The following is a 115343-nucleotide window of genomic DNA, read 5'->3' as shown; positions in this document are numbered from 1 at the left end:
AAGCTAATCTATAAGGTTTTTTTTTAATTTAAAATTTTTGAAGAGGAAAAATAATGCCTTTAAAGTGGTTTTTTTCAACATTTTTAACAAAAGGAGGGTATTTATGTTTTTATTGAATACTATGAATATGGCAATATGCTGTAGTATATTTTATTCATATTTAAATGATATGGATAATAATTAAAATATGGTGATATTAAATAGTATTTAATGATTTTTAGCCTAAATAAACCTTATTTGATTGGTGTATTTAATTCGCAGATAATAAGTTTGTCGACACGGCGGATTTTTTGATCTTTTTAACACCCCTGAGTTGCGCTTCGCTAACCTCGCGGGTATTTGGGTAGTATAGGAATAGGCGAAACAAAAATTTCCTGACCATCTGTTGGTATATTTTTTAAGAGCCTCTAATTGATCTTTTGATTCGCGTTACCAGCCCGCTTTGCACCTCATTATGAATATTCAATGTATATTTGATACAATGCTTTTAAGGCAGATTGCCCTTTACAGCAACTTTAATATGTACGAAGTTATTACCCAATCCTTACGTAAACTCGTTGACTTTACCGACGAAGAGCTTTTTATGTTTATGCAAAAGCTTAAGGTGGTAGCCTTAAAAAAGTATGGCTTTTACTTAAAGGAAGGCCAGACTTGCAAAGGCATGGTCATTGTGCAAAAAGGTTGTTTGCGCTATTTTTCGCGGGACGAAAAAGGCGATCATACCATAGGTTTTGCTTTTGAAGGCGAATGGATTGGTGATTATGAAAGCTTTTTATTGCAAGCCCCATCACCCGATTTTATTGAAGCCATTGAAGATACTGAGCTTTTTATACTGAGTTATGCCGACATGCAGGCACTTTACAATCATAGCCAGCGTTTTGAAAGATTTGGCCGCATCATAGCCGAAAGATTATTTATCGATACGGCAAGAAACAATCGCAATTTAAAAATGCAATCGGCCGAAAACCGCTATCGGGAATTGCTAAATACCCAACCCCGCATTTTTGAGCGGCTGCCTCAGCACATGATTGCCTCGTACCTGGGCATTCAGCCTCAAAGCCTAAGTCGGATCAGGGCTAAGCTATCTAATTCTAAGAATTAACTTAGGTTAATAAATTTATTGCTCTTTTTAACCCCATGTCATTTTTAAGCTAAGCCATTAGTCCCAGTTTTGTAGTGTGCATTTATTTATGCTTTACACATCAACTTAAATTAAAAATAATATGAATCCAGATCAGGTATTTTCGGCGGCAGGGGCAATTGCAGCTTTGCAATGGCTGCTGCTCATCGTACTCCCCAAATGGAAGGTTACAACGTGGCTAATTGATCATACAGTTGTTCCCTTGCTATTATCTGTTATCTATTGCATTTACATTATGGGCTTTTTTAATACGCCGGGTGGTGGCTTTAACTCGCTGCAGCAGGTACATGTGCTTTTTAATAATGATAACCTGTTGCTTGCCGGTTGGGTACATTACCTGGCTTTTGATTTGCTGATAGGGTTCTCTATCCTCAAATCGGCGCAGGCAAAATCAATTTCGCATTGGCTGTTGGTGCCATGCCTGGCACTTACATTTATGTTTGGCCCATGCGGTTTCCTGCTTTATCAAATTATACAAAAAGTAAAAACAAGTAAATGAAAACGTTATTCACCCTTATTAAAATCAAAAGCCCGGTCTTTTACTATTGCGGGTTGGGGCACCTGGCCTTGTTTATACTGATGGTTATCGTAGCGCAGTTTGATCATCGGCAACTTATGGGCATCAACCTATGGATAAAACCTATCAAGTTTGCTATCTCCATAGCCATTTATTGTTTAACGTGGCCTTTGCTGTTGCAGTACCTGCCATTTGAGCAGATCAAAAAACGCTTTGTAAACTTCAGCGTATTTGCTTTGACGTTTGAAATGCTGGCCATTGCCAGCCAGGCTGCCAGGGGGCAGCTATCGCACTACAACACATCCAGCCTTTACAACGCCATTTTGTTTAGTTTAATGGGGGTAGTTATTGTTTTGCAAACGCTGTTTGCCCTTTATATGGGGTATATGTTTTTTAAAGTAAGCGCGGTGCAAATAAGCCCGGCTTTATTATGGGCAATTAGGCTCGGTATTATCATGGCAGGTGTATTTGCCCTTGAGGGTGGCGTAATGGCCTCACAATTGGCACATACGGTTGGCGCTGCTGATGGCGGCCCCGGTTTGCCGCTTCTTAACTGGAGCCGCAGTGCCGGCGATTTGCGGATAGTACATTTTATGGGGTTGCATGCGCTGCAAATTGTACCGCTTTTTGTTGTACTCATCAAAACTAAAAAAGCAAAGCCGGCAATTGTTTTTGCCGGCCTGTATTTTGTAATTGTGTCCTTGTTGTTTTATAATGCCATGTTAGGTAGGCCGCTGTTTTAAAACAGTCATTATAACATCTTCTGCAAAATATCCGGGTGATGCGCATGCACCTTAATGATGAGTTCGCCAAATAAGGTATTTGCCCAGGCAAACCATTTACGGGTAAAATTGCTGGCATTATCTTTATGGAAACCTTCGTGCATAAAGCCCGTACCTGCATGGGTGTTTTTTAACATGTGCAAACAGCGGGTTATTTCGAGCTTATTGGTTGATGTTAAGGCGCGCATGGTAATTGCCATTGGCCATATAAAATCTATCCCTACGTGCGGGCCGCCAATGCCTTCGGCAACCTTGCCTTTAAAAAAGTATGGGTTATCTAAACTAAGTACAAAGCGGCGGGTGTTTTGGTATAATGGGTCGGTAACGGGCAATGAGTCAAGGTAGGGCAGGGCCAGCAGGCTGGGAACATTGCTATCATCCATCAATAATTGATTACCATAACCATCAACCTCAAAAGCTAAAATTTTGCCGTATACAGGGTGATTAACTACCGCGTATTTTTTAATAGCGGCTTCCACCTCGGCGGCAAGGGCTTTGCATTCGGCCGCTGTTTTGGCATCTTTACCTATCACACTAAACATTTCGGCCATTTGCCTTAAGCTGGTAACGGCAAAATAATTTGACGGGATAAGGAAAGGATAAATAGTAGCATCATCCGACGGGCGGAAGATAGAGCAGATTAAACCAACAGGTTTTACCGGGTTGCCATAGCCACGGTTTGGCGCGGTATCGCTGGCGGTTTCGGTTTTACGCTGAAAATGGTAAGGGCCTTTGCCGTTTTTACGTTGCTGTACTTTAAAAGTATCTAATATGGTTTTGCCTGCTTTTTGCCAGTTATCGTCGAAAAAGCTGCTGTCGCCGCTAATTTTCCAATAGTTATAAGCTAAACGAACCGGATAACAAAGTGAGTCAATTTCCCATTTGCGTTCATGCAGCTCGGGCTTCATGTCGGTAACGTCGGTATCCCATTCGCTGCCGGTTGGGCCTTCGTTAAAGGCATTGGCATAGGGGTCTATCAACACACATTTTGCTTGTCGGCTCAATACCCCTTGTATAACTTTTTTAAGTTCGGGGTCTGTTTTTATAAGGGGTAAGTATGGCCAAACCTGTGCCGATGAATCGCGCATCCACATGGCAAAAATATCGCCTGTGATTACAAATGTGTCAGGTTTGCCGTCTTTTTCGGAGTAATTAACGGTGGTATCCAGCGTGTTTGGATAGCAGTTTTCAAAAAGCCAGGCTACTTCAGGATCTTTGATGTCGGCTTTAACTTTTTGTATGATACTTTCAACCGCTTTGCTGGTGAATTTGCGGTCGGCAAGTTTTGGGCGGCGGCTTTCAAATACAGGTGCAGTATTGCCAAGCCAGGCGGGTACAGGCACAGCGCTAAGGCCTAAACCGGCAGTCGCCACGCTGTTAATTTTAATGAAATGTCTTCTGGTAATCATAAGTAGTTTAAATGGTAGAGTGTAAAATTATAAAAGCGTTTTATAATCCAAAAAAAATCGTGCTAAATTAATTTACCTGTTTTATAACGCAGATAGACTGGTGTATTTACAGGGGTTAATTTAACACAAATTTTAATTCTATTTTACAGGTCAAAGACGGTTTCAAGCTGATAAAAGGGATACTTTTGCAGAATGAAAAACTATATGTTAATATTATCTGCAGCAATGATGATGATTTCTGCCTGCAGCGTTAATACAACCAAAAACACCAGTCATAAGCCAGATTCCGCAACACAACAAAATGCTGATAAATCTGTAGAAAAAGGCCTCGTTGCCGAAATGCAGATCAGGGATACCATTAAAGTTGGCGATTCGGTATTGTTGAAATTTACGGTTTTTAACCATGCCGATAGTGCGCAGCATTTTTGTAAATGGCATACCCCTTTTGAGCCTTTGATGAGCAAATACCTGGAAGTTAAAGACGGGAATGGGAACGAGGTTGATTACAGGGGCGCAATGGCCAAAAGAATAATGCCGCCACCGGCAAGTAGTTATATAAAAGTTGATCAGAAAGGCAGCATTTTATCGATGGTTGATGTGTTGAAAGGGTTCGCTATTGATAAACCGGGCAAATATACCATCACTTATGTAGGCCAAAACATGAGCGGCCTGGTGGTGAGTAAAAGCGTTTCTTTTGTTTATGTAAAGTAGTATTGGCTTGATCTCTTTGGAACTTGTAAAAATATAGCGATGGATTTAAAGCCAGAAGTGTTCGAAAGCTTTTTTATTCCCTCCCAACGGGAGGGGTGCGGTTGGGAATGCGCGCAAAAGCAGGGAGGGGTTTCTAAAAGCGACGAGAAATGCGGCAGTGAATGGCTGGTCAAACCCCTACCTCCTCCTTCCCCGAGGAAGGAATCGCACATCCTCCTGCTCCTTTTAACCTTTCGAACACTCAAGGTTTAAAGCTCATCGCTATATTTTATATTCACTTTACGGCAGTTTTTTCTAAACCGCGGTTACTTGTTTAAAATCAATCGGTTTATTTGAGTATAAAATTTTAGGCCATTTCCCCGTTTTTTATCCTTCATCCTTTGTGCAAATATTACTATTTTAACCCCATGTTGCATCCCGAAAATAACCCCTGGAAAATAACCTCCGAAAAAGTAATATATGACAACCCCTGGATAAATTTAACCGAGTACCAGGTAATAAACCCATCCGGCAATCCCGGCATTTACGGCAAGGTGCACTATAAAAACCTGGCCATAGGTGTTTTACCGCTTGATGATGAGCTAAATACCTACCTGGTAGGGCAGTATCGTTTTGCGCTGAACCAATATAGTTGGGAAATGCCAGAAGGCGGTGGCCTTGATCATACCGATCCGCTGGATGCTGCAAAGCGCGAACTGCTGGAAGAAACAGGCCTGAAAGCCAACCGGTGGACCGAGATTCAACGTCTGCATCTCAGTAACTCGGTAAGTGATGAGCTGAGCATTATATATGTAGCCCGCGACCTGGCCCAGTTTGAAGCCGAGCCGGAAGATACCGAACAGCTGATAGTTAAAAAACTACCGTTTGCCAGCGTATACCAAATGGTTTGCGATGGTGAAATCACTGATGCGATGACGGTTGCCGCAGTGTTAAAAGTGCAATTGCTGATTATAGAAAACCGGATATAGACCATCGGTTTCTACAAAATAAACCTAAATTTGCCAGTCGAATGAAAAAATTTTTAGGCTATTTCCTTACTCCGATAGCAACAGGAGTGTTTTTATTGATACTTATAATATTTCAACCTATCCAGTGGGTGTGCCTTCGTTTTTTCGGTTATTCGGCACATAAAAGGTCGGTGGATATTTTAAACCTATTCCTTTTACGCTCGGTATACGTGTTAGGTAACACGGTTACCTTCATCAACAAACAAAACCTGCCGGTTGGGCGACCTATTATTTTCCTGGCCAATCACCAGGGGCTGCTCGATATACCTCCGCTCATCTGGTATCTGCGTAAATATCACGCTAAATTTATTTCAAAAATTGAGCTTACTAAAGGCATTCCGTCTATCTCCTTTAACCTGAAACATGGTGGCGGTGCCAATATCGATCGTAAAGATGGCAGGCAATCAATCAGCGAAATTGTAAAGCTTGCTCAGCGAATGAAAGAGAATAAATGGTCGGCGGTGATATTCCCCGAGGGCACCCGTTCAACAGATGGTACAGTAAAAACCTTCCAGGTTGGCGGCATAGCTACCATACTTAAAAAATGCCCTGAGGCTCTGCTGGTACCTATCGCCATAAAAGATTCCTGGAAAATGATCCAATACGGACAGTATCCGCTCAATACTTTTACGCCGATGATCTGGGAGGTACTTTCACCAATTGAACCTGCCGGCCGCCCCATGGAAGACCTGGTGCTGGAAGCCGAAAACGCTATCAGGGCAGCGTTGAATTAAACCTTGTTAACTGTTTTTTAATTCCCTCCCAACGGGAGGGGTGCGGCCGGAATGCGCGCAATGGCAGGGAGGGGTTTCACCGACATACCATCTGCACCTGTATTTGAACGCCTGATTTAACCCCTACCTTCCCTTCCCCGAGGAAGGAATCGCACATTGCCTCACCTTTTTTATATCTTCCGAGCACTTATATTCTCATTGACATTTCTTCCACCCCCGTTGTTTGTGTCCTCAAAAACAACTCTTCCGCATTTTTTAACTGAACTGCATTTGTTCAATTACAGAGCAACTCAGATATTTCTACACAATCATCCTTCATCTGCACACCTGTAATCTGCATATTAGTCCTCCATCTGCACATCGGAAAAATTCCGCTCAATCTTCAAATTGTCATGAAAAAACGCGATCTTGTTGATATTCAGCTAAATGTTAACAAATAAATCATATGTAGTTTACGTTTATATGAAACCTTATCGCTTATTTTTATAGACCTATAAAATGGGTCAGCTAAAATTAACTAAAATCAATTTTTATGACCTGGAGAAAATTCAGCGGTGAGGTAATCCAATCGCCCATTATGGAAGAGGTAGAAAGGGCGATTGAACGCGAAGCCAACCTCGGCAACAAACTTAAAGTATGTATCGGAACCGATTCGCAGGTTAAAGGCACCGTAACTGATTTTGCTACAGTTATTGTTTTTGTACGGGAGCAGCGTGGTGCATTTATGTTTATTCACCAGGAGCGTACATCACAAAAAATGAGCATCAAGGAGCGTATGCTTAGCGAGGTGCAAAAATCAATTGACATTGCCTACAAGCTTTGCGATTTGCTTGACCTGTACGATGTGGAACTGGAAGTACACGCCGACATTAATACCAACCCAATGTTTAAATCAAACCAGGCGCTGCACGAGGCCATGGGCTACATTTTAAGCATGGGTTTTGTATTTAAGGCTAAACCGGAGGCTTTTGCCAGCTCATACTGCGCCAATAAAATAGTGCAGTAAAAAGCGCAAAAGTAAAAGCGGTGTATTTATATTTGATCTTTACTACAGATCGAAATAACTATGTCGCCACTAATTGAAATTAACGATCCGGCTATGGCCGGCCCGAATACCATACTTATCGACGCCCGCGCCGGTAAAGATACCCATGACCGCTACCTTGCCGGTCACCTCAAAAATGCTGCCTATGTTGATCTGGACAGGGATTTGGCAGCCCCTGTTACCAATGCCGCAATAGGGGGCAGGCATCCACTACCCAATATTAATGATTTTGCAGCCTTCCTGGGTAAATTGGGAATAAGCCCCGATAGCCATGTGATTGTTTATGATGATAAAGCTGCTGCCTTTGGAGGTGCCCGTTTCTGGTGGATGCTGAAAGCCATTGGGCATCAAAATGTACAGGTATTAAACGGCGGATTGCAGGCTGCTACAGATGCGGGTATTGAGTTAAGCACCGAAGAGTACACGCCAAACCCGGTTGCGCCTTACCCGGTACCTGCCGGTTATACAGGCACTGTTGTAATTGAGGAAGTAGGTACAGCTGCGCATAACCCGGAGAGGATTGTGATAGATGTGCGGGAAACCCCAAGATACTTAGGACAAACCGAGCCGCTTGATTTGATAGCCGGGCATATCCCCGGTGCCTATAACCTGCCTTATATTACCAACCTGGATGTTGACGGTAAATACCTGCCGGCCGAGGCGCTGCGTAAAATTTATGATGAAACCATTGGCGATGTAGCCCATGAGGATATCATTGTTCACTGTGGATCGGGCGTTACGGCATGCCACACCCTTTTGGGTATGGAGTACGCCGGCATTACCGGCCCCAAATTATATGTTGGCTCCTGGAGTGAGTGGTCAAGACGTGATTTACCAATTGGTACAATTACAAGATAAAAATGTATATTTACAACAATATTGTATTAATTGATATTGGCTTGTGAAAACATACGTTTTAAAAACCGAACAAAAAATCCCTATTTCCCTGGAGGAGGCCTGGGATTTTTTTTCATCGCCACTTAATTTGGCTAAGATCACTCCGCCCGAAATGAGCTTTGTGGTAACATCTGATTATACTGCGGATACAAAAATGTACCCCGGCATGATCATTACCTACAAAATATCGCCTCTGCTGGGTATCAAAATGAACTGGATGACAGAGATTACCCACGTTGCTGATAAGCAATACTTTGTAGATGAACAACGCTTTGGTCCTTACGCGTTATGGCATCACCAGCATCATTTTAAAGAGATAAAAGGTGGTGTGCAAATGAATGATATATTACACTACGCCATACCCTATGGCTTTATAGGTACCATCACCAACAAGGTTTTTGTAGGTAAAGAGGTGAACAAAATTTTTGCGTTTAGGGAAAAGGCTATTGAGGAGATGTTTGGGAAGTATAAGGGGTAGGATGTATTAAAAAAAGCATTGCCTCGTTCCCATGACGTGTTAGCAAAAAAAAACTTTTGTCATCCTGAGGAACGAAGGATCTATTCTCCACCATGCTTCTTCGCCCTGCACAGTCTGCGAATAGATCCTTCGTTCCTCAGGATGACAAACTTTTCAAAACGTCATTTCCCCTTCATTATCCCCTGAGATGTTCCGCAATGACAAAGCTTTTAATATATATTACACCAACTCCATCAAAGCCTCTTTACTAAAGCCTTTCAATTCATCTGTACGTTCTTCGCGGATTTTTTGTGTCCAATGAGGATCGGCCAATAAGGGGCGACCAACTGCTACCAGGTCAAAATCGCCACGGTCCATACGGCGCAATAATTCATCTAATGAGCTTGGGTTTGAGCTGGCACCTGCAAAGGCGGCCAAAAACTCACCGTCCAACCCAACCGAACCAACTGTGATAGTAGCCTTACCGGTTACCTTTTTTGCCCAGCCGGCAAAGTTCAGATCTGAGCCCTCGTATTGGGTTTCCCAGAAACGGCGTTGCGAGCAATGAAAAATATCCACTCCTGCATCGGCCATTGGGTTTAACCAGCTTTCCAGTTCCTGCGGTGTTTTAGCCAGCACGTTATCATAGTCCGCAGGTTTCCATTGCGATAAACGGATAATCACCGCAAAATCGTCACCAACCTGTTTTCTTACCTCTTTAATAACTTCAATCGCAAAGCGGCTGCGTTCTGCTAATGTTTTACCGCCATAAATATCTGTACGCTGGTTGGTGGCATCCCAAAAAAACTGGTCGATAAGGTAACCATGCGCGCCATGTATCTCCACGCAATCAAAACCTAACCTTTTGGCGTCGGCTGCAGCACGGCCAAACGCGGCAATGGTATCGGCAATATCAGCATCGGTCATGGTATTACCATTGTTAAACCCTGGCCGGTTTAGGCCCGATGGTCCTTCAAAAGGCTGTGATGGAACCCAGCCCGAACGGTGGTTATCCATAATACCCATATGCCAGATCTGCGGCCCCATAGCACCACCGGCTGTATGTACATCGTTAATTACATTTTGCCAGCCGGCCAAAGCCTGATCGCCATAAAAATGCGGAATGTTGGCATCGTTTGATGATGATACACGATCGATAACGGTGCCCTCAGACAAAATTAAACCAACTTCGCCTTCAGCACGCTTGCGGTAATAAGCGGCAACATCGGCAGTAGGCACTCCGTTTGGCGAAAATGAACGGGTCATGGGCGCCATCACGATACGGTTTTTGATATTTAATGATTTCAGGCTAAACGGCCTGAACAAGGTGTTATTAATGCTCATGGTATATGTTTATTGTTTGTTTTATAGTTCAGACTCAATCAGTTTACTCAGCGCGGCAAATGCTTCTTCATTACGCTTGTAATAGGTCCACTGGCCAACACGGGTAGCGGTAACCAGTCCGGTACGCTGCATGAGCGAAAGATATTCCGAAACGGTAGATTGGGTAAGCCCGGCCTTTTGTTGAATTAGACCCACGCAAACCCCGTTCCCGAAACCAGATTCCTGTTTTGGGAAATTCTTTTCAGGTTCCTTAAGCCACTGTAAAATCTGCAGCCGGGTTTTGTTTGATAGTGCTTTAAAAATCTCTAACTGATTCATGGCACAAAGATATATCGACTTTTCCCGATATGTCAATTTGTAGCGCAGAGATGACATTGGGTTGATAAAGAAGGGGAGTGGGGATAATGGAATCAGTAATTAAGAAGGATGTTGAATTTGCATATTTGTTATGCAACGTGCGGATCAAAAGCCGGGCGGCTATTTGCAGGGGGGGGCTGAAGAGAAACCATCTCTTCAGCTACAAATCTTATGCAACAGGTAGTCAGCTATACATAGTTTAGAACAAGGTGTAGAAGATTTCTCCCCACCCCGGCGCTCAACTCCCAGCTGGCTCGTCGGAAAGGACAATCGGTTTGAATTATTGATAGAATTTAAAAGATAGGTACACTCCGTGATCAAATCGCCGCGGTTAGCAACTAATCCCTGAACCGACAATTACCAGATAAACAAAGGCACCAACCATATTGGCGATATGTAATAGGGGTCGTAATAGGGCTGGTAGTATTCTATCGTTTCTTCTTCGACAACGGTTGTAGTAGTGGTAGTGCCTCCGCCGCCGTTATTTGAATTATTGTTTTGGTTTTGTTCTTCCTCCATCAGCCTGATCATCAGCTCCGATCCCTGGTTTATCATATCTACCATGGCATCTTTGCCAATATCGTCGGGTTTTATGGCGGTGATACAGATTTCTTCTATCTCGTTCCAGGCGTCATCAGCAACAAGGGCATTTTGCCAGCCGGCTACGGTAGTATCAAACCTGTTTTCGTTGATGAACGACATAAAAACAATTTCTGCCGGATCGGCTTTTTTAAACATGGCCACGGCAATGCGCAGGTCGTCAAATCGATCGTCGTTGGTAAAATCAAACCAGGCATCATCGGTATCAAAATCGAAATAACTGTCGAAAGCAAACTCACCCTTTTCAAGATCTACAAAGGAAAAAACGTCATAAACCTTCAAATATTCGGTATAACGTTTCATAAAGGTATCAAACACTCCGCGGCCCTTTGAGCTAACTTTGTAGTTTGAACCTGAGCTAATGATATAACCATTAGCAACCAGATCGGCAAATAAGGGCTGCAGTACAGCATCATCACCAGAAGCACTGTTGCTAAACTGGTGGCTGCCATTTATCATTTCGTTTAAAATAACGATTGCCTTAAATGTTTTTCTATTATCGTTTGATAAAACTGTGTTTTTTCTTAATTGAATAGCCATAACTATTGTTTAGAACGAATTTCAGAAAATCCGTGACTTTTAAAATTTATGAAAATTTCGCGTTGATATCTTATCGCCTGCGACCAAAGCCACCACGACTACGGCCAAAGCCCGACCTGCTGCCTGAACTTCTGCCGCTACCAAAGCTACTGCCAGAACTCCTGCTCCCAAAACCGCCGCTTCTTACCGTACCCGAATTGCTGCGTGTGCCGAATGACCTTTGCGACCTTACCGGCTGACTTAAACTGCTCCTGCTGCTGCTTGTTCTTGACGACATGTGCGACGAAGTAGTTGGCCTGAAAGTGGTATAAGTACGGGTGCGGGTATAGTATGATGGATAATACCCGTAATGATACATCGGCACATAATAGCTATGCGGACGTAAAAAGTAACTCAATATTAAAAAGTCGGTTAAGCCAAATGAAGAGTGGTAATAGTTATTATACCCTGCATAGCTTGGATTGCCCTGTATATCAAGGTTTGCCGAGTTATTATTGCCGGTAGGTTGCACATTTATGCTTGCCACAGTTACCGCCTGCGAGTTGCTCACATCGTCAATTACATTAAGCTTGTTGTTGTCGGCTTCCTGCACTTTCAGGTAATCAATATTACCGTCTTTATCCAGGTCGAGGTTGTTGATCTGGTTGGCGGGGTTGTTAATTGCTTTCTCCAGTGTTTGCGGGTCGGTACTGGTTTTTACAAACTGCGCTAGCTTATTTACATCAAAACCGGCAGTGGTGTTGTTTTCAATAGTTACATTGTTTTGCTGTGGCGAGTTTTGGTTACATGCAGAAACCAGCAATACCAAACCTGTAAGCGCTATAAATATTTTTTTCATGATATTTTTTGATGATTTGCCGGCATGGCAGTTTTATTGGTCATTGTTTGCGCCGGCTGACTTTTGTGTTTTAACTTTTTTATTTAGATGCAGAGATACTATGCGATGTTACAAAAAATATTGAATAACGTCAAGGAATAAGAATTAAGAGGCAAGAATCAGGAGTTAAGAATCAAGAGACAAGAATCAAGAGTCAAGAGTCAAAATCAAGACAAACCTAACCCCGCGATCTGTGTCTTCACAGATCGGTGCTCCAATTGCTGTTCGAATAACTGCATAGTATAGAGTTGCTTCGTGCTTGTGACGATTTTGTTTAGACCGGACGCACGGCTCTGTATGCCGGCTACGACTCACCCCGACGTCGCTGCGCTTGTCTGCCCCTCTCTTCACCTGCGGTGGAAAGAGGGGGAGGATTTGTTTGTTTGTTTGTTTTTCCATAGGTAACCTATCAAATCCCCTCTTTCCAGCGAAGCTGAAGAGAGGGTGACGAGCGCAGAGATGTCGGGTGAGTCGTAACCTTGGTTAGTTTACGTCATTTCCACTTCAGAGTTTTGTCAACTTTCAGCTAACACCCCAAGCCCTCATTTTCCCCAAAACGTCAGCAGAACAGCTTCGGGCGAAAACGGACAAAACGGTGCGGGATTGTGCGGCAGCAGGGCATAGGAAGTTTTTGCACGTGCGTGGGACTAAGCGCGCCGGGGCAAAATAATTCCAGCCCAGGTTTTGTTCGTTTTGCAGCGCAAAGGCCCCGAGCGCAAAGAAGCATTTCTGCTGACTTGAATTTTTTGGTCCTTTTTGTTTCAAGACAAAAAGGACTTGGCCCTCCCGCGGCAACTGAGCGGGCCAATGTTGTCGATTACAACTAAACATTACCGTTACCCAAATAGCCGTAAATAGTTCGGGAGATTGCTTCGTGACCTACAGCAATGAAGATAGTTGAAGATTGAAAGTTCATTATAAACTTCAAAATATCAATCTGTAACCCTATTTTAGGGCTTACTAATAAACATCCCGACCTAAACACATCAACCATGATCAAAAACTACTTTAAAACTACGTTAAGATACCTGTGGAAGAACAAGATCTTTTCTTTGATCAATATCATTGGCCTGGCTACAGGGATCTGTGTTTGCTTTTTTGCACTCCTGTATGTTCATTTTGAATTAAACCACGATACCTATAATCAAAAAGCCGACAATATTTACCGCCTGGTAACCGACATAAAAACATCAACAGACATCAAGTACGAAAGCACATCAACCCCTATGGGGCCTGAAATAAAGGCGGTTTTCCCCGAAGTAAAAGATATGGCCAGGGTTTTTATGGACGATATGATTTTGCAGAGCAACCCCAACAATGCCATAAAGGAGGAGGTAGCCTACGCCGATTCATCAGCCTTTAAAATATTTTCATGGCCGCTGCTGCGGGGCGATATCAAGCACTTGTTTAACGCACCTTGCGACGTGGTACTATCCGAAACCGCGGCAAAAAAATACTTTGGCAATGCCGACCCAATGGGGCAAGCCATGCTGATCAACGGTAAAGCAAAATGCAGGGTAACTGGTATTATGAAGGATATCCCTTATAATTCGCACCTGCGGGTTGATGTTATTTTCTCGGTAGCTACTTTGATTGATCAGGATTGGGAGGGCCACTGGACCCGCTTTGGCTTCTACACCTATCTTTTATTAAAGCCCGGCGCGTCTGCGGCAGCCCTGCAGGCCAAGTTTCCCGCTTTGATAAATGATAATATAAATCAAACCGACTTTAAATATAAATTGTCTATTGAGCCATTAAAAAAAGTTTATTTATATGGCAAACCACGCGGCCACCGTACCGGCGCGTCGGCCAGCGGCAGCATTACCAATGTTTATATCATATCTATCATAGCGGTATTGGTATTGTTTATTGCCTGTTTTAATTTCATTAACCTCACCACCGCGTTCTCGCTGCAAAGGGCCAAGGAAATAGGCGTGCGTAAAGTACTTGGCGCATCAAAATATCAGCTGATGCTGCAATTTTTTATGGATGCCGTGGTACTTTGCCTGGTGGCTTTCATCATAGCCTTGCTGTTTGCAACGCTGTTGCTGCCTTTGTTTAACCAACTGGCAGGTACCATAGTGGCCGATGGTATTTTCCATAATGTGCAGCATATTTTGTGGCTTTTAGCGCTGGCTGTTGTGGTAGGTATTTTATCCGGTGCGTATCCGGCCTTGTTTTTATCCGGCTTTAAACCAATCAGCAGCCTTAAAGGCAAAACAGGTTCATCGGGTACGGGGCTTATATTACGGCGGTCGTTGGTGGTGGCGCAGTTTTCAATTTCCATATTTTTGATCCTGGCCACTACCATCGTGCACATGCAGCTCAACTTTATGCAAAACCAGCAGCTTGGTTTTCAAAAAGATCATAAACTGGTGGTCGACTATCAATTCAGCAATAGTATTAATCAGCATACCGATAGGATAAAACAGCAGTTGATGACTATTCCGGGCGTTGGTATGGTTAGCTTGTCGTCGTCAATCCCGGGTACAACAAACAATCAGTTTAATACCATGATTGAGAATAGCAAGGGCGAAAAGCAACAGCAACGCCCCGACGTTTATTTTATCGACGATGTGTTTCTGAAGCAGTACCATATAGATCTTATTGCTGGGCGTAATTTTCAAAAAAACACAGCGCTCGATTCCATGAAGGCCATGCTCATTAACCAGGCCATGCTAAAAAGCCTGGGCTTTAAAAGGCCCGAAGATGCTATTGGCAAACACTTTAAGCAGCTCAACCACACGGGCGAGATTGTAGGTGTGATCAGGGATTTTCATAACCACTCTTTTTTAGAAACCGTTCAACCCTTAACGGTAAGGGTTGATTCCAGCCATTTAACCAATATTACTGTTGATATCACATCGACTGATGTAAGGTCGACCGTCAATAAACTGGAATCCACCTGGCGAAAAATACTCCCGGATGTTCCATTGGTGTATTTTTTTGCCGATGATGCCTACAACCAGCAATATATAGCCCAGGAACGCTTTGGCAAGCTGTTTATCTGCTTCGCCATTGTCGCTATCGTGATCTCATGCCTTGGGTTATTGGGGCTGTCGGCTTATAACATTGCCCAGCGCAAAAAGGAGATCAGCGTACGCAAGATCTTAGGCGCATCGGTGATTAATATAAGCCTGCTGTTATCTAAAGATTTTATCAAACTCATCCTCATTGCCCTGCTCATTACGTCGCCGGCATCCTGGTGGCTCATGCACAACTGGCTGCAAAACTTTGCCTACCGCATCAATATCCCCGCATGGATCTTTATCTCCTCGGGCCTGGCTGCTATGTTTATTGCGCTGGTTACCATTAGTTTTCAATCCGTTAAGGCTGCGATTGCGAATCCGGTGAGGAATTTGAAGGCGGAGTGAGGGGGCGTAATTATTATGGCGTAACCCTCCTTAGCATTGAAAAGAAAACTGATAACTATACTACCTGCCAATGATTTGTAAGAACATTCAACGGTTAAAATCGAAAATAGAATGGATAGCGTCAACTAATTCGTCGATCGATAAAAAATAATAGTAAGATTTACTCATAATCCTATATTTACCGTCTTATAATATTACAAATATGCCTCAAACTTTTGCAATTGATAAAACCAGGGTGAATGCTTATGTTAAAAAACTTTTATGGCGACAGATTAAGATTTATGCTATTGTTTTATTGATTGTAGCCCTACCGCATATTTTTGACAGCCGAACCACTCTTCGTTCAAACCTGATGGCATCCTCTATAGTAACGGCAATGATAGCGGCATCTTTATTTTGGGGGTTTAAAAAAAATATCAAAGCCCTTGAGCAGATGGCAATCATTGTTGACGATAAAGGGATAGAAATAAAAACACCAATGACACAATACAAAAAAATTGACTGGGATGTTTCTGCCTACAAAGAGAAAGATAATGGCGTTATCAAAGTATATGATAAAACAGTATCATCATTTAACAGATGGTGGTCTGGCCGTGGAGTTATTACAATCCCTTACGAAATAACTGACCGTGACAGTATGGTGAGCCAACTTAATATATATTCGGGGTTGGATATAAGTTAAGATTGTAGGTGGGTACTTTGCTTTAGTATCTTCAATTGGTTTCTCCCCCATTAGCGCTCTCTCATTAGCGCAAGTGTTGTGTGGCGCCTGTGGGTTAGGTCACTTGTGATTTTGGTAATGAAATATATCAATTAGCGCATGTCAGCCATCGCTCAAAATCTATCGGGGTATAACAACAGTATTTGACCAGATTAGATTATTGGTATCGGTTTCAGTGAATTTTTTTGAGGCATCAAAGGTTAAAAGCTGCTGTTTATTTACAAATTTGAAAATTCCTATACCAAGTTTAAATGGAGTGTTTGCAGCAACTTTATTTTTATTGTATACCATTGTAATACTAAACCATGTGTAACGGTGCGGAGCAATAAACTCCACTTTTGTAACATCACTACTGCAGGAATTTTTCCAAATACGGAGTTTTACGTCGTCTGTTTTTAATATATCGTACCACGCACATGATTTGTTTAAATATTTTAACGTATCATTTGAATTATTACTCACCTTTAGGCGGCATGAGAGATAAACCATGTTTGATGGAAAACTGGGATCAGTACTTGCACTTACCGGTTTTCCAATTTCTTCCTGGGAAATTGTTACAATATAGTTTTTCCGGTCTTCGCTTGTTAAGGTACCCGTAAACTGTTGAGTTGTTTTTTGCTTAAATGATTTTATATATACTGCACCATTCTTCCAGTAAATGAATAAAACGGCAAAGACCACAAGGAATGCTAACTTTTTCAATTTGATAAGGTTTTCGATATGAGTTCTGCAAGTTACAATTTTTATAAAATCAAAAAAGATTCAATTTAATGGATGTACTTGCACTACCTTAGAGAGTAAGTCTGGTGTGGCTGCCTGCAGAGTAGGGGACATGTTATTTATTGAAGGGTATATTGTGAAGCACAGGTCCGCCATGGCTAAAAACCAACATACAAGAGCTATGCTAAAAATGGGTATGCGATTATGAAGAGAATGAGCCGGTTAATCTCCGCATACACCCCATATGCAAAGTCTACGATATAAAAGATGTACAGCATAATGTCTACCCGTCCTGTGGGATGCCAAAATAAATTCGGCACGACTTTGGTTTTAATGTAAGATAATCTGCAATGAAAGTTTCCCTCCGATCATAAGGAACTTTTTTCAATACCCCATATGCAAGGGCAATTAACAAATCAAAACTTTTCCTGTGTGTTGCGCTGTTTTTTGATTTTTTATAAAATTTAATTTTGTTTTAATTTTTATTTCGGAATTTAATTCTAAATTTGAATCTAAAACAGCGATCTTGTTTGTAGGTCTAACTAAAATAAAACCTTATTTACTATATGAAAACTTCCAGATTATTTGCTTTACCCTTGTTATTATTAGCGCAATTAAACGTTTCTGCTCAAAACAGTACCAAAGAAAAAATAACACAGGTAGAGAACGGGTTGTTTGGAACCACACAAATAGAAGGCGAAGCACTCTGGACTATCCGGGAACGGATGGCTTACTATAAAGTGCCGGGTTTAAGCATCGCGGTTATTCAAAATTACCGTGTAGTTTGGGCTAAGGGATACGGCTTCGCTAACGATAGCTCCAAAACTCCGGTAACTACGCAAACGCTTTTCCAGGCTGGATCTATCAGCAAATCATTAAACGCAGTGGGGATACTTAAACTGGTGCAGGATAAAAAGCTGGATCTGTATGCTGATATCAACGCTTATTTAACCGATTGGAAATTTCCGTACGATAGTTTATCAAAGGGCAAAAGGATAACCATGGCCAACCTGTTGAGCCATAGTGCCGGCTTAAATTTACAGGGCTTTGGGGGGTATCTGCCAGGAAAACCGCTGCCAACTATAGTACAGGTACTTAATGGCGAGAAGCCCGCCAATTCCCCGCGTGTACATTCGATGTTCGAACCGGGGCTCCGGTTTCAATATTCGGGCGGGGGGACTATTATTTCGCAACTGATGGTGATGGATATAACACATCGCAACTATGCCGAATATATGAAGAACGAAGTGCTTATGCCACTGGGCATGAAAAGCAGCACCTTTGCCCAGCCGCCTGTGGATGTAAATCCGGCGTTGCTTGCCAATGCTTATAATATGGCCGGCAACCCCGTGCCTGGCAAATTTCATGTCTATCCCGAACAAGCGGCCGCCGGCTTATGGACAAACCCTACCGATCTGGCAAAATACGTTATAGAAATACAGCTTGCTTATGCGGGTAAATCAACAAAGGTACTAAAACAGGCCACGGCAAAATTAATGCTCACCCCTTATATTGGAGGCTTTCCCGGCCTTGGCGTGTTTATTAATAAACAGGATGGTATAACATATTTTAGTCATCCGGGAGTAGATGCAGGATTCCATAGCAATTACACAGCCAGCGTGGAAGGCGGTAATGGTGTAATAGTAATGGTTAATGGCGACAATGATCAGCTGCTTGCAGAAGTGACAAATAGCGTGGCGAAAGTTTATGATTTTAAAGGCATTTTTAAGATCAACGTTAAAAAAGTAATAGCACTGCCTACCGATCGGTTGCAAACCTATACCGGCGAATTTGAATTGACTCCACAACGTGTTTTAACCATATTTACGGAAGACGGACATCTGTATCTAAGGGCCACCGGAGAAACAAAGCGGGAACTTTACGCACAATCGGAAACAAGATTTTTCCTGAGAGATCTTCCATACGAACTTGAATTTTTACCCGATACAACAGGCAAGGCTAAGCTGGTTTTGTATGCCGATGAAGGAAAACATGACTTGAAGAGGATAAAGTAGGATAGGTGGGCTTGGGTGTTTATGATACGACTGAGGTGAATATTATCCCTTTTTGTCATCCTTGAGCGATAGCGAAGGATCTACTCTCAGCCATGCCTCTTCGCTCTGTACAGTTTGCAAATAGATGCTTCACTGCGTTCAGCATGACAAACAGGTTTTATCATACTAAATCAATCCAACCATCATCTGCATATCTGTAATCTAAAATCTGCACATCTGAATTAAAATTCAAATCCCGCATCACTCTCCGGGTTATCAAGCTTGGTGCTTTTGCGCTGGCCGCCTACGGTTACGTGGAGCATATTGATTTGTTCGGGGTGTTCGGCAAAAAGAATATCATCATGGATTTCCACTTTTTTTACCTTGCTGATGCCTTTTACTTCAAAATAAATCCAGGCGGCATCTTCCTGTATCTCGTAGCCAACATAGCTTAAATTGAGTGCTTTGCCATCGGTTTTAATGGCCAGGTGCTTTTTAATGTAATCATTAAGCTGCTGGTTCATTTTGGTTTTGTCCTTGGGGTGCACAATATCAATCGGGCTTTTGTATTGTTTTTCGAGGGTGCGTTCCAGGTCGTCATAAAAAATGCGACAGCTTACTTCAACGCTTTGGTTTTTGGCGTTGTGGTTAATTTCGGTAACACTTACAAAAAATGGGTGGAAAAAGCTAAGCCAGCTTATGATGATCAACTGCAACATGGTATCGCCCGGGTGTTTTATTTTCAGCAAAAAACGTTATTTTTATTGGCAATTGCGAATTAACTCAATGACTGACTTTTCATTATACTTCCAGTTAGGATGGCAACACATCTGTAACTGGGAGGGGTACGACCATATTTTATTTGTAACCGTGCTTTGCGGTACCTACCTCCTGGCCGACTGGCGCAAGGTACTGGTACTAGTTACCGCCTTCACTATCGGGCACTCTATCACGCTGGCTTTAAGCGTGTTAAATGTAATTCATATCAATACTTCGCTTATTGAATTTTTAATTCCTGTTACCATAGTTTTCACCAGCTTAGTTAATGTGCTCAATAAAAAGCGCACGGCAAATACCATGCGGCTTAACTACTCCCTGGCACTTTTTTTCGGGCTCATCCACGGTATGGGCTTCTCTAACTATCTTAAAAGTTTGCTGGGCAGCAGCAGTAATATCACCGCGCAGCTGTTCGCTTTTAACCTTGGGTTGGAGTTTGGGCAGGTTTTAATTGTAATATCTGCGTTACTTATCTCTTATTTGTTAATCAAATTTGCCAAAACACCACAGCGCGACTGGACGATGTTCCTGTCGTCGGCTATATTTGGAATTGCTTTTATAATGTGCGTTGAACGTTTTTTTCTAATTAAATACAGATGAATAAATTTTACCCGGCTTTATTTTCCTGCCTCTTATTAGCCTCGGCTTCCTGGGCGCAACATGACAACAACCCCGGCTCAAACCACGGTAACCGTTTTGAGCAATTGGGTACTATGCTTAACACGCCTAACGGCTATCGGTCGGCATCAGGTGCCCCTGGTCCGCATTATTGGCAGCAAAAAGCCGATTATGAGATCAACGCTACCCTTAACGATGACAAACAGCGTTTGGATGGATCAGAAACCATCACTTATACCAACAACTCGCCCGATGCACTAACTTACCTGTGGTTGCAGCTTGATGAAAATCAACATAAAAAAGATGCTGAAGGCACTACCACCAGCGAGAGCAAAATGCAGGGCAAAATGAGTCTGCGCCAGTTACAGGGCGTAATGGGCCATAACCTTGATTTGGGTAACCATATTGAAAGTGTAAAAGATGCAAACGGTGGTACGCTTACCTATACCATCAACGAAACCATGATGCGCATTGAGCTGCCTGCAACCCTGGCGCCGGGCGCAAAATTTAAGTTTAAAGTTAACTGGTGGTACAATATATCCGACAGGATGACCATCGGTGGTCGTGGTGGGTATGAATATTTCCCAGAGGATAATAATTACCTGTATACCATGACGCAATGGTACCCAAGGATGGCTGTTTACAGCGATTTCCAGGGATGGCAAAACAAACAGTTTATGGGCAGCGGCGAGTTTGCTTTAAACTTTGGCGATTTTAAGGTGAACATTAACGTACCTGCCGATCATGTGGTAGGTGGTACCGGTCAATGTTCCAACTACGCGCAAACCTTAACTGCAGCCCAGTTTAAACGCTGGAACGCGGCGCAATCTGCAACCTCGCCGGTGGAAGTGGTAAATTTAGATGAAGTAAAAAACACCATGAAAGGCCATGCAACCGCCCGTAAAACATGGGCTTTCCATGCCGAAAACGTGCGCGATTTTGCATGGGTATCATCACGCCGGATAGTATGGGATGCCATGAGCACCCAAATTGAGGGTGGTAGAAAGGTAATGGCGATGTCGTACTACGGTCCCGAAGCTTACCCGCTTTACCGTAAATATTCAAGTAAGGTTGTTGCGCATACTATACGTACATATTCAAAACATACCATCCCTTATCCTTACCCGGTTGCTATTTCGGTAGAGGCTGCAAACGGCATGGAGTACCCGATGATCTGCTTTAACTATGGCAGGGCCGAAAAAGATGGTACTTATAGCGAAGCCACCAAGAACGGGATGATTGGTGTAATTATCCACGAGGTTGGTCACAACTTTTTCCCGATGATTGTTAACTCTGACGAGCGCCAGTGGACCTGGATGGACGAAGGCCTGAACACGTTTGTACAGTACTTGACCGAGCAGGAGTGGGATCCTAAATTTCCTTCATCGCGCGGACCGGCTTACAAGATTGTGGATTACATGAAAATGCCGAAAAATCAGCTGGAGCCTATCATGACCAACTCAGAAAACATTATCATGTTTGGTCCTAACGCTTATGCCAAACCGGCCACCGCGTTAAATGTATTGCGCGAAACCGTAATGGGTCGCGAGTTGTTTGATTATGCTTTTAAGACTTACGCCAAACGCTGGGCCTTTAAACACCCAACGCCAGAGGACTTGTTCCGCACCATGGAAGATGCCTCGGCGGTTGACCTGGACTGGTTCTGGCGCGGATGGTTCTTCGGAACCGAGCCGGTGGACGTATCATTGGATAGCGTAAAATACTACCGTTTAAATACCAAAAATCCGGCTGTTGAAGGCAGTGTTGACCGTGCTCAGTTTGATCGTAACCTGGAGAACATCAGCACCACCCGCAATAAAGCAGCAGGAACCCGTTTCGCGGTAGAGGCTGATACTTCATTGCAGGATTTTTACAGCAAATGGGATCGTTTCGCGGCAACGCCAATGACCACCAAAAGCTACCAGGATATGTACAGTGCTTTAACTCCCGACGAAAAGAAGTTGTACGATAGCAAAAGCTATTTTTACGAGCTCACCTTCAGCAATAAAGGCGGCCTGGTGAGCCCGATAATCATCGAGTGGACTTATGCCGATGGCACCACGGAGATAGATAATATCCCGGCTTACATCTGGCGTAAAAACGAATTTAAGGTGAGCAAGGTATTTGCCAAAACAAAAGAGGTAAAATCCATTAAGCTTGACCCATACCGCCAAACGGCAGATATTGACGAAGCCAACAACAGCTGGCCAAGAGAATACGCCCCATCAAGGTTTGAACTGTTTAAACAACAAAGCCTGCCACGCGGCGCCACATCAGGCACCAACCCGATGCAGGAAGCCAGGAAAGGCGGACAATAATATTGAAGCCCTCAACGTAAGTTGGGGGCTTTTTTGTGGAGTAATTTATGAGTGATGATGATCTCCATGACCAAACCTTTTCACAGTCCGCATAGCGGACGGCCAATATATTAGCAACGGGTTTTAACCCGTTGACCAGGAATATCACAAGCCAATAGTTCCATAGGAACGACCCATGTATATGCGCCGAACCTACGGTTCTCTCTATCCCTCGTTTGCTTTTTCAACGGGTTTCAACCCGTTGTTGCAAAATGTTTCAGGGCTACGCCCTTGGGAATTGGTTAGGCTGAAAACACCGACCACAGGCTGTAATGATAAACTACCTACAATTCATAAGACGACTTCCTACTAATCTCCACCACCAGATCCTTAATTACTTCCCGACCGCTTTTCCATCGCTTTAACCGGTTAGCCTGTTGAATTTCCGACCTTGTTTTAATTTCGTGATCTGGGTGGTAGTAATCCTGCATGATAGCCTTCATGGCGTTATGGATGTCATGAACGCTTCCATTTAACAGGAGGTCCGGGTTGTTTTTAACCAGGTCGGCCAAGGCGGCTGCCATGCTGGTGGCGTAATAAGGGCAGTCCCAATCATGTCGATACGGGTTATCGCCTTTAATATTTACCTTCTGTAGCGGGTGCGAAAGATCTTCAACTATTTCTGCTATGGCATCACCAAATACGTTAGAATATTCTGCGATAAAGTGATGCCACCAGCGTGGGTGGTGCGGCAGTTCTTTGAGTAAAGTATCACAAACCATCACGCGCCGGGGGAAATCGGGATTTGCAGGATCCATGATCACCAGGGATGTCCCAAAATGACCTTCTATTAACGAATGCCTGCTGAAGATTACAAAGAATTGAGGCTGGGTTTCACCTGCCTCATGCATTTCGGCTGTAAGCGCTTTTGCATCGTGTAAGCGCTCTTCCAGGAATCCACGTTTGAAGAGCACATGTAGATTGCCTGCTGATTTTGCCGTGCAGTGCTTACTGTGTTCATCAAATACGTTCCCGTTCGCTGGCCGGCTGGTAAAATGATTGCCGCTATTATAGCGAATTTCTTCTGATCCGGTGGGGTAGGTGCTGATTTCCGCGGTATCACCTGCTTCGGTTTGCTTGTTAGGATGAACCGAGCGGAATGGAACATGCATGCGTTCACTATCCATCCTGCGGGCAAGGTTATAGATCCGCTGCTCTGTGAAAGCCAATAAGGGATCTCCGCTAATTGGGTCAAAGTAAACACCCCGCGCGCGTCGACCTAAATGGCAGGCGATGGAACGATTTTTTAACAATTGCTGAATTGGGTGACGCGTATTCAAAAAGAAATCCCGCAACGCGTCATTTGCCAAATACTCATCCAACGGCTGATCAAACTGGAGCAGCGTTTTATCCTCATGGTTCTGGACCCAAGTATGCAAAAAATGATACACCTCCCACTCGAAACAACGGTTGGCTGCTTCTGCTATTTCTTTAGTGCACGTGTATTGTTGCATGAACTTCCCGGGGGTATGATAATAGACTGTGTTTATTGTATATTACAGTTGTATGAAGTTCGATGCCAATACAAGTAAGCGTCGTATATCTTCTAGGCCTAATATAATGTAAATAGTTGAGTTGTGAGGCTTTGATAAACCGTAAAGTCGAGCTTGCGGCTTTTATTTTTTTCTTATCTTGTATCCACTAAATAAAACCTTATGCCTCAGCACCCTAAAAACAAAATCGCTCCCCGGCACGACGGCGAAAAGCTGGAGATTTATACCCTAAGGGATTGGAAAGAATACGTAGGCGAATCGTTGCTGATTGTGTTCAGCGTGTTTTTGGGATTGGTTTTTACCGAGTTTATCAACAGCCGGCATGAAAAGAGCGAGACAAGAGAACTGGTAAGCAACATCAGGGCCGAGCTGGATAAGAATAAGCAGTTTACCATTGAGCAGTATGCCTATGACCAAAAGGTTTTAAAATCTATCGATTCGGCTTTGGCCGATCCTAAATTGCAGGCCAGGATTGTGACTAACGATGAATTTCACCTAAATTACATTGCCCCGGCCGGGGTTTTGTACCGATATCTGGATAACGTAGCATGGGATGTGGCCAAGGGCCATAATATCCTTTCGAAGATCAGTTTTAAGCAAGCCGCTTTGCTCACCCGCATTTATGACGAACAAAGCAGAATAATGAAGGTAGAAGATGAAGTAGCCAAAGTGATGTTTGATCCGCAATCGCGCAAAGCGGTAAATACGCATACCACATTGATGCTGATAAAAGATAATTACCACGCCTGGGCGGTGGATAGGGCACCGGGTTTAATAAAACAATACCAGGAAGCCATTGAACTATTGAAGGAGGACTGACAAAAAATGCCGGGGTTTCGCAATGCTTTTTGTTTAATTGGCGTTAATCTATCACCTTATAAAGATTTTACGCTAAATCTCTTACATTTGCCACAATGAAATTCCTATGCTACATATCTGCCCTGGTTGTGCTGCTGCTTACAGCAAAGCCTTGTTGTGCCGATAATGATTGTGGCATCAAAAATACCATTACGCAAAATGCCCCGGCTAAATCATCACCTAAAGGGAAAGATTGCCAGGGTTGTTCCCCATTTTTTGCATGTGGCTCATGTACCGGGTTTACCGTTACCAAAGCTGTTGATCACACCTTGTTTTTATTGCCCCAAATACCCGTTAAGCATGTTATTGCTTATAATCAACCATATACCGAAGATGTTGCCCAGGCAATATGGCAACCCCCGCAGATAAGTTAATACAACCCCACCATACAGCTATGCAGCTGGCCAATTTTATATTCTATTAGCTTTAAGCTTTGTGCATTCTGCTTTTAGCTTCTACATAACTAATTTCCATATTCATGAAAAAAATCATAGTGCTTTTTACGGCACTTTTATATACCGCTATGGCGTATGCCCAGGATACGTTTAAAGCAATTATTAAAGATGCCAAAACAAACGAAACCCTGATTGGTGCAACGGCATTAATACAGGGGATCAATAAAGGGGCTACGGCCGATGCCGCGGGTTTAATTACCTTAACAAACATACCTGCCGGTAAACAAATTATTCGCTTTAGTTATATTGGGTATGATACCAGGACGGACACCTTAACGTTTCCGGTTCAACAATCTTCTCCTATGATAATTTTGCTTCAGGCTAAAGGCAAGGGAGATGGCGAGGAGCTGGGTGAAGTTACCGTTTCGTCCACCCGTAGCAGTCGCACAATTGCTAATATTCCTACCCGGGTGGAGGTGATTTCGGGTGAGGAGCTGGACGAAAAAGCCAACATGAAGCCAGGCGATATCCGCATGATGCTTGCCGAAAGTACAGGGATCCAAACGCAGCAAACGTCGGCAACCAGTAATAATTCCAGTATTCGTATCCAGGGACTTGATGGTAAGTACACCCAAATTATAAGGGATGGGTTCCCGCTTTACTCCGGCTTTTCGGGCGGTTTGGGCTTACTGCAAATAGCACCGCTTGATCTGAAACAGGTTGAAGTTATCAAAGGATCATCGTCGACCCTGTATGGTGGTGGCGCTATCGCGGGCCTGGTTAATTTAGTGTCCAAAACACCCACCGATCAAAGGCAATTAAATTTCCTTTTAAACGGTACTTCGGCATTGGGTTTGGATGCCAGTGGTTTCTATTCGCAAAAGTTTAAAAAAATGGGGGCCACCGTATTTGCAGCGTATAATCATGGTACGGCTTATGATCCTGCCCATATCGATCTAACGGCCATCCCAAAGTATAACAGGTTTACCCTAAATCCTAAATTATTCTTTTACCTGGACGATAAAACCACCCTGATAACAGGGATTAACAGCACCATCGAGAACCGTATTGGCGGCGATCTTCATTATATTGAAGGCGATGGTAACGCGCAGCACAGCTATTTTGAAAAAAATAAAACGGGCAGATACAGCACACAGGTGGAGCTCGATCATACTTTGAATGACAAGGAAAAACTGGTAGTCAAGAACAGTGTAAGTTATTTCGATAGGGCTATTAACCTGCCTGATTATCGTTTTTCAGGGGTGCAGTTTTCAACTTATAGTGAAGCAACTTACTCCCGTACAAGCGAAAAATCTGATTGGGTTGCAGGATTAAACTACCTGTCAGAAAACTTTGCTGAGGATAAAAACAATGCTTTTCCGCTGAGAAGTTATAACTACAATACCATTGGTGGTTTTGTACAAAACACCTGGAATGCCACACAAAAGCTGACAATTGAAAGCGGTTTACGCGGCGACTATCACAATCGGTATGGCTTTTTTATCCTGCCACGCATATCGGCATTGTTGAAGCTTAATTCGCATTTTTCAACCCGTTTAGGCGGTGGCTTGGGTTATAAAGCGCCTACTGTATTTACCGAGGACGCCGAACGTATCCAGTTTAGAAATGTGTTGCCTATTGATGTTAAAAATACCACAGCCGAACGATCATACGGCGCAAACTATGATTTTACTTACCGCACCGGTTTCTTTGATGATAAGGTAAGCTTTAGCATTAATCAATTGTTTTTTTATACGCGGATAGAGAAGCCTATCCTGCTTGCATCACTGCCCAATGGTAACCTCCAATACCAGCAGCCCCGTGGCGACCTGAATACAAAGGGGCTTGAAACCAATGTAAAGTTAACCTATGCCGATTTTAAGCTTTTTATAGGTTATACGCTGGCGGATGTAATGCAGCATACAGATGAGAACATCTCTGTATATCCTTTAGTATCCAAACACAGGCTGAATAACGTACTGGTTTATGAGATAGAGGATAAGTTAAAGATAGGACTGGAGGCTTACTATTTTAGTCCGCAACGTTTAAATGACGGCACTACCGGCAGGGCTTACTGGACTACCGGTTTGATGGCCGAGAAGATCTGGGACCGGTTTTCCCTGTTCATCAATTTTGAGAACCTGACCGATACCCGGCAAACCAAATTTGATACCATTTATACCGGCAGTATCACCAGCCCGGTATTTAAGGATATATATGCCCCTCTGGATGGTTTTGTTATTAACGGCGGGATTAAAATCAGGCTATAATCAGCTGCAATTTAATTTGTTAGCTACTGTGTGAACCCATCTTTTAACCTTGCAATACTTTAAAACAATTGTTAAAGATGTGTACACACAGTAGTTTGTTAGGAGGGTATTAAAAACGCAGATAAATTTTGCCACCTATAATTTAAACAACCAGCTTTAGTTTTCTTTTATCGATTGATTTTACAAACTCATCAGTGCGCATAAATTCATAGCCTTTAGATTGACCCCAAAGAATAAAATCTGCTAATCTTTTTGCCATTGCCTGGCCCGAGTTGTTGGTAATATATTTTGGCAAGCCGAATCTTTCATCATTTAGATCGGTAAATTCCCAGGGGTGAAAATACAGGTTGAGATAGCCATCCTTGGCATAGGTAATTTTGCTGAGCCACTTTAGTACCGACAGCGGCAAATTATGAAAGCTAAGCCAAAAAAGCGGAAAACGGATCAGTGGCGATACCGATGCCGGGATCTGTAACACATTTTGATCATAAAACCAGCTCCGGGGCTTTTTGAAATTATTATATCGCCCGGGTATCCATGTTGGGTTGAGGGATGAATTGTAGGTGTACCCTGCTTTTTCAATTTCACGTTCATCAACCGGCATCATCCTGGCCATCCTAAAGCCGCTTACCGTGCTTCCCGAAATCTCTTCGAGTCGTGTTTTGGACTGTTTTAGATGCGCTGTTTTAAAATCGGAATGATAATAGCTATGCGATGCTATTTCATGGCCTTCGCTTACAATTTGTTGAATAACCTCCGGTTTATGATCTGCATAATTGGCGGTGCAAAAAAAAGTAGCTTTAACTTTGGCTGATCTTAATAAATCTAAAATAATGTAAGTGCCATTGGTCGAAACTGATAATTGCTCATCGAAAGATATTTGCTTACTATACTCTAATGGCAGGTCAAATTCCTCTATATCAAACCCTAACAAGATCATTATTTACAGTTAAAAGATTAGATGACCGGATAAGATAGTTAGGGCGCCCCTTTGATTGCATGAATATTTTAGCCACATATATGCCTATGATGCTTAGTACAAGGAGTTGTAAACCGCCAAAAAAAGCAATTGTAGCTATTATTGAAGCCCATCCCGAAACGGCATAGCCAGCAGCATAACTTATTAATACATAGGGGATATATAAAATAGCCAATAACGAAACGCTTATGCCAATAGTCGTCATAAGGTATAGTGGCCTGGCGCTAAAAGCCATGATGCTCCTTACGGCAAGCATTAATAATTTAGCAAATGAATAGCTGACCTCGCCGGTATGTCTTTTTGATGGGGTATATGGGATGCCAATTTGCTTAAAGCCGGCCCACTTGATGATGCCACGTAAAAAAAGCTCATACTCATCAATAAGCTTTAATTGTTTAACAACCTTTTCATCCATTAACCTGAAATCGGCAGTTCCGTTTTCAAGTTTAATGTCCGATAGCATATTGATCCCTTTATAAAAAAGATTGGAGGTAACTTTTTGATGGATCTTAACATGTGGGTTTGCGTTTTGCCTGTAGGTGTAAACAATATCATAGCCATTTTCCCAATACTCCAGCATTTTTAGTATCAAATTAGGGGGGTGCTGCATATCGGCATCCATGGTTACTATTGCATCGCCGGTAGCCATGGTAATTCCGGCTTTAAGGGCATTGTCTTTTCCAAAGTTTTTTGAAAGTTCTATGTAAAAAACATTAGTATATACTGCGGTATTGAATTTTATTTCGTTCAGTGTGTTGTCGCTGCTTCCATCGTCAACAAAAATTAATTCAAAGTCGTAGTCGGTGGCAGTTAAGGTTTTGTTGAGGGCCTGGATAAGAAAACCTATATTATTCTGCTCGTTGTGAGACGGAATAATAACAGAAATTTTCTTTTTAGAAAGGGGGTTCATATAATATAAATTGTTTTAGGCGTAGCAGGTTGGCTTTTTTCAATTATTACTTTATCGGTATTTTCAAATTCAATGTCTGTTGGATAATGCCTGATTAAACGGTGTTTCTGTGCCTAAACGGTCATTATAAATTCCAATCAAAATTACTGCATAAATGTAAATTTTTTATTACAAAACTGCAATTTATGTATTATTTTGATTACAGATAGTGCATTGTAAACATTAAAACTGTAGGAATTTTGTACTGCAAACTAAAAGTTACCCAGGCAGCATAATAATTAGCTATGGTAATTAGGTAACCTGTAGTGGTTTAGGGTTTACGAAATTCCTGGTGATGGTTTCGTAAATGATTTTAAGCCAGATCAAAAGACAGGGTAAAGCCTTTAATTTATACGGAATAACATAATTTTCCCTGACGGATTTCGGAAAAAGATCAGACGGGGAAAGGCTGGTTAAGATGAGTGCCGCTACCAGTAAAAATATTTCTAAACGGGTAACGGGCCGGTTTAAATTCATGTACCAGATGGCAACCCCGGCAAATGCAATAATATAGGTGGGCGATTCGGAACCGCTACTAAAAATAACCGCGAAAATTAAGGCAGAAGCGAGTATAAGTAATTGATATGGTGTTGACTTGAAACAATTTATTCTTAGATACGAAATGCCAAAAATTACTATTGCAGGAATAATTACTACAGTGTTTTTGAGATTAGGATAGTTTAGGATTTTGCGCAAAAAGCCCATCACGCAAATATCCTGCATCACTGAATTTTCATTTGCTAAATTTTTATCCATGATATCAATATACCAGTCATGATAAGTTTGAATGATAAATGATGGTGAAGAAATCAGCATCGGCAGCACAAACAGCACCGCATACCAAAAAATAAAGCTTGCAATAAATTTTAGTTTGTTATCAGAGAAGAAAAAGAATGCCAGGCCAACTATTCCATACAGTTTTATAAATGTACCAAGCGCTATCATTAAGGCAGCCCAAAAATCTTGTTTTCGCTTGATGAAATTAAAGCTCAAAATAATAAAGCCGGCTATCATGGGGTTACTTTGCACGCTGGCAGATGCCGTCATTAATTCATGAGCGCATATCAGCAAAACAATAAGGTATTGATTTTCTTTTAACGGCAATAGCTGGATAGCTTTAAATAGAATAAAGGCATTAAACATTACCCATAGTATAATGCCAATGCTATCGGGCATGAAGGTAAATGGGGCAAATATTATTGAAAATATAGGGCCGTAATGATTGAGATCATAATAATGCTCTGGCTGGTAAGCATATAAATTATGCTGATGGATGGTATTTAAAAAATTGTATTTAAAAATAGTATAGTTATTAAACCCCTGGTGATTTAAAAGCTCCCGGAGAACGATAAGAAAACTCAGGCCAAACCATAAGGAAAATACAAAAGGTTTATTATAAATGAGTTTGGTTAGTTTTTGCATGATAAGGGGGTATCGTTCGGCGCAAATATAACAATCCCTCAATAATATAATACTGAATGATTATATTATTGAGGGTTGTATTGAACGGTGTTTAAACTCTATGTGAATTTATAGTCCCTTTATTTTTAGCTAACCCGGTCGGTTTTATAAATGGTAAGTTTGCCATCTAAAATAGGAGAAACCTGCTCAATAAACAGCTTAATATGTGGCTGTTTAGCATGTATATCCAACCCTTCCTGGCTGGCCCAGGTTTCGTGGAAAATGAATTGCGTTTCATCTTCGGTTGATTGGTATAGCTCATATTGCAAACAAGCCTCCTCTTTGATTGATCCGGCTACCAGTGCATCGAGGTATCCTTTTATTTCTTCAGTAAAACCCGGTTTAGATTTCACTAACGCTGTTAAGTAAATTTTCATACTGATGGTTGTTTTGGATAAATAAATTGTTCAAATGTAAGTGATAACGTTGGAGGTCTTTGGGGATGTCGGCATTTTTTTCCACGTCATGAAAATGGATACTTGGCAATGATTCCATACCTGTAAAAGCATTCATGCGGTGAAAGCCAAATAACGGGCCTTCATCAACACTATGCTCATTAAAGAATTCGCCGGGTAGGGTAAATGCCGTAGTGGGGGCGTTCCATGAAGTAGTTAACATATACTTTTTGCCATGCATCAAGCCACCGGTACCATAATTAATGGTCGGGTTGGCAGCGTTACGCCCATCGCTTCTATAAATACCATTCTGATAGCCTTCGGTAAAAACCTCGTCTATGTATTTTTTGAAACCGTGCGGCAACTGAAACCACCATATGGGGGTATGGTAAATAATTACATCGGCCCATTTATAGTTTTCAACTTCCTGTTTAGGATCATAGTCATCATTAACATCGGTTGAACGGATCTCGAATCCCGGTTGTTCTTCAAAATATTTTACGGTGGCATCCAGTAATGTTTTATTGAAACGGCCTCCCGAATGACCAAAAATCTGTCCTCCGTTTATTACAAATATGTTTTTCATTTTATCTCTTTTAATTTTTTATCAAAATTACGGGCTCTGTTGCTACTATTAAAATAACATAAATCATATCTTTGTATCATAATTATGATAGATAGCAATGGTGAATTTTGAATGGTTCCGCACGTTTAAGGCTATATATGAAACCGGATCGCTAACCGGCGCTGCCGAAGCCTTGTTTATTTCCCAACCCGGTGTAAGCCTGCACCTGAGTTCGCTGGAAAGCTATGTGGGTTATAAGTTGTTTGATCGTACCTCGCGCAAAATGGTATCAACCGAGCGTGGAAAAATACTATACAACTACATACAGGAGTCTATATGTAAACTGGAAGAAGCCGAGCGGCACTTTCATAAAAGCACCGAAAAGGATATCCCCACCATCAGCATAGGGATGTGCCTTGAAACTTTTCAGTTTACGCTGGAATCCTACCTGCCCACATTGCCTTTTAACGTGATCATTAAATTTGGCGAATACCCCCAGATGCTTGCCGACCTGGACAGTGGGATATTAGATATGATCATCACCCCGCAAAAAGGAGATTATAAGGGCCTGGAGTATAAACCCTTTTTTAAAGAGAGAATAGTGGTTTTGGCCGGGGCGCAAACGGATATTGCGGGGTTCAAAGATCTGCTTAAAACAAAAGACCTGCCCCGGATCCAGGCATGGCTCAAGGCACAAACCTGGTATGGCTCGTCTGGCGATATGGAACACCTGCGTCGTTTCTGGCATATCAACTTTGGTAAACGCCCCGATTTTAAACCCAATTTTATAGTCCCCAATATGGGTTCCATTATTCGTTGCCTGAGTGGAGGGACGGGGATTGCCGTAATTCCCGATTTTCTGTCGAAAAAAGAACGTGATACCGGCAACATTAAACTGCTTTGGGAGGGTTATAACATGATAGAAAATACCCTATACTTTGGTACCCGGAAAAAGTCGATCTATTCAGAGCAGATTGCGATGGTAGAAGAGATATTTGAAAGAGAAATGGTGGGATAGATTAAAAAAATCGATATTCTGCTACCCAATGAATGCTTACACTATTATGAAAATAAGCATTGCTGTAAGCCGTAAATTCGCATTGTATAAAAATTAAAATAATGCCTTCAAATATTCAAAAAATAACTTTCGGTAACGGTTGCTTTTGGTGCACCGAAGCCATATTTCAATCATTAAAAGGAGTGCTGTCGGTAACCTCCGGTTACATGGGCGGCCATGTAGATAATCCAACCTATAAAGACGTTTGTACGGGTACCACGGGCCATGCTGAAGTGATAGCATTGGAATATGATGCTGATGTGTTATCGCTGGATGAATTGTTGCTGGTTTTCTTTAAAACCCATAACCCAACAACGCTTAACCGCCAGGGTAATGATGTAGGTACACAATACCGGTCGGCCATATTTTATACTACCGATGAGCAAAAGGCAGCGGCAGAAGTCATGATCAAAACCTTAACAGATGAAAAGGTTTTTGATAGCCCTATTGTTACGGAGATTATACCGGCCAGCGAATTTTACAAAGCGGAAGCCTATCATCAGAATTATTTTAACGATAATCCCGGCCAGTCATACTGTGCATTTGTTATTCAGCCAAAACTGAATAAATTTGCAAAAGAGTTTACAGATAAAATTAAGCCGGAGTTGCTGTAAGATAAATAGATTCTTTGTCATGCTGAGCGAAGTGAAGCATCTATTATTCACCATGCTTCTTCGCCCTGTAAAGTCTGCGATTAGATCCGTCACTGCGTTCAGGATGACAAAAAATAAAAGTAGTTCTGCCGCCATCATCACCCATCTATGAAAAAAAGCTATATACTACCTATACTCTTGCTGCTCACAGCCTGCGCGTCAACAAAAAAAGTTGCAATTGGCAATGCAACATCTATCACCAATGGTGGTAAAGCATGGGCGTCCATCTGGCAGCAAAGGGCGGCGGAGTATAAAGCCTTATGTTTCCAGGCGTATAATATTGCTAAGTTGCGGGTTGATGAAGGGGTAAAGAATCCCGGTAGTAAACCATGGGCCATTGTTACTGATATCGACGAAACTTTGCTTGATAATAGTCCTTACGATGCCAGCAGGGCCTTGGAAAACCTGGATTATTCAGATGCCACCTGGAAAGGGTGGACGGATAAAGCCATAGCCGATACCGTACCCGGTGCACCTTCTTTTTTTAAATACGCGGCCTCAAAAGGCATAACTATATTTTACATCACCAACCGCAACGAGGCCGAGCGGACTACAACCTTGAAAAATCTGCGGCTATACGGTTTGCCCAATGCCGATGATGAGCATCTGCAATTAAAAACAACAACATCAAGCAAAGAGGCCCGCAGGCTTAATGTGTTAAAAACGCATAACATCCTGTTGCTTTGCGGCGATAACCTGCCCGATTTTGATATGTTATATGATAACCACCCATCCGAAGATAGCCGGGTGGCCACAACGCGAAAGCTGGAAAAGGAATTTGGCAACAGGTATATTGTAATTCCTAATCCATCATATGGGGATTTTGAAGGGGCGCTATTCCACTTTAATTACAAGCTTACAAACGCTCAAAAAGATTCAGTTATCAAAGCTAATATCAAAACGGATAAGTAAGTTCTTATTCAACTTATCTGGCATTTTGTGATGATGCTTCCTGATTAATGGTATAGATAGTTTATATTTATCCATTATTCTGCAAAAAAATTAACTCATAAAATATGCTTTGCTTGTAAAAGGCCTTTCAATTGGCTCAAAAAGCGGCAAAAATGTTGAGAAGATGTCAAATATTGAGGTGAAATGCGTAGAAACAGCAAATAAATTGCAAATTTGTGGTCTGCATTAAAACAGTTAACTCCCTGTTTAACTATGAGCGATAGAACGATACTGGTTTGGTTTAGAAATGACTTGCGGATACATGATAACGAAATATTGTTAGAAGCCGTACGCAAGGCAGATAAAGTACTGCCGGTATATTGTTTTGATCCCTATTATTTTCAGCAAACAGCATCTGGGAATTTTAAAACCGGGAGCTTCAGGGCCCGGTTCCTGTTAGAAGCCGTTGCCGATCTGCGCAAAAACCTGCAGGCCTATGGCGCCGAACTCATCATCAGGATAGGGAACCCTTCCGAAATAATTCCACAACTTGCGGCTCAATACCAGGTGAACGAAGTTTACCACCATCGTGAGGTAGCTCATGAAGAAACCACCATATCTGAAGAGGTAGAGGCGGCTTTATGGAAAATGAGACTCAACCTGAAGCATTTTATAGGGCATACCTTATATCATAAAGAAGATCTTCCTTTTCCTATAAAAGATATTCCCGATAGTTTTGCTGTATTTAAAAAGAAGGTGGAGCGCGATAGCGATGTACGCCCATGTGTGCCAACGCCCGGCCATATTTATACCCCCGAAATTACAGAGGCAGGGGAGTTGCCCACCCTGCAGCAATTAGGATTAACCGAACCTGTGGATGATATGCGGGCTGTCAATTATTTTCAGGGGGGCGAAACGGCAGCGTTGATACAATTAAAAGAATACTTTTTAAAGATAGCTCCTGCAGTTAAATCAAAAGGGCGCAATGGTAACATCAATAATTCGTCGAAATTATCGCCGTGGATAGCAATTGGCTGTATATCCTTAAGGCAGGTATATTGGGAAATATTTAAACAAAACCAGGAAGGCAATGCGCCGGGTGCTATGCTGAAGCTGGAATTGTTGTGGCGGGATTATTTCAGGTTCATGTTTAAAAAACATGGGCAAAAATTTATAAAAACCCAAAAAACCGAAGAAGAAGGAATTGTTTCAACAGCAAACGAAGAAGGCTTTTTAAAATGGGCGGCAGGTAAAACTGGCGTACCTTATATTGATGCCTGTATGCACGAGTTGAATGCCACGGGTTATATCTGCAACCAATGCAGGCAAATTGTAGCAAGCTACCTGGTACATGACCTTAAGGCCGACTGGACAAAAGGCGCCGCTTATTTTGAAGAAAAGCTGATTGATTATTCGCCCGCCAGTAACTGGGGCAACTGGGCTTTTGTAGCCGGCGTAAACGATGCTAAAGAAAGCAAATACGCCATAGCCTCCATGCCACAAAAAGATCTGGAAGCCAAAAGTGATTTTGTGAACACCTGGCAATCATCACCCAAGGATGAAGCCGGTGATCTAGTGGGGGTGTAATATATTCTCCAGTCATAAAGCCTACTAAGGATTTAAACTTCAATTTTTATAATGTTAAACAAAACCATGTCATTGCTTCGTGCCTACCCATGACATTTTTTTACAAAAAACCTTTTTGTCATCCTGAACGCAGTGAAGGATCTGCTATTCGCCATGCTTCTTCGCCCTGTAAAGTCTGCGAATAGATGCTTCACTCCGTTCAGCATGACAAATTTTTCAAATCGTTTCAACTGTTTCAACTCCCGCGAGCTTGTAGCTCGTGGGTTGTAGGGTTTCAGTTTTTTAGCCGTGGTAAGCCGGAGGCTTAAACCATGCGCCCCCACGAGTTACGCGTTGCTAACCTCACAGGAGTTAAATTTACAACATCTTCTAAAGCGGTACGTACATCGTTATACCCCTTTTAAGAATAATAAGCAGTATTTTATCCTTCAAATCCCCTGTATATCATTAAATCAGGATTAAAATCAACCAAATTTCTTTACAATTAATTGTGAAGTATATAAGCCTATATGCTTACTTTTGTACCGTTTTAAAGATCATTTTCACATGGATCGTCTAAATTATATCAATAGCGGCAACGCAGACTACATCAATTCCCTATACGAAGCCTACAAACAGGACCCCGAATCGGTAGATTATGGATGGCAAAAGTTTTTCGAAGGTTTTGAATTTAATATAAATACCAACGCAACCGGAAAGGTTGCAGCATCGGCAGCGCCGGCAATTGGTGAAGAAACACATGATCACTTTTTAAAAGAGATCAATGTGCTTAACATGATACATGGGTACCGCTCACGCGGGCACCTGTTTGCCAAAACCAATCCCGTACGCGAACGCCGCCACTACTATCCCGGTAAAGAACTTGAAACATTTGGCCTGAACGAAGGCGATCTGGATACCGTTTTTAACGCGGGTGTTGAGGTTGGTTTAGGTGCAGCCAAACTGCGCGACATTCGCCAGCTGTTAGAAGATACTTATTGCCAGGCTATCGGTGCCGAGTACCGGTACATCCGCAACCCTATCAAAATCAAATGGTTTGAGGATAGGATGGAGAAGCATCGCAATACGCCTTCATTCACCCTCGAAGAGAAAAAGCTGATGCTGAATAAGCTGAACGAGGCTGTAACTTTCGAAAACTTTTTGGGAACCAAATTCCTGGGGCAAAAACGTTTCTCGCTCGAAGGAGCTGAAGCATTGATCCCGTCACTGGATTCAGTTATTAAAAAAGGTGCCGACCTGGGTATCGAAGAGTTCATTATTGGTATGGCTCACCGTGGTCGTTTAAACGTGCTTACCAACATCATGGAGAAAACCTATAAAGAGGTGTTCTCTGAGTTTGAAGGTAAAAACTTTGATTCGGAATCGCCTTTCGGTGGTGATGTTAAATATCACTTAGGCTTTTCAACCGATGTAACTACATCAAACGGCAAAAAGGTACACTTAAGCTTGTGTCCTAACCCATCGCACTTAGAGGCGGTTGACCCGGTTGTTGAAGGTATCACCCGTTCAAAAATAGATTTTAAATACAACGGCGATCATTCCAAGATAGCCCCAATATTGATCCATGGCGATGCCTCAGTTGCAGGCCAGGGTATTGTTTACGAAGTTTTACAAATGGAAAAACTGGATGGCTACCGCACCGGCGGCACCATTCACCTGGTTATTAATAACCAGATAGGTTTTACCACAAATTATAAAGATGCCCGTTCAAGTACCTATTGTACCGATGTGGCAAAAACTGTTTTATCTCCCGTATTTCACGTAAATGGTGATGACGTTGAGGCCCTGGCCTACGTTGTTAACCTGGCAATGGAGTACAGGCAGATATTTAACGAGGATGTATTTATTGATATCCTTTGTTATCGCCGTTATGGCCACAACGAGGCTGATGAACCTAAATTTACCCAGCCACTATTGTACAAGGCTATTGAGGCACATCCAAATCCGTTAAAAATTTATAACCAGAAATTGATAGCTGAAGGCAGTATTGATGCCGAGGTGCTTAAATCAATGGAGAAAACTTTTAAGGATGAGTTGCAGCAAAGGCTGGATGAATCAAAGGCAGAAGATAAGTTTACCGATACCATAGCCATGTTTGAAGGTGCATGGAGCGGTTTGCATTTGGCCAGTCACAGGGAATTGGTTAAAGCGGTTGATACATCAGTGCCTGAGGACAGATTACTGGAAATAGGTAATAAGATAACAACTTTGCCGGCCGACAAGGAGTTTTTTAAAAAGATAGAAAAACTGTTTGAAGACCGCAACAACATGGTTAACAAAACCCGGGTATTTGACTGGGCCATGGGTGAATTACTGGCCTACGGTACTTTGTTAAAAGATGGTTACCCCATCAGGTTAAGTGGCGAGGATGTAAAACGCGGAACATTTTCTCATCGCCACGCGGTTTTAACCCTGGCCGAATCTGAAGATGAATATACGCCGCTTGCAACTATTGAAACTGATGCAAAACTGAGCATTTATAACTCTTTATTATCTGAGTATGGTGTTTTAGGTTTTGAATATGGCTATGCTTTAGCAAACCCTAACGCGCTTACGATATGGGAAGCACAGTTTGGCGATTTCTTTAACGGTGCGCAGATCATTGTTGACCAATACATTGCCAGCGCCGAAACTAAATGGCAACGCGGTAATGGTTTGGTGATGTTATTGCCTCATGGTTATGAAGGCCAGGGTCCGGAGCACTCCTCTGCACGTGTAGAGCGTTTTCTGGAACTTTGTGCCGATGATAATATCCAGGTAGCAAACTGTACTACACCCGCAAACTTCTTCCACATTTTAAGAAGACAAATGCAGCGTGATTTCCGTAAGCCACTGATCATCTTTACACCAAAGAGTTTGCTGCGCAGTCCTAAATGCGTATCACCGATTGAGGATTTTACCAATGGTAAATTCCATGAGTTATTTGATGATACTTACGCTGATGCAAAAAAGGTAAAACGTGTGTTGCTATGTACAGGTAAGGTTTATTATGATCTGTTAGAGAAACAACAGGCTGATAAGCGGAATGATGTTGCTATTGTACGTGTTGAGCAATTGTATCCAACACCGGTTACACAGATATTGAAGATTAAAGCTAAATACGATAAGGCTACTGAGTTTATCTGGGTACAGGAAGAGCCCGAGAATATGGGTGCATGGCCATACATTTGCCGTAAATTCCATAGCGATAAGGTGATTAACCTGGATGTGATTTCACGTAATGAAGGTAGCAGTACTGCTACTGGTTTTGCCAAGCAACATGCCGCCCAGCAGTTGTACATTGTTTCAAAGGCATTTGAAGCACCTGCAGGTAAAGTGGTAAAACAAGCAGTAAAAAAAACAACAAAAAAAATGGCTGATGCCGGAGCGGATTGATAATTTCTGTTTCGGGTTGCGAGTTTCGTGTTGCGGGTTAAAAGCCCGGCACCCGAACCTCAGAACCCGAAACGCGAACCTCGCAACCCGCAACTATTAAATATAAAATCTACAACACTATAATATGAGTTTAGCGATCAAAGTTCCGCCGGTAGGCGAATCGATAACAGAAGTAACCCTATCAAGCTGGAGAAAAAAGGATGGCGATCACGTGGAAATGGATGAAGTTATTGCCGAATTAGAATCGGACAAGGCTACTTTTGAATTAACTGCCGAGCGTGCAGGTACTTTACAAACAGTTGCCAAAGAAGGCGATACTTTAGCTATTGGTGCCCTGGTTGGCAACATTGAAGAAGGCGCCGGTGCTCCGGCTGCGCAACCGCAGCCAGAAGTTGTGGCTCCTGCTCCAGCCCCGGTGGCCGCGGCAGCTCCTGCAACTACGCCTGCACCTGCAACAGGTGGTGGCTCTTTACAAATTAAAGTGCCAACGGTTGGTGAATCTATCACCGAGGTTACTTTATCGCGCTGGATCAAAAAAGATGGCGATGCCGTTGAAATGGATGAAGCCATTGCCGAACTGGAATCAGACAAAGCAACTTTTGAACTGACTGCCGAAAAAGCCGGAATATTAAAAACCATAGCCAAAGAAGGCGATGTATTACCTATTGGTGCAGTAGTTTGTACTATTGAAGGCGCAGGCGCTGCAAAACCAGCATCTGTTCCCGTAACCCCCCAAATTGTTATCGCTACAGACGAATCGCCGCGCGGTGGTTCAGCTGCTGCCGGTGGCGTAACTTATGCATCAGGTACACCATCACCTGCTGCCGCAAAAATATTGGCCGAAAAGGGCGTTGATCCTAAAGGTGTAAACGGTACCGGTGTTGATGGTCGTATTACCAAAGGTGATGCACTGGGCGCTCAGGTAGCACCTGCCCAGCCTGCTGCTAAACCTGCCGCACCTGTTGTAGCCGGAGAGAGAAGCGAAAAACGCGAGAAAATGACCTCGCTGCGTAAAACAGTAGCCAAACGTTTGGTAGCTGTTAAAAATGAAACGGCCATGCTTACCACTTTTAACGAAGTGGATATGCAACCCATCATGGAACTGCGCGGTAAATACAAAGATAAATTTAAAGAGAAACACGGTGTAGGTTTAGGCTTCATGTCGTTTTTCACTAAAGCAGTTACCGAGGCTTTGAAAGACTGGCCTTCTGTAGGTGCCCGTATTGAAGGCGAAGAGGTTGTTTTCAGCAACTTTGCTGATATCTCTATAGCTGTATCGGCTCCCAAAGGTTTGGTGGTTCCGGTTATCCGTAATGCGGATAGCATGAGCCTTGCCGAAATTGAAAAGGCGATTGTTGTATTAGCCGGTAAAGCCCGCGAAAACAAATTAACCATACCAGAAATGACAGGTGGTACTTTCACTATCACCAACGGTGGTGTGTTTGGTTCTATGATGTCTACTCCGATATTAAATTCGCCTCAATCTGCCATTTTAGGGATGCACAATATTATTGAGCGCCCGGTTGCCGTAAACGGGCAAGTGGTTATCCGCCCGATGATGTACCTGGCCCTGTCATATGATCACCGCATCATTGATGGCCGCGAATCGGTAAGCTTCCTGGTACGTGTAAAACAATTACTGGAAGATCCTGCAAGGTTGTTATTAGGGGTGTAAATTCCTCCATGATGATATAAAAAAGCCTGGTGAAAACCGGGCTTTTTTTGTTAAACGAAAACTTTTTAAAGGCTGAAAAACCAATTCTTTTTTGTGTTTTTAGAATGTTTTTTACGCTTTTTAGGTGCGTTTATTGATCATAATTGGCATTTTTAAGGCATTTATGATGCAAAAAAACACCTTTAAGAAGTTTTTAGCTAGAGGATCAATGCAAAATCTTCCTGCGCTCCTTACTAACCGGGTTTAGGTAATTATTATCGGCCAGCCAGTCGGCCATGCGTTGCGGCCAGGTACTGATGGATTGGAGCTTTGAGCGGTTGCCCATATTAAAGCCGTGCCCACCCTGCGTAAAAATATGTACTTCGATAGGCACCTTGGCCTCCCTGTACTTTTGCAGCAGACTTACCACCGGTACCGCACAGCAGGGGTCATCATTGGCGGCCAATAAAAAGGCTGGAGGTGCATCTGCCGGGATCACATCCGGTATATACAGTGGCCCCGGGTATATCTGGATCACAAACTTGGGTTTGGCATTTAGGCGGTCGATAGGGTCGGGGGCAGCAGGGTCGCCTTTGCCTTCTCCATAGGCTACCATATCCACCACCTCGCCACCGGCAGAAAATCCCATCATGCCTATGCGGTTGGTATCCAGGCCGTATTCGGCGGCTTTGCTGCGCACCAGGCGCATAGCCCTGTAACCGTCCTGCTTAGCGTGTACATCAATTTTATAGGGCGAAAGGGTATCCCTGCCCAGGCGGTATTTTAATACAAAAACGGTAATACCCAGGTTGTTGAGGTATTTTGCGGGCTCCACACCCTCGGCCGTATAAACTAGCAAACGATGGCCACCGCCGGGGCATATAATCACCGCCGCGCCAATAGCTTTACCTGCCGGAGGTAAAAATACCGTAAGCGAGGGGTTATGGATATTTTTCACCCAATAATCCTTAGCCTGCTCGGGTTCATTGCGTCGGCTCTCAAACCCCGGTGCGCCCTTTGGCCACAGTGGTATTACTACAGGTTTATCCTGCGCTGATACGGCTAATGGTGCTGCAAATAGTAGCAGGCATAGGTAAATGGCGAGTTTTGTTTGCATAAAGTAAATATAGTTTATAGTTGATGTTTCAAAGTTTATTAGCTTAAACTTTTCTGTAACTTAATAGTTATAAATGAGGATCATAGCTAAGGTTAATTTAGCTATGATATTGAACCATTAACTAAAATTATATGGCAAATTTCCAGGAAATTATAGCATCAGAGATACCTGTACTGGTTGATTTTTCGGCCGAGTGGTGTGGCCCGTGTAAAATGATGCCACCTATATTGCAGGATGTAAAGCACGCCCTTGGCGATAAGGTAAAGATCATCAAAATAGATATCGACAAAAACCCACAGGCAGCAAGCGCATATAAGGTGCAAAGTGTGCCTACGCTTATGATATTTCAAAAGGGGCAAACCAAATGGCGCCAAAGCGGCGTGGTGCAGGCCAGGGACCTGCAGCGGACGATTGAGATGTTTATATAAGCCTTAATCCTGCCTCTCAAAAGCAGGGGGGCTACGTGAGGCTTCTGTGACAAACAGTTCATACTATGTATGTAACTTTAACGTATAATACTAAAAGTAAATCCATTATGGCAACTATCGAAAGCATTCAGAATTCATATATTGATTATGTACTTACTGAAGGTTCACAACCTAAATCGGTATACATATTTGCTAAACAAAACGAAATGACCGAGGCTGAGTTTTATCAGTTCTTTGGCTCGTTCGAGGCGGTGGAACAGTCCATTTGGGCAGGTTTTGCAACAAAAACATTAGCCGAAATAAGAGCTCAGGAAGTATGGACCCAGTATAGCGCCCGTGAAAAAGCCCTGTCATTCTTTTATGGCTTTTTTGAGTTGCTTAAAGGTAGTCGTAGTTTTGCCATTTATACTATAAATAAACAGCCTAAAGGGTTTACTACCCCACGCGTTTTTGAAAACCTGAAAAATATTTACGAAAACTTTGCCGATGAGATCCTGAAGGAAGGCATTGAAACAACAGAACTTACTGATCGCAAGTTTTTCAGCAAGCGCTATAAAGATGCGTTGTGGATCCAGTTTGTGTTTGTGCTAAACTTTTGGGTAAATGATAATTCGGCCGGCTTTGAGAAAACCGATGAAGCTATTGAAAAAGGTGTTAACGTAACGTTCGATCTGTTTCAGCGTTCGCCCATCGATAACCTTTTTGAGTATGGTAAATTCCTTGTGAAAAACGGTAGGGTTTAAAGATAAGATGGGATTTTAAAATTCATTATGACAGATAACAAAAAAGATCTTCCGTCGGCTGATGGAGGAGATTTACAGGGCGCTGCTCCCGAACAAAGCAGCATGCCAACCACCAAAACTGAGCGCTCCGCCAAGTTTGTAAAAACGGGTTTTAAAATAGGAGGCAATTATATAAAGCATTATTCAAAAAAGCTGTTCAATCCAGATATGGATAAGTCCCAGCTGAACGAGGATAATGCTGCCGATATCTACCAGTCGCTAAGTGAACTTAAGGGCAGCGCGCTTAAGGTTGCCCAAATGCTCAGCATGGATAAAAACCTGCTGCCGCAGGCTTATGTAGATAAATTCACGCAATCGCAATACAATGCGCCACCGCTTTCGGGACCGCTTATTGTACAAACGTTTAAAAAGTATTTTGGCAAAAATCCCGACAAGATCTATGATAAGTTCAATATCCGATCGACCAATGCCGCATCAATAGGCCAGGTTCACCAGGCCGAACTGGATGGCAAAAAGCTGGCTGTGAAAATCCAATACCCCGGTGTGGGTGATTCTATATCATCCGACCTTAAGCTGATTAAGCCTTTTGCTTTCCGTATGCTGGGCATGAGCGAAAAGGAATTGAATGTTTACATGAGCGAGGTAGAAGAACGCCTGCTGGAAGAGACTGATTATGAGCTGGAAGTGCGCCGCTCTATCGAGTTTTCTACCGCCTGCGCCAACCTGGATAATGTAGTGTTTCCTAAATACTATCCCGAATTATCCAGCAAGCGCATCATTACTATGGATTGGCTGGAAGGAAAGCACCTGAAAGAATTTTTGGCTACCAATCCATCACAGGAACTGCGGAATCAGATAGGGCAGGCCCTTTGGGATTTTTATAATTTTCAGCAGCACGAACTGCGTGCAGTACATGCCGATCCGCATCCCGGTAACTTCATGATCACCCCGGAAGGTAAGCTTGGCGTTATTGATTTTGGCTGTATTAAAGAGATGCCGGAGGATTTTTATTATCCCTTCTTCTCGCTTACATCAACTAACCTGCTCGATAATAAAGAGGAAACCATCAAGGCTTTCCGGTTATTGGATATGATCCGCAAGGATGATACCCCGGCACAAATTGAGTTTTATTATACGCAATTTAAGGAGATGATCAGCTTATTTGCCATGCCTTACATTGATGATCATTTCGACTTTAGCCAAACCGAGTTTTTTGACAAGCTATTTGCTTTTGGCGAACGCCTTTCCAAAATGCCCGAATTTAAACAGGCCCGTGGAGTTAAGCATTTTATTTATGTTAACCGCACCAATTTCGGCTTGTATAATATTTTACATGAACTAAAGGCCGAAGTTAAAACGGATACCTTTAAACCGCATGTGGTATTGGAATATTGAGCTCATCCAACCCATTTCAAAAAAGATCACTTTTGATTTGCGTGTGCATAGAAACTTACGAAGTTTTCAAAACTTCGTAAGTTTGACTTAAACGTTTTGTCGGAGTAACACCATTCTCCTGACGACAGAGCTTTTGATTTGAAGTTTTATTTATATTTGAATTTCCTCAGCCACATATAAAATATACATATGCCATTACTCGCAAACACCTTCGTTCACCACGTACATTTTTGGCTTACCAATAAAGCGGATAAGGATAAATTGATTGAGGGGCTAAACATTCTGAAACCTATCGCCCACATCCGTGATTTTCATATTGGCGTGCCTGCCGATACCAACCGCGATGTGATTGACCGCTCTTATGATGTATCCTTGTTGCTTTTGTTTGATTCGCCAGAGTTACAGGAGGCCTACCAGGTAGATCCTACCCATATTATTTTTGCCGAGCAATATGCAAAGCCACTTTGCAGTAAAGTCGTAGTGGTTGATAGCGTAAATATTTAATAAGTACCGGGTAAACACGCAATTTAAAACAGCCTGCCTGCTTTGTTGTTGCACATAACATGAAGGTATTACTTGCGGGGGCTAACGGTTACATAGGTACAAGGCTTATCCCGGTTTTGTTGGAGAAAGGCTATGACGTAGTTTGCCTTGTGCGTGATAAACGGCGTTTTCATGAACATAGCGACTTTAGTAAGCAAGTAACACTTACAACGGGAGATCTGCTTAAGGAATCGAGTATTGAAGCCTTTCCTGAAGATATTGATGCCGCTTATTACCTGGTGCATTCTATGTCGCAGGCGCAGGATTTTGCGGCGTTGGAGGCTTTATCAGCATATAATTTTATTCATGCGCTTGATAAAACCAGCTGCAGGCAAACGATATTTTTAAGCGGTATCACCAATGATAATAATCTCTCCAAACATCTCGAATCGCGCAGGCATGTAGAGGATGTTTTAAAGGAAGGTAAATCGGCGCTTACTGTGTTAAGGGCGGCTATTATTATCGGTTCCGGAAGCGCTTCGTTTGAGATCATTCGTGATCTTACCGAAAAACTACCTGTCATGACCGTGCCCCGCTGGGTAAACACCCGCTGTCAGCCTATAGCCATCCGCGATGTGCTGGGTTACCTGGTAAGTGTGATGCTCAACGAAAAAACGTTTAAGAAAACCTTTGATATAGGTGGACCGGATATTTTATCATTCAAGGATATGATGCTTGTTTATGCCAAAGTGCGTAAGCTGAAAAGGCATATTTTTATCATTCCGTTCCTATCGCCTAAAATTTCTTCCTACTGGCTTTACTTTGTTACTTCAACCAGTTATACCTTAGCGCAAAGCCTGGTGAACAGCATGAAGAACGAAACCATTATGCAGGATCATAGCATAGATGATATAGTGCTGAGAAAATGCTTAACATATGAGGAAGCACTTAACCTGGCCTTTGTTAAGATAGAGCAGAACTCTATTGTATCCAGCTGGAAGGACGCCCTGAATATGGGCTATCTCCATTCGGGTTTTATGGACCAGATAAAAGTACCACAGAATGGTACGCTGCAGTATAAAGTTAAAATGCCTTTTGAGCGCGAAAGCGCAGATGTGTTCACCAATTTTATGTCGATAGGTGGCAATCGGGGGTGGTATTACTGGGACTGGATCTGGAACATCCGCGGTTTTATTGATAAGTTATTTGGAGGTGTAGGCATACGCAGGGGGCGCACCAGCAACATCAATATAGCTCCTGGCGATGTCATAGATTTTTGGCGTGTTTTACTGGCCGATAAAGAAAATAAGCGCCTGCTATTATATGCCGAAATGAAGCTGCCAGGCGAAGCTTGGTTGGAATTTAAAATAATTGAACGTAACGGTAATAAAAACCTGAGCCAGGTTGCTACTTTTAGGCCCAGCGGTTTGTGGGGGCGGTTGTACTGGTATGCTATGTGGCCTTTCCACCTGTTTATTTTTAATGGCATGGCAAAAGAAATTATACATTACGGGGAGGGAGTTTAGCCATTTGTTTTATGGCTCTTAACTCCTCGCTTTGCGACGATCCAATAACATGAAAACAAAAAACCTTGACAAATAACAACAAGATGAACATATTGATAACAGGTGGTTCTGGCGGTTTAGGTAAGCGGCTTAGTAAGCTATTGCTGGCGAAAGGCTATTCCGTAAGTTTTTTGAGCCGGAACCCTGCTAAAGACATAGATATTAAAACCTTTATATGGAACGTGAATAATGGCACTATTGATGAACATTGCATTGATGGTGTAGATACAATTATTCATTTGGCGGGGGCCGGCATTGCAGATAAACGCTGGACGGAAGATCGTAAAAAAGAAATAATAGAAAGTCGCACCAAATCAATTGCCCTGTTATATAGCCTGCTTAAAACCCGGGCTAACAAAGTTACTTCGGTTATCTCTGCCTCGGGTATTGGGTATTATAGTGATAGGGGAGATGAATTACTGACAGAAACCAGCCCGCCGGTTAGTGATTTTATATCGCAATGCTGTATTGATTGGGAGGCCGCAGTTGATGAAGGTGAAAAGCTGGGTTTGCGCATAGTAAAATTCCGCACTGGTGTGGTGCTGGATAAAGAAGCGGGAGCATTGCCTGCGCTGGCCTTACCCGTAAAGCTTTTTGTAGGTTCGCCAATAGGCAATGGTAAACAATGGATTCCCTGGATCCACTGGCAGGATGTAGTTGATATGTACCTGTTTGCCATAGAAAACAAAGGGCTGAAAGGGGTTTTTAATATGGTGGCACCTAACCCGGTAACCAATGCCCAAATGACAAAGGCAGTAGCTAAACAATTGCATAAACCTATGTGGGCGCCAAATGTGCCTGCATTTGTGCTGAAATTATTGCTGGGCGAAATCAGTAGCCTGGTTTTGGGAAGCACTAAAGTATCTGATCAAAAAATTAAAGATGCAGGCTTCAGTTTTAAGTATACTGAGGTGACAGCCGCATTGAAAGAAATATATGGATAAAAATACCCCGATAACGATCTTCTGGTTTCGCCGCGACCTGCGTTTAAATGACAATGCGGGTTTATATCACGCCTTGAAAAGTGGCAACCCTGTTTTGCCTTTGTTTATTTTTGATAAGGAGATATTAGATAAGCTGGAAGACAAGGATGATGCCCGTGTCACTTTTATTTATGATGCTATTCAAGAGCTGCATGCAGAACTCCAAAAACATGGAAGCAGTCTATTGGTGATTTATGATAAGGCCGATCATGCCTGGGATAAAATAATCAAGGAACATAATATTGCATCGGTGTATGCCAATCATGATTATGAACCCTACGCTACCAGGCGCGATGATGCTGTAGGAGAGAGGCTGAAAAAGCACAATATCGATTTCAAAACCTTTAAAGACCAGGTAATATTTGAAAAAGATGAGGTAACCAAAGATGATGGCAAACCTTACACTGTTTATACCCCATATCAGCGCAAATGGTATGCAGCACTTAAGCCATTTCATCTTAAACCTTATCCTACCCTAAAGTATTTAACCAACTTGGTTAAGACCCAGCCTTTGGCAATACCTTCATTAAAAGAAATGGGTTTTGAAAAAAGCACCCTTCCCTTGCCTGGTAAGGAGTATGAGGACGTTATCAGCGATTATGCGGAGAAGCGTAATTTTCCCGCTATTAAAGGCACATCACATATTGGAATGCATTTACGTTTTGGTACCATAAGCATCAGGGAGCTGGCAAAAACGGCATATGGTTATAGTAGTAAAACGTGGCTTAATGAATTGATATGGCGCGAGTTTTATATGATGATTTTGTACCATTTCCCGCACACGATGGATCATGCTTTTCGCCCGGAGTATGACCGCATTAGATGGGTTAATGATGAAGCGCAATTTAAGGCCTGGTGCGATGGGCAGACCGGTTACCCGATAATTGACGCAGGCATGCGCGAACTGAATGCCACAGGCTTTATGCACAACCGTGTACGCATGATAGTGGCCAGCTTTTTAAGTAAAGATTTATTGATAGACTGGCGCTGGGGCGAACATTATTTTGCCCGTAAGCTGCTTGATTATGAAATGGCCAGCAATGTTGGCGGCTGGCAATGGGCTGCAGGCTCGGGTACAGATGCTGCACCGTATTTCAGGATATTTAATCCTGAATCTCAAACAAAAAAGTTTGACCCGGAATTGAAATACATAAAAAAATGGGTTCCGGAATATGCTGACTTTAGCACATATCCGAAACCCATTATTGATCACGCTTTTGCACGCGAGCGTTGTTTAAAAGTATTTAAAGAGGCTTTAGCTAAATAATTAATTAGTCACGGTAACTATTGTAAAGTCGAAACGTAAGTTAGTATTCCCGGCTATACCGGTAGTACCCGCTCTTCCATAGGCATATCTTGAAGGTAATAGTAGTGTAACTGCGGCGCCTGTAGTATAACCTTGTAAGCCCTCTGCCACACCTGTTACAGGTATGCTTCCACTATTGCCCGAAAGGTCAAATGTTGCACCAGTTGTGTTGGAGTCAAATTCTGTTCCGGTTAAAAATTTGCCCGAGTAAGTTGTGGTAAAGGCTGAATATTGACCTATGGCATTTGCGCCTGTACCAGGAGTTGTTACTTTATAATAATAACCACCTGGTGCCTTAACAAAACCAGTTAAGCCATTGGCAGCCTTGTAGTTATTTATAACCTGGTCATCATACTTGTTTTGATCGGTATATACGTTAAGATAATAATCAAGGCACTGGTTACCTGCAATACGGGTATTAACGTTACTTGCACTGCCCGTTCCATAGCCGTTTATTCCATAGGCCAGGCGCGAAGGTATTAATACCCTTGCTCTTGTTCCTTTATATTTAATGAGGTTATGAATAGCAATCTGCAAACCTTTTGGAAGCGCACTTTGACTTATGTGGCCTAAAAAACCATCGTAATGGTTATTGGTCAGCGAATCAAGTGAGTTGTATTTTCCGTCGAATGATTTTAAGGTAAAAACAAACTTCACTGTATCTGAATAGTCCAATGGCAGACCCGCAGTTGATCCCTGCGAAAGAATCTGGTAATAAATGCCGCTGGTATCATGATCAGTAGTATCACGTTTCATAGCTGTGAGCCCATTGGCTTTAATATAGTTTTGAATATTGGTTTCGTCGACTTGTGTAATATTAGGATCGTTGGCTGTTTTGCGGCAAGATATAAAACCTATTGTGGCAAGTAATAATAGCGTAAAAGTAATTTTCTTCATTTATATTGTTTGTTAACAGTAAACAGCTAATCATTGTGGCCCTTTACCTTTATTCTTTTGTCTAATTAGTTATGTTATATAGCTGTATACGAAAATCAAGTACCGAATTAGCGGGCAAATGTACCGAATCCTGCGGATATGGCCCGTAAGCATATCTTGACGGAATAAGCAACCTTATTTTGCCACCTTTCTTTATCTGTGGTATACCCAACTGCCAACCTCTTATCACACTTCCTAATGTATAGGACGGGTGAAAATTGGTAGTTTGCGCAAACACAACACCATCAGCCAACCGTTGCCCTGTAAAGCCCACTGTTACAGTTGTTGAACTGGTAAACAGGTCATTTCCTGAACCTTCTTCGCCCTTTTTTATAATGTAAAACACTCCTGATGTGTCCACACGTTTAGCGCTGTCTTCCGGATGCTTTGCCAGGTAATCGCTGATTATTTTATCATCAATTGCCGCTTGAATTTTATACTGTACCATAGGATCGGCAGATTTTTTACATGCGCCCAATCCCGCCATCAATACCAATAGTAAAACAAGTAACCTGTTCATTTTTTCAAAAGGCAAATTTATTCTTTTATAATAGAAAAACGGCAGCTTAACATTTTTTAACAATTAATAATCCGCACAGCATTAAATAAGTGTAGTTAAGAGCTTTATTTCAAACTAAACGAATCATTTTAAAGAAAATTACTTCGGTTTATGGCTGTACGTCCGTTAGTTTTTCTGGCCGCACTATTACTGGTTTACGGCAAAGTGTTTTTACAATAAAAGCTCTTGTAATGCTTATTGACTATTAGGTTTGTAGTTAACAGTAAGCTTATTTATTTTTTTAAGCATTTCGGTAAGGTATTCTTTATCTGCCGGGCTGATGTGGGCATCAAGGTAGTTATTAAATTGTTTTACAACCACGCGTGCCTGGTGCCGTTTTTCTTTGCCCACATCTGTCAGATAAATCTTTACCGAACGTTTATCGCCCTGGTTAGATTCCCGATAGATTAGTCCTGTTTTTTCCAGCTGACTAAGCATTCTTGATAAACTGGTTGATTTAAGCCCTAATAATGCGGCCGCCTGGGATACAGTGGTGCCTTCCTTTTCGTCGATATTGATTAACAGGTAGCCTATAGACTGCGTGATGCCAAACTCAGTAACCAACTGGTTGTACCTGTTGGCAACGGTTTGCCACACAATTTTTAAAAAATAATCAATGGTTTCCTGGTGTTTTACACTATTATGCATGCATACCAAACGTAAGAAATGCTTGTTAATTACACAAATTTAAGTTTGCAGTTTGCCGTTGCCAGTTTGCGGTTTTTATTAAAACAGATGTTAAGCAAACTGCCGACTGCTAACCGCCTTACTACCACCCCAGTTTAGTATCATCCCCTCGCGGATCGGCGCCGCCTTCGTAATAACCCCATTGGGTTTTTAGAATGGCATCTACCCGACCTATGGTCCCGTGGGTGGTTATTTTGTAGCCTTTACCTTGGAGTTTTGTAACGGTGGCACTATCAATAGCATCTTTTTCAACCGTTACCTCATCGGGCAGCCATTGTGAGTGGAAGCGTTTTGAAGTTACAGCATGTTGCATGCTTTGGTTAAACTCTATTACATTAAGTATGGTTTGAAAAACTGATGTAATGATTGTTGAGCCGCCGGGAGTACCAACCACCATAAACAGTTTTCCGTCTTTTTCAACAATGGTTGGTGTCATGGATGATAGCATGCGTTTACCGGGTTGGATGCTGTTGGCCTTGCCTCCAATCAATCCGTACATATTGGGTACTCCCGGTTTGGAGCTAAAGTCGTCCATTTCATTGTTAAGCAGGAAACCCGCGCCTTTAACAAAAATTTTGGAACCGAAGCTGTCGTTCAATGTGGTAGTAATTGATACCGCGTTGCCATCCCTATCTACAATAGAATAGTGTGTTGTTTGGTCGCTTTCGTAACTTACAAAGGTGCCGGGCTGTATACTGGTGCTTGGTGTGGCAGCATCCCAGCTAAAATTGCTCATACGCGATGCGGTATAAGCTGGTTTCAGCAGGCTATCAACCGGCACTTTAAAAAAATCAGGATCGCCAAGGTATTTGGATCTATCTGCATAAACCCGGCGTTCGGCTTCAACTACCAATCGCACGGTTGAATCCTGGTTGTATCCCCACCTTTTTAAAGGATATTTTTCAACAGATTGCAGCAATTGGAGCAAAGCTATGCCTCCGCTTGATGGCGGCGGCATTGTAATTATCTTGTACCCTTTATAATTGCCCGTAATAGCGTTGCGCCAAACAGAGTGGTAATTTTTGAGATCTTCCTTTGTCATCAATCCTTTGCCGCTTTTCATTTCGGCAACAATTTCATCGGCCACTATACCATCATAAAATCCCTCTCTGCCTTTATCGCGGATGAGTTCAAAGGTTTTGGCCAAATCCTCCTGTACTAACACGTCGCCTTCGTTCCAATCCCCATCTTTTATCAAATAGGTTTTGCCGGGATTCAATTTTGTGAACTGGGCTTTGGTGCGATTGAGGTCGCTGGCTAAATGTTTTGTTATTTTAAAACCGTTGCGGGCAAGTTCAATAGCAGGTTGTACAAGATCGGCCCATTTGAGCTTGCCATATTTACGGTGTGCCTCAACCATCCCATCAACAGAACCGGGAACGCCGGATGCCTGGTGTGTATACAGGCTCATATCAGGAATTACATTCCCGGCAGAATCCAGGTACATATTGGCACTTGCTCCAGCTGGTCCTTTTTCCCTAAAATCCAGGGTATTTGTTTTGCCGCTTTTTGAACGGAAAACCATAAAGCCCCCACCGCCAATATTGCCCGCTTGCGGATGTGTTACTGTTAACGCAAATTGCACCGCTACTGCGGCATCAACAGCATTGCCACCTTTCTTTAAAATATCAAGCCCAACCTGCGCGGCATCCGGGTAAGCGCAAACCACCATACCATTCCGATATTGGTTACTATTGTTAACCCCCAGTTGCCCGTGTACACATCCTGTGGTTATAAAAAAAAGTATGGTTAAAAACAGGGTTATGTAATTGCTCTTTCTTATTTTAAAGCTATATATCATCATTATCAGCGAAAATTATTTCACTAAAATAATCTATTTAAGGTCATAAATACATTAAAAGAAGACCAATATTTCCTGTTGAAAGTCAGTTAGATGAATATTTAACAATGTAGTTTTTTCTTTACAATACCATAAAAATTCATAATTGGCGTTTATTACTGAACATTTACGGCCAAATGGGGTTAATTCTTCGTTAAGCTAATATGCGTTTACATTACCTGTTTAATTGTTTACTTAAAACTACTACATGAAAAAATTTATTTACATTCTGTTATGCTCGGTTTCTTTTTTATTAATAGGCAAGCGCTCGCAGGCGCAGGATTATAAGGTAGCCGCCGGTTTAAAATTTGGCGCATATGAAATTGGGCCATCCGGTAAGTACTTCCTGGATAAGACCACTGCACTTGAAGGTATCCTGGGTATTCGCGATCACGGCCTGGTAATAACCGGTTTGTATGAGATACATACACAAGCGTTTAACGTTGATAAGCTTAATTTTTATTACGGTTTTGGGGGCCATTTGGGTTCTATTGGCAGTGGGTATTACCATCGCTTTGGCAGTGATGCCCAATACTATAAAGACAGGCACCTTTTATTAGGAGCCGATGGTGTTTTGGGTTTGGAATGGATGATTCCTAATAGCCCAATTGCAGTAAGCTTGGATCTTAATCCCCGCCTTGAAGTAGCCACCGGGCCATTTTTTGATATTGCACCGGGTGTAGGTGTAAAATATACTTTTCAATAAACATTAAAGCGAATGCCTATAGCATAAAGCTTTGATTTACTTACCCCAAAATTACAGTTACAATTTAAGAGCAGGCATTTTAGGCCTGCTCTATTTTTTTGCCATAAAATGTGAATTTTTTCCACCTTTTATCTGTGTAAAGGATTACAGCTTTTGGCTATGTTCTTTAATGGTATAAAGTTTTTAATGACTGATTATTACCTTTTTTCCGTAGACCTTACTGCCCAATAATACCTTTAAAACATAAACGCCCGGTGGCAAATTGCTTACATTTATTACAGTGCTAAAATTGCCCTGCGGGATACTTTGCTTATCCGAAATTATGATTTGCCCCACTGAATTTACAAGTGAGAGGTTGAGATCTGCAGCCGTTTTTGCTGTAAATACCACGTTCAGGTTGGCGTTTGCCGGCACCGGGAATACTGTTAATCCTATATCGGTTGATTTATCTGCATTGGCTACCGTTCTGGCATAAACAAAAACATCTGATATGGCCACGCATCCACTGCTTAAAGTATCTGCTACCTGGTAGTTTCCGCTTTGTATGGGATCATAGGTGGCACCTGTGGCTCCTTTTATCGGTGCTCCATTTAATAACCATTGATTGCCCATTGCAATACTTGAGTTTAAGGTATTATTACTTTGTACAATAACAGGCTTCGTTAATGTCACGGCCTTCCTGGCTGCAGAAGCACAACCCAGGCTTTGAACCTTCATATCATAAAAATAATAGTAAAAGCTTTTGTAATAACTGGTGTCAGAAGGGTTATCACTGGTTGCGTCATTCCCGGTAATGCTGAATATATTACCAGTGCTGAACGGATAGGCTGTTACACCCGCGTTGTTGCGATAGATGGTTGCGGTATTATCATATTCTACTGATATTACGTATTTACCGGCAGCAGGTAATTCAAGATTGAGGTCATAAACCTTACCAGGGTCTGCCGGGTCATTTGCTTGCGGGCCGGGGAGTGGTATGCTACGGGTGGCCTGGGCGTTTATAGTTGTTGATGCCACAGTTTGCCCATTGCTGTTACTTACATTAAATGTGATTTTGCCTGGGTTGCCGATATATAAACGCGCGCTTTGAATAACTACCGGTACTTTGGTATCAACAATAACAGACGGGGTAAACTGATCATACCCACCATCACTGAAAATATTTTTAGTTGCCGGCCCTACGGTGCCCTTAAAATCATTTATGCCTGCGTAATAAGTATTATTTACAGGCGGATATGTTGTGCTTATTGGGCTGCCAACAGCAACGGGGGCAGTATCTCCAATATTTTGGTACCAAAGCAAAGTGCCATCGCCATTCCCGGATAAAAGATATTGTTTGCTATCGGTACAGTAATAAGCACTAAGACCGCCAATAGTAGATGGAAAGTTAATAACTATGGTTGTTGTTATGGTATCATTTGTTTTTACCGGGTCGCCGGTTAAATTGCTTACAGCAGTAATGGTATAAGTGGCCCCGGCCATCGCGTTAAAATTTTGACTAAAGGTGAAGTTGTCTTCATCGCCGGGTGCAAGGGCACCCGCGTAGGTTCCGTTAAAGGTAGTAACAGTGTTATCGGGCGCGGTTATTTTTACCATTAAGGGAATATTGCTGATTGCCGCGCTACCAAAATTTTTAACCCTGATAGTTACAGGCGTGGTGATGGAGCATGCCCCACTTGAGCCGGGGTTAACTATGGCCGATATGCCGGCATCAATACTGGTTTGTAAAAATTGTACGCGGTAGTCCTGGGTTTCGCCTTTGCTGTAACTGCCACAGGATTTTATGGTTGAGGCATCCGCGGTTTCGTTTAATACTACCCTCATTAAACTGTAGGTGCCCGGCAAAACGTTGGCCGGTATCTTAATGTTTGTGGTGTATGTTCCGGTGCCGTTAAAAAAGCCGGTAGTTGCTACTTCTTCATTGCTATCAAAAACACCGTTTTCATTATAATCAATAAATACCTTAGCGGCTTTAGTGAAATTGCTGCCGCAGGTACCCAGGGTAATGCTTAGGGAGTAGGATTTGTCCTCCTCTAATTGGATGGTTAAATTGGTGTAATCAGAATAGCTTTTGCATCCCGAGGCAGGTGTATTGTCGATATTAGCAAGTTTAAGGTTATCAATGCGCGAATCGGCATTACTCAAAGGTGCCGATGAGCAGTAAGCAGTACCGCCCATTCCGGTTACGATGAGGGAGTAAGCCTGTAAGCCTGATGAAAGGGTGCCTTTATGAGATACCGTAATGGTGTAAGCCTTGCCTGGCACCGCATTGGCAATATAAACCTGTTCCACATTATCCCGGATATTATTGCCGGTTGTTGCTGTGGCAGATGGGTGATCGGGATCCAAAACCCAGGCGTTATAGGTAGTGGTGCCATCACTTACTTTTATATCCAAATCGTTTACCAATTTTGGTGTGCGGCTGTTTATTGTCCCGTCGGGCAAAACTGTTCCTTGTGGATCTGTCCAGGCAATAGTTGCAATCAAAGCATCAGCTCCCGATGCCAATACATTAAAGGTTTGCGTTTGGCCCTGGGTAAGCGTATTCTCTTTAATAAGGCTTTTGGTGCCGTTTTCAGTTATAGCCTGGGCGGCCTTTGCCGTATTGAGCAGCCCCCATCCATAAATATAATCGGGCCCCACATTACCGGCATCAAAAGCAGTGTGACAAACCAGGCCCTTTAGTGTGGCCGAGCGCATAAAGCTTTGATTGTTTTTTTTGTAGTAGTACTCCTGCAATAAATATAAAGAGCCTGTAATATTGGGTGCAGCCATTGATGTACCTGATAGGGTGAGGTACGATGTACTGTTGGCAACACCTGCAGAAGTTACATTTACGCCATCACCAACAATATCTGGTTTTACGCGGCCATCATCGGTTGGTCCCCGGCTACTGAAATAAGCGATACTTACATCCTGCCGGTTTGTTGGCCCGGAGGGTAAGGGATTTACTGCGCCAACTGTAATTATATTTTTAGCATTGCCTGTTGTGCTGATGATGTCATAGCCGCTGTTATCGCTGATGTTTGCAGGCCTTGCACCTTTGTTAACAATGGTTTGATCTGTTCTGCTCCTGTAGCCATAATATGTTGATCCGATGGCTGGCCCGTTACTGGACCGGCTATTACCTGCCGATTCAACGATGAGGTAATACGGCGCGGTATACGCAATTTTATCCCATGACTGCGCGCGGGTATCATAAAAACCAAAAGTGTAATCAACAGAATCACCGGGTAAGCCGTACCATTCCCACCGCGAGTCGCTATCATTATAATCCCAGCCCGCCACATCTCCATAAGAGTGGTTAGATAGTAATAAGCCTGATGCCGCACCGCTCATTTCTGATACATCGTTATTAAAATCCCATGATAGCAAACCGGCCGTGTTAAAAGCCATGCCTTTAGCAGGTGCATATACCCCTTTGGCTATCATAGTGCCTGCCACGTGAGTAGTGTGGTCAAGTACCGCAGCGCCATCTTTTATGGTGATGGTTTTACCGGCAAATTCCTGGTGAGCGGCGTAAACGGAGCCACCATCCCACATGGCCAATTTATTGAGGAGGCTGGTGCTGGAGCCTGAAAGGTTTAATCCTAAAGAGCCGCCTGGTTGTATCTTATTGGTATTTGTTGTTGCCGCCGCAGTAGTATTATTATGTGTAATGAGGTATATAGGGAACCCTAAACTGTTTATGCCCTGTAATGATAGCAAATTACCATTTTTTGATCGGCGGCTTATGGTCCAGCCGCGTTTATCGGCTAATGACAGGGCTTGTTGTCTGCCCACGGTGTAAGTGTTTCTTAACTGGGATGAAAAATTATCAAGTTCGGCCTTTTTTGCGGTGCTTACCAATGGTTGTTGAGCAAAAACCTCAGTAGCGGTACTCAGCAGAAACAATAAAAAGTAAATTGCGGAGTATAGCTTATTCATTGACTTGGATATAGGCATTTTCAAAATAATGAGACGGCAAATTAACTCATATATTGATACGAATATGCATATAATCGATAAACTCGATGAATATATCTACGAAAGATATTTACCTACTATCGGCATTCTGCGGCCCATACCAAAAGCCTTTGGCGAAACCCTTAAGATTGGCGGTGTTTGGTAACGTTTATGCTCGGCCGAGTTGGTAAGCTTGATTACCCGGCGAACTGTTGCTTCGTCATAGCCCATTTTAATGATCTCGGCAGATGAACGACGGTATTCAATATATTCTTCCAGTATTTTATCCAGAATGTCATATTCAGGCAGGGAGTCGGTATCTTTTTGATCGGGTCTTAACTCAGCCGATGGCGGTTTAACGATGGAGTTAATTGGAATTATCTCCTTGTCACGGTTAATGTGGCGGGCCAATTCAAAAACCTGCGTTTTATACACATCGCCTATAACGGAAATACCTCCGCACATATCGCCATATAAAGTACCATAACCTACCGCCGCTTCGCTTTTATTGCTGGTGTTTAGCAAAATATAACCAAACTTATTGCACATCGCCATTAATAAAACGGCCCTGGTACGCGATTGGATATTTTCTTCGGCGATATTAAACGTAAGGTTTTTAAACTGCGGGTGCAGGGAACTCTCAATCGCTTCGGTAATGTGTTTTATAGCTATGGTTTCACTTTTGCAGCCCAGATTTTTCACAAGGTCCTCGGCATCTTTAAGGGAATGATCTGTTGAAAAACGCGAAGGCAGTAATACAGCCATCACATTCATCGGACCTAAGGCCTCCGCAGCCAAAGCACAAACCACGGCCGAATCTATCCCCCCGGATAAACCTAATATAGCTTGTTTAAAGCCGGATTTATAAAAATAATCACGGATCCCCAAAATAATTCCCTGGTGTATCTGGTCAATATCACTCGGGCGTTCGGTTTTTAGGGTTGATGTATGCTCAAAACTTATGGTGTTGTTATCGGCCAGGGTATAATAAGCCATGTTTTCCTCAAAATAAGGCAATTCATCTATAAGTTTGCCTGTATTGTCAAATACCAGCGATCCACCATCAAATATCAATTCGGTTTGTGCGCCTACCTGGTTTACATAAAGTAGTGGCAAATTATAGCGGCTGGCATTATCGCTCAAAATATCAATCCGCACCTCATCGTGGTTATAGGCAAAAGGCGAAGCCGCGATATTGATCATTACATCGGGCTGCTGATGAATGAGGATATCCATTGGGCGGGTAACGTACAGCGGATTCTCTATGGTATTCCATAGGTCCTCGCATATGGTAAGCGCTATTTTTTTGCCTTTAAATTCAATACAGTTAAAATCTGTTGATGGTTCAAAATAACGGTATTCATCAAATACATCGTAATTTGGTAGCAGAGCTTTATTCACTATCGCCTTAACCTTACCGTTCTCAATAAAATATGCCGAGTTGTTAAGGTCTTTACCCTCTGTTTTGTTATTGAAAGTGGGCAGACCAATAATGCAGGCTACATCTGTACATACTGAAGCTATCTTTTTTGCAGCTTCATCGCACAAACCTATAAACTCATCAAATTCAAGAAAGTCGCGTGCCGGGTACCCGCAAACGCATAGTTCGGCAAATACAACAAGGTCGGCACCGTTTTGCTTTGCCTCTAAAATATGATCAATAATTTTGGCTGTGTTCGATTCGAAATTACCTATATGATAGTTGAGCTGGGCTAATGCGATTTTCATGGATGGTATAGTAACGTATTAATGCAAATAAAAATTATTTTTGCTCAAAGGATAAAAATGATAACTACCCGGTATAAAGCAAAACAAATTTACTTATTTTTTTTTATTGGCCTGATTTTGACAGCCTGCGGGCGCAATAAAAAGGTTGATGTAAGTAATATTAACCTTGATGTGACGATAGAGCGCTTTGATCATGATTTTGATGCTATGCGCACCGGGCGCATGAACCAGCAAGCCGTTTTTCTTCATAATAAGTATGGGGCATTTTACCAGGATTTTATTGAACGTGTTTTGCAGGCCGGCAGTACAAGAGATACTGCCTATTTTAAAACCCTGCACGAAGTATTTAAAGGGAAAGCCTATAACGATCTGAAACATGACGTAGAGGCTGTTTACCCGAATATGGATAAACAGAATGCCGAACTGACAGAAGCTTTTAAATACATTAAATACTATTACCCCAAAAAGAGAATCCCGAAAGTTTATGCTTACCTGTCTGGATTCCAGGCGCAAACATCCATTGGTGATGGGTATTTTGCCATAGGGCTTGATTTGTTTTTGGGGGCCAACTCCAGGTTTTATCCTTCAATTACCAGCGCGTTTCCGCATTATTTATCAAGGCATTTTACACCCGATAATATTACTCCCCGTGTGGTTGAGGGTATTGCCCGTGAGGATATGTTTCCCGAAGACGATAATGATAAATCATTACTATCAAAAATGGTGTACAACGGTAAGATCATGTATTTTATGGATAGGATATTACCTGATGTTGGTGATACAACCAAAATTAGCTATACCGCCACCCAGTTAAAATGGTGCAATGATTTTGAATCGAAAATATGGGGATACTTTTTAGAGGAAAACCTATTGTACGAAACCGATTATCCAAAAATTCAAAAATATCTTACTGAAGCCCCGTTTACTCCGGGCCTTGGCGAAAGGAATGAATCGGCACCAAAGTTGGCCGTATATACGGGCTGGCAAATTGTGCGCGCCTATATGGATAAGCATCCTGAAGTTACCTTGCCACAGTTAATGGCTGATAAGGATGCGCAAAAGATCCTGAATCAATCGAAATATAAACCGAAGTAAATGCGCAGATTACAGATATGAGATGTGCAGATGAAGCATAAAAAAAGCGTCAGGGATAACCTTGACGCTTTTTTTATATATTGAATAATAAATTATTTCATAATATCGAACACTGCTTTTAAAGCAATACCGGCACCTAATGCTAATAATACATTGGCGATCCATGAAAAGTATGGGGTATTTTCATCACCTGCAAAGCGGATAAATACACCTACAATGCCTATGATAATAGCTACAACTAATAGTTTGTAATGTTTCTCTGAATTGGCGTTTTCCATTGACTCCATGATACCGTATTTAATGTTTTGGCAAAAATAGAAATGTTTAGCGAAAATGCCACTAATTTTTATGATTTTATCGAGCCTAAAAATGTGGGGTGTTTTCTTTTATAATACCTTATTAATATCCACACACCAATACCCGCTAAAATAAACACCCACAAGTTGGCTAACCCCAAAACAAGTTGAGTAAACAGGTACCAGCCATAATGCAATGAATTTGCAAAACGTTTGTTAAATGACAGTTGATAAGCCGACGGATCATCATTCGCGATCGTTTCGTTCACTATGGTATTGCTTTGGTAAAAGCTAAGGGTTACTACGCTAAACTTAACAGCGGCGTCAATTTTCATATTGTCAATTTGCCCATCAACCATGTCATCTTTTAATAGCAATACATTCAATGGGTTTTTTATGGTGATTTTCCCTTTTTTCTGTTGCTCTACCAGCTCTTTCCTGCTGTTAAGTTTTAATTTTGATGATAGAAAATCAAGTGATTTATCGTCGATATCCATTTTGCTGTAAGTAACATACATGCCCATATGTGCTACCTGCTGCATAAAATCGCCCAGTTTATCAGAGGGTACCTTAACAGTCATTTCTTCGGTAGTACTAAAAGCGGATACACGCTTTACCGAATCATCGCTAATGCGGTAATCCTGTGTTCCCTGTACAGACGATTCCATTTGGTGATGCATGACCATTCCGCTGTTCTTAATCGTTAAGGCGCTGATTTTTTCGGCTGTTTGCTGCACGTTTTGAACCTTGAAGCGCATGTCGGCAGTTTTTACCAGTTTGGGGTTTATTGTCGTCAATGAATCTGTGCGGGTATCTACCGCAGCCGAATCTGCAGATGAACTACTGCTGTTGTTAACAGCTTCGTACTTGGATACACCTCCCTTACACGCGCCCAGCAGAACAATGCCCGCCAGCAGCGCAGTTACAATTTTTGTTTTCATGAATTTTAATTGTTTTTTTGGTTACTATTAATTCTGATAAAGGCGAATAAGTAACCCTTCTGTGGAGAGAATCAGGTAGTTGCAGAATAAATAAGATGGGTATTGATCCGGCTTACGCCAGTAAGGCCAATAGCGACGATACCGAAGCAAATATCGACGCCACTGTAATTTTTATGTTTTGTTACTTGATCAGTGTTCTGTTTAGTGAAAGGGGTAAACCAATAGAGAAAACCATGTTGGCTTTATTTGATGAATACCTGGTTAAGTTAGCAACGCCTATGCCAAAGCTTATGGGGTTTTTAAAAGGCCTTAAGCCGGCCGAAAATGCTAAATTCATGCCTGTCCATTCGGCATTTATGCTTACATGTCTTATCGCTTCAAATGAAATACTGCCAAATATTGCGGTACCATGGGTGCCTTTTCCGTTAGCAATATCAATGGGGCTTTTTTCATAAAACCTACCGCTGCCTAAGCCAATGGTGTAGCTAAGCCTTGAGCAGCCGGGAGTTAAGGATGGAATTGTTTGTACCGCATGGCTGATAGCCATATAAAAGGTTGATCCGGGCGAGTCTGATTGCCTATCATTGGCAAACATTTGGAGGGCTCCTGCCGAAATGCTTGTACCGACAAATAACTTCCTGCTTAGGATGAAGTTGCCGGAAAAGTCACGAAACAGGTGTACATCGGTAACGTTCAAGCTGGTAGCAAAGTTTACTGCCGATTCTGGGTTGCCCACACAAAAACCTATTGAACCAATGAGGTCGGCCTTGTTGTTCCTGTATACTTCCGGGTAGGCCCCGCCTAAACCGCCGAAAATATATGTGCCATATCCGCCAAAGCCAGTCGGTGTTAAAAGTGCGATGGGGGCATCGCTGGGATAAAGATCTCCGTTTTCTATCTGTGATGCCCCCTGCGCGGCTACCACCGGAACGGGGGCCAAAAATGAATCTACTTGTTGCTTTAACTCCTTTTCGAAAGAATTTTGACTGAAGGCAGATCTGGCACACAAACAAAGTGCTACAATGGCACAAAACTTGAATGACTGCAGCCGGAATTTGCAAATCATGATGAGATGATTAGGGGACGAAATGAGTTAAGTAATGAGTTTATTACCGCTGTTTACGCATTACTGCATTGGTTAGTTATGGTAATTAAAAACTAATCAGCATGATTTGTTGAGGTATAACGCAATAAGGAGGGCCGTTCTTTTTAAAAGGAGCCAAACCGGAAATTTCCTGGTTCAGTAAATTAAACTGAACCAGGATTAAGCAGATTCATAAGATTTTTGGATTTTGATTGGGCAAGCTAAAAACCTTACGATTCTTAAACCCTGGTTCAGGCAAATTTCTACGCGCTTAGTTCCTCATAGGCTGCGGTTAATCCTCTTTCAATACCATCACCCTGCCATTCAGTTACGCCGGTAATACTTTTAGAGTCAATGATTTCTTCTTTTGATTTACCTGCTTTAATGCTGGTATCAACAAAGGTTACCAGGCTTTCCATAAAGTGTTGCATGGCTTTTACATCGTCCATAGTGCCGGTTACCTTAAGCGGATCAAAGGCATGGCCGAAAACGAAGATGGTGTTCTTATCAAATTGTTTGGTGGCAGCCTCCAGCGTGGTTATCCAGCTTTTACATGATGCACCGGCACTGCGGTCAACAAAAGGATATCGACGGTTAAATACTAGGTCGCCGGTGTGTACAACGTTGGCGTTTTCAAAGTGAATAAAACTATCGCCATTGGTATGGCCCGCGCCAAAGTAATGTGCGGTGATATGCTCATCACCTACCTTAGTTTTCCACTTATCGGTGTAGGTAATATCCGGGTATAGTTGTTTATCGTCGTTATTTTGTTTAGCTGCCGATGCTTTTTGGTTGGTAAGGGAATTGGTGTGGGCTGCTACATTTTGGGCTATACCTTTAAATGCGATGTTGCCGCTGGTATGGTCGCCGTGGTGATGGGTATTGATGAGCCATTTGAAAGGTTTGTCTGATTGTTTCTTCAGCTCTGCTATAAGGTGCGTAGCCTGTTCCGGAAATTCAGCATCAACCACAACAATACCTTCCTTATTTGCCAGCCAGGCAATTGTGCCGCCCTTTTCGGCAAACATGCCAACATTACCACGTAACGTTTTAAACTGAAAAGTTGGATCGGCCAGTATTGATGCCAGACTTCTTTTTCCGAATAATGCAATTGAGCCTGCAGTAAGGGCTGTGTTCATTAAAAACTTACGGCGTTCCATAGATTTATTTGTTATGATTTTGGTAGTTGGAGATTAGTAAATTTAGGTATTTTAATTTCTAAGTAGCAAGCAGATAATAGGTTGTATCAATAATAATATATTAACCCGGAACAAATAACAGCACAGCGAAAAACCAACGGCCAAATGTGTTAAATTATGTTAACACAGCTACTTACGTTAATTAATGCCATTATCTTTATTGGATAATAAGAAAACTATGCTGAAAAATTACTTTAAACTGGCCTGGCGTAACCTTTGGAAAAACAAAGCTTTTTCATTGATCAATATCTTCGGTCTTTCGGTAGGTATTGCCTTTACCTTACTTATTGGTGCCTACATCTGGGGGCAGCTACAGGTAAACCATCAGCTTAAAAATTTTAAGAACCAGTATATTTTAACAAGCCGGTGGAAAGATCCGGGCCAGGGTAATGAAATTGCTTCGGCAGGGCAGATGCCAAGAGCGCTAAGGGATAATTACCCCAACCTGGTAGCCAATTATTATCATTTTGATGGGGTTACCACTAATGTATCCCGGGGCGATATGCATTTTAGGGAGAGCCTGCAGCTGGGTGATAGCACGCTGCTCAAGATGTATGGATTTAAGTTATTGTATGGTGATGCTAAAACCGCCATGAATGATCCGTTTTCGGTGGTGCTTACGCAAAAAATGGCTTTGAAGTATTTTGGTAAGCTGGATGTTGTTGGGCAAACCATCAACTTTGAAAGCTTTGGCGGCGAAAAGCACGATTTTGTAATTAGCGGAGTATTGGATAATGTGCCTAAAAACTCGGTGACCAACCTTGATCAAAACAATAATTCCGATTTCTTTTTTACGGCCAGCTCGGCAAAATACTTTAAACGCAACCTGGAAGGGTGGACAAACTTTAGCACCGTAGGCTATGTTGAATTAAAAGATGGTGTTACCGCAAAGGACCTGGAAAGGCCGCTGCGTGAGCTGATGAAAAAGAACGCGCCTGCAGATATCAGCAAAAGCCTTACAAACGTAGCGGTACCACTTACGGATTATTACCTTGAAGGATGGGGCGGCACCGTTAAAACCATGTGTTATACATTGGGTTACATAGCGCTCTTTATTTTGCTGATGGCTATCATCAATTTTGTGAACATCTGTATCGGCCGCTCATCCGGGCGAATGAAGGAGATGGGCATCCGCAAGGTGTTAGGCGGTTTACGCGGCCAGCTCATCTGGCAGTTTTTAACCGAATCGGTGCTCATGGTTTTAATTGCAACCGTGATTGCCCTGGTATTATACGCCCTGGCGAGGCCATATTTTAGCAATGTGCTTGGCGAGCAAATCACCGGACTGTTTGCTTTCCCGGTTTATTTTATAGCGATACCTTTTTTGTTTGCCCTGTTTGTGGGGATACTGGCGGGTATTTACCCGGCGTTGGTGCTATCGGCATTAAAATCAGTCGACTCGTTAAAAGGCAAGCTGGCATCGGTAAAGGAGAGTGTGCTATTCCGCAAAACGCTGGTGGGCTTTCAGTTTGGTACCGCGGCTATTGTATTTATTGGTGCGCTTATCATTTCGCAGCAAATAAACCTGTTTTTTAATGGCAAGCTGGGTTACGATAAAGACTACGTAGTGTATGCCCAGCTGCCAAGGGATTGGTCGGTTAAAGGGGTGCAAAAAATGCAATCGGTAAAAGATCAGCTGATGCAGATGCCCGAGGTAAGCAGTGTTTCGCTTTCATGGGATATCCCAAACGGACAAAACGGTGGCAATTATACCGTGTACAAGCAAGGAGGGAACCCCGCGCAAGCAATCACTGCAACGGGTTTAATGGTTGATAATCAATACGCCGCCAGCTACAATATCCCCATGAGGGCCGGTACATTTTTTAAGCCGGTTTTTATCCCGGCAGATACAACACAGGTAGTGATTAACGAAACACAAGCTAAAATAATGGGATATAAAACTCCCGATGATGCCATAGGTCAAAAGATGATGCAACTGGGCAGCAATATTCCGCTCATCATTTGCGGTGTAACGGCCGATTTTCATTTCGGGTCGATGCATGATCTGATATCGCCCATCACTTTTATGAATGTTAATTACACTACTTATTACCGGTATTTTTCTATCAAACTAAAGCCGGGCAACATGCAGCAAAGCATCACTTCGCTACAAAAAAAGTGGGCGGCGCTTTTACCCGGTGCTCCGTTTGAATATGGCTTTATGGACGATGCCCTTAAAAAAGTTTATCAGTCCGAGATTCAGTTAAAGCAGGCCGCTTATATTGCTACAGTTTTAGCGGTGATTATTGTACTGTTGGGTGTATTGGGGCTAATATCACTAAGTATCCAGAAGCGTACTAAGGAGATCGGTATCCGCAAAGTATTAGGTTCATCGGTTGCAGGAATCATCAGCCTGTTTATAAAAGAGTTTTTAGGAGTTATAGTGATTGCTTGTTTAGTGGCCTGCCCGCTGGCTTATTTAATGATGACTAACTGGCTTAATAATTATGCCTATAAAATAGCCATTACCCTAAATCCATTTATGGTTGCTATTGTTGGCCTTACCTTGGTTGCAGCTATATTAATCACTATACAAACCATAAAAGCTGCCTTGAATAGCCCGGTGAAGAGTTTGAGGAGTGAATAGGGAACCAGAATGCAACAGGGATTTTACTTTTTTTGCGAACTAACGATGGCTATTTCCATGGGATACAATTCTTTATCGCGGGTGGCTTTGTTTAAAAAAGGAAGTGAGAGGCGGGTAACCGGGTACGCTTTTAAAATTTTAACAACTTTTACATTCCACCCTTTACTGGCGTATTTGCTCATCGCATCGGCACTGGTATAAAGCAGCACCGGGCCCGGCAGGGTATCTGTACTGTTGGTGTTAATTTCTGTAAATGGGGCATCCAGGTAAAAGTTCATATCATCATGAAACTGACCGGCATCTATATAAACGGGGAATTTAACGGGGTTGTTATGGTTTATCCAGATGGCGGCCTCACTGCCGCTTTGGTAGTGCAGTAGCGAGGGATAAAAGCACAGGTTCAAAAACAAGTTAACTATAAAGGATACTAAAAGGGTGCGGTAAATGGTTTGCTGTATTCCTGTTGATATTTTCTGTGGTAAAAATATCAGCAGCAATATAAATATGGCAATGATGAGTCCTGGTAACCAGCCAAAGGTATCGGGCCTGAAAAAGTATTCGAGCAAACCCAAAACCATTAGCAGGAACACTATCGCCACGGTTTGTGTTAAACGCACAGCTTGTATGCTTTTTAGCGAAGTTAAATTATACAGGAATTGTGCCGTAATAATGGCGAAAAATGGGAATACGATATTGAGGTAATGCGGCAGCTGGAATTTGGAGGCTGAAAACAGCAGAAAGGTGATCAACGATCCGCAGATGCAATACCACTCCTGCGCCTGTACATTTTTAACTCCTTTTTTGATAAACTGGAATATGGCTGCAAACAATAAAAGCGACCATGGCAAAAATGCCCATAGTAAAGTATGGATAAAAAAACCTGGATCGCCGCTCCCTTTGATGGGGCCGGTATTAAAAAAACGACCGAACTGGCTATCCCAAAAAAAGAATCTGATGCCTGATACGCCTGTATGTCCAAACACCACTTTTTCGGGATGGAGGTCAAACTGTTGGTACAGGCTCCAGATCTCGGGCAGTATGAATACCAGGATCAATACTGCGGCCAGTAGCCATCGCCAGTGAAATAATTGTTTCCATTGCCGGGTGATAAGCAAGTGACCTAAAATAGCGCCCCCAATGGTAATAAGCGCGAACATGCCTTTGGTCATCAGTGCGCATGCGGTAAACAGGCTGGCCAGTGCTAAATGGCGGAAGCTATTGCCGGGTTGGGCTTTATAAAAATGATAAACCGCTGCAATAATGAGCCCGGTTAAATAAGGCTCGGCCCTAACATCGGTATTGGATAGGATGATGTGCTGGGCGGTAAGCAATATCAGCACCGCCCAAAGTGCAATTTGTTTATTATAGAGATCTTTGGCAAACAGATAGGTATAAGCTACGCCCATCATCATAAACAAAATACCGGGTAGCTTATAGGCCCATGTTTTAAACCCGAAACATTTAAAAAAAAAAGCGGTAACCCAAAACGGAAAATGCGGCTTATCCAGCCAGTCGCTGCCCCAGGCGAACAGGCTGCTGTAATTGTTGCGCAACACCATGTTTTTGGCAATAGTGGCATACAAATTTGCATCCGGCCCCATAATGGTAGTAAACAAGCCGCTAAAATTTATAACAACTGCTATCCCAATAAACAGGTACAGCCATTTGGTTTGATTTGCTGTGTTGTTTTGATTCATATGGTTACGTGTGTAAATATAGAAAAGAGGCGAGAGATAATTCCATTATACAAAACCATAACAATTTATTAACCCAGCAATTTTTTATTCATCTTAGCTTCGCACATCATTCAACTAAAATGCAAAACCCTTTTAAATTATTATTTGTAAGCCTGCTTTGTGCGGCGACTATGGGAGCAAACGCCCAACCCCGTATTAAGAAAGCGGTATTTGTTATTGCTGATGGTATCCCTGCCGATGTGATTGAAAAGTTGAATACCCCAAATTTGAAATTAATAGCTGGCCAGGGTACTTACCTAAGGGCACATGTTGGCGGCGAAAAGGGTGGTTATTCGCAAACACCTACCATATCTGCAAATGGGTATAATAGCCTGCTTACAGCAACCTGGGTAAATAAGCATAACGTTTGGGGTAATGATATTAAAGCGCCAAATTATAATTACTGGAATATCTTCAGGATGTTTAAGAATGCCTACCCAGTTAAAAAGACAGCTGTATTTTCCAGCTGGACGGATAACCGCACCAAGCTCATTGGCGACAATCTGCCCGAGGCAGGCAATATCCACCCGGATTATGCTTATGATGGTTTTGAGTTGGATACAATAAAGTTTCCGCATGATAAAGCCGGCAACTATATGCACCTGATTGATGAGCAGGTGGCTGCCTCTGCCGCATCGTGCATTAAAGATAGAGCACCAGATCTTTCATGGGTGTACCTGGAGTATACAGACGATATGGGGCATACGTATGGCGATAGTCCGCAATATTATGATGCCATTGAGAAAATGGATGCGCAGGTTGGCCGTATCTGGCAGGCTATCCAATACCGCCAAAAAAACTTTAAGGAAGATTGGCTGATATTTATCACTACCGATCATGGTCGCGATGAGCAAACAGGCAAAAACCACGGCGGCCAAAGCGACCGTCAGCGCAACACCTGGATGGTTACCAATTATAAACCGCTTAATAATTACGCCAAATACTATACGCCGGGCATAGTAGATATTACGCCATCCATCAACAGCTTTTTAAATGTAAAAGTGCCGGAAGCGCAATTACGCGAGTTGGACGGCATCTCATTAATTGGCGCTCTATCTGTTGCCCGGCCCGAAGTTAGTTTAATACAAGGCGTGCTTGATGTAAGCTGGAAAGCTATGGATGCTAAAGGCAAAGTGAAAATTTGGGTAGCTGCCGCCAATAACTATAAGGAAGGTAAAGCCGATGAATATAAATTATTGACTGAAGTTCCTGTTGCTGCAGAGCATGCCTTAATTGATGTTAAAAATATGCCTTCGGGGTTTTATAAGGTTTGCATTGAAGGGGAATTGAATACAGTGAACAGGTGGGTGATAGTGAAGTAGGTTTTTTGGACGAAGGATTTTCGGACAAAGGACTTTTGGACGATGGATTTTTGGACAAAGGAGCAAGGATAGGGGATGAAAAACTTTATATTTTTTTAAGTATTGACTGTTAATTTTATACAAACCATGAGCAACCGTAGAGATTTTATTGGCACAAGCTTAACTGGCATAGCGGCTTTAACTTTGTTGCCTGCTGTTAATTCTTTTGCAAACGTTGGTAACAGTTATCAGCGCGAGCGTAAAACAAAACTCAAGCTTCGTTTTGCACTGGCATCTGATATTCACTACGGGCAGCCGGGTACCGATTTTACTACCAACACCGGCAACATGGTGAAATGGCTAAATGATGATCATGCTAAAAATCACCTGGATATGGTGATTGTAAACGGCGACTTGGTTCATAATCACCCCATCTGCTACCCGAAATTAAAAGTACTTACCTTGATAAGCTAAGTGTACCTTATCATACCATTCCCGGTAATCATGATTTTGCCGATGCCTCTGTTTGGAAGAAGAATTTTGGGTACGAGGATAAATATACTATTGAGTTTGGCGATATCGCGTTTGTGTTAGCCAACACTGCCGATACCAAAGGGACGTACGTGTGTCCTGATAATGCTTTTATCAAAGCATCGCTGGATAAATTCGCCAGCAAGAAAATTGTATTGGTCATACTGCATATTCCACCAATAAATTGGACTAAAAATGATGTTTTTACAGATTGTCCCGAAACCATCGAACTGCTGCACAGCTACCCAAATGTGAAGGCCGCATTTCATGGGCACGATCATTTGCTGGATGGGGTGCGTTATACCGGCAACAAGTTTCCGCACTTTTTTGATTCACATATTGGAGGCAACTGGGGTACCGATTACAAGGGATATAGAATAGTGGAGATAGATGAGCAAAATACCATCTACACTTACCAGGTAAATGCCAGCCAGAATCCGGTACTCAATTCCAATAAGTTTTAGTTTTATTTCTCCAACGGATATTTCAACCCAATCTGCGCCCGCGCCCGGTCGATCATATCAATCATCTGCCGCGACATTTGGTGAGGAATAATGGGGCTTTCTGTTGCACCTGATCTGATCAGATCGCAAAAATGGATAATTTCATAGTTTAAGCCACCAGCCGTAAATGGCTCATTGATCTCTACACTGCGGCCATCCAGGTAATCAATAGTGGCCCGGGCAGGATTCCACCAGTTTTTATGAATAGTTACGTGGCCCAGTGGACCGGCTATAAGCGCGTCGCCTTTGCCATGCAGATCAAACCCGGCATATAATTGCGAGTAACCGCCTTTGTGCATGGTTTGGAATATGGCAAACATATCAATACCTGTTTCGCCAAAGCGGCCCATGGTTTGTATATCCTGCAGTTCGCCAAGCCAGTCAATCGCCAAAAATGCTTCGTAAATACCAATGCCCATTAAACTGCCGCCAACCAGGTCGAGGTTGTAATTTGGATGATCGGGCGGGCAATCTGCAACAGCCGATCCGGCACGTACATAACCTGCAGGGCCAATAGGATCTGTAGCCAGGTATTCTTTTAAACGGGTGTATAGCGGATAGAAGGGAGGTTTCATTCCTTCCATAAATAAAAGGCCGGTTGATTTTACTACTTCTAAAACCTCATCCAACTCGGATAAATTTACGGTGGCCGGTTTTTCGCACAGCACATGTTTGCCCGCTTTAAGGGCGGCTATGCTATAGGCCGCATGGCTATCGGGTAAGGTGGCTATATATACCGCATCAATATCACTTGCCAGTAATTCATCAATACTTGAACAGGCTAAGCCTCCATGATGTGCAACAAAAGCGTTAACGGTTGAAGATCTGCGCGACCATGACGATACCAGTTGGGTATCAGCCACATCATTTAAACCTTGCATAAACCTATGGGCAATGCGCCCGCAACCGATAATGCCCCATTTAATCATCATTTGAATTAGTTTGTTGAATGTTGAAAATCTTTTTTTAATAAAAAAGCCTTAAATCAAAAATATATAAATATTCATGACTTAAGGCTTTTAACCCAGGCTACTTGTAGTGACCTGCTTATTGGTACTGAATGTAAATAGGGTACGGTTTGTATCTTGATAAAACCTCCTCTGGTGTTAGCATGTGGTGAGGGGCTTTTTTGATGTCGTTTTTGTAGAACAATTTAAATCCTGTAAACTGAACTGGCTCCTGGTTAATAAAGTAGCGGTAAGTTCCTGTTTTAAGATCTGGTTCGCCCCAGCCATCCATATCCATAACCAACTGCACTTCTTTATGCAGCTTGATGTTTTTGTAATTGGTTACCATTTTTTTAGTGAAACGGTGTACGATAAGGATTTTTGGAGGTATGCCGTTTTTCTTTACAATTTTAGCCAGGTAGTCTGATACATAGTTAATATCTGCAGCATCATAGGTACCTATCTTTCGGCCTGGTTTGCTTCCGTCTTTCATCGAAAACTCAGGATCCATACCAAAATGAACCTGTGGCATTGATAAATATTTTTCAAATAATGGTAACTCAGCCTGTATGTTGCTTAAAGCCACCTGCACATCTAAAAATACAATAGCATGTGCTTTTTTTGCTAAAACCAATACACTGTCTATCTGCTTAAATGGCATGCGATAACGGTATTTACCGTCTTTACCACCGTCGCCTTGTGCTACTACAGCGATGTAATGCAGGGCTGGCTGTACAGGTGTTTTAGGATCGGCCTTTTCCCAATGTTTAACTTCGCCCTTTAATTTGGCAAGCATTTCTTTAGGTGGCAACTCGCCCAAAATACCCATTTTTTTGGAGTAAAGATTGCCATAAAAAGCAACTACACGTTTGAAGGGCAAAATTGCACCGCCATTAGGGTATGGGGTATTTTTAACCGGCCATCTGCCAGAAGTATCGCCATGAGCATTAAATTTTAACAAAGTATCATACTTTGCCTTATCTAAAGGCGGATAATCTGACTTTTTTACGCTGAGCGTATCCGCTTCTTCGGCTTTGGCCGAATCTTTAGCAGTAGCTGGTTTCTTATCTTCTTTTTTGCCTGCGCCGTCGCTTTGCGAGCAACCGGGTAGTACTATAATGGATGATAAGACGATGGTGGCAGATAATAGGACGTTTTTTAATTTCATGTTTCGACGTTCGGTAAATGGCAGATGTGTGTGTAAGATGTAATGTAAATTAAACTAATTTTCAGCAACTTATAAAGAAACTAAAGCTGGTTTAGTTTGCCGCAAATATAGATATTGAAAATTAATTACTTTTAACTTTATAAAACTTTCCAAAAACGCCCAGTGGTAATTTAGAACCCGCTGTGGCTTGTAAATAAAGTTCACCAATCTCCAGGTTTTCTACTTTTGGGTGTGCGCTTTTAATCAGATTTTCTATTATTACCGATGAAAAGCCAAGCGAATAGGTGTTCAGGATCAGGAAATGTTCCTCAGGATCCAACAGTTGAATCACATCGGCCATCATCTCGTTGATATTATCTTCCAGCTTCCATTTTTCGCCATTTGGCCCATTGCCATAAGCTGGTGGGTCAAGGATAATGCCATTGTACTTTTTGCCACGTTTCAATTCGCGCTTTACAAACTTAAGTGCATCCTCAACCACCCAGCGGATATTGCTTAAGCCCGAGATTTCCTGGTTTTCGTTTGCCCAGGTAACCACCTGTTTAATTGAATCCACGTGTGTGGTATCGGCACCGGCAGCTTGCGCAATTAATGATGCCCCGCCAGTGTAAGCAAAAAGATTAAGCACTTTTGGCTGTGGTGTTTTAAAACGTTTTATATTCTGGGTAATGTAATCCCAGTTTACCGCCTGCTCCGGGAATATCCCCAAATGTTTAAAGGAAGTTAAGCCCAAACGGAATTTAATGGCAGCATCATTGTTTTTATATTCAATGTGCCAGCGGTCGGGAGTTTTAGGATCTTTTTTTATCCAGTCGCCCGCAGTAGCAGAGCGGCCTTTAAATTTAATATGGTGCAGGCGCTGCCATTCAGAAGGGGGGAGGCTTTTGCTCCAAACTGCCTGCGGCTCGGGGCGTATCAGTACGGTATTGCCAAAACGCTCAAGCTTTTCAAAATCGCCGCAATCAATCAGCTCGTAATCTTTCCAGTGCGTCGGGGTTAATAGTTGAATCATTTTTTAGTATCAAGTAGTTAGTATCAAGTATCAAGACAGCTGCACTTGTGTGGCGCAAATTTAGTATCTTTTTTTGGATAAAAGATTTGCTAATCCAATTGCCTTATAATCAATTCGATCAAAACCTTGAAATTGCGACTTTATACTATCCCCAAAAAACTCTTGCGACTTGATACTAATTAGTGAGGCTTTTTTGCAATCCGTAGATCATCTTTTGAATGTCGTTGATCTGTATGCAAACTCTATCTAATGTTTCGGTGGTTATATAATTAAACTCTTTGGCGATAATAAACTGGGTTTCCAACTCAAAGGAGGATCCCAAAGCAATGTTTAAAAATTGATGTAATTCTTTATTCGACTTTCTTCCACACCCTTCTGCAATATTGGATGGGATTGAAATGGCTGCAAGAACCATTTGAGAAATTAATCCATACTTTTCTTCGGACGGAAATGTCCTGCACAATTGAAAAGTGGTTTTAGATACCTCAATGCCAGCTTTCCATACTTTTAACTCCTTGAAATTGTGCATGTTTATTATATAGGTATCAAGTAGTTAGTATCAAGTATCAAGACAGCTGCACTTGTGTGGCGTAAAATTAGTATTTTTTAGGAGTGTCGAGGTCTTATATCTCATTGTCGCGCCGATCAAAAATCTTGATACTTGATACTAACTACTTGATACTATTATAGTTTGGCTTTAGCCGCTCTCATGAACTTGCTGGCAAATACAAAGTCGTTAAGCTCCTTATTATCGGTGTGGGCAATTTCTTTGTTACTGCCTTCCCACCATTTTTTGCCCTGGTGCAGGAACAAAATATGATCGCCTATCCCCATTACCGAATTCATATCATGTGTAACCACAACCGTAGTGATCTGGTATTCTTCGGTAAGTTCACTTATCAGGTCATCAATCAGGATAGATGTCATTGGATCAAGGCCGGAGTTTGGCTCATCAACAAACAAATATTTTGGTTGCATAGATATAGCCCTTGCTATGCCCACACGCTTTTTCATACCACCAGAAAGCTCAGATGGGTACAGTTTATTTTTACCTGCCAGGTTAACCCTTTCGAGGCAAAAGTTGGCCCTTTCACGTTTTTCGGCTTTGCTTTGGTTAGTGAACAGGTTTAGCGGGAACATGATGTTTTCCTCCACTGTCATACTATCAAACAGGGCCGAGTTTTGGAATAGCATCCCAATATGGGTGCGGATCGGAACCCGTTCCTCAAAGCCCATATCGGTAAAATTTTCACCATTAAAAAGCACATCTCCTTCGGTAGGTTCATGCAAACCTACAATGCATTTTAATAAGGTTGTTTTACCTGATCCGGACCCACCGATGATGAGGTTATTGACACCGGGTTTAAAATTTGCGCTTATACCAGAAAGAACTTCGTGTTCGCCAAATGTTTTATGGATGTTTTTGATTTCTATCATAAAAATAGGCGGGAAATTATTAAATCGAACAATAAAATCATTACACAGCTATAAACCACACCGCGGGTTGCCGCCTGGCCTACTTCAAGGGCGCCGCCCTTGGTATAAAAGCCCTGGTAGCTGCAAATGGTAGTGATGATGAAACCAAACACAACCGCTTTAACCATACATACAGTAATGATAACTGAGTTAAAACCATCAGACAGGCCGATCATGAAATCATCAGTGGTCACTTCACTTGAAGAAAAACAGGCAATGTATCCACCCATAAATCCTAATAACACAGAAACAATTACCAGCAGCGGGAACATGCTTACACCGGCAATTACTTTAGGTGATATCAAATAGCCTGGCGCATTTACGCCCATGATCTCCAAAGCATCAATTTGCTCGGTTACCCGCATGGTGCCTATTTGTGATGCCATACTTGAGCCAACCCGGCCTGCAAGTACCAAAGATGAAATGGTAGGGCTAAATTCAAGAACCATACTATCCCGGGTAATACCACCGACTACCGATTTTGCAATTAGTGGACTTACCAACTGGAAAGCGGTTTGAATGGTTACTGCTGCACCAATAAAAAGAGAAATAATCATGATAATGCCTAATGAGCCAATACCGGCTGAAACCATTTCGCGCATTACCTCGGCCCAGTACACGGTGAATTTTTCGGGCTTACGGAAACTTAATCGTAGTAAGAGGATATATCTGCCTAAACTTTGAATCATTGTTATGTATTAAAAATTGGATAAAATTACATTTTTAAATTTAGCTTACCATTCGCTATTGTTTAATTGCCTAAAATAGGGGCTTTTTACCAGCCATTATTTTAGCTTACGTAATTTAGCATAGTAAAGCTTCAACAGGTATAAAATAAAAAATCACCCTTATTATAGTCCGGGTATTTAAATTAAAGAACAATTAAAGAACATTATTATGATGAAAAACGCCCTTATTACCGGTTCCACAAAAGGCATGGGCCGTGCCATTGCCATAGCTTTTGCTAATGAAGGATTAAACGTAGCCATTTGTTCCAGAAATGAAAAAGAATTATTGGAATTTAAGGACGAGCTGCTGGGGGTTAATCCCAATATTAAGGTTTTAGCTAAGGTAGCCGATGGCAGCAATAAAAGCCAGCTGCTTGATTTTGCCGCTGCCGCGCAGCAGGACCTTGGTTTTATTGATGTAGTTGTGAATAATTTGGGCATGTTCATTCCATCAAGCATACTTGATGATGCTGATGATACTTTTCAAAAGGAGTTGAATACCAACCTTATGCCTACCTATGAGCTATATCGTTTTTTTGGTAAAACCATGATAGCCGCACGCAAGGGACACTTTTTTAATATATGCTCGGTAGCATCGTTAAACCCTATTGCACAGGCAGGTACGTATAGCGTAACAAAATATGCGCTGTTAGGTCTAACCAAGGTAATGAGGCTTGAAATGCAGGAGCATGGTGTAAAGGTGACCGCGATAATTCCGGGATCGACGTTAACGGATTCATGGAAGGATGCAGTTGTTGATAAAAACACAATGGTTTTACCAGAAGACATCGCATCGGCAATCATCAATATATACAGGATGAGTGCGGGGGCTAATGTTGATGAGATAATCATTAAACCCGCGCCGGGGCAGATATAAAAACTGTAAATACCCGGCATTTGGTAATAGCTCATAGATGGCGCTTTTTCACCGGGGAGTTTCACCGCCAAAACCCGGCAATTCACCGACTTGTTGCCCCTGCTAACCTATATTGTATAGGTGTTTTTAGCTGTCCGCTGTACTTTTATATCATCAAACAAACCCAAACTTGAACGATTTAAAATAAAATTATGGAAAAGGAACTTTACCGGGATGAATACCGGAAGAAAATAGGCGGTGTTTGCGCCGGGCTGGCCGAATACTTTGATATGGATGTTGCTATTATCAGGGCCTTGTTTTTACTCACATTTATATTTATGGGCACCGGGCTTATGGCCTACGTTGTGCTATGGATAGTGCTACCAAAAAAAGGGATCAATTTTTATAACCCCAATGTTGATTACAGGGTGCCACCAGAACAGCAATATAACCCCAATGTTGATTACAGGGTACCGCCAGAGCAACAATATAACCCATTTGAAGCTGTGCCTCCCCGGAAATCATCATCAACCGCAGGCGTTATTTTTGGATGCATACTGATATTCTTTGGCGCATCATTCCTGCTTCATGAGCTGCATGTTTTTTACTTTTGGCACGTTGCTAAATTATGGCCGGCTATTTTAATAGTGGTTGGTTTGGCAGTCATTGTATCTGGTCAAAAAAAGCAACCATGGGAAACAGATTTTCAAAATGCCAATAAGGGGCCGGAAGTTAAAGCAACTGACGAATCTCTGAACACTGAAGAGAAAAAAGACGACAATTTTACAGACACCCCTCCAACTATATAAGATCATGAAGAGCGATAAACTAATCCCGGGTACTATCCTGGTATGTATAGGAGCCATATTTCTGCTCCACAATTTTGATATTATTGATTTCCATTGGATAAATATATTACACCTGTGGCCTATATTTTTGATTATAGGCGGGGTAAACCTGGTGTTTGCAGGTAATAAATCGCCACTGGCAACAATTTTAAAACTTAGCGTGGTAATTGCCGGTTTTGCACTATTGCTTTTTGGCCGCTTTGGCGATCGGTATAATTTTTGGCCGGGTGATTTTGTTCATTTCGATGGAAACAACAACGATGATAATGGTGATGGCGACAATGATAGCGACAGCACCAGTACCGACCACGGCGTTGTGAAAATTGAAGGCAGCAGTATATTTAATAAAGAATATACCCCAGATGCCAAACTGGCCCGCCTTAACATCAGTGGTGGCGGTACCACTTATACACTTAACGATACCACGAGCCAACTGTTTAAGGCCGAAACAAAGGAGTTTTATGGTAAGTATGAGTTTAATACCAGCAAGGATGATTCGGTTTATGTATTAAACCTGAAGATGAAAAATAACAAAGGATGGCATTTTGACTCTAACGACAATAAATCAAACCTGGCTAACATCAGGCTTAATCCAAATCCTATCTGGGATATTTATGTGGAAACTGGTGCAACAAAACTGGACTTTGATTTATCAAAATTTAAAATTAAAAGTGTAACTTTAAAAGGCGGTGCAGCATCATTTGGTGTAAAACTGGGTGCCCCGTTAGAAACCACCAATGTTGAAGTTGCAACCGGGGTATCCGAAGTTACCATAAGTGTGCCTAAGAACGCGGCTTGCAGCATAAATGCCAACACCGGCTTGTCGTCTAACGAGTTTGAAGGGTTTGATAAAAAGAATAATAACACTTATGAAACTGCAGGCTTTGATGCAGCAAAAAACAAAATATATATCCATATGAGTGGTGGCATATCTGATTTTAAAGTAAACAGGTATTAACCACTCCCCAACCATTACCGGGACAAAACTTATTATATATTGCCAATTTCACCGCTTCATGAACAATGGAGCGGTTTTTTTATGGCATCGTTCGATATATGGATGCCCGATTAGATGTTTTTTATTTAGTGGCCGCTATGGTCCAGGGATTAATGATTTTTAAGCCACCGATTTTTTTGAAATCTTTAATTCCATTCTTTACGACTTTGCTTTATATGCTCCTGAAGTTTTGCAGCATCGGGAGCTGGTAACTTGCCGGCAAATTTGTCAGATAGCTTTTGTTTAGGAGAGGAAGTGTTTTTAAGCACCTTAATCAAATGCAATTTTTCAAGTTCTTTAAGCAAATTGTATGCGTGTTGATTAGTTACTTCAATCAGCAATGTATCCATCTTCGTATTTTGTAATCAAATTTACCCAAAAATAACCTAATAGTCTAAATCATATATTTGGGAAAGATTACAAATGTAATTGGTGTTTTACAGCTGTAATGAACCGGTATTTTTTCCATGTTATTTCAACTCCTGCCTCACCCTTTTGTAATTTATACACTACAAAAAGGTAAATATGTTAAATTGAAAACCATTCACACAAAAAATAGGTTTAATTTACAGCTTAAATCCACTTCTATGAAAGTAACGAGTATTATATGTGTAGCCTTTCTTTTTATTACCGCAACTGTGCATGCACAGGATGTACTCAAAGGAACGGTGTACGAAAAAAGTAAGAGCGAGAAACTGGCTAATGTTTTTGTGAAGGACGTTAATAACAAGCAGATCACTATAACAGATAATAACGGTAATTTCAGCATTCGTACCCTAACGGGTCATACACTAATATTCAATTCACCAGGTTTTGTATCCGATACATTATATGTTACAGATTTGCGGCCCAAACGCGTGGAGATGGTATCGCAAACTATATCATTGAGGCAGGTTAACGTAACGGCCACCCGCGAGGCTTTTGATCCACATAAAGAATATCCGGAAGTTTATACCAAAAGCAGGGTTTCGGTAATGTCGCCATCCACCTGGTTCAGTAAAGAGGGTAAGGATGCGCGGCGGTTAAAAAGATATTTTCAGCATGAAGAAGAAGAGAGGCAGGTAGATGAAGCCTTTAATGTTGACTATGTGAAAAGTGTAGTGCCGCTACGCGGCGCGGAGCTGGAGAACTTCATGTCGATATACAGGCCAAGCTATGCTTTCCTCAAAAACAATAATGCCCCATCAATGACAGCGTACATTAATGATGCTTACAAAAAATACCAGGCCTTGCCCGCTAATAAAAAGGCTTTGCCAAAGTTAGGGGCGGCACCGGTGAGTTTGCAGTAAATATGTAGTTGCGAGGTCCTAAAAGGTAAAAATGTTTTAAAAGGTTTGTCATGCTGAACGCAGTGAAGTATCTATTCGTAGACTATACAGGGCGAACATGCATAGCGAATAATAGATCCTTCACTGCGTTCAGGATGACAAAAAGTTTTTTACAATCTCTGTGTACCTTCAATGATATAAGTTACATTAATCCACTTCCGCAGTCAAATCTCCTGTTACTATCTTCTGGTATAGTAATTCAATCTGGCTTTTAAGGATTCTGTCTTCAGACAGGTCCGGGAGGGTATTTATATCGAAATATGCCACCTCAAGCACATCAAAGCCCTTATTAAGGGTGCTTGAAAGTGCTTTACAGTAAAACACTATCTTATAAACATAAAATGGCTGTGGGGGATGAGGGTGCATCTTTTTATCGAATACAGCAAGCAATCGTTCAGGAACTACAGTAAGTCCGGTTTCCTCCTCAAATTCTTTGATGATCACTTCCTTCGCGGTATAACCAATATCTGCCCATCCACCCGGTAATGACCATTTGCCATCCGCGCTTTCCTTTGCCAGCAATATTTTGTTCTCCGCATTGAGCAGTATCCCGCGTACATCTACCTTAACGGTAGGATAATCGGATGGCATCGGAAAGTTCAGTTTAATATCTTCAGCGCCCCAACCGGTAACATTATCCAGCATTTTAATGCTGATATGTTGTAACTCGTTGTAGCGCTCAATATCATATTCGTTTTTGGCGTAAAGCAAACCAACATCGGCCACAGAGCGCAGTTGGGTTATGAGGGTTAAAAGTTCGGTGTTATTCATGTGGGTTATCAGGGGTGTATACACTTTTTGATTTATAGAATATGCCAACCAATAACCAAATGATTGCCATCATGTAGTCGATGTTAAATAGCAGTATACTTTGCCGTGTTTTAAAAATGAAGCCTGCTAAAAATACGCCTCCACATATCAAAACGAGTGGAAGCCAATCGGGTCTTAAAAAGAAATTTTTAAAACCAAAAAATATACAAACAAATACCAGCCCGTTATAAAGAATATCTATTATACCAAACTTTATGCTTTCAGCAAGCCCTGCTATTAAACTTTCATTTATTATCAGCGTAATTAAAAGCAAAATAAATAGCGGGATTCGGGTTATAGCAAACTGCCTATTCTGAAACAGAATATCGGTCTTATTATCATTTCCGATAATCAATTCACCAATAGTTTGTTGTTTAAGAACCGTTCTTTTAATTTCATAGATAATGCAGACAATAAGGGCTATAATATTTACAAACAGAATTTCCCATACATTGTACAGGGTGCCAAATACAGTAAAAAACATTAAAATAATACCGATAGCCAGCATCAGCAAATAGTAATTTACCGCAACAATAAAGATATGGCTAAATGCTCTTTTGATACGCAATAATATAAATCCGAATCCCCTAACCTCTACCTAACAATTCGTCAAGTTTGTTGCGCTCGGTTTGCAGCTCACGGGCAAGTTTCTTTTCCTTTTCGTTGGCTTTTGCTTTGTAGGTTTTGTATTCTTCATCAAGCTCGTTATACAACTTAATGCGGTATTTAGCTTCGCGGCTATGTGCACCCGAACGGGCTATTACAATGGCGGCAGCCAAACCGAAAACAATAACCAGGCCCCACATAACTAAGTTATAAGTGGCTTTAGTAAAGCTTATGCCTAAAAGTTTTATTTCATCGCGTTTGGCATTTGATTCAGAAAGGGTTTGATCTTTGGTTGTTACATCGGTTTTAAGCGTGGCTATATCCTGCGTTTGCGTGGCGAGTTTGGTTTGGGCCTCTTTAAGCTTACGGCGTTCTATTGTTAACGTATCATGCATGTTTTTCCATAAGGCAGAAACCAAAGGCTGCTGGTAATGGAACAGTTTACTAAGCAGGTATTGATATTGGCCATTCAGGCTTTTGTCCTTTGCCAGTGCCGAATCGGCAGCCGTTTCGCGGGGCTTAGCATAATTTGGTTGATATGCAGTAACGGGCTTTGCACCAGCAGGAGCGGCGGCGTTATATTTTACTGCAGGTTTTATAAAAACCGGTTTTGCCGCCGGCAGCTTAGCGGCAGTTTTTTTAACAGTATCCTGGGCAAAACCCATATGGCTGATGCCTAAAATAATTACTATTAAAACAGAGATACGGAATATAAAATGCTTGTTCATCATGTAAAATAGGTATCAGTTTATTAACAAAACAGGATTTTAATGGTTTTAATTATATTATCCTGAGCTTTCTGATCGCTAATGTAAGCTTTCATACGGAATTTTGCTACTCATAGTTATATTAGCGGCATGAATATAGGCATCATTGGTTTGGGCGATATGGGGCGTTTATACGCAAAGGCTTTTGCAAAAGCCGGTTACACGGTTTGTGGGTGCGATTTGCCCGAAAATCGTAATAAGCTGGAAGAGGAACTTACACCCTTTGGCATTACTATTATAGATAGGGCCGGCGATGTATCCCGCACCAACGACCTCGTTATTTATTCTGTTGAAGCCGACAGGTTGGAGCAGGTAGTGGCGGAGTGTGGTCCTTTAACCAAATACGGGGCTATTGTGGCCGGGCAAACATCTGTAAAGCACCCAGAGATAGCCATATTTGAAAAATATCTGCCCCCCGATGTGCAGATCATTACCTTTCATGCCATGCACGGGCCGGGTTTTGAACCTAAAGGGCAAACGCTTATCCTGATACCGCATCGGTGTAAACCAGATGCCTACCAGCGGATGGTTGATTTGTTCACCTCCATTGGCAGCGATATAGTGGAGATTGCTGATTACCACGAACACGATAAAATTGTGGCCGATACCCAGGCCGTAACTCATGTAGGTTTTGAGAGTATGGGAACCGCGTGGAAGGCCGCCGGCTTTTTCCCCTGGGAAAATGCATCTTATATTGGCGGTATTGACAATGTGAAGATATTGACCACTCTACGCATCTTCAGTTATAAAGCGCACGTGTACGCGGGGCTTGCCATATTAAACCCCTATGCCCGGCAGCAGGTAAAACGCTATTCAGAATCCGAATCGGAATTATTTAAGCTGATGATCAAGGAGGAGGCCCAAACTTTTAGGGAGCGGCTGTACCGTGCCCGCGATTTTGTTTTCCACGAAAGCCGAAAACCAATTATGCTGAATGATGTGGTGATGAAAGAGTTCTCGCTATCACAAAAGCCCGAACTGCAAAAGCCCAACTCGCACCTGAGTATATTAAGTATGGTTGATGCCTGGTACCACTTAGGAGTAAACCCCTATGATAACCTTATTTGCCAAACACCGCCTTTTCGCCTCCGGTTGGGTATTGCCGAATACCTGTTCAAGAACGAGGACTTATTAGAGGAATCCATCGAAACCGCACTATATGATAAAACCATCCGCGGTGATGATTTGGAGTTTCACTCGGCAGTAAGGGAATGGTCGGCTATTATTGGGTACGGCGATATGGAAGGCTATAAGAAACACTTTAACGAAGTACAATCCTTTTTCAGCCACAGGCTGGAAGAGGGCAAAGCACAAAGCGCTGAGCTGATCAGGCGGTTAATGATGGAGTAAATTTTATTTCGGAATTGGGAGTTTTGATCATATCAATAACTCCTTTTACTTCGCTTTATTAATCTCCGCTATGGCATCGTCAACAACTTTTACCGATGCCGCGTCATTTAATCCGGCCCGGTTCGTTTTAACCTGTGTTAGTATTCCAATTACTTTTGGTCCCACATATTTTTTAAATTCAACTCCCAGTTTTTTGATCTCCTCAATCCCCTGCAGCACGTGTTCCTGATTTTTTAAGCGGCCTAAGTAGTTTCCAAACTTTTCGCTTAGCTTATACCTTTGTTCCTCAAAACGGCTCATGTAAAAATGGTATACGTAATCCCATTTTTCATCGCCGGCATTCGCAGTATATACCGTAAATATCGCCCCGGACAGGTCTCCTTTGTTATCTTTTTCATATAAAGGTGCAAGCCTGGTTGCTTCTGCCGGGTTTGCCTGGTTTATTGCCCATAACGCCGCACCCTGTACCGCGTATGATTCGCTTTTTAGCGCCTGTTTTAATAGTTCGAGGTCGGCGGGTTTTTTAAATTTGCCCAAAAATACTATGGCCTGGGCACGAGTTAAGCTAATACTATCCTTCTGGGCTATTTCAACTATCGATGGGTAGGCGGCCGTACGGATAGTATCATTATCCATATTTAATGCCTGCATAGCTTTAAGCCGCAAACCGTAATACTTATCTTTCAAAGCTCCTATCAGGATTTTTTGACCTGTAATGTTTTTTTGCCCAGCTATTGCCGCGTCAATAGCCTCGTAACGATCCAGGTATAGCGGTGCGCTGGCATATTGAAAAGCGTATTCTTCAAGGGTTTTATTATCGTTTTTTTTGGCAAGCAATAGTTTATCGCCATCAACATTTACCAGCTGTGGTTTGGAAGTTACCGGGAAAACTAAAGTATCAAGCTTTTCTCGCATCCAAATCTGGTGGCGTTCCTTTTTGCCATCTGCATAAATATCAATAGCCATTGGTAAAATAAAAGTTTGCCCGGGCTGGGTTTGCTGTAGGTAAACGGTTTGGGTTTTGCGGGTTTCATCCCATTTATAACTGATACTCAATTCGGGGTGACCGGCACCATAATACCACTGATTAAAAAACCAGTTCAGATCCAGTCCGCTGGCTTCTTCCATTGCCAACCGGAGTTGTTGGGCTTCGGCGCTTTTAAAGGCGTTTGTTGTAAGATAAATGTTCAAGCCTTTATAAAAAGCATCGTTACCCAGGTGGTGCCGGAGCATATTTAATATCCGACCACCTTTTTGATAAGTAACCCCATCAAAAACATCCTGTTTATCATTATAATAAAAACGTACCAGGTTTTTAGCTGCATTTTGAGGACTGTTAAGGTAGCCCTGTAGACCTTCACGTATGTGTTCGTCCGCGGCATCTTGCCCATACCTGTGCTCGGCCCAAAGTATTTCGCCAAGGTCGGCAAATGATTCATTAAGGGTAAGGTTGCTCCAGCTTTCGGTAGTAACGTAATCACCAAACCATTGGTGAAACAGTTCATGCACACCGCCAAAATCATTATGTACCCTGTCAATCAATTCACGTTTGGTGGCTTGTGCCCCCTCGCCGGTAACCATGGCCGTGGTGTTTTCCATCGCGCCGCTCACATAGTCGCGCACGGTAATTTGCGCGTATTTGTTCCAGGGGTAATCTACGCCGGTGATTTTAGAAAAGAATCCAATGGCGTCGGGCGTAAAGCCGAAAATATCCTTTGCATAAGGGGCGTATTTGGGTTCAACGTAATAGTTTACTTCTTTGCCATGCCAGCTGTCCTTATATATTGAAAAATCGCCAACGGCCATCATAAATAGATAGGGGGCATTTGGAAGGTTCATTTTCCAGGTATCAGTACGGGTATGGTCGGTATTTGTTTTTTGCGAAGCAAGCCGGCCGTTTGATAAGGTAACATATTTGGCCGGAACGGTCATGATGATCTCGCTGGTAGTTTTTTGATTTGGCTTATCAATAGTAGGGAACCATGCCGATGAACTTTCGGGTTCTCCTTCAGTCCATATTTGTGTGGGTTTATCCTTTTCTGTTCCGTCAGGATTAATAAAGTATAATCCTTTTCCCTGCTTCCTGGATGTTTTTAACTCATTGGGCTTTGCGGTGTAATCGAGGTATATGGTATAGCTTTCGTTGTTATGATAAACCCTATCTAATGTAATTGCCACGGTAAGGCTATCATAGCTGAATTTAAGCGGCACATTTTTACCGTATTTTATAATTGAGATGTTTTTCAGGTCCATGCCTTTGGCATCCAGTCTTAAAGTATCGGTTGGGTAAAAATGCGGTTTTAAAGTAACCCATTCCTTGCCATATAGGTAGCGTTTTTTGTAATCGAAGCTTACATTAAGTTTAGTGTGTACTAAATCATTGATCCTGGCAGCTGTTTCCCTGTATATTTTGGGTAGCGCATCTGCTTGCTTTTCTTGTGCCACCAAGGGGCCGCTTATGAATAAAGTGCTACAAATTAAAAGGGTTAGGCAAAGCTTTTTCATATCCGTTCATTTTTAATGATGAACAAATATATACATAGTACTATTTATAACATAGTACTATGTAAATTATTTTTTTTAGGACAGAACTTAATTTTCAAATCCGGGGAATACTATATGAAAAATGCTCCACCATTCGTGTTCAAATGAAAGGTATAGCTTAAAAGGGCCATGGATAACTATCTTTTCATTACTTTCTAAAATGGCATTGTATTTTATATATCCTTCGGCATAGCCCATACCGGTTTCGGTGTTAAACTCGAAACCAATATCAGCAATCTTGTATTCAGGATCAGTAAAGGCGTTGTAGGAATTAAAAATTTGATTCAGCTTTTCTACCAATTCAGCCTTGCTTACGGTTCTGTCACCCTTTAATATAAAAGGATCAGCAATGCACCAGCTGCGCTCATTAAGTTTTTGTGCTAACCATCCGGATAAAAATTCTTCTGCCCTATTCCCGATATCTAATTTATGATTGGGGTGAAACTCTTCGTAAGTGAAGTGTGTAACCATCCCCGGAATATTAAAGTCATCGGTTTCGTGGTCAAACAGTTCTTCGGTGATAAAGGAATACTTAGTGCGGTTGTCATATGCCGCGATAAAATCTACCTCAATATTTTTTTGAGCCAACAAATCGGTTACTTCTTCAAAAGCCAGATCTACCAGGTGATCACTCAGCTCATCGGCCTTTTTAAAATCTGGCTTGCCTAACAGATCAAATACCTTAGTGCGTTTTGCGCCTGCGTAATTTTGTTCGAAGGCCATTACGTGTTTTAAAAATTCATTCTCAATTAATGGGTCTAAATTTCCAGAACTTTGTGAATCTGCGCCTAATTCTGCTTTTAACTTTAAGCGCATCAATTCATTTTCCATCCGCAGGTTATCTTCCTCGTCATCGTAAAGAGGATCATTTGGCATATCTTGATTGGTTTGCATGGTAACTTTGCTTTATTATGATTTCATCTTTAATAAGTAAACTTCCTTTTTGGAAGGCATCTTAAATTTTTCGATGTTATCGCTGTTGTAAAACGGATCGGCTATTTCGATCTGGTCTGATGGGAATTCTTTTCCGAGGATCTTTTCGGCCTCGTCAATAGTGTAACGTGTGCCTTTAATGTCGAAAACAAAACCGTAGTCAGATTTTTTTAGCTGCTTCATGTTTACGTTTGCTTTCGGTATAATAAAACTTATCGGAACAAAAAATTGAACACGTACCGCCTTACCGTTTTGTATACCCGGTTTCCATCTGGGGCTATTTTGCAAAACGTCTGCAGCTTCGGCTTCACATCCTGCACCAATACAATTCATGGGCATAATATTTACAATTTTACCATCCCCATCTACTACAAATGAAACGTTAACCTTACCGTTAATTCCTATTAATTTTGCAACCTCGGGATATTTTACACTTCTGCTTAGATACTTGATAAACGCTGGAATACCACCCGGAAATTCGGGGATTTTTTCTACACTGGCATAGACTATTTTGGAACTATCTTTTTTTACAGTATCAATTTTTAAAATAGTGCTGCCTAACGATAAATGACTAACAAAAAGAGCGGCGAATAAAATGTAATAAGGCTTCATAAGGTAAAAATAGATATTTTTTGACTGTTACTTTGTCGCCGAAAATAATGTCCACGGGTATGCTTTCATATCTCTTAGGTATTTGGCCTGGTAATTATATTCAGGATGCTTTTTAAAGAAAGGGGCGGCCAGGAAGTCAGATCCGCCGGGGTGGCCCATGTGTGCCCATAGCTGCATCTTGCCGGCAAGATCGGCATTGGTAACTTTACCTTGTACTGCACCCATCGGGAAATAGGGGCCTTCGCTCCACTCCGGGCAACCTTTTGGGTCTTCGTCTATATGACCATCAATAACACAACGGTTAAAAGCGTTTTTGCCGTTTAGTGCATCATAGGTATCACCTTCTATTATCTTTCCGTTCTCCACGTCTAGCTTGCCTTTGTAATTAACACAAACCAGTTTCTCCATCCTTAGCTTACGGGCGTTGGGTGAGTTTGTTTTATCATTTACATCAAATGTAGTTTCCTGTTTTATCAGGTTAGGATCGGCCGGGAAGTTGGAGCCGATCATCGCTGTGTCTTTCGACCTCCATATTTTTTGAGTTTTAAGGCCCAGCTCCAGTTTGGCCACCTCGTTGGTTTTGGTATCGCCTATTAGCCAGTCGTTAGCATAACCGCCGTTATTATCTGTACTCATGATCTTTATAACATCATCAATGCTGTTACTGTATTGTGCAGCTTTACGGGCACGTACAAACTCGGGTGTGCGGGTGGTATCAAAACCGTTAAAGCCGGTAATGGTGGTTTCAGTGATCAGGATGCCGGTGCTTGTTACCACAAAGTCATCGCCACTGTGAATAAATCCGGGTGCGGTGTCCATTAATATATGGTTTCCTTTTTGGGGTACAATATCTGCTATAACATTCCAGCGCTCGCCCACAATGTAATCGGTCCAGTTATTATGGCCGATCACAATTTTGCCGTCTTTAGTATAACGACCGGTTGCTATAAATGCACTGCAATTGCCCGGGGCTTTGTTGTTGCCACTACCCGGTTTGGCTTTGTTCATGAGGGTGGGTACATAATATTGTGCCAGCTCAATGTTGGCATTAAGGGCGGTAATATCCAGCGTATCGTATTTTAAACCTTTGGCCTGCAATCCCTCCGTAATGCCGCGGATCTCGTCCTGGTACTCCTTATCTATCTTTTTCCATAAAAAGCCAGCCGCTGCTTTGCGGTAAAACGCCCAATCCTTTTTACTGCTATAGGGCAGGTAGTACTGCATTACCTTTATTAAGGTATCAATCTCCTTTGATAGCAGGTAGCCGTGCTGGTAACCAATATCGGCAGGGGAGCCCGCAAGGTGTATGTAGATCCAACCGTTTTTATCCTCACGGTTAGCCTTGCCCATGCGGTCCACGGCAGTTTTTTCTGTTGATTTTTGTTTGCAGGCGAATAACAGTGTTGTGATCAGGATGATAGAAAGCGCTTGGGTAATGTGTTTCATCGTGTTTAACTGCTTAATTGTTAGATGGATGAATATAGGGAAAGAAAATTACGCTTGCAATAGGGGGGAATTAATCCATTAATAACGCAGGATTTAACGGTGGACGTACACTGTGGAGTATTGCTCTGAAAATTCCCCCGCAATAGGGATGGCAGCGAATACCGGCCCGTGGCTAATGCCTGTGCAGTATAAGCGTACAGCCCGGGCCGTAGGCATTGCCATTAATTAGATAATGGACTTTTGGAAAAAGGATTAAGGATTTTGTTAATAGGCCAACACACCCCTCCGCCCCTCTCAAGAGGGGAATCGCTCATGGCCTCCGCTTTTTATCCGATACGCAACGTTAATAAGCAAGCCTTTTTCAAATTTTGTTCATTCCTTAATTCAGAAAATTCTGGTTTAGGCAAATCCTACGCCGCCTGTCAATCGGGGGATTACTTTGCGCTTTGCGATGATGTGGCAGGGAAATAAATCAAGCGAATTTGAATCACTTAATCCCCAATCAAATAACTCAAAACCGCCTGTTAAAACACGTATATAAAATTTATAAAAAAATAACTCACTAACTATTTGATTATTACTACAAAGTTTCTATCTTTGCCGTCCCTTTCGGGGGGAATAATATGTCTTGAACGAAGCCCTACTGCTTCGATGGACACAAATAAATTAAGAAAATGTCAGGAATTATTGGTAAAAAAGTAGGAATGACCAGCATTTTCGATGAAACAGGGAAAAACATTCCTTGTACAGTAATCGAAGCTGGCCCTTGCGTGGTAACACAAGTTAAGTCTGTTGAATCAGACGGATATGCTGCTGTACAGCTGGCATATGGCGACAAAAAGGAAAAAAACACTTCTGGTCCGTTAAAAGGACACTTCCAAAAAGCCGGTACAACTCCAAAGCGTAAGCTTGTTGAATTCAAAACTTTCGAGGACGAAAAATCATTAGGTGATACTATCACTGTAGAGATTTTCGCTGCGGGAGATTTTGTTGATGTAGTTGGTACTTCAAAAGGTAAAGGATTTCAGGGTGTGGTAAAACGTCACGGTTTTGCGGGTGTGGGTATGCAAACTCACGGTCAGCACAATCGTTTACGTGCGCCAGGATCTTTGGGTGCGTCATCGTGGCCGTCTCGTGTATTTAAAGGCATGCGCATGGCGGGTCAAACCGGAAACGTTCGTGTTAAAACACAAAATTTACAAGTTGTAAAGGTTTACGCTGAGCAGAATCTGTTGGTTGTTAAAGGTTCCATCCCCGGAGCTAAGGGTTCATTCGTAATAGTGGATAAATAAGATGGAAGTAAACGTATTAAACGTATCAGGTAAAGAAACAGGTGCCAAGGTGCAGCTTCCTGAGTCGGTATTCGGTATTGAACCAAACGATCACGCGATCTATCTTGATGTTAAGCAGTATTTAGCTAATCAGCGTCAGGGTACACACAAATCAAAACAGCGTAACGAAATTGCAGGTTCAACCCGCAAATTATATAAACAAAAAGGTACAGGTGGTGCCCGTGCAGGTAGCGTTAAATCTCCATTATTTAATGGTGGTGGTCGCGTTTTCGGTCCGCAACCACGCGATTACAGTTTCAAGTTAAACAAGAAACTTAAATCACTGGCTCGTAAATCGGCTTTATCATACAAAGCAAAGGATAACAACATTTTAGTATTGGAAGATTTTAACTTTGATAACATCAAAACTAAAACTTACATCAAAATGGAAGCTGACCTGAATGTTACTAATGAAAAAACATTATTAGTAGTAGCAGCAGCTGAAAACAACAATGTGTATTTATCAAGCAGAAACCTGAAGAAAACGAAAGTAATTTCAGTTGAGCAGCTAAACACTTATGATGTGTTAAACGCTGGTAAACTGTTATTAACTACAGGCGCTGTTAAAACTTTGGAGGAAGCATTAGCTAAGTAATTATGGAAATTTTAAAGAAACCCCTACTTACTGAAAAAGTAACTCAATTAACCGAGAAACTTAACCGTTATGCTTTCAAAGTTGATCACAGAGCAAACAAGATTCAGATTAAAGGCGCCATTGAGGCAATGTATGGTGTTAACGTTAAGGCGGTAAACACTATGAAATACGTCGGCAAACTTAAAACTCGCAATACTAAGGCAGGCGCCGTATCTGGCCGTGCTGCTACGTATAAAAAAGCGATCATTACGTTGAATGACGGTCAAACAATTGATTTTTACAGCAATATATAATTAAGAGATGGCAGTAAAGAGATTTAAACCGGTTACCCCCGGTACCCGTTTCAGAGTTGATGTATCTAATTCAGATATTACAACAAACGTTCCTGAAAAGTCGTTAGTTGAATCAGCCAACACAAGATCGGGCGGGCGTAACAATACCGGTAAAATGACTATGCGCTACATGGGTGGTGGTCATAAACAAGCATATAGGTTGATTGATTTCAAACGTAATAAATTTGACATCCCTGCAAAAGTTGCAACTATTGAGTATGATCCTAACCGTTCTGCACGTATAGCACTGTTACATTTTGTTGATGGTGAAAAACGATACATGATCGCTCCGGAAGGCTTAACAGTTGGAACGATGGTTGTAGCCGGCGAGACAGCTACTCCAGAGGTTGGTAATACCATGCCTTTGAAGAACATCCCGTTAGGTTCTATCATTCACAACATTGAGTTAAATCCAGGCCAGGGTGGTGTTATTGCCCGCAGCGCTGGTACTTACGCTCAGCTTTCAGCACGTGATGGTAAATATGCCATTATTAAATTGCCTTCAGGCGAAACACGTATGATACTGTCAACTTGTTTGGCAACTATCGGTACCGTTTCAAATGGCGAAAGAGCAAACGCGGTGTTAGGTAAAGCAGGCCGCAAACGTTGGTTAGGCCGCAGGCCGCGTGTTCGTGGTGTTGCCATGAACCCGGTAGATCACCCTATGGGTGGTGGTGAGGGTAGAGCCTCAGGTGGTCATCCACGTTCACGTAAAGGTTTGTTAGCTAAAGGCTACAAAACACGTGACAAGAAAAAAGGGTCTGATCGTTATATCATTGAAAGAAGGAAAAAATAATGGCACGTTCAATTAAAAAAGGACCTTATATTGATCATAACCTGGAAAGAAAAGTTCTTACCTTGAATGAATCAAGCAAAAAATCAGTTGTAAAAACATGGTCACGTCGTTCCATGATCTCTCCTGATTTCGTTGGTCACACATTCGCAGTACACAATGGTAACAAGTTTATCCCGGTGTATGTAACAGAAAACATGGTTGGTCACAAGCTGGGAGAGTTTGCTCCAACCCGCACATTCCGCGGTCACGCAGAAAAGAAAAAATAAGGCATGGAAGCAACAACTAAAATCAAAAAGTCTGTATTGATCAGACAGCAAAAAGAAGCTGCGAAAGCCCAGGTAGGCGGCGCTTCTGTTGCCAAGCTACAGAACTGCCCAACTTCACCACGCAAAATGCGTTTGGTGGTTGACCTGATCCGTGGTGAAAACGTTGAGAAAGCGTTATACATATTAAAATATACTAACAAAGAAGCTGCAATTCGTGTAGAGAAACTTTTGTTATCAGCTATTAAAAACTGGGAAGCAAAAAACGAAGGCAAACGCGTTGAAGATAGCGCCTTATTTGTAAAAGAGATTTCAGTAGGTGGTGGCCGTCAATTAAAAAGACTGCGCCCTGCTCCGCAAGGAAGAGGGTACCGCATACGCAAACGCTCAAACCATGTAACACTGATTGTGGATAGTAAAAACGATAATAATTAATTTGAAATGGGACAGAAAGCACATCCAATAGGTAACAGGTTAGGAATCATCAGAGGATGGGATTCTAATTGGTTCGGTGGCAATCACTATGCCGACAAATTAGTTGAAGACGAAAAGATCCGCAAATACCTTTCAGCTCGTATAGCTAAAGGTGGTGTATCAAAAGTAGTTATCGAACGCACTTTAAAACGTATCACTGTAACTATCCACACTGCCCGTCCGGGTATTGTGATTGGTAAAGGTGGTGCAGAGGTTGATAAGATCAAAGAAGAGTTGAAAAAACTTACCAAGAAGGAAGTTCAGATCAACATCTTTGAAATTAAACGCCCTGAACTTGATGCACAATTAGTAGCAGAAGGTATCGCAAAACAATTAGAAGCACGTATCTCTTTCCGTCGTGCCATGAAAACTACAATTGCTTCAACCATGAGAATGGGTGCTGAAGGAATCAAGATCATGACATCAGGCAGGTTAGGCGGTGCCGAGATGGCACGTAGCGAACAATATAAAGAAGGAAGAATTCCTTTGCACACTTTCCGTGCCGATATTGACTACGCATTAGCAGAAGCATTAACTACTTATGGTAAAATAGGTGTTAAAGTATGGATCTGTAAAGGTGAAGTTTATGGCAAACGCGACTTGTCTCCAAACATTGGTGGTACAAGCAGCAACAGCGGTAAAGGTGGCAGGCCAGATGGTGCTCCGGCATTCGGTGGACGTGGCAACGAGCGCGGTGGCGAACGTGGTGGCGAACGCAGAAATGACAGGAAACCAGGTGCTGGTGGCGACCGCAGAGGCGGCCCGGGTGCAGGTGGCAACAGTGGTCCTCGTGGTGGCGGTAGTAGCCGTCCGGGTGGTCCAGGTGGCAACCGTCCAGGTGGTCAAGGTGGTGGTAACCGTCCAGGCGGCCCAAAGAGATAATAATTACAAGTAGAAGAAAAATATCGTAACGATATAAAAGCTTAAGAAAATGCTACAGCCAAAAAGAACGAAGTTCAGAAAGATGCAAAAAGGCAGGATGAAAGGTTTAACCACTCGTGGTGCTGAACTTTCATTCGGATCTTTTGGTGTAAAATCACTCGAAGCGGCATGGATTACCAGCCGCCAGATCGAGGCTGCACGTATCGCTGTAACACGTTTTATGAAACGTGAAGGCCAGGTTTGGATCAGGATTTTTCCTGACAAGCCTGTAACCAAAAAACCAGCAGAGGTACGTATGGGTAAAGGTAAAGGTGCTCCAGAATATTGGGTAGCGGTAGTTCGCCCCGGAAGGATCATCTTTGAAGCCGAAGGAGTGCCTTTGGAAGTTGCTAAAGAGGCTTTACGCCTTGCAGCTGCCAAGCTTCCAGTACAAACAAGATTTATAGTACGTAGGGATTACGTAGAAGCATAAATAATTGTTCGGAGTAGTTGAAAGGTTGTAATGTTTAAAGGTTGAAAAACCATATTGATTTAGCAACCGCCCCAAAAGGGAACTTTTTAACATTTCAACTTTCCAACTTTACAACGAATAAAATAATAAGAAAATGAAAAACTCAGAAATTTTGGAGCTATCAACAGAAGAATTGAATGCAAAACTCGCAGAGGAAAGGTCAACCCTAACCAAATTGAAATTTGCTCACGCAGTTTCTGCTATTGAGAATCCATCCCGTATAACAAAGGTACGCAAGGGAATTGCTCAGTTAAATACTGAATTAACACAGCGCAAAGCGGCGTCGGCTTCTGAAAAGAATTAATTTTTTAAGCATTCAGAAAAATGGAAAGAAATTTAAGAAAAACACGTACCGGCCTGGTGGTTAGCAATAAGATGGAGAAATCTATTGTTGTGGCTGTTGAGCGTAAAGTAAAACACCCTATCTACGGTAAGTTCGTTAAAAAAACCACAAAATTTATGGCTCATGATGAGACTAATACTTGTGGCATAGGCGATACCGTACTGATTATGGAAACCCGCCCGCTGAGCAAAAGCAAAAACTGGAGATTAGTTCAAATTTTAGAAAGGGCTAAATAAGATGGTACAACAGGAATCAAGATTAAACGTAGCCGATAACAGTGGCGCTAAAGAAGTTTTAGTGATCCGTGTGTTAGGTGGTACCGGCAAAAGGTACGCATCTATAGGCGATAAGATAGTAGTAACCGTAAAAAGCGCTTTACCTTCAGGTAACGTTAAAAAAGGTACTGTATCAAAAGCCGTAGTAGTACGCACCAAAAAAGAGATCCGCAGAAAAGATGGTTCATACATCCGTTTCGACGATAACGCAGCTGTTTTGTTAAATAACCAGGACGAGCCAAGAGGTACCCGTATCTTTGGCCCGGTTGCAAGAGAACTGCGTGAGAAACAATTTATGAAAATTGTATCATTAGCACCGGAGGTATTGTAATCATGGAAAAGAAAAAACACGCACAGCCAACTAAACTAAAGATCCGTAAAGGTGATTTAGTGAAAGTTATAGCCGGTGATTCAAAGGGAACACAAGGCAAAATTGTTGAAGTATTAGTTGAAAAAGGTAGAGCTATTGTTGAAGGTGCCAATATGGTATCAAAACATACTAAACCTAATGCTGCTAATCCTAACGGCGGAATTGTTAAACAAGAAGCTGCAATACATATTTCAAACCTAATGCTGGTTGATCCTAAAACAGGTAATACAACCCGTGTTGGCCGTAAGAAAAACGAAGCCGGCAAATTAGTAAGGGTAGCAAAAAAATCAGGGGAGGAAATTAAGTAATGACTTACGTACCAAGATTAAAAACAAAATATAAGGACGAAATTCGTACTGCACTGAAAGATAAATTTCAGTACAAAAGCGTAATGCAGGTTCCTAAACTGGAAAAGATTGCCATTAACCAGGGTGTTGGCGGTGCTACTACCGATAAAAAACTTATCGAGAACACAATCACCGAATTAACAACTATCACTGGCCAGCAGGCAGTATCTTCAAAATCTAAGAAAGATATCTCAAACTTTAAATTGCGTAAAAATATGCCGGTTGGCGTACGTGTTACCTTGCGTGACAACACAATGTATGAGTTTTTGGATCGCTTAATTGCTGTTGCCCTTCCACGTATCCGTGATTTTAAAGGCATCAACGATAAAGGTTTTGACGGAAGAGGTAACTATACTTTAGGTATAACAGAGCAAATTATATTCCCTGAGATAAATATTGACAAAATCAATAAAATCCAAGGTATGGATATTACCTTTGTAACCTCCGCAACAAACGATGTTGAAGCATTGGAGTTGTTGAAACAATTTGGATTACCATTTAAAAATCAAAATAGCAATGGCTAAAGAAGGTGTAAAAGCTCGTGAAGTAAAGCGCGCTAAATTGGTTGCAAAATACGCAGAGAAAAGAGCAGCCCTTAAAGAAGCCGGCGATTTCGTTGGTTTAGATAAATTGCCTAAAGCGTCGTCTCCGGTAAAATTACACAACCGTTGTAAATTGACTGGTCGCCCTCGTGGTTATATGCGTCAGTTTGGTATTTCACGCGTAACATTCCGTGAAATGGCATTGGCAGGTAAAATACCGGGAGTAAAGAAAGCTAGCTGGTAAAAAAGAGCAAAAGCTCAAGGCATAAAGCATAAAGCTAAACAGGCTTTAAGCTTTGTGCTTTTAGCATTGAGCTAAAAAAGAGAATTTAACCGATGGCAGGTCGTCCCGGATGTTACGGGAAGGAAACCACCATCATAACACAATAAAATGAATACAGATCCAATCGCAGATTATCTTACACGAGTAAGGAATGCTATTAAAGCCAACCATAGGGTTGTTGAAATTCCTGCATCAAATCTTAAAAAGGAAATCACTAAGGTGCTTTTCGATAAAGGTTACATTGCCAATTACAAGTTTGAAGAAGTTGGTCCTCAGGGCAGCATTAAAGTTGCTTTAAAGTACCACCCGATAACTAAAATTTCTGCTATCCGTAGCATTACGCGCATCAGTAAACCAGGTTTGAGGAAATACGCAGGCATGGAAAAAATGCCAAGAGTATTAAATGGTTTAGGTATTGCCATCTTGTCGACTTCAAAAGGCGTAATGTCTGATAAAGAAGCCCGTCAGCAAAATGTAGGTGGCGAAGTTTTATGCTACGTTTATTAATAGGAGAAATTAAGCAATGTCAAGAGTAGGAAAAGCACCGATAGCAATGCCACAGGGAGTAACTGTTACCGTATCAGCAGATAATGTTGTTACTGTAAAAGGCCCTAAAGGTGAATTGCAGCAAGCGGTTGATAGCGATATCACCATTGCACAGGAAGACGGTCAGTTACTGGTTACACGCCCGTCTGATCAAAAACGTCACAAAGCATTACATGGTTTATACCGTGCACTGTTAAATAACATGGTAGTAGGTGTAACAGAAGGTTACAAAATACAACAGGAATTAGTGGGTGTGGGTTACCGCGCTACCAATACAGGTAATACATTAGATTTAGTGTTGGGTTACTCTCACCACTATGTATTTGAATTACCACAAGAAATTAAAGTTACAACCACTGCTGATAAGGGTAAAAACCCAACTATCATACTTGAATCAATTGACAAACAGTTAATTGGACAAGTAGCTGCAAAAATACGCTCGTTACGTACTCCAGAGCCTTACAAGGGTAAAGGTATTAAGTTTGTAGGCGAGATATTGAGAAGAAAAGCAGGTAAATCAGCATCTAAAAAATAATCGTCATGGGAGCTAAATTATCAAGAAGAGACAGGATTAAAAAAGGTATCAGAAAACGCCTTTCAGGATCAACAGAGCGTCCTCGCCTGTCAGTATTTAGGAGCAATAAAGGTATTTACGCGCAGATCATTGACGATTTAACCGGTAAAACTATCGTATCAGCATCATCTTTATCAAAAGACTTTGTTGCAGCAGAAGGCACAAAATCTGATCAATCAGTAGCCGTAGGCAAACTGGTAGCTCAGAAAGCTATCGCAGCAGGTATTAAAGATGTGGTTTTCGACAGGAACGGTTATTTGTACCATGGTCGTGTTAAGTCACTGGCCGAAGGTGCACGTGAAGGTGGTTTAAACTTTTAATCGAAAAGAGAAATGTCAACAATCAACATAAAAAGAGTAAAAACAAGCGAGATCGAATTAAAAGACCGCTTGGTAAGCATACAACGTGTTGCCAAAGTAACCAAAGGTGGTCGTACTTTTAGCTTCAGTGCCATTGTGGTAGTGGGCGATGAGAACGGTGTTGTAGGTTACGGTTTAGGTAAAGCAAAAGAGGTTACTGAAGCAATTGCTAAAGGTATTGATGATGCAAAAAAGAACCTGGTAAAAGTGCCAATTATTAACGGTACTGTACCTCATGAGCAAATAGGTAAATTTAGCGGTGGTTTTGTTTTTATTAAACCAGCAGCTAATGGTACCGGTGTTATTGCTGGTGGTGCAATGCGTGCAGTGTTAGAGTCTGCAGGTATCCACAACGTATTGGCAAAATCAAAAGGTTCATCAAATCCGCACAACGTGGTTAAAGCAACTGTATCTGCATTATCACAATTACGTGATGCACATACTGTAGCTCAGCAACGTGGCGTTAGTTTAGGTAAAGTATTTAACGGATAATCAGTCATGGCCAAAATCAAAATAACTCAGATTAAAAGCGTGATCGACAGAAGTGAGCGCCAAAAAAAGACGATCGAAGCATTAGGCTTGCGTAAAATTAACCACAGTGTGGAAGTTGAGGCAACTCCTGCTATAGTAGGTATGGTTAGAAAAGTTAATCACCTGGTAGCGGTAGAAAATATTTAATATCATGAATTTAAGTAATTTAAAACCTGCAGAAGGTTCTACTAAAAATAGAAAAAGAATTGGCCGTGGTACAGGTTCTGGCCGTGGTGGAACGTCAACCCGTGGCCATAAAGGCGCCGGGTCACGTTCAGGTACAAGCACAAAGGTTGGTTTTGAAGGCGGTCAGATGCCTTTACAGCGTCGGGTGCCTAAGGTTGGTTTTAAAAACCCTAACCGTGTAGAGTATACAGGCGTTAACCTTGATGTACTTCAAGAATTAGTTGAGAAATATACACTTACAAAAGTTGATTTCGCTACTTTGAAAGAACACGGTTTAGCATCTCGTAATGACCTGGTTAAGATCCTTGGTCGTGGCGAGTTAAAAGCCAAATTAGAAGTTGAGGCACATGCATTTACTGCTACAGCTCAAAAAGCTATTGAAGCAGCTGGTGGTACCATAGTTAAGCTATAATTTTAGGATGAAGAAATTTTTCACCACATTATCCAATATCTGGAAAATCGAAGATCTGAGAGTGCGTATTATAAACACACTCTTATTTCTTTTAATATATCGCGTCGGTTCATTTGTGGTTCTGCCAGGGGTTAATCCTGCATCAGTATCAAACCAAAAAGCAGAAGGATTAGTAGGATTGCTGAATATGTTTGCGGGAGGTTCGTTTTCACGTTCCTCAATTTTTGCATTGGGTGTAATGCCTTATATCTCGGCTTCAATTGTGGTGCAATTATTAGGTATCGCTGTTCCTTACTTCACCAAATTGCAAAAAGAAGGCGAAAGCGGTCGTAATAAACTTAACCAGTGGACGCGGTACCTAACCATAGGTATCACGTTTTTACAGGCTATAGGTTACCTTAAATCGCAGGTTGCTCCTGATGCTATGCTGATAAGCAATCCAATGTTTACTATACTTAATACGTTTGTTTTAACCGCAGGTACATTATTTGTAATGTGGCTGGGAGAGAAAATTACGGATAAAGGTATTGGTAATGGTATATCACTGATCATCATGGTTGGTATTATTGCCCAATTGCCAGGCGCTTTCTTAACAGAGTTTACATCACGTACCACAGGTACTGGTGGTTTGATAACTTTCATTGTTGAAATTGTAGCCTTGATTGGTGTGGTAATGTTCACTATCATGATAGTGCAGGGTACCCGTAAAATTGCGGTGCAGTATGCTAAACGAATAGTAGGTAACAAACAATACGGCGGCGTACGTCAGTACATTCCTTTAAAGGTAAACGCGGCAGGTGTAATGCCTATCATATTTGCCCAGGCTTTAATGTTTATACCACAAACGGTACAGCAATTTTTGCCAAGCATTTCATCAAACGGTATTTTAATTGCGTTATCAAATTATAACTCATGGCAGCACAATTTGCTGTTTGGCGTACTGATAATCCTGTTCACTTATTTCTATACAGCTATTACGGTTAATCCTAACCAAATGGCTGATGATATGAAAAAGAATGGCGGTTTTATCCCAGGCGTTAAACCAGGTAAAACAACTGCAGATTATATAGATGGTGTAATTTCAAAAATTACTTTACCAGGATCTATTTTCCTGGCTATTATAGCAATCGTTCCTGCAATTGCCAGTTTGGTTGGTGTGTCTCCAATTTTCGCAAGATTCTTTGGTGGTACGTCGCTGATCATCCTGGTGGGTGTTGTGTTGGATACATTGCAACAAATAGAAAGTCACCTGTTGATGCGCCATTATGATGGTTTAATGAAAACCGGACGAATTAAAGGACGTACAGCAATGCCTGCTGCTGCCGGAACAAGTCCGACAGCGATCTAACATATAAGATGTCAAAAATCAATTATAAGTCTGTCGAGGAGATAGAACTCATAAGGGAAAGTTCGTTACTCGTATCTAAGACCCTTGGGGAAATAGCTAAGGTTATCGGACCCGGTGTGAGAACTATCGAGCTTGACAAGCTGGCTGAGACTTTTATACGCGATAATGGCGGTATACCTGCTTTTTTAAACTATCACGGCTTCCCATTTTCACTATGCATCTCCCTGAACGATCAGGTGGTGCATGGTTTTCCGGGCAAGCATGTTTTAACCGACGGTGATCTTGTTTCTGTTGACTGCGGTGTTATCTTAAACAAATACTTTGGCGATTCTGCATATACCTTTGCCATTGGCGAGGTATCAGAACAGACTAAGAAGCTCATGCGTGTTACGCAGGAGTGTTTAGACCTGGGCGTTGCAAAAGCTGTTGTAGGTATGCGCATAGGCGATATAGGCTATGCTGTACAGGAACATGCTGAGAAGAATGGCTTTGGTGTTGTTAAAGAGCTTGTAGGGCATGGGGTAGGGCTTCAGTTACATGAAAAACCCGAAGTACCAAACTACGGCAAGCGTGGTGCAGGTACCAAACTGGAAGAAGGTATGGTGATTGCTATTGAACCAATGATTAATGCAGGCCGTGCCGGTGTTAAGTTTTGGGATGATGGGTGGACAGTATCAACTGCAGATAAAAAGGTATCGGCGCATTACGAGCATACAGTTGCTATTGGCAAAGGTAAACCAGACATTTTATCAACGTTTGAATATGTTGATAATGTTTTAAAAGAAAAGAATAATAATTAAATAATTTTTATTAATTTTGCATCCCGGTTTTAGGGCGGATAATTAAGTAATAATCAACAAAATATGGCTAAACAATCTTCGATTGAGCAAGACGGTACAATTAGGGAGGCATTGTCAAATGCAATGTTCAGGGTTGAACTTGAAAATGGTCACGAGATTATTGCACATATTTCTGGCAAGATGCGTATGCACTATATCAAGATTTTACCTGGCGACAGAGTAAAGTTAGAAATGAGTCCGTACGATTTGAGTAAGGGTAGAATAACCTATAGATATAAATAATAAAAGAGATGAAAGTTAGAGCATCCATTAAGAAACGCAGCGCTGATTGCAAGATCATTCGCCGTAACGGGAAACTTTATGTTATTAACAAAAAGAATCCTAAGTACAAACAACGCCAGGGCTAAGAACAATTTTGAATTGGAGAAAGATTGAATTACTGATTTTAAGGAATTCGATAATTCAATGATTCGATAACTCAATAAATAAAAAAGAAATATGGCAAGGATATCAGGTATTGATTTACCAAAAAATAAAAGAGGAGAAATCGGACTTACTTACATTTTCGGTATAGGCCGCTCAACAGCTCAAAAGATTTTGACTGAAGCAGGTATTGATTTTAATACCAAGGTGCAAGACTGGAGCGATGATCAGTTAGCCGCGATTCGTGGAATCATTAACGATCAGATCAAGGTTGAAGGTTCACTTCGTTCAGAAGTTCAATTAAACATTAAGCGTTTAATGGATATAGGTTGCTACCGTGGTACACGTCACCGTAAAGGTTTACCATTACGTGGTCAGCGTACTAAGAACAACTCACGTACCCGTAAAGGAAAACGTAAAACAGTTGCCAACAAAAAGAAGGCTACTAAATAATAATTGATTAGTGGTTGAGAGGTGGTAATTTATTATTGCTTTAAGATCATTAGGAATAAGTTATAAAGAATGGTTACGGGTCCTGGTTATGGTATTAACCAAGTAATTCGTAAAATCAATAATCAAAAAAATGGCTAAAAGTAAAAAAGTTACCAAAAAGCGCATTGTAATTGTGGAGCCGGTTGGCGAAGCACACATCAATGCAACTTTTAACAACATCATTATCACCCTTACCAACAAAACCGGCCAGGCTATTTCATGGTCATCAGCTGGTAAAATGGGCTTTAAGGGTTCAAAAAAGAATACTCCTTACGCTGCAGGTCAAGCTGCCGGCGATTGCGGTAAAGTTGCCTATGATTTAGGTTTACGCAAGGTAGAAGTATTTGTAAAAGGCCCTGGTGCCGGTCGTGAATCAGCTATCCGTACTTTGCAAACTGCAGGTATTGAAGTTACCACGATAAAAGACATTACGCCGCTTCCACACAATGGTTGCCGTCCGTCTAAAAGAAGAAGAGTTTAATTAACAGATTTTAAAGCTAAGATTCTGCAGCGTAAGGTTGCATGATACTTTAAGAACACACAACAATGGCAAGATATACAGGACCAAAGTCCAAAATAGCACGTCGTTTCCGTGAGCCGATCTTCGGTCCGGATAAGGCGTTAGAACGTAAAAACTATCCACCCGGAATGCATGGTGCTTCCAAACGTCGTGGAAAGCAATCAGAATATTCAACCCAGTTAATGGAGAAACAAAAAGTTAAATACACTTACGGTGTATTAGAGCGTCAGTTCGAAAACTTGTTTCACCGTGCATCGGCTAAAGAAGGTATCACAGGCGAAAACTTGCTGAAATTTTTAGAGGCCCGTTTAGATAATGCTGTTTACCGTTTAGGTATATCACCTACACGTTCTGGAGCCCGTCAGCTGGTTAATCACAAACACATTAACGTTAATGGTGCTGTTGTAAACATTGCATCTTACGCGTTAAAAGCAGGTGATGTGATTTCTGTACGTGAAAAATCTAAATCACTTGAAGCTATTACTACATCAGTAGCCGGAAGAAGAATCAACAAATACAGCTGGTTAGAGTGGGATGCAAATGCCTTAACAGGTAAATTCCTTAACTATCCTAACCGCGATGAGATACCTGAAAACATTAAGGAAAATTTAATCGTTGAGTTGTACTCAAAATAATAACGATACTTATCCACGTGATGATTGGCATGTTATGTCAATCATTTTCGTGGTTTAAATCATTTCAATTAGCAAACAATAAATAAAGGATATAAATGGCAATTTTAGCATTTCAAAAACCAGACAAGGTTATCATGCAGAAATCGAATGATTTTGATGGAACGTTTGAATTTCGTCCGTTAGAACCAGGCTTCGGTATAACCATTGGTAATGCTCTACGTCGTATCTTACTTTCATCACTAGAAGGTTATGCAATAACTTCTGTTCGTTTTTCAGGAGTTACGCATGAGTTTTCAACCATCAAAGGTGTTGTTGAAGACGTAACCGAGATCATTTTGAACCTTAAGCAAGTTCGTTTCAAAAAAACAGGTGAATCTGGCGATAACGAGAAAGTATTTGTTATCATAAATGGTCAGGATGAATTTAAAGCTGGTGATATCACTAAATTCTCCAACAACTTTACTGTATTAAATCCTGATCTGATACTTTGCAATATGGATTCATCAGTAACGCTTGAAATTGAGCTTACTGTAGGTAAAGGCCGTGGTTATGTTCCAAGCGAGGAAAATAAAAACCCGGATGCAAATGTTGGTGTTATTGCTATCGATTCTATCTTTACGCCTATAAAAAACGTAAAATATACTATCGAGAACTATCGTGTTGAGCAAAAAACTGATTATGAAAAATTAGTTTTAGATATTGCTACCGATGGATCTATCCATCCTGAAGATGCATTAAAAGAAGCTGCTAAGATCCTTATCCAGCACTTTATGTTATTTAGCGATGAGAACATGATGCTTGAAGCTCAGGCCAAAGAAGAAACCAAAGAAGTTGATGAAGAGATATTACACATGCGTAAGATCCTTAAAACTGAATTGGTTGATCTTGACTTGTCTGTACGTGCATTGAATTGCCTTAAAGCTGCCGATATCCGCAGCCTTGCCGATTTAGTATCGTATGATGTTGCTGATATGTTGAAGTTCAGAAACTTTGGTAAAAAATCATTAACTGAAATTCAGGACCTGGTTAAATCAAAAGGTTTATCTTTTGGTATGAACCTGTCTAAATTTAAGTTAGACGAAGAATAATAAAAAAGAATCAAGAGTTAAGAATCAAGATATAAGAAAATATCCTGATTCTTGACTCTTAATTCTTGAATCTAATAATAAAAATAGCGAAGGCATAATTCCGAAGGCTTGAGTTGATCGCCAGACGGTATGCACGTGAAATAATTAAAAACAATGAGACACGGAAACAAAAACAATCACTTAGGCCGTACTACCAGCCACCGCAAAGCGATGCTGGCCAACATGGCAACTTCGCTTATCTTACACAAGCGCATCACTACAACATTAGCTAAAGCAAAAGTTTTACGCGGTTATGTTGAGCCACTTTTAACAAAATCAAAAAGCGATACTACACACTCTCGTCGTATAGTATTTAGCTACCTGCAGGATAAAGATGCAGTTACTATTCTTTTCCGCGAAATTGCTGAGAAAATAGCAACCCGTCCAGGTGGTTATACTCGTATCATTAAGTTAGAAAACCGTTTAGGTGACAACGCTGAAATGGCAATGATTGAGTTAGTTGATTATAACACCGTTTACGGCGTTGATACTGCAGCTGCGGCTAAAAAATCAACTCGTCGTCGTGGTGCTTCTGCAAAAGCTAAAACTGCTGCACCTGTTGCTGCTGAAGAAGCTGTTGTTGCCGAAGAAGTTAAAGAAGCGCCAGTTGCTGAAACTGAAGCTCCTGCAACTCCGGAAGCAGAAGAAAAAGGAGAATAATTTCATCTACCTTTTAGATATTAAAAAACGCCCTGTTCATTTGAGCAGGGCGTTTTTTTGTGACATAGTTTTTGTCTGAACCGTAATTAAGTAGATTTTCGGATTAAGGGATTTTACCTTTCATTGCGTCTTTCACAATCAAATCCAGGAATCAGCTGAATCTGATTAATCCCGGTGCTGACAAATTGAATTACTTCTCCAACCTATAAGTAAGCAACCCTTCTACGTCTTCCACCTGTTCAAAACCGCATTTATCTAACAAGCGGCACGAAGGCAGGTTATCTGCATAGGTATGCACAATAATGGCTTTTACAAATTGATGCGTGAATGCCCAGGCAATCATTGTTTTTAAAGCTTCTGTCGCGAAGCCTTTGTTGTGATGATTGCCATCAATCATATAGCCAATCTCTGCTTCGCCATTTTCATTTGGGTAGCCTGCAAAGCCCATGCCGCCTACCGAGGTATTTGCACTTTTAAGCACCAGTTCCCAATCTGTATACCATAGATATTTTTCGGGGTGGGCGAGGGTGTTGGGTAGCCAGAAGTTGTCGAGGGCATCTATGATTTCGGCATAGTAAAAGGGTTCGACAAGCATAAATGACGGTGTTAGCCCAATAGAAATTTCCATGAGTGCGCGGTCTTGCCGTAGCAGCAAAAGTTGTTCGTGTGTTAACGACATCAGTTTTAACCGTTCCGATTCGATAAAAAACATTTGATTTGTTTGGAATTAAATAACAATAGTAAACCAGTTCTCTTTTTTAAAGTGAAGGGTAAGCTTTGTATACAAAGCTTTTGTTATGCAATTCCAGGCGTAGTAATAAGCCTGTTTGGAGTATTTGGTAACAGAGGCGTTTTGTTTGTGTAAAGTTAATGAAATTTTAACTTATGAAGATGGGAGTTTTTTGGTGATCGAGAATCAAGCTTATTGATTGAAATTTAACCGACTTCTATTTGAACGTATTTCAGTATATAATAGAATATAAGTAGGCCAGGCAGTTTTAAAGTTAACCTTAATTGTTTTGGCAATGGCCTCCGAGGTCGCTGACTGCTCTTTATGTTTAGGTAGTGCAATTAATGTTTCCACATATAATTTTGCAGCCTTTTAAATAAAATTTAGACTACATTTTTAACTTCTAAACGCAACCTTTCACCCTTAACCTTTCAGCTTTCACCTTAATTTCTGCCAACCTGTCACCACTGGGAATGACTTTTCTGACGCAATAATTGTCATCCTGACCATATGCCCTGCCAAATAGGTATTGGCACAAACGTTGTTAAATAGGTGTTGTAGTAAATTAATAAAATCAAGAAAAAACAATCATATGTCTAAAATAATTGGAATCGACTTAGGAACAACAAACTCCTGCGTGGCTGTAATGGAAGGTAACGAACCTGTAGTTATAGCAAACAGCGAGGGCAAACGTACTACGCCGTCCGTAGTAGCTTTTATAGATAACGGCGAGCGTAAAGTTGGCGATCCTGCAAAACGTCAGGCAATCACTAACCCTACAAAAACCATCTCATCTATCAAACGCTTTATGGGTAACCAGTTTAACGAGGTTACAAGTGAAGCTGCACGTGTACCTTATAATGTAGTTAAAGGTGACAACAACACCCCACGTGTTGAAATTGGCGACCGTAAATATACTCCGCAAGAGATCTCTGCAATGATCCTTCAGAAAATGAAGAAAACTGCTGAAGACTTTTTAGGACATGAAGTTACAGAAGCTGTTATCACTGTACCAGCTTACTTTAACGATGCACAACGTCAGGCCACTAAAGAAGCCGGTGAAATTGCTGGTTTAAAAGTACGTCGTATCATTAACGAACCTACTGCTGCTGCCTTAGCTTATGGCTTTGATAAAGCACACAAGGATATGAAAATTGCAGTTTTTGACTGCGGTGGTGGTACACATGACGTATCAATCCTTGAATTAGGTGATGGCGTTTTTGAAGTAAAATCAACTGATGGTGATACTCACTTAGGTGGTGATGACTTTGACCAGGTAATTATTGACTGGTTGGCTGATGAATTTAAAAGCGATGAAGGTATTGATCTGCGTAAAGATCCAATGGCTTTGCAACGTTTAAAAGAATCTGCCGAAAAAGCTAAAATTGAGTTATCAAGTTCTGCACAAACAGAAATTAACTTACCATACATTACTGCTGCTGATGGCATGCCAAAACACTTGGTTAAAACTTTAACCCGTGCTAAATTTGAGCAATTGGCAGATAGCCTGATCAAACGTACTATTGAGCCTTGCAGAACTGCATTGAAAAATGCTGGTTACAGCACTTCTGATATTGACGAAGTTATCCTTGTAGGTGGTTCTACACGTATCCCTGCAATACAGGAAGCTGTTCAAAAATTCTTTGGTAAAACTCCTTCAAAAGGTGTTAACCCTGATGAAGTTGTTGCAATTGGTGCTGCTATTCAAGGTGGTGTATTAACAGGCGAGGTTAAGGATGTGTTGTTATTGGATGTTACTCCACTTTCATTAGGTATTGAAACTATGGGTGGTGTAATGACAAAATTAATTGAAGCAAACACAACTATCCCAACTAAAAAATCTGAAACTTTCTCAACTGCGTCTGATAGCCAGCCATCTGTAGAGATTCACATATTACAGGGTGAGCGCCCAATGGCTGCGGGTAACCGTACTATAGGTCGTTTCCACCTGGATGGTATTCCACCAGCACCTCGTGGCGTACCACAGGTTGAAGTAACTTTTGATATTGATGCCAACGGTATATTGCATGTATCTGCTAAAGATAAAGCAACCGGTAAAGAGCAAAAAATCCGTATCGAAGCTTCTTCTGGCTTAACTGATGCTGAGATCAAGAAGATGAAGGATGAAGCTGAAGCTAATGCTGAATCAGATAAAAAAGCACGTGAAGAAGTTGAAAAACTGAATGGTGCTGATGCTTTGATCTTCTCAACAGAAAAACAACTGAAAGAGTACGGGGATAAAATTTCTGCCGACAAAAAAGGTCCTATCGAAGCTGGTTTAGCTAAGTTGAAAGAAGCTTATGCTGCTAAAAACTTTGATGCGATAGATGCCGCTCAAACTGAACTGAATGCTGCATGGGCTACTGCATCTGAAGAGATGTACAAAGCTGCAGGCGACGCTCAGCAAGGTGGTCAGCCTGAAGGTAACACAGGAGCAGGTGCGCAGGATCATGGCGATACCGTAACTGATGTTGACTTTGAAGAAGTTAAAGACGAAAAAAACTAAGTTTTAGTTAAATACATTGTAAAGCCCTGCTGGATTATTTCAGCCGGGCTTTTTTTGCTTTAAGGCGGCGAGTAGGAGGCACCTATGGAGCCAAATCGTTGTTCCTTAATTTGCTACAAACACGCGGCTACGCTGTAGCCGGGAAGCTTCGCAGATTATTGAATATTGGTAGTAAGAAAAACGTACCCATTGTATTAATCAGACAAAAGACTCCAGCGGAGTCTCGTGTTTATAGCAAAACAGTCTACCTTTCATTTTTGGCTCCATAGGTGCCTCCTATAAAACGTCATGAAATTCTAATCAATAAATTCAAATACATATCGCTCATCAAATGGAATTTCGAACTTATTTAATAAATCCAAATACTCCTCTTTAAATGTTCGCTTTTGATGATGCTTTTCCTGATTCAAAACATACTTGACGACAGCGTCAATATGGGAATGCGAGTAAGAGAATACCCCATAGCCCTCTTGCCAACTGAATTTTCCTTTCACCCAATTTTTGCTGTTAACAAACTCATTGCTTTCTACTTTGATCTCTTTCACAAAATCAGAGATCAAAATTGTTGGTTTAAATCCGACGAAAATATGAATATGATCGGGCATACAATTAATTGCAAGTAATTTGGCCCGCCTGCTTTGTACTAGTGCTGTTATATATTGATGTAATTCCTCTTTGTTGTTTTTTGTAATCAGACTTTGCCTATCCTTTACGGCAAAAACAAATTGAAGATAAATTTGTGAGAAGGTATTTGCCATCTAAAGTATTATGAAATATTAGTGACCAATTTATATAGGATGAATTGTATTTCAAAGTTTCTTTTCCTTTAAATACTTCCCGTTTTAAAACAAGCTGGTGCCTGTATGGATGGAATGATTTATACTGGCGTCTTACAGAAATAATCTTATTTTTACTTCCAAACTAAAGGCAAAACACCTATGTCAACAAAACCAATAGTAACCGGCCTGATGGCCTACGGCATGTCGGGCAGAATTTTTCATGCTCCATTTTTAACCACTAACCCCGGCTTTACTTTTAAAGCAGTTGTAGAACGTCATGAAAAAAAGGCAGGTAAAATATATCCGGATGTAATTAGCTATAATTCAGTTGATGAACTGCTTAATGATGCTGAAATTGAACTGATCGTAGTTAACACGCCCAACAATACACATTTTGATTATGCCATGCAGGCCCTGAATGCCGGGAAACATGTGCTGATAGAAAAACCCGCGGCGGTAACTTCTGCAGAGGTAAAGGCTTTGTTTGATTTGGGCAGAAAGTTGAATCTTAAAGTAATGATTTATCAGAACCGCAGATATGACAGTGGTTTTCTATCGGTGAAAAAGGTAATTGAAAGCGGGCGTCTTGGTGAGTTAATTGAGGTTCATTTTCGGTTGGACAGGTACCGGATGCCTATTGGTGTAAAACAATTTAAAGAAACCAAAGGTACCCCGGGTAATGGCTTAACGTATGATTTGGGTGCACACCTTGTTGATAACGCGATCAGTATATTTGGCAGGCCATTAAGCTATATAAAAACTACTGCCACTCACCGGCCCGGATCGCAGGTGGATGATTACTTCAATATTCACTTAACCTATCCTAATCAGCTGCATGTTTATTTAACTTCGGGATTACTTATTGCGGAGGCATTGCCTGGTTTTGTGATTCACGGAACATTGGGCAGTTTTGTTAAATTACGCACCGATGTACAGGAAGCCCAATTGGATACAGGCATGATGCCAACCGACGAAGGTTTTGGTATTGAGCCTTTAGGTAGTGAAGGGAAATTGGTGCTGATGGGCGCCGATAATCAGAAAACAGTAGAGTGGTTTCCGTCAGACAAAGGTAATTACAATGGATTATTTGATGCGGTGTATCATACCGTGCGCGAAAACGCGTTATTCCCTGTAACAGAAGAACATATTGCCTGGCAGTTGGAATTGCTGGAGAGTTAAAAATATCGTAACTATGCTTTAATGAAAAATTTTATCAATACAATGAAGAGAATATACTTGTTGCTTTGCCTTATTGTAGCTGCCGGCTGCAGCCAGGCCCAAACCATGCCTGCCAACAGCAAAATTGCACCATATCACATACTGACAACCGACAGCGTTTACGTAACGCCCGCCGACCTGAAAAAGAATAAGCCTGTGATGGTGATCTATTTTTCGCCGGATTGCAGCCATTGTCAACATTTGATGTATGACCTGAAACCACAAATGGATAAGCTCAAAGGGGTACAGATAGTTATGATCACCTTTGTTAATCAGTTAAAAGCTATCCAGGTTTTTCAGCGTGATTTTGACCTGGCCAAATACCACAATATTACCATTGGTACCGAAGGGTACACTTATGTAGTGCAACGATATTATCACGTGCAAACAACGCCATACATTGCCATTTACGACAAAAACGGAAAGTTATTCCAGGCCTTTGATAAAGTGCCAAAAATTCCGGTATTGATGGAGACGATTAAGAAAGTGTAAGCTGAAGATTTGCAGATTTCAGATTTCAAATGTGCAGATGATTTGTTTTGATGTCTGATATCTCCCACGCGTCATTGCGAGGTACGAAGCAATCCCCGATAAGCAGAGCCGCTCTGTAAGTAGGGGATTGCTTCGTGCCTCGCAATGACGTTTTTTGTTTAACACACCTGCACATCTGAAATCTGCACATCTATTGTTGTTGTTGTTGTTGCTGCTGTTGCTGAATGATCTCCATATAGCGCTGGTAGCTATTTTTAGGGATATCGGTTACTTGTTGAAGCGGGGTGTCATAATGTGGTTTATCGTCAATGCAAAACCCGTTCCCATCGTCAACGGTAACAGCTACTTCAAGTTTATGGCCCGATGAGCCTTTATATACACCCTTCACCGGCGAACAATCAGAAAAGTTACGACCAACAGCCAGGCGCACATGGGTTTCATTGGCGACGCAATTATTGGTAGGATCGATACCCAGCCAGCCATAATCCGGGATATAGGCTTCGGCCCAGGCATGTGTAGCGCCTTCTCCACGCATATTACTGCTATGAGTACATATATAGCCGCTCACGTAACGTGCAGGGATCTTTAATAAGCGCAGCATCACCATTAAAATATGCGCGAAATCCTGGCAAACACCGGCTTTTAAATTCCATACCTCATCAAGGGTGGTTTCAACAGTGGTAACGCCTTTTATGTAGTTGAAGTTTTGATAAACATAGCTGCAAAAACGAAGAGCAATCTGGTAGGGGGTATCGTCTTTGTTCCGTTCCCGGTCAACTACAACCTGTAATTCGGGTAAACCTTCAAAATACTCCTGCTTTAAAAAATCAATATAAGGTACCATATATTGAATGTTTTTCAGGTATTCCCATTGTTGCTCGGGGAAGATATCATTTACCGGTAATGGTCGTTGCCTGGTAGTAACACTTAGTTTTGAATTGATGAGCATTACCGAATGCCGTTCGCTGTAAGTAAAGCTGCCCACCTCGTTGCCGTAATAATCAGTATGCGTATCCACAACCGGGTTACCTGTAATTTGCATCTCCTGGTGAATTACATCCTGGTATTCGTCTTTGATGGGGTACAGTATGATCTGGTTGGCACTATCGCGTACCATCCCTTCATAGGTGTATTTGGTTATATGTTGTATTTTAAATTCAGGCATGTTTTCAATTGTTTAATTTGACGATTTGAAAATGAATCAGCTCATCCATTATTAATCCTCAAATTGTTTATTAATCATTTTCAAATTTTCAAATCAGCGAATTTTCAAATTAATTTATGAGTTGGCAAAGTAATATTCATTTAGTGAGTTACCTATGCCATAAAGTTCCGTTCGGATTTGTGTTAAAAACAAATGCAAACCCTCGGCCCGGATGCTCCTTACCGAACTGTATTTGATCCGGCTTTGTAGGCGACCGATCTGGAATGACATCTCGCGGAATGTATCCACGTTGGTATCATTCTTTAACCTATCAAAATAGCGTTGAATGTTATTTACCGAATAGATAACCGAGCGTGGGAAATCATTATTTAAAACAACCTGCTCCAGCACATTCTCTGCCTCAAAGCCCTCCCTGTAGGTTTTGAGGTATAGCTCATATCCGCCTAAAGAAAGTAACAAATGTTTCCAATAAGTGGTATCTGTCAACAGATCGGGATTATCACTTATCGAGCTGAATTTGGTATCCAAAATATCTACCGATTGTATAGCTCGTTCCAGGTATTTACCAATATTCATAAAACTCCGGCCTTCGCCCCGTTCCATCGTTATCTCAACCGTGCCGTAATAAAGCATCACCTGCTTTATTAATACGTCAAGTACGCCAATAGGGTCCTCGCGCTGTAGGGAGCGCTCCAGGCGCGAATCTTTCACGGTATGGTAATACTCGTTAAGGCATTGCCATAGGTCCTTGGTGATGTGTTCCTGTACGCCACGAGCATTTTCGCGGGCCAGCGTTATAATGCTGAGGATCGAGTTAGGGTTGTTTTTACCCGTAACCATGTATTTTAAAACCGCACGGCTGTCATTATCCAGCTTGTCGGCCTCATCTTCATTCACCCCGGCAAATATCCTGATCACCGGCTCCCAGGTAAACTCCTGGATGGTATCCTGCGATGAGGCATAATTAATTTTGAGCATCCGCAGCATACCATCGCTGCGCTCAATGTAGCGGCTTAACCAATAAAAACTTGCTGCAACTCTGCTTAACATATTAGCCCCCTAACCCCCTAAAGGGGGGATTTTTTTGATTTGTATAATTTATAAAGTTCATTTTCAGGTTTGCTTTTAGCCTCCTGCACATTTACTCCCCCTTTAGGGGGCCGGGGGGCTACGCCAATACCCATGTATCCTTACTGCCACCGCCCTGCGAGCTGTTTACTACCAGTGAGCCTTCTTTTAAGGCAACACGGGTTAATCCGCCGGGCACTATTTCTATGCCATCCGGGCCATATAATGCATAGGGGCGCAGATCAATACGGCGGGGTGTTAGTGAACCCTGCATATAACATGGCGCCGATGACAGGCTAATAGTTGGCTGCGCTATAAAGTTACGGGGATCTTTCAGGATCTCTTTTTTATAATCGTCAATCTCCTGCTCAGATGCCGCGTGCCCCATCAACATGCCGTAGCCACCACTGCCATTGGTTTTTTTAACCACCATTTTATTGAGGTTTTTAAACACATAGTCGCGCTCATCGCGGTTGCCTAATTGGTGGGTGGGTACGTTTTTTAGTATCGGTTCTTCGTTCAGGTAATAACGGATCATATCGGGCACATAAACATATACCGCCTTATCATCGGCAACCCCGGTGCCTATAGCGTTTACAATGGCGACATTACCTTTACGATAAGCGCCCATAATACCGGCAACACCCAGCATGCTTGCCGGGTTAAACACCAGCGGATCTAAATATTCATCATCAACCCTGCGGTATATTACATCAACCTGTTGCAAGCCTGTAGTGGTTTTCATATAAACCTTGTGGTTATTCACCACCAGGTCGCGCCCCTCAACCAGTTCAACGCCCATTAAACGGGCAAGAGTGGTATGCTCAAAATAAGCGGAATTATAAATCCCCGGACTCAGCAATACAATGGTGGGGTTGGAGATTTGCCTGGGCGATAATGCCAGCAGGTTTTTATACAATATGGTTGGATATTCCGTCACGCTCCTTACCCCGCATTGCGGCAGCAGATCAGGGAATAGGCGCTTGGTTATCTCCCGGTTCTCCAGCATATAACTTACACCCGATGGGGTGCGCAGGTTATCCTCGAGTACGTAAAAGGTACCGTCTTCATCGCGGATCAGGTCGATGCCCGAAATATGTACATAAATATCATACGGCACTTTCAACTGGTACATCTCGCGCAAAAAATGCGGGCACGAATATATGATATCAATAGGTACGATGCCGTCCTTTACAATAAACTGGTTATGGTATATATCTTTCAGGAAAAGATTAAGCGCAGTAAGGCGCTGCTTAATACCACGTTCAACAAAGGCCCACTCACTGGCGGTAATAATGCGGGGGATGATATCAAACGGAAATATTTTTTCGATGCCTTCGTTGCTTGAATATACTGTAAAAGTGATGCCTTGACTCATGAACAATTGTTTCGAAAGTTCTTCTTTATTGTTCAATACTGCTTCTGGAAGTTGGCTCAAAAAATCAAATATGCCTTTATATTGTTCGCGAACATTTGTGTTGGAATACATTTCATCCCAAACTTTTTGCTCTACTAAATAGCTATTAAAAATTTGATTAGCACTCATACATTTAAGCTTTGAGTAAAAATAATAATTTTAATGACAAACAAAAAACGAATATTCTATTGTAAAAAAATATTCAATGCTTTTTGAGCTTGAAGATGCAACATGTCTAAACCATTTTTAACTGTAGCTCCTTGTTCTTTACATTTTTTAAGAAATAAGGTTTCCTCTGGCAGATAAATTAAATCAAACGCAATGTGAT

General features: G+C 41.8%; 117 protein-coding genes. 73 read left to right on the top strand and 44 right to left on the bottom strand.

The window, feature by feature from the left end:
* Nucleotides 1-454: 454 nt before the first annotated feature.
* The 3 genes from Q0R88_RS15855 to Q0R88_RS15845 all read left to right on the top strand — a co-directional run bounded on the left by Q0R88_RS15855 (nucleotide 455) and on the right by Q0R88_RS15845 (nucleotide 2401).
* Nucleotides 455-1102 (top strand): Crp/Fnr family transcriptional regulator, encoded by a 648-nt coding sequence (locus Q0R88_RS15855; protein WP_295717821.1) that lies wholly within the window; start codon nucleotides 455-457, stop codon nucleotides 1100-1102.
* A 121-nt stretch (nucleotides 1103-1223) separates the two neighbouring features.
* Nucleotides 1224-1640, top strand: a complete 417-nt coding sequence (locus tag Q0R88_RS15850; protein ID WP_295717818.1) for an ABA4-like family protein — start codon at nucleotides 1224-1226, stop codon at nucleotides 1638-1640.
* Nucleotides 1637-2401 carry a hypothetical protein gene (locus Q0R88_RS15845; protein ID WP_295717816.1) on the top strand — a complete coding sequence of 255 codons (765 nt, stop codon included), beginning with the start codon at nucleotides 1637-1639 and terminating at the stop codon, nucleotides 2399-2401. Before Q0R88_RS15850 ends, Q0R88_RS15845 begins: the two co-directional genes overlap by 4 nt.
* An 8-nt stretch (nucleotides 2402-2409) precedes the next feature.
* Here Q0R88_RS15845 and Q0R88_RS15840 read toward each other — a convergent pair whose 3' ends face one another.
* Nucleotides 2410-3846, bottom strand: coding sequence for a glycoside hydrolase family 125 protein (locus Q0R88_RS15840; protein ID WP_295717886.1), 1437 nt, complete (start codon nucleotides 3844-3846; stop codon nucleotides 2410-2412).
* 195 nt (nucleotides 3847-4041) lie between these two features.
* Here Q0R88_RS15840 and Q0R88_RS15835 point away from each other — a divergent pair, with 195 nt between their 5' ends.
* The 6 genes from Q0R88_RS15835 (at nucleotide 4042) to Q0R88_RS15810 (ending at nucleotide 8721) form a co-directional block, all read left to right on the top strand.
* On the top strand, nucleotides 4042-4560 hold the full coding sequence (locus Q0R88_RS15835) for a protease (protein ID WP_295717814.1): 519 nt from the start codon (nucleotides 4042-4044) through the stop codon (nucleotides 4558-4560).
* 407 nt (nucleotides 4561-4967) lie between these two features.
* Nucleotides 4968-5528, top strand: coding sequence for an NUDIX hydrolase (locus tag Q0R88_RS15830; protein ID WP_295717811.1), 561 nt, complete (start codon nucleotides 4968-4970; stop codon nucleotides 5526-5528).
* Nucleotides 5529-5569: 41 nt separating this feature from the next.
* Entirely contained in the window at nucleotides 5570-6301 is a 732-nt protein-coding gene (locus Q0R88_RS15825) for a lysophospholipid acyltransferase family protein (RefSeq protein ID WP_295717810.1), read from the top strand.
* A gap of 532 nt (nucleotides 6302-6833) precedes the next feature.
* Complete coding sequence (locus Q0R88_RS15820; protein ID WP_295717807.1) at nucleotides 6834-7307, top strand: ribonuclease H-like YkuK family protein; 474 nt, start codon at nucleotides 6834-6836, stop codon at nucleotides 7305-7307.
* Nucleotides 7308-7367: 60 nt separating this feature from the next.
* Nucleotides 7368-8204: a sulfurtransferase gene (locus tag Q0R88_RS15815; RefSeq protein ID WP_295717804.1), complete on the top strand. Its 837-nt coding sequence runs from the start codon at nucleotides 7368-7370 to the stop codon at nucleotides 8202-8204.
* Nucleotides 8205-8247: 43 nt separating this feature from the next.
* Entirely contained in the window at nucleotides 8248-8721 is a 474-nt protein-coding gene (locus Q0R88_RS15810; RefSeq protein WP_295717802.1) for an SRPBCC family protein, read from the top strand.
* A gap of 219 nt (nucleotides 8722-8940) precedes the next feature.
* Here Q0R88_RS15810 and Q0R88_RS15805 read toward each other — a convergent pair whose 3' ends face one another.
* The 4 genes from Q0R88_RS15805 to Q0R88_RS15790 all read right to left on the bottom strand — a co-directional run bounded on the left by Q0R88_RS15805 (nucleotide 8941) and on the right by Q0R88_RS15790 (nucleotide 12379).
* On the bottom strand, nucleotides 8941-10044 hold the full coding sequence (locus Q0R88_RS15805; RefSeq protein WP_295717800.1) for an NADH:flavin oxidoreductase: 1104 nt from the start codon (nucleotides 10042-10044) through the stop codon (nucleotides 8941-8943).
* Between the two features lie 21 nt (nucleotides 10045-10065).
* Nucleotides 10066-10362 carry a metalloregulator ArsR/SmtB family transcription factor gene (locus Q0R88_RS15800; protein WP_295717797.1) on the bottom strand — a complete coding sequence of 99 codons (297 nt, stop codon included), beginning with the start codon at nucleotides 10360-10362 and terminating at the stop codon, nucleotides 10066-10068.
* Nucleotides 10363-10758: 396 nt separating this feature from the next.
* Nucleotides 10759-11541, bottom strand: a complete 783-nt coding sequence (locus Q0R88_RS15795) for a hypothetical protein (protein WP_295717794.1) — start codon at nucleotides 11539-11541, stop codon at nucleotides 10759-10761.
* Nucleotides 11542-11611: 70 nt separating this feature from the next.
* Complete coding sequence (locus Q0R88_RS15790; protein WP_295717792.1) at nucleotides 11612-12379, bottom strand: hypothetical protein; 768 nt, start codon at nucleotides 12377-12379, stop codon at nucleotides 11612-11614.
* Nucleotides 12380-13410: 1031 nt separating this feature from the next.
* Between Q0R88_RS15790 and Q0R88_RS15785 the strand changes: the two genes are divergently transcribed.
* Both Q0R88_RS15785 and Q0R88_RS15780 read left to right on the top strand, forming a co-directional pair.
* The gene (locus Q0R88_RS15785) at nucleotides 13411-15792 is read left to right on the top strand and encodes an ABC transporter permease (protein WP_295717789.1); all 2382 of its coding nucleotides are present in this window, start codon (nucleotides 13411-13413) and stop codon (nucleotides 15790-15792) included.
* 202 nt (nucleotides 15793-15994) lie between these two features.
* Entirely contained in the window at nucleotides 15995-16474 is a 480-nt protein-coding gene (locus tag Q0R88_RS15780) for a hypothetical protein (RefSeq protein WP_295717787.1), read from the top strand.
* A gap of 159 nt (nucleotides 16475-16633) precedes the next feature.
* Here the strand turns inward: Q0R88_RS15780 and Q0R88_RS15775 are convergent, their stop codons facing one another.
* A complete protein-coding gene (locus Q0R88_RS15775) occupies nucleotides 16634-17215 on the bottom strand; it encodes a hypothetical protein (protein ID WP_295717785.1) in 582 nt (193 codons plus the stop codon).
* Nucleotides 17216-17799: 584 nt separating this feature from the next.
* Here Q0R88_RS15775 and Q0R88_RS15770 point away from each other — a divergent pair.
* Entirely contained in the window at nucleotides 17800-19248 is a 1449-nt protein-coding gene (locus Q0R88_RS15770) for a serine hydrolase (RefSeq protein WP_295717784.1), read from the top strand.
* Nucleotides 19249-19469: 221 nt separating this feature from the next.
* Here the strand turns inward: Q0R88_RS15770 and Q0R88_RS15765 are convergent, their stop codons facing one another.
* Complete coding sequence (locus tag Q0R88_RS15765; protein ID WP_295717782.1) at nucleotides 19470-19976, bottom strand: DUF6702 family protein; 507 nt, start codon at nucleotides 19974-19976, stop codon at nucleotides 19470-19472.
* 37 nt (nucleotides 19977-20013) lie between these two features.
* Here Q0R88_RS15765 and Q0R88_RS15760 point away from each other — a divergent pair, with 37 nt between their 5' ends.
* Nucleotides 20014-20604 carry a HupE/UreJ family protein gene (locus Q0R88_RS15760; RefSeq protein ID WP_295717780.1) on the top strand — a complete coding sequence of 197 codons (591 nt, stop codon included), beginning with the start codon at nucleotides 20014-20016 and terminating at the stop codon, nucleotides 20602-20604.
* A complete protein-coding gene (locus Q0R88_RS15755; RefSeq protein ID WP_295717778.1) occupies nucleotides 20601-22940 on the top strand; it encodes a M1 family metallopeptidase in 2340 nt (779 codons plus the stop codon). Before Q0R88_RS15760 ends, Q0R88_RS15755 begins: the two co-directional genes overlap by 4 nt.
* Before the next feature lie 323 nt (nucleotides 22941-23263).
* Here Q0R88_RS15755 and Q0R88_RS15750 read toward each other — a convergent pair whose 3' ends face one another.
* Complete coding sequence (locus tag Q0R88_RS15750) at nucleotides 23264-24358, bottom strand: hypothetical protein (RefSeq protein WP_295717777.1); 1095 nt, start codon at nucleotides 24356-24358, stop codon at nucleotides 23264-23266.
* A gap of 276 nt (nucleotides 24359-24634) precedes the next feature.
* On the opposite strand from Q0R88_RS15750, the gene Q0R88_RS15745 reads away from it, so the two are divergent.
* From Q0R88_RS15745 to Q0R88_RS15735, 3 genes are all read left to right on the top strand, one after another.
* Nucleotides 24635-25291 carry a hypothetical protein gene (locus Q0R88_RS15745; RefSeq protein ID WP_295717775.1) on the top strand — a complete coding sequence of 219 codons (657 nt, stop codon included), beginning with the start codon at nucleotides 24635-24637 and terminating at the stop codon, nucleotides 25289-25291.
* 95 nt (nucleotides 25292-25386) lie between these two features.
* Nucleotides 25387-25704, top strand: a complete 318-nt coding sequence (locus tag Q0R88_RS15740) for a hypothetical protein (RefSeq protein ID WP_295717773.1) — start codon at nucleotides 25387-25389, stop codon at nucleotides 25702-25704.
* Nucleotides 25705-25808: 104 nt separating this feature from the next.
* A complete protein-coding gene (locus tag Q0R88_RS15735) occupies nucleotides 25809-27995 on the top strand; it encodes a TonB-dependent receptor (RefSeq protein ID WP_295717771.1) in 2187 nt (728 codons plus the stop codon).
* Between the two features lie 142 nt (nucleotides 27996-28137).
* Here the strand turns inward: Q0R88_RS15735 and Q0R88_RS15730 are convergent, their stop codons facing one another.
* From Q0R88_RS15730 to Q0R88_RS15710, 5 genes are all read right to left on the bottom strand, one after another.
* Nucleotides 28138-28935: a polysaccharide deacetylase family protein gene (locus Q0R88_RS15730; protein ID WP_295717770.1), complete on the bottom strand. Its 798-nt coding sequence runs from the start codon at nucleotides 28933-28935 to the stop codon at nucleotides 28138-28140.
* Nucleotides 28916-29884, bottom strand: coding sequence for a glycosyltransferase family 2 protein (locus Q0R88_RS15725; protein ID WP_295717769.1), 969 nt, complete (start codon nucleotides 29882-29884; stop codon nucleotides 28916-28918). The genes Q0R88_RS15730 and Q0R88_RS15725 overlap by 20 nt, the downstream gene beginning before the upstream one ends.
* Nucleotides 29885-30175: 291 nt before the next feature.
* Nucleotides 30176-31345 carry a glycosyltransferase family 87 protein gene (locus tag Q0R88_RS15720; protein WP_295717767.1) on the bottom strand — a complete coding sequence of 390 codons (1170 nt, stop codon included), beginning with the start codon at nucleotides 31343-31345 and terminating at the stop codon, nucleotides 30176-30178.
* Between the two features lie 125 nt (nucleotides 31346-31470).
* On the bottom strand, nucleotides 31471-31761 hold the full coding sequence (locus tag Q0R88_RS15715) for a putative quinol monooxygenase (RefSeq protein ID WP_295717766.1): 291 nt from the start codon (nucleotides 31759-31761) through the stop codon (nucleotides 31471-31473).
* Nucleotides 31727-32365 (bottom strand): NAD(P)H-dependent oxidoreductase, encoded by a 639-nt coding sequence (locus Q0R88_RS15710; RefSeq protein WP_295717764.1) that lies wholly within the window; start codon nucleotides 32363-32365, stop codon nucleotides 31727-31729. Before Q0R88_RS15710 ends, Q0R88_RS15715 begins: the two co-directional genes overlap by 35 nt.
* A gap of 97 nt (nucleotides 32366-32462) precedes the next feature.
* On the opposite strand from Q0R88_RS15710, the gene Q0R88_RS15705 reads away from it, so the two are divergent.
* From Q0R88_RS15705 to odhB, 6 genes are all read left to right on the top strand, one after another.
* Complete coding sequence (locus Q0R88_RS15705; protein ID WP_295717762.1) at nucleotides 32463-33362, top strand: LysR family transcriptional regulator; 900 nt, start codon at nucleotides 32463-32465, stop codon at nucleotides 33360-33362.
* Between the two features lie 101 nt (nucleotides 33363-33463).
* Complete coding sequence (gene msrA / locus Q0R88_RS15700; RefSeq protein ID WP_295717761.1) at nucleotides 33464-34015, top strand: peptide-methionine (S)-S-oxide reductase MsrA; 552 nt, start codon at nucleotides 33464-33466, stop codon at nucleotides 34013-34015.
* Nucleotides 34016-34162: 147 nt separating this feature from the next.
* Nucleotides 34163-34966: a 5'-nucleotidase, lipoprotein e(P4) family gene (locus Q0R88_RS15695; RefSeq protein WP_295717759.1), complete on the top strand. Its 804-nt coding sequence runs from the start codon at nucleotides 34163-34165 to the stop codon at nucleotides 34964-34966.
* A 252-nt stretch (nucleotides 34967-35218) separates the two neighbouring features.
* Nucleotides 35219-36532, top strand: a complete 1314-nt coding sequence (locus Q0R88_RS15690) for a DASH family cryptochrome (protein ID WP_295717757.1) — start codon at nucleotides 35219-35221, stop codon at nucleotides 36530-36532.
* Between the two features lie 546 nt (nucleotides 36533-37078).
* A complete protein-coding gene (locus Q0R88_RS15685; RefSeq protein WP_295717755.1) occupies nucleotides 37079-39907 on the top strand; it encodes a 2-oxoglutarate dehydrogenase E1 component in 2829 nt (942 codons plus the stop codon).
* Between the two features lie 124 nt (nucleotides 39908-40031).
* Entirely contained in the window at nucleotides 40032-41582 is a 1551-nt protein-coding gene (gene odhB, locus Q0R88_RS15680; protein WP_295717754.1) for a 2-oxoglutarate dehydrogenase complex dihydrolipoyllysine-residue succinyltransferase, read from the top strand.
* Between the two features lie 205 nt (nucleotides 41583-41787).
* On the opposite strand, the gene Q0R88_RS15675 is transcribed toward odhB, so the two are convergent.
* Nucleotides 41788-42678 carry an alpha/beta hydrolase gene (locus Q0R88_RS15675; protein ID WP_295717752.1) on the bottom strand — a complete coding sequence of 297 codons (891 nt, stop codon included), beginning with the start codon at nucleotides 42676-42678 and terminating at the stop codon, nucleotides 41788-41790.
* A gap of 131 nt (nucleotides 42679-42809) precedes the next feature.
* Here Q0R88_RS15675 and trxA point away from each other — a divergent pair, with 131 nt between their 5' ends.
* The 7 genes from trxA to Q0R88_RS15640 all read left to right on the top strand — a co-directional run bounded on the left by trxA (nucleotide 42810) and on the right by Q0R88_RS15640 (nucleotide 49542).
* Nucleotides 42810-43106 (top strand): thioredoxin, encoded by a 297-nt coding sequence (gene trxA, locus Q0R88_RS15670; protein ID WP_295717750.1) that lies wholly within the window; start codon nucleotides 42810-42812, stop codon nucleotides 43104-43106.
* Nucleotides 43107-43213: 107 nt separating this feature from the next.
* On the top strand, nucleotides 43214-43849 hold the full coding sequence (locus Q0R88_RS15665; protein WP_295717747.1) for a TetR family transcriptional regulator C-terminal domain-containing protein: 636 nt from the start codon (nucleotides 43214-43216) through the stop codon (nucleotides 43847-43849).
* 27 nt (nucleotides 43850-43876) lie between these two features.
* Entirely contained in the window at nucleotides 43877-45244 is a 1368-nt protein-coding gene (locus Q0R88_RS15660; protein ID WP_295717744.1) for an AarF/ABC1/UbiB kinase family protein, read from the top strand.
* A 189-nt stretch (nucleotides 45245-45433) separates the two neighbouring features.
* Nucleotides 45434-45748 (top strand): Dabb family protein, encoded by a 315-nt coding sequence (locus Q0R88_RS15655; RefSeq protein WP_295717743.1) that lies wholly within the window; start codon nucleotides 45434-45436, stop codon nucleotides 45746-45748.
* 59 nt (nucleotides 45749-45807) lie between these two features.
* Nucleotides 45808-47253, top strand: a complete 1446-nt coding sequence (locus Q0R88_RS15650) for an SDR family oxidoreductase (RefSeq protein ID WP_295717742.1) — start codon at nucleotides 45808-45810, stop codon at nucleotides 47251-47253.
* 83 nt (nucleotides 47254-47336) lie between these two features.
* Nucleotides 47337-48236 (top strand): TIGR01777 family oxidoreductase, encoded by a 900-nt coding sequence (locus tag Q0R88_RS15645; RefSeq protein ID WP_295717740.1) that lies wholly within the window; start codon nucleotides 47337-47339, stop codon nucleotides 48234-48236.
* Nucleotides 48229-49542, top strand: coding sequence for a deoxyribodipyrimidine photo-lyase (locus tag Q0R88_RS15640; protein ID WP_295717738.1), 1314 nt, complete (start codon nucleotides 48229-48231; stop codon nucleotides 49540-49542). Before Q0R88_RS15645 ends, Q0R88_RS15640 begins: the two co-directional genes overlap by 8 nt.
* Here the strand turns inward: Q0R88_RS15640 and Q0R88_RS15635 are convergent, their stop codons facing one another.
* The 4 genes from Q0R88_RS15635 to ggt all read right to left on the bottom strand — a co-directional run bounded on the left by Q0R88_RS15635 (nucleotide 49543) and on the right by ggt (nucleotide 53564).
* Complete coding sequence (locus tag Q0R88_RS15635) at nucleotides 49543-50478, bottom strand: FKBP-type peptidyl-prolyl cis-trans isomerase (protein WP_295717736.1); 936 nt, start codon at nucleotides 50476-50478, stop codon at nucleotides 49543-49545. It lies immediately after the preceding gene.
* 61 nt (nucleotides 50479-50539) lie between these two features.
* Complete coding sequence (locus tag Q0R88_RS15630) at nucleotides 50540-51037, bottom strand: FKBP-type peptidyl-prolyl cis-trans isomerase (RefSeq protein WP_295717733.1); 498 nt, start codon at nucleotides 51035-51037, stop codon at nucleotides 50540-50542.
* Between the two features lie 234 nt (nucleotides 51038-51271).
* Nucleotides 51272-51724: a MarR family transcriptional regulator gene (locus Q0R88_RS15625; RefSeq protein ID WP_295717731.1), complete on the bottom strand. Its 453-nt coding sequence runs from the start codon at nucleotides 51722-51724 to the stop codon at nucleotides 51272-51274.
* A gap of 121 nt (nucleotides 51725-51845) precedes the next feature.
* Nucleotides 51846-53564, bottom strand: coding sequence for a gamma-glutamyltransferase (gene ggt, locus Q0R88_RS15620; RefSeq protein WP_295717883.1), 1719 nt, complete (start codon nucleotides 53562-53564; stop codon nucleotides 51846-51848).
* Nucleotides 53565-53811: 247 nt separating this feature from the next.
* Between ggt and Q0R88_RS15615 the strand changes: the two genes are divergently transcribed.
* Nucleotides 53812-54309 (top strand): hypothetical protein, encoded by a 498-nt coding sequence (locus tag Q0R88_RS15615; RefSeq protein ID WP_295717729.1) that lies wholly within the window; start codon nucleotides 53812-53814, stop codon nucleotides 54307-54309.
* A gap of 183 nt (nucleotides 54310-54492) precedes the next feature.
* On the opposite strand, the gene Q0R88_RS15610 is transcribed toward Q0R88_RS15615, so the two are convergent.
* Both Q0R88_RS15610 and Q0R88_RS15605 read right to left on the bottom strand, forming a co-directional pair.
* Nucleotides 54493-58236: a S8/S53 family peptidase gene (locus Q0R88_RS15610; protein WP_295717726.1), complete on the bottom strand. Its 3744-nt coding sequence runs from the start codon at nucleotides 58234-58236 to the stop codon at nucleotides 54493-54495.
* A 96-nt stretch (nucleotides 58237-58332) separates the two neighbouring features.
* Entirely contained in the window at nucleotides 58333-59982 is a 1650-nt protein-coding gene (locus Q0R88_RS15605) for an NAD+ synthase (RefSeq protein ID WP_295717724.1), read from the bottom strand.
* Between the two features lie 57 nt (nucleotides 59983-60039).
* On the opposite strand from Q0R88_RS15605, the gene gldB reads away from it, so the two are divergent.
* Nucleotides 60040-61077 carry a gliding motility lipoprotein GldB gene (gldB, locus tag Q0R88_RS15600; protein ID WP_295717722.1) on the top strand — a complete coding sequence of 346 codons (1038 nt, stop codon included), beginning with the start codon at nucleotides 60040-60042 and terminating at the stop codon, nucleotides 61075-61077.
* 92 nt (nucleotides 61078-61169) lie between these two features.
* Here gldB and Q0R88_RS15595 read toward each other — a convergent pair whose 3' ends face one another.
* The 4 genes from Q0R88_RS15595 to Q0R88_RS15580 form a co-directional block, all read right to left on the bottom strand.
* The gene (locus Q0R88_RS15595) at nucleotides 61170-61364 is read right to left on the bottom strand and encodes a hypothetical protein (RefSeq protein WP_295717720.1); all 195 of its coding nucleotides are present in this window, start codon (nucleotides 61362-61364) and stop codon (nucleotides 61170-61172) included.
* 59 nt (nucleotides 61365-61423) lie between these two features.
* A complete protein-coding gene (locus Q0R88_RS15590; RefSeq protein WP_295717718.1) occupies nucleotides 61424-62314 on the bottom strand; it encodes a DUF4349 domain-containing protein in 891 nt (296 codons plus the stop codon).
* Nucleotides 62315-62495: 181 nt separating this feature from the next.
* Nucleotides 62496-63380 (bottom strand): hypothetical protein, encoded by an 885-nt coding sequence (locus Q0R88_RS15585; protein WP_295717715.1) that lies wholly within the window; start codon nucleotides 63378-63380, stop codon nucleotides 62496-62498.
* Between the two features lie 281 nt (nucleotides 63381-63661).
* Complete coding sequence (locus Q0R88_RS15580; RefSeq protein WP_295717714.1) at nucleotides 63662-64558, bottom strand: MBL fold metallo-hydrolase; 897 nt, start codon at nucleotides 64556-64558, stop codon at nucleotides 63662-63664.
* 217 nt (nucleotides 64559-64775) lie between these two features.
* On the opposite strand from Q0R88_RS15580, the gene Q0R88_RS15575 reads away from it, so the two are divergent.
* On the top strand, nucleotides 64776-67184 hold the full coding sequence (locus Q0R88_RS15575) for an ABC transporter permease (RefSeq protein WP_295717713.1): 2409 nt from the start codon (nucleotides 64776-64778) through the stop codon (nucleotides 67182-67184).
* Nucleotides 67185-67207: 23 nt separating this feature from the next.
* Here the strand turns inward: Q0R88_RS15575 and Q0R88_RS15570 are convergent, their stop codons facing one another.
* On the bottom strand, nucleotides 67208-68881 hold the full coding sequence (locus Q0R88_RS15570; RefSeq protein WP_295717711.1) for a glycosyltransferase family 39 protein: 1674 nt from the start codon (nucleotides 68879-68881) through the stop codon (nucleotides 67208-67210).
* Nucleotides 68882-69000: 119 nt separating this feature from the next.
* Here Q0R88_RS15570 and Q0R88_RS15565 point away from each other — a divergent pair, with 119 nt between their 5' ends.
* The 3 genes from Q0R88_RS15565 (at nucleotide 69001) to Q0R88_RS15555 (ending at nucleotide 71216) form a co-directional block, all read left to right on the top strand.
* A complete protein-coding gene (locus Q0R88_RS15565) occupies nucleotides 69001-70242 on the top strand; it encodes an alkaline phosphatase family protein (RefSeq protein ID WP_295717709.1) in 1242 nt (413 codons plus the stop codon).
* Between the two features lie 126 nt (nucleotides 70243-70368).
* On the top strand, nucleotides 70369-70695 hold the full coding sequence (locus tag Q0R88_RS15560; RefSeq protein ID WP_295717707.1) for a hypothetical protein: 327 nt from the start codon (nucleotides 70369-70371) through the stop codon (nucleotides 70693-70695).
* Nucleotides 70656-71216, top strand: a complete 561-nt coding sequence (locus Q0R88_RS15555) for a metallophosphoesterase (protein WP_366087418.1) — start codon at nucleotides 70656-70658, stop codon at nucleotides 71214-71216. The genes Q0R88_RS15560 and Q0R88_RS15555 overlap by 40 nt, the downstream gene beginning before the upstream one ends.
* A gap of 2 nt (nucleotides 71217-71218) precedes the next feature.
* On the opposite strand, the gene Q0R88_RS15550 is transcribed toward Q0R88_RS15555, so the two are convergent.
* From Q0R88_RS15550 to Q0R88_RS15525, 6 genes are all read right to left on the bottom strand, one after another.
* Nucleotides 71219-72187 carry a Gfo/Idh/MocA family oxidoreductase gene (locus Q0R88_RS15550; protein ID WP_295717706.1) on the bottom strand — a complete coding sequence of 323 codons (969 nt, stop codon included), beginning with the start codon at nucleotides 72185-72187 and terminating at the stop codon, nucleotides 71219-71221.
* A 115-nt stretch (nucleotides 72188-72302) separates the two neighbouring features.
* Nucleotides 72303-73370: a hypothetical protein gene (locus Q0R88_RS15545; protein WP_295717703.1), complete on the bottom strand. Its 1068-nt coding sequence runs from the start codon at nucleotides 73368-73370 to the stop codon at nucleotides 72303-72305.
* 121 nt (nucleotides 73371-73491) lie between these two features.
* Nucleotides 73492-74382 carry a class I SAM-dependent methyltransferase gene (locus Q0R88_RS15540; RefSeq protein ID WP_295717701.1) on the bottom strand — a complete coding sequence of 297 codons (891 nt, stop codon included), beginning with the start codon at nucleotides 74380-74382 and terminating at the stop codon, nucleotides 73492-73494.
* Between the two features lie 175 nt (nucleotides 74383-74557).
* Nucleotides 74558-74911, bottom strand: a complete 354-nt coding sequence (locus Q0R88_RS15535) for a four helix bundle protein (RefSeq protein WP_295717700.1) — start codon at nucleotides 74909-74911, stop codon at nucleotides 74558-74560.
* A 155-nt stretch (nucleotides 74912-75066) separates the two neighbouring features.
* Nucleotides 75067-75819 (bottom strand): ATP-binding cassette domain-containing protein, encoded by a 753-nt coding sequence (locus Q0R88_RS15530; protein WP_295717698.1) that lies wholly within the window; start codon nucleotides 75817-75819, stop codon nucleotides 75067-75069.
* Nucleotides 75816-76547 (bottom strand): ABC transporter permease, encoded by a 732-nt coding sequence (locus Q0R88_RS15525; protein WP_295717696.1) that lies wholly within the window; start codon nucleotides 76545-76547, stop codon nucleotides 75816-75818. Before Q0R88_RS15525 ends, Q0R88_RS15530 begins: the two co-directional genes overlap by 4 nt.
* Nucleotides 76548-76755: 208 nt before the next feature.
* On the opposite strand from Q0R88_RS15525, the gene Q0R88_RS15520 reads away from it, so the two are divergent.
* The 3 genes from Q0R88_RS15520 to Q0R88_RS15510 all read left to right on the top strand — a co-directional run bounded on the left by Q0R88_RS15520 (nucleotide 76756) and on the right by Q0R88_RS15510 (nucleotide 79248).
* Complete coding sequence (locus Q0R88_RS15520) at nucleotides 76756-77463, top strand: SDR family oxidoreductase (RefSeq protein ID WP_295717695.1); 708 nt, start codon at nucleotides 76756-76758, stop codon at nucleotides 77461-77463.
* Between the two features lie 191 nt (nucleotides 77464-77654).
* Nucleotides 77655-78251: a PspC domain-containing protein gene (locus tag Q0R88_RS15515; RefSeq protein ID WP_295717693.1), complete on the top strand. Its 597-nt coding sequence runs from the start codon at nucleotides 77655-77657 to the stop codon at nucleotides 78249-78251.
* Nucleotides 78252-78255: 4 nt separating this feature from the next.
* Entirely contained in the window at nucleotides 78256-79248 is a 993-nt protein-coding gene (locus Q0R88_RS15510) for a DUF5668 domain-containing protein (RefSeq protein ID WP_295717691.1), read from the top strand.
* Between the two features lie 185 nt (nucleotides 79249-79433).
* Here the strand turns inward: Q0R88_RS15510 and Q0R88_RS15505 are convergent, their stop codons facing one another.
* Complete coding sequence (locus Q0R88_RS15505; RefSeq protein ID WP_295717688.1) at nucleotides 79434-79637, bottom strand: hypothetical protein; 204 nt, start codon at nucleotides 79635-79637, stop codon at nucleotides 79434-79436.
* A gap of 237 nt (nucleotides 79638-79874) precedes the next feature.
* Between Q0R88_RS15505 and Q0R88_RS15500 the strand changes: the two genes are divergently transcribed.
* Nucleotides 79875-80576 carry a carboxypeptidase-like regulatory domain-containing protein gene (locus Q0R88_RS15500; RefSeq protein WP_295717685.1) on the top strand — a complete coding sequence of 234 codons (702 nt, stop codon included), beginning with the start codon at nucleotides 79875-79877 and terminating at the stop codon, nucleotides 80574-80576.
* A 186-nt stretch (nucleotides 80577-80762) separates the two neighbouring features.
* On the opposite strand, the gene Q0R88_RS15495 is transcribed toward Q0R88_RS15500, so the two are convergent.
* Genes Q0R88_RS15495 through Q0R88_RS15485 form a run of 3 tightly spaced genes read right to left on the bottom strand, consistent with a single transcriptional unit; the run spans nucleotide 80763 to nucleotide 82762 of the window.
* Entirely contained in the window at nucleotides 80763-81386 is a 624-nt protein-coding gene (locus Q0R88_RS15495; protein WP_295717683.1) for an NUDIX hydrolase, read from the bottom strand.
* Nucleotides 81379-81993: a hypothetical protein gene (locus tag Q0R88_RS15490; protein ID WP_295717680.1), complete on the bottom strand. Its 615-nt coding sequence runs from the start codon at nucleotides 81991-81993 to the stop codon at nucleotides 81379-81381. Before Q0R88_RS15490 ends, Q0R88_RS15495 begins: the two co-directional genes overlap by 8 nt.
* Before the next feature lie 19 nt (nucleotides 81994-82012).
* Nucleotides 82013-82762 (bottom strand): hypothetical protein, encoded by a 750-nt coding sequence (locus Q0R88_RS15485; RefSeq protein WP_295717677.1) that lies wholly within the window; start codon nucleotides 82760-82762, stop codon nucleotides 82013-82015.
* Nucleotides 82763-82888: 126 nt separating this feature from the next.
* On the opposite strand from Q0R88_RS15485, the gene Q0R88_RS15480 reads away from it, so the two are divergent.
* Nucleotides 82889-84148, top strand: coding sequence for a prephenate dehydrogenase (locus tag Q0R88_RS15480; RefSeq protein ID WP_295717675.1), 1260 nt, complete (start codon nucleotides 82889-82891; stop codon nucleotides 84146-84148).
* A gap of 45 nt (nucleotides 84149-84193) precedes the next feature.
* Here Q0R88_RS15480 and Q0R88_RS15475 read toward each other — a convergent pair whose 3' ends face one another.
* From Q0R88_RS15475 to Q0R88_RS15460, 4 genes are all read right to left on the bottom strand, one after another.
* Nucleotides 84194-86653 (bottom strand): M1 family aminopeptidase, encoded by a 2460-nt coding sequence (locus Q0R88_RS15475; protein ID WP_295717673.1) that lies wholly within the window; start codon nucleotides 86651-86653, stop codon nucleotides 84194-84196.
* An 87-nt stretch (nucleotides 86654-86740) separates the two neighbouring features.
* Entirely contained in the window at nucleotides 86741-87586 is an 846-nt protein-coding gene (locus Q0R88_RS15470; protein WP_295717670.1) for a hypothetical protein, read from the bottom strand.
* Between the two features lie 15 nt (nucleotides 87587-87601).
* The gene (locus Q0R88_RS15465) at nucleotides 87602-88237 is read right to left on the bottom strand and encodes an energy transducer TonB (RefSeq protein WP_295717668.1); all 636 of its coding nucleotides are present in this window, start codon (nucleotides 88235-88237) and stop codon (nucleotides 87602-87604) included.
* A 27-nt stretch (nucleotides 88238-88264) separates the two neighbouring features.
* Nucleotides 88265-89683, bottom strand: a complete 1419-nt coding sequence (locus Q0R88_RS15460; RefSeq protein WP_295717665.1) for a C45 family peptidase — start codon at nucleotides 89681-89683, stop codon at nucleotides 88265-88267.
* Nucleotides 89684-90357: 674 nt separating this feature from the next.
* Here Q0R88_RS15460 and rplC point away from each other — a divergent pair.
* The 29 genes from rplC to rplQ all read left to right on the top strand — a co-directional run bounded on the left by rplC (nucleotide 90358) and on the right by rplQ (nucleotide 105640).
* Nucleotides 90358-90975: a 50S ribosomal protein L3 gene (rplC, locus tag Q0R88_RS15455; protein ID WP_295717663.1), complete on the top strand. Its 618-nt coding sequence runs from the start codon at nucleotides 90358-90360 to the stop codon at nucleotides 90973-90975.
* Between the two features lies 1 nt (nucleotide 90976).
* Nucleotides 90977-91609: a 50S ribosomal protein L4 gene (gene rplD / locus Q0R88_RS15450; protein ID WP_295717661.1), complete on the top strand. Its 633-nt coding sequence runs from the start codon at nucleotides 90977-90979 to the stop codon at nucleotides 91607-91609.
* A 2-nt stretch (nucleotides 91610-91611) separates the two neighbouring features.
* Nucleotides 91612-91902, top strand: coding sequence for a 50S ribosomal protein L23 (gene rplW / locus Q0R88_RS15445; RefSeq protein WP_090643376.1), 291 nt, complete (start codon nucleotides 91612-91614; stop codon nucleotides 91900-91902).
* A 7-nt stretch (nucleotides 91903-91909) separates the two neighbouring features.
* Nucleotides 91910-92737, top strand: a complete 828-nt coding sequence (gene rplB / locus Q0R88_RS15440) for a 50S ribosomal protein L2 (protein WP_295717657.1) — start codon at nucleotides 91910-91912, stop codon at nucleotides 92735-92737.
* Entirely contained in the window at nucleotides 92737-93003 is a 267-nt protein-coding gene (gene rpsS, locus Q0R88_RS15435) for a 30S ribosomal protein S19 (RefSeq protein ID WP_076377419.1), read from the top strand. Before rplB ends, rpsS begins: the two co-directional genes overlap by 1 nt.
* 3 nt (nucleotides 93004-93006) lie before the next feature.
* The gene (gene rplV, locus Q0R88_RS15430) at nucleotides 93007-93435 is read left to right on the top strand and encodes a 50S ribosomal protein L22 (RefSeq protein WP_295717653.1); all 429 of its coding nucleotides are present in this window, start codon (nucleotides 93007-93009) and stop codon (nucleotides 93433-93435) included.
* 6 nt (nucleotides 93436-93441) lie between these two features.
* Nucleotides 93442-94356, top strand: coding sequence for a 30S ribosomal protein S3 (rpsC, locus tag Q0R88_RS15425; protein ID WP_295717651.1), 915 nt, complete (start codon nucleotides 93442-93444; stop codon nucleotides 94354-94356).
* Between the two features lie 49 nt (nucleotides 94357-94405).
* On the top strand, nucleotides 94406-94828 hold the full coding sequence (rplP, locus tag Q0R88_RS15420) for a 50S ribosomal protein L16 (protein WP_295717649.1): 423 nt from the start codon (nucleotides 94406-94408) through the stop codon (nucleotides 94826-94828).
* 133 nt (nucleotides 94829-94961) lie between these two features.
* Nucleotides 94962-95171: a 50S ribosomal protein L29 gene (rpmC, locus tag Q0R88_RS15415; RefSeq protein WP_295717647.1), complete on the top strand. Its 210-nt coding sequence runs from the start codon at nucleotides 94962-94964 to the stop codon at nucleotides 95169-95171.
* Nucleotides 95172-95191: 20 nt separating this feature from the next.
* Nucleotides 95192-95446: a 30S ribosomal protein S17 gene (gene rpsQ / locus Q0R88_RS15410; protein WP_008506277.1), complete on the top strand. Its 255-nt coding sequence runs from the start codon at nucleotides 95192-95194 to the stop codon at nucleotides 95444-95446.
* Nucleotide 95447: 1 nt separating this feature from the next.
* Nucleotides 95448-95816 carry a 50S ribosomal protein L14 gene (rplN, locus tag Q0R88_RS15405; protein ID WP_073405786.1) on the top strand — a complete coding sequence of 123 codons (369 nt, stop codon included), beginning with the start codon at nucleotides 95448-95450 and terminating at the stop codon, nucleotides 95814-95816.
* 2 nt (nucleotides 95817-95818) lie between these two features.
* The gene (gene rplX / locus Q0R88_RS15400) at nucleotides 95819-96163 is read left to right on the top strand and encodes a 50S ribosomal protein L24 (RefSeq protein WP_295717638.1); all 345 of its coding nucleotides are present in this window, start codon (nucleotides 95819-95821) and stop codon (nucleotides 96161-96163) included.
* Nucleotides 96163-96726 carry a 50S ribosomal protein L5 gene (rplE, locus tag Q0R88_RS15395; protein ID WP_090643407.1) on the top strand — a complete coding sequence of 188 codons (564 nt, stop codon included), beginning with the start codon at nucleotides 96163-96165 and terminating at the stop codon, nucleotides 96724-96726. Before rplX ends, rplE begins: the two co-directional genes overlap by 1 nt.
* On the top strand, nucleotides 96719-96988 hold the full coding sequence (gene rpsN, locus Q0R88_RS15390) for a 30S ribosomal protein S14 (RefSeq protein WP_295717634.1): 270 nt from the start codon (nucleotides 96719-96721) through the stop codon (nucleotides 96986-96988). Before rplE ends, rpsN begins: the two co-directional genes overlap by 8 nt.
* A gap of 147 nt (nucleotides 96989-97135) precedes the next feature.
* Nucleotides 97136-97534: a 30S ribosomal protein S8 gene (rpsH, locus tag Q0R88_RS15385; RefSeq protein WP_295717631.1), complete on the top strand. Its 399-nt coding sequence runs from the start codon at nucleotides 97136-97138 to the stop codon at nucleotides 97532-97534.
* Nucleotides 97535-97550: 16 nt separating this feature from the next.
* Nucleotides 97551-98108, top strand: a complete 558-nt coding sequence (gene rplF, locus Q0R88_RS15380) for a 50S ribosomal protein L6 (protein WP_295717630.1) — start codon at nucleotides 97551-97553, stop codon at nucleotides 98106-98108.
* A 5-nt stretch (nucleotides 98109-98113) separates the two neighbouring features.
* The gene (rplR, locus tag Q0R88_RS15375; RefSeq protein ID WP_295717628.1) at nucleotides 98114-98467 is read left to right on the top strand and encodes a 50S ribosomal protein L18; all 354 of its coding nucleotides are present in this window, start codon (nucleotides 98114-98116) and stop codon (nucleotides 98465-98467) included.
* A gap of 12 nt (nucleotides 98468-98479) precedes the next feature.
* Nucleotides 98480-98998 carry a 30S ribosomal protein S5 gene (rpsE, locus tag Q0R88_RS15370; RefSeq protein WP_295717627.1) on the top strand — a complete coding sequence of 173 codons (519 nt, stop codon included), beginning with the start codon at nucleotides 98480-98482 and terminating at the stop codon, nucleotides 98996-98998.
* A 6-nt stretch (nucleotides 98999-99004) separates the two neighbouring features.
* The gene (gene rpmD / locus Q0R88_RS15365; protein WP_183556590.1) at nucleotides 99005-99184 is read left to right on the top strand and encodes a 50S ribosomal protein L30; all 180 of its coding nucleotides are present in this window, start codon (nucleotides 99005-99007) and stop codon (nucleotides 99182-99184) included.
* 4 nt (nucleotides 99185-99188) lie between these two features.
* Complete coding sequence (gene rplO / locus Q0R88_RS15360) at nucleotides 99189-99635, top strand: 50S ribosomal protein L15 (protein WP_295717624.1); 447 nt, start codon at nucleotides 99189-99191, stop codon at nucleotides 99633-99635.
* 7 nt (nucleotides 99636-99642) lie between these two features.
* On the top strand, nucleotides 99643-100983 hold the full coding sequence (secY, locus tag Q0R88_RS15355) for a preprotein translocase subunit SecY (RefSeq protein WP_295717622.1): 1341 nt from the start codon (nucleotides 99643-99645) through the stop codon (nucleotides 100981-100983).
* Nucleotides 100984-100991: 8 nt separating this feature from the next.
* On the top strand, nucleotides 100992-101783 hold the full coding sequence (gene map / locus Q0R88_RS15350) for a type I methionyl aminopeptidase (RefSeq protein WP_295717619.1): 792 nt from the start codon (nucleotides 100992-100994) through the stop codon (nucleotides 101781-101783).
* 63 nt (nucleotides 101784-101846) lie between these two features.
* On the top strand, nucleotides 101847-102065 hold the full coding sequence (gene infA / locus Q0R88_RS15345; protein WP_090643449.1) for a translation initiation factor IF-1: 219 nt from the start codon (nucleotides 101847-101849) through the stop codon (nucleotides 102063-102065).
* A gap of 8 nt (nucleotides 102066-102073) precedes the next feature.
* The gene (gene rpmJ / locus Q0R88_RS15340) at nucleotides 102074-102190 is read left to right on the top strand and encodes a 50S ribosomal protein L36 (RefSeq protein WP_074487407.1); all 117 of its coding nucleotides are present in this window, start codon (nucleotides 102074-102076) and stop codon (nucleotides 102188-102190) included.
* A gap of 91 nt (nucleotides 102191-102281) precedes the next feature.
* Nucleotides 102282-102659, top strand: a complete 378-nt coding sequence (gene rpsM, locus Q0R88_RS15335) for a 30S ribosomal protein S13 (protein ID WP_295717612.1) — start codon at nucleotides 102282-102284, stop codon at nucleotides 102657-102659.
* A 130-nt stretch (nucleotides 102660-102789) separates the two neighbouring features.
* The gene (gene rpsK / locus Q0R88_RS15330; RefSeq protein ID WP_259097382.1) at nucleotides 102790-103179 is read left to right on the top strand and encodes a 30S ribosomal protein S11; all 390 of its coding nucleotides are present in this window, start codon (nucleotides 102790-102792) and stop codon (nucleotides 103177-103179) included.
* A gap of 65 nt (nucleotides 103180-103244) precedes the next feature.
* The gene (gene rpsD / locus Q0R88_RS15325; protein ID WP_295717606.1) at nucleotides 103245-103853 is read left to right on the top strand and encodes a 30S ribosomal protein S4; all 609 of its coding nucleotides are present in this window, start codon (nucleotides 103245-103247) and stop codon (nucleotides 103851-103853) included.
* Between the two features lie 95 nt (nucleotides 103854-103948).
* Nucleotides 103949-104941 carry a DNA-directed RNA polymerase subunit alpha gene (locus Q0R88_RS15320; protein WP_295717604.1) on the top strand — a complete coding sequence of 331 codons (993 nt, stop codon included), beginning with the start codon at nucleotides 103949-103951 and terminating at the stop codon, nucleotides 104939-104941.
* Between the two features lie 153 nt (nucleotides 104942-105094).
* Nucleotides 105095-105640 carry a 50S ribosomal protein L17 gene (rplQ, locus tag Q0R88_RS15315; RefSeq protein ID WP_295717603.1) on the top strand — a complete coding sequence of 182 codons (546 nt, stop codon included), beginning with the start codon at nucleotides 105095-105097 and terminating at the stop codon, nucleotides 105638-105640.
* A gap of 190 nt (nucleotides 105641-105830) precedes the next feature.
* On the opposite strand, the gene Q0R88_RS15310 is transcribed toward rplQ, so the two are convergent.
* A complete protein-coding gene (locus Q0R88_RS15310; protein WP_295717602.1) occupies nucleotides 105831-106352 on the bottom strand; it encodes a GNAT family N-acetyltransferase in 522 nt (173 codons plus the stop codon).
* A gap of 610 nt (nucleotides 106353-106962) precedes the next feature.
* Between Q0R88_RS15310 and dnaK the strand changes: the two genes are divergently transcribed.
* Nucleotides 106963-108876, top strand: coding sequence for a molecular chaperone DnaK (gene dnaK / locus Q0R88_RS15305; protein ID WP_295717601.1), 1914 nt, complete (start codon nucleotides 106963-106965; stop codon nucleotides 108874-108876).
* Nucleotides 108877-109172: 296 nt separating this feature from the next.
* On the opposite strand, the gene tnpA is transcribed toward dnaK, so the two are convergent.
* Entirely contained in the window at nucleotides 109173-109634 is a 462-nt protein-coding gene (gene tnpA, locus Q0R88_RS15300; protein WP_295717599.1) for an IS200/IS605 family transposase, read from the bottom strand.
* 180 nt (nucleotides 109635-109814) lie between these two features.
* On the opposite strand from tnpA, the gene Q0R88_RS15295 reads away from it, so the two are divergent.
* Together Q0R88_RS15295 and Q0R88_RS15290 are read left to right on the top strand one after the other, a co-directional pair.
* Nucleotides 109815-110834 (top strand): Gfo/Idh/MocA family oxidoreductase, encoded by a 1020-nt coding sequence (locus Q0R88_RS15295; protein ID WP_295717598.1) that lies wholly within the window; start codon nucleotides 109815-109817, stop codon nucleotides 110832-110834.
* A 42-nt stretch (nucleotides 110835-110876) separates the two neighbouring features.
* Nucleotides 110877-111365 carry a thioredoxin family protein gene (locus Q0R88_RS15290; RefSeq protein ID WP_295717597.1) on the top strand — a complete coding sequence of 163 codons (489 nt, stop codon included), beginning with the start codon at nucleotides 110877-110879 and terminating at the stop codon, nucleotides 111363-111365.
* Between the two features lie 190 nt (nucleotides 111366-111555).
* Here the strand turns inward: Q0R88_RS15290 and Q0R88_RS15285 are convergent, their stop codons facing one another.
* The 3 genes from Q0R88_RS15285 to Q0R88_RS15275 form a co-directional block, all read right to left on the bottom strand.
* Nucleotides 111556-112530 carry a transglutaminase family protein gene (locus Q0R88_RS15285; protein ID WP_295717596.1) on the bottom strand — a complete coding sequence of 325 codons (975 nt, stop codon included), beginning with the start codon at nucleotides 112528-112530 and terminating at the stop codon, nucleotides 111556-111558.
* Between the two features lie 114 nt (nucleotides 112531-112644).
* Nucleotides 112645-113580 (bottom strand): alpha-E domain-containing protein, encoded by a 936-nt coding sequence (locus Q0R88_RS15280; protein ID WP_295717595.1) that lies wholly within the window; start codon nucleotides 113578-113580, stop codon nucleotides 112645-112647.
* A gap of 118 nt (nucleotides 113581-113698) precedes the next feature.
* Nucleotides 113699-115144 carry a circularly permuted type 2 ATP-grasp protein gene (locus tag Q0R88_RS15275; protein WP_295717594.1) on the bottom strand — a complete coding sequence of 482 codons (1446 nt, stop codon included), beginning with the start codon at nucleotides 115142-115144 and terminating at the stop codon, nucleotides 113699-113701.
* Nucleotides 115145-115343 lie beyond the last annotated feature (199 nt).

The organism is Mucilaginibacter sp., from assembly GCF_025362475.1.
GTDB lineage: Bacteria > Bacteroidota > Bacteroidia > Sphingobacteriales > Sphingobacteriaceae > Mucilaginibacter.
This window is presented reverse-complemented; position numbering and strand designations above follow the sequence as displayed.

Coding starts and splice junctions, on each gene's coding strand:
- Q0R88_RS15630 (WP_295717733.1), bottom strand. CDS start 51,037: ATGAACAGGTTACTTGTTTTACTATTGGTATTGATGGCGGGATTGGGC.
- dnaK (WP_295717601.1), top strand. CDS start 106,963: ATGTCTAAAATAATTGGAATCGACTTAGGAACAACAAACTCCTGCGTG.
- rplR (WP_295717628.1), top strand. CDS start 98,114: ATGGGAGCTAAATTATCAAGAAGAGACAGGATTAAAAAAGGTATCAGA.
- Q0R88_RS15740 (WP_295717773.1), top strand. CDS start 25,387: ATGAAATTCCTATGCTACATATCTGCCCTGGTTGTGCTGCTGCTTACA.
- Q0R88_RS15500 (WP_295717685.1), top strand. CDS start 79,875: ATGAAAGTAACGAGTATTATATGTGTAGCCTTTCTTTTTATTACCGCA.
- Q0R88_RS15575 (WP_295717713.1), top strand. CDS start 64,776: ATGCTGAAAAATTACTTTAAACTGGCCTGGCGTAACCTTTGGAAAAAC.
- rpsD (WP_295717606.1), top strand. CDS start 103,245: ATGGCAAGATATACAGGACCAAAGTCCAAAATAGCACGTCGTTTCCGT.
- Q0R88_RS15625 (WP_295717731.1), bottom strand. CDS start 51,724: ATGCATAATAGTGTAAAACACCAGGAAACCATTGATTATTTTTTAAAA.
- Q0R88_RS15725 (WP_295717769.1), bottom strand. CDS start 29,884: ATGAACCCCCTTTCTAAAAAGAAAATTTCTGTTATTATTCCGTCTCAC.
- odhB (WP_295717754.1), top strand. CDS start 40,032: ATGAGTTTAGCGATCAAAGTTCCGCCGGTAGGCGAATCGATAACAGAA.
- gldB (WP_295717722.1), top strand. CDS start 60,040: ATGATAACTACCCGGTATAAAGCAAAACAAATTTACTTATTTTTTTTT.
- rplF (WP_295717630.1), top strand. CDS start 97,551: ATGTCAAGAGTAGGAAAAGCACCGATAGCAATGCCACAGGGAGTAACT.
- Q0R88_RS15660 (WP_295717744.1), top strand. CDS start 43,877: ATGACAGATAACAAAAAAGATCTTCCGTCGGCTGATGGAGGAGATTTA.
- rpmJ (WP_074487407.1), top strand. CDS start 102,074: ATGAAAGTTAGAGCATCCATTAAGAAACGCAGCGCTGATTGCAAGATC.
- Q0R88_RS15470 (WP_295717670.1), bottom strand. CDS start 87,586: ATGCAAACCAATCAAGATATGCCAAATGATCCTCTTTACGATGACGAG.
- Q0R88_RS15805 (WP_295717800.1), bottom strand. CDS start 10,044: ATGAGCATTAATAACACCTTGTTCAGGCCGTTTAGCCTGAAATCATTA.
- rpsQ (WP_008506277.1), top strand. CDS start 95,192: ATGGAAAGAAATTTAAGAAAAACACGTACCGGCCTGGTGGTTAGCAAT.
- msrA (WP_295717761.1), top strand. CDS start 33,464: ATGCCTTCAAATATTCAAAAAATAACTTTCGGTAACGGTTGCTTTTGG.
- Q0R88_RS15275 (WP_295717594.1), bottom strand. CDS start 115,144: ATGAGTGCTAATCAAATTTTTAATAGCTATTTAGTAGAGCAAAAAGTT.
- secY (WP_295717622.1), top strand. CDS start 99,643: ATGAAGAAATTTTTCACCACATTATCCAATATCTGGAAAATCGAAGAT.
- Q0R88_RS15465 (WP_295717668.1), bottom strand. CDS start 88,237: ATGAAGCCTTATTACATTTTATTCGCCGCTCTTTTTGTTAGTCATTTA.
- Q0R88_RS15790 (WP_295717792.1), bottom strand. CDS start 12,379: ATGAAAAAAATATTTATAGCGCTTACAGGTTTGGTATTGCTGGTTTCT.
- Q0R88_RS15615 (WP_295717729.1), top strand. CDS start 53,812: ATGAAAAAATTTATTTACATTCTGTTATGCTCGGTTTCTTTTTTATTA.
- Q0R88_RS15785 (WP_295717789.1), top strand. CDS start 13,411: ATGATCAAAAACTACTTTAAAACTACGTTAAGATACCTGTGGAAGAAC.
- Q0R88_RS15770 (WP_295717784.1), top strand. CDS start 17,800: ATGAAAACTTCCAGATTATTTGCTTTACCCTTGTTATTATTAGCGCAA.
- rplP (WP_295717649.1), top strand. CDS start 94,406: ATGCTACAGCCAAAAAGAACGAAGTTCAGAAAGATGCAAAAAGGCAGG.
- rpsS (WP_076377419.1), top strand. CDS start 92,737: ATGGCACGTTCAATTAAAAAAGGACCTTATATTGATCATAACCTGGAA.
- Q0R88_RS15290 (WP_295717597.1), top strand. CDS start 110,877: ATGAAGAGAATATACTTGTTGCTTTGCCTTATTGTAGCTGCCGGCTGC.
- Q0R88_RS15460 (WP_295717665.1), bottom strand. CDS start 89,683: ATGAAACACATTACCCAAGCGCTTTCTATCATCCTGATCACAACACTG.
- Q0R88_RS15510 (WP_295717691.1), top strand. CDS start 78,256: ATGAAGAGCGATAAACTAATCCCGGGTACTATCCTGGTATGTATAGGA.
- rpsC (WP_295717651.1), top strand. CDS start 93,442: ATGGGACAGAAAGCACATCCAATAGGTAACAGGTTAGGAATCATCAGA.
- Q0R88_RS15610 (WP_295717726.1), bottom strand. CDS start 58,236: ATGAATAAGCTATACTCCGCAATTTACTTTTTATTGTTTCTGCTGAGT.
- Q0R88_RS15650 (WP_295717742.1), top strand. CDS start 45,808: ATGAAGGTATTACTTGCGGGGGCTAACGGTTACATAGGTACAAGGCTT.
- Q0R88_RS15560 (WP_295717707.1), top strand. CDS start 70,369: ATGAGCAACCGTAGAGATTTTATTGGCACAAGCTTAACTGGCATAGCG.
- Q0R88_RS15815 (WP_295717804.1), top strand. CDS start 7,368: ATGTCGCCACTAATTGAAATTAACGATCCGGCTATGGCCGGCCCGAAT.
- Q0R88_RS15800 (WP_295717797.1), bottom strand. CDS start 10,362: ATGAATCAGTTAGAGATTTTTAAAGCACTATCAAACAAAACCCGGCTG.
- Q0R88_RS15475 (WP_295717673.1), bottom strand. CDS start 86,653: ATGAAAAAGCTTTGCCTAACCCTTTTAATTTGTAGCACTTTATTCATA.
- Q0R88_RS15855 (WP_295717821.1), top strand. CDS start 455: ATGAATATTCAATGTATATTTGATACAATGCTTTTAAGGCAGATTGCC.
- Q0R88_RS15640 (WP_295717738.1), top strand. CDS start 48,229: ATGGATAAAAATACCCCGATAACGATCTTCTGGTTTCGCCGCGACCTG.
- ggt (WP_295717883.1), bottom strand. CDS start 53,564: ATGATATATAGCTTTAAAATAAGAAAGAGCAATTACATAACCCTGTTT.
- rplX (WP_295717638.1), top strand. CDS start 95,819: ATGGAAAAGAAAAAACACGCACAGCCAACTAAACTAAAGATCCGTAAA.
- Q0R88_RS15760 (WP_295717780.1), top strand. CDS start 20,014: ATGACTGACTTTTCATTATACTTCCAGTTAGGATGGCAACACATCTGT.
- Q0R88_RS15320 (WP_295717604.1), top strand. CDS start 103,949: ATGGCAATTTTAGCATTTCAAAAACCAGACAAGGTTATCATGCAGAAA.
- rplC (WP_295717663.1), top strand. CDS start 90,358: ATGTCAGGAATTATTGGTAAAAAAGTAGGAATGACCAGCATTTTCGAT.
- Q0R88_RS15755 (WP_295717778.1), top strand. CDS start 20,601: ATGAATAAATTTTACCCGGCTTTATTTTCCTGCCTCTTATTAGCCTCG.
- Q0R88_RS15845 (WP_295717816.1), top strand. CDS start 1,637: ATGAAAACGTTATTCACCCTTATTAAAATCAAAAGCCCGGTCTTTTAC.
- Q0R88_RS15830 (WP_295717811.1), top strand. CDS start 4,968: ATGTTGCATCCCGAAAATAACCCCTGGAAAATAACCTCCGAAAAAGTA.
- Q0R88_RS15720 (WP_295717767.1), bottom strand. CDS start 31,345: ATGCAAAAACTAACCAAACTCATTTATAATAAACCTTTTGTATTTTCC.
- Q0R88_RS15570 (WP_295717711.1), bottom strand. CDS start 68,881: ATGAATCAAAACAACACAGCAAATCAAACCAAATGGCTGTACCTGTTT.
- Q0R88_RS15675 (WP_295717752.1), bottom strand. CDS start 42,678: ATGCAAACAAAACTCGCCATTTACCTATGCCTGCTACTATTTGCAGCA.
- Q0R88_RS15495 (WP_295717683.1), bottom strand. CDS start 81,386: ATGAATAACACCGAACTTTTAACCCTCATAACCCAACTGCGCTCTGTG.
- map (WP_295717619.1), top strand. CDS start 100,992: ATGTCAAAAATCAATTATAAGTCTGTCGAGGAGATAGAACTCATAAGG.
- Q0R88_RS15850 (WP_295717818.1), top strand. CDS start 1,224: ATGAATCCAGATCAGGTATTTTCGGCGGCAGGGGCAATTGCAGCTTTG.
- rplE (WP_090643407.1), top strand. CDS start 96,163: ATGACTTACGTACCAAGATTAAAAACAAAATATAAGGACGAAATTCGT.
- Q0R88_RS15540 (WP_295717701.1), bottom strand. CDS start 74,382: ATGATTCAACTATTAACCCCGACGCACTGGAAAGATTACGAGCTGATT.
- Q0R88_RS15515 (WP_295717693.1), top strand. CDS start 77,655: ATGGAAAAGGAACTTTACCGGGATGAATACCGGAAGAAAATAGGCGGT.
- Q0R88_RS15545 (WP_295717703.1), bottom strand. CDS start 73,370: ATGAAATTAAAAAACGTCCTATTATCTGCCACCATCGTCTTATCATCC.
- Q0R88_RS15825 (WP_295717810.1), top strand. CDS start 5,570: ATGAAAAAATTTTTAGGCTATTTCCTTACTCCGATAGCAACAGGAGTG.
- rpsM (WP_295717612.1), top strand. CDS start 102,282: ATGGCAAGGATATCAGGTATTGATTTACCAAAAAATAAAAGAGGAGAA.
- rpmD (WP_183556590.1), top strand. CDS start 99,005: ATGGCCAAAATCAAAATAACTCAGATTAAAAGCGTGATCGACAGAAGT.
- Q0R88_RS15550 (WP_295717706.1), bottom strand. CDS start 72,187: ATGATGATTAAATGGGGCATTATCGGTTGCGGGCGCATTGCCCATAGG.
- rplQ (WP_295717603.1), top strand. CDS start 105,095: ATGAGACACGGAAACAAAAACAATCACTTAGGCCGTACTACCAGCCAC.
- Q0R88_RS15485 (WP_295717677.1), bottom strand. CDS start 82,762: ATGATGAACAAGCATTTTATATTCCGTATCTCTGTTTTAATAGTAATT.
- rpsH (WP_295717631.1), top strand. CDS start 97,136: ATGAATACAGATCCAATCGCAGATTATCTTACACGAGTAAGGAATGCT.
- Q0R88_RS15505 (WP_295717688.1), bottom strand. CDS start 79,637: ATGGATACATTGCTGATTGAAGTAACTAATCAACACGCATACAATTTG.
- Q0R88_RS15635 (WP_295717736.1), bottom strand. CDS start 50,478: ATGAAGAAAATTACTTTTACGCTATTATTACTTGCCACAATAGGTTTT.
- Q0R88_RS15835 (WP_295717814.1), top strand. CDS start 4,042: ATGAAAAACTATATGTTAATATTATCTGCAGCAATGATGATGATTTCT.
- Q0R88_RS15665 (WP_295717747.1), top strand. CDS start 43,214: ATGGCAACTATCGAAAGCATTCAGAATTCATATATTGATTATGTACTT.
- Q0R88_RS15745 (WP_295717775.1), top strand. CDS start 24,635: ATGCCTCAGCACCCTAAAAACAAAATCGCTCCCCGGCACGACGGCGAA.
- Q0R88_RS15590 (WP_295717718.1), bottom strand. CDS start 62,314: ATGAAAACAAAAATTGTAACTGCGCTGCTGGCGGGCATTGTTCTGCTG.
- rplD (WP_295717661.1), top strand. CDS start 90,977: ATGGAAGTAAACGTATTAAACGTATCAGGTAAAGAAACAGGTGCCAAG.
- Q0R88_RS15585 (WP_295717715.1), bottom strand. CDS start 63,380: ATGATTTGCAAATTCCGGCTGCAGTCATTCAAGTTTTGTGCCATTGTA.
- Q0R88_RS15535 (WP_295717700.1), bottom strand. CDS start 74,911: ATGCACAATTTCAAGGAGTTAAAAGTATGGAAAGCTGGCATTGAGGTA.
- trxA (WP_295717750.1), top strand. CDS start 42,810: ATGGCAAATTTCCAGGAAATTATAGCATCAGAGATACCTGTACTGGTT.
- Q0R88_RS15295 (WP_295717598.1), top strand. CDS start 109,815: ATGTCAACAAAACCAATAGTAACCGGCCTGATGGCCTACGGCATGTCG.
- rpsE (WP_295717627.1), top strand. CDS start 98,480: ATGTCAACAATCAACATAAAAAGAGTAAAAACAAGCGAGATCGAATTA.
- Q0R88_RS15280 (WP_295717595.1), bottom strand. CDS start 113,580: ATGTTAAGCAGAGTTGCAGCAAGTTTTTATTGGTTAAGCCGCTACATT.
- Q0R88_RS15685 (WP_295717755.1), top strand. CDS start 37,079: ATGGATCGTCTAAATTATATCAATAGCGGCAACGCAGACTACATCAAT.
- rpsK (WP_259097382.1), top strand. CDS start 102,790: ATGGCTAAAAGTAAAAAAGTTACCAAAAAGCGCATTGTAATTGTGGAG.
- Q0R88_RS15645 (WP_295717740.1), top strand. CDS start 47,337: ATGAACATATTGATAACAGGTGGTTCTGGCGGTTTAGGTAAGCGGCTT.
- Q0R88_RS15710 (WP_295717764.1), bottom strand. CDS start 32,365: ATGAAAAACATATTTGTAATAAACGGAGGACAGATTTTTGGTCATTCG.
- Q0R88_RS15605 (WP_295717724.1), bottom strand. CDS start 59,982: ATGAAAATCGCATTAGCCCAGCTCAACTATCATATAGGTAATTTCGAA.
- Q0R88_RS15655 (WP_295717743.1), top strand. CDS start 45,434: ATGCCATTACTCGCAAACACCTTCGTTCACCACGTACATTTTTGGCTT.
- rpmC (WP_295717647.1), top strand. CDS start 94,962: ATGAAAAACTCAGAAATTTTGGAGCTATCAACAGAAGAATTGAATGCA.
- Q0R88_RS15690 (WP_295717757.1), top strand. CDS start 35,219: ATGAGCGATAGAACGATACTGGTTTGGTTTAGAAATGACTTGCGGATA.
- Q0R88_RS15480 (WP_295717675.1), top strand. CDS start 82,889: ATGAATATAGGCATCATTGGTTTGGGCGATATGGGGCGTTTATACGCA.
- rplV (WP_295717653.1), top strand. CDS start 93,007: ATGGAAGCAACAACTAAAATCAAAAAGTCTGTATTGATCAGACAGCAA.
- Q0R88_RS15730 (WP_295717770.1), bottom strand. CDS start 28,935: ATGATCTTGTTAGGGTTTGATATAGAGGAATTTGACCTGCCATTAGAG.
- rplB (WP_295717657.1), top strand. CDS start 91,910: ATGGCAGTAAAGAGATTTAAACCGGTTACCCCCGGTACCCGTTTCAGA.
- Q0R88_RS15820 (WP_295717807.1), top strand. CDS start 6,834: ATGACCTGGAGAAAATTCAGCGGTGAGGTAATCCAATCGCCCATTATG.
- Q0R88_RS15705 (WP_295717762.1), top strand. CDS start 32,463: ATGGTGAATTTTGAATGGTTCCGCACGTTTAAGGCTATATATGAAACC.
- rpsN (WP_295717634.1), top strand. CDS start 96,719: ATGGCTAAAGAAGGTGTAAAAGCTCGTGAAGTAAAGCGCGCTAAATTG.
- infA (WP_090643449.1), top strand. CDS start 101,847: ATGGCTAAACAATCTTCGATTGAGCAAGACGGTACAATTAGGGAGGCA.
- Q0R88_RS15715 (WP_295717766.1), bottom strand. CDS start 31,761: ATGAAAATTTACTTAACAGCGTTAGTGAAATCTAAACCGGGTTTTACT.
- Q0R88_RS15580 (WP_295717714.1), bottom strand. CDS start 64,558: ATGGAACGCCGTAAGTTTTTAATGAACACAGCCCTTACTGCAGGCTCA.
- rplW (WP_090643376.1), top strand. CDS start 91,612: ATGGAAATTTTAAAGAAACCCCTACTTACTGAAAAAGTAACTCAATTA.
- Q0R88_RS15565 (WP_295717709.1), top strand. CDS start 69,001: ATGCAAAACCCTTTTAAATTATTATTTGTAAGCCTGCTTTGTGCGGCG.
- tnpA (WP_295717599.1), bottom strand. CDS start 109,634: ATGGCAAATACCTTCTCACAAATTTATCTTCAATTTGTTTTTGCCGTA.
- Q0R88_RS15780 (WP_295717787.1), top strand. CDS start 15,995: ATGCCTCAAACTTTTGCAATTGATAAAACCAGGGTGAATGCTTATGTT.
- rplN (WP_073405786.1), top strand. CDS start 95,448: ATGGTACAACAGGAATCAAGATTAAACGTAGCCGATAACAGTGGCGCT.
- Q0R88_RS15525 (WP_295717696.1), bottom strand. CDS start 76,547: ATGATTCAAAGTTTAGGCAGATATATCCTCTTACTACGATTAAGTTTC.
- Q0R88_RS15735 (WP_295717771.1), top strand. CDS start 25,809: ATGAAAAAAATCATAGTGCTTTTTACGGCACTTTTATATACCGCTATG.
- Q0R88_RS15695 (WP_295717759.1), top strand. CDS start 34,163: ATGAAAAAAAGCTATATACTACCTATACTCTTGCTGCTCACAGCCTGC.
- Q0R88_RS15520 (WP_295717695.1), top strand. CDS start 76,756: ATGATGAAAAACGCCCTTATTACCGGTTCCACAAAAGGCATGGGCCGT.
- Q0R88_RS15530 (WP_295717698.1), bottom strand. CDS start 75,819: ATGATAGAAATCAAAAACATCCATAAAACATTTGGCGAACACGAAGTT.
- Q0R88_RS15310 (WP_295717602.1), bottom strand. CDS start 106,352: ATGTTTTTTATCGAATCGGAACGGTTAAAACTGATGTCGTTAACACAC.
- rplO (WP_295717624.1), top strand. CDS start 99,189: ATGAATTTAAGTAATTTAAAACCTGCAGAAGGTTCTACTAAAAATAGA.
- Q0R88_RS15595 (WP_295717720.1), bottom strand. CDS start 61,364: ATGGAGTCAATGGAAAACGCCAATTCAGAGAAACATTACAAACTATTA.
- Q0R88_RS15285 (WP_295717596.1), bottom strand. CDS start 112,530: ATGCCTGAATTTAAAATACAACATATAACCAAATACACCTATGAAGGG.
- Q0R88_RS15795 (WP_295717794.1), bottom strand. CDS start 11,541: ATGGCTATTCAATTAAGAAAAAACACAGTTTTATCAAACGATAATAGA.